Annotated in this window: 111 protein-coding genes, 2 pseudogenes and 1 riboswitch (2 of these 114 only partly in view); of the genes and pseudogenes, 58 read left to right on the top strand and 55 right to left on the bottom strand. The window is 71.3% G+C overall.

The features are described 5' to 3' along the window. A pseudogene (locus ACFQ6S_RS37335) lies at positions 1–394 on the top strand (transposase); its annotated part reaches 266 nt to the left of the window's first position; the annotation flags it as partial. 138 nt (positions 395–532) lie between these two features. Here ACFQ6S_RS37335 and ACFQ6S_RS37330 read toward each other — a convergent pair. After that, positions 533–997, bottom strand: a complete 465-nt coding sequence (locus ACFQ6S_RS37330; protein WP_383419583.1) for an ArsI/CadI family heavy metal resistance metalloenzyme — start codon at positions 995–997, stop codon at positions 533–535. Between the two features lie 28 nt (positions 998–1,025). Continuing rightward, entirely contained in the window at positions 1,026–2,414 is a 1,389-nt protein-coding gene (locus ACFQ6S_RS37325) for an NAD(P)-binding domain-containing protein (RefSeq protein WP_383419581.1), read from the bottom strand. Positions 2,415–2,538: 124 nt separating this feature from the next. On the opposite strand from ACFQ6S_RS37325, the pseudogene ACFQ6S_RS37320 reads away from it, so the two are divergent. The 4 genes and pseudogenes from ACFQ6S_RS37320 to ACFQ6S_RS37305 form a co-directional block, all read left to right on the top strand. Next, positions 2,539–2,676 (top strand): annotated as a pseudogene (locus ACFQ6S_RS37320) (hypothetical protein); the annotation flags it as partial. Positions 2,677–2,721: 45 nt separating this feature from the next. Then, on the top strand, positions 2,722–3,084 hold the full coding sequence (locus ACFQ6S_RS37315) for an ArsR/SmtB family transcription factor (protein WP_383419579.1): 363 nt from the start codon (positions 2,722–2,724) through the stop codon (positions 3,082–3,084). A gap of 180 nt (positions 3,085–3,264) precedes the next feature. Beyond that, positions 3,265–4,329, top strand: coding sequence for a phosphate ABC transporter substrate-binding protein PstS (gene pstS / locus ACFQ6S_RS37310; RefSeq protein WP_383419577.1), 1,065 nt, complete (start codon positions 3,265–3,267; stop codon positions 4,327–4,329). A gap of 184 nt (positions 4,330–4,513) precedes the next feature. Beyond that, positions 4,514–5,299, top strand: coding sequence for a TSUP family transporter (locus tag ACFQ6S_RS37305; protein WP_383419575.1), 786 nt, complete (start codon positions 4,514–4,516; stop codon positions 5,297–5,299). Positions 5,300–5,342: 43 nt separating this feature from the next. Here the strand turns inward: ACFQ6S_RS37305 and ACFQ6S_RS37300 are convergent, their stop codons facing one another. The 3 genes from ACFQ6S_RS37300 to ACFQ6S_RS37290 are packed head-to-tail and all read right to left on the bottom strand — an operon-like array spanning position 5,343 to position 7,494. Further along, entirely contained in the window at positions 5,343–6,398 is a 1,056-nt protein-coding gene (locus ACFQ6S_RS37300; RefSeq protein WP_383419573.1) for an ArsO family NAD(P)H-dependent flavin-containing monooxygenase, read from the bottom strand. Then, complete coding sequence (locus ACFQ6S_RS37295; RefSeq protein ID WP_383419571.1) at positions 6,395–7,189, bottom strand: aquaporin; 795 nt, start codon at positions 7,187–7,189, stop codon at positions 6,395–6,397. Before ACFQ6S_RS37295 ends, ACFQ6S_RS37300 begins: the two co-directional genes overlap by 4 nt. Continuing rightward, a complete protein-coding gene (locus tag ACFQ6S_RS37290) occupies positions 7,186–7,494 on the bottom strand; it encodes an ArsR/SmtB family transcription factor (RefSeq protein ID WP_383419570.1) in 309 nt (102 codons plus the stop codon). The genes ACFQ6S_RS37295 and ACFQ6S_RS37290 overlap by 4 nt, the downstream gene beginning before the upstream one ends. A gap of 103 nt (positions 7,495–7,597) precedes the next feature. On the opposite strand from ACFQ6S_RS37290, the gene ACFQ6S_RS37285 reads away from it, so the two are divergent. The 4 genes from ACFQ6S_RS37285 (at position 7,598) to ACFQ6S_RS37270 (ending at position 10,842) form a co-directional block, all read left to right on the top strand. Beyond that, the gene (locus ACFQ6S_RS37285) at positions 7,598–8,011 is read left to right on the top strand and encodes an arsenate reductase ArsC (RefSeq protein WP_383419569.1); all 414 of its coding nucleotides are present in this window, start codon (positions 7,598–7,600) and stop codon (positions 8,009–8,011) included. Then, positions 8,008–8,988: a thioredoxin-disulfide reductase gene (gene trxB, locus ACFQ6S_RS37280; protein WP_383419567.1), complete on the top strand. Its 981-nt coding sequence runs from the start codon at positions 8,008–8,010 to the stop codon at positions 8,986–8,988. The genes ACFQ6S_RS37285 and trxB overlap by 4 nt, the downstream gene beginning before the upstream one ends. 33 nt (positions 8,989–9,021) lie before the next feature. After that, on the top strand, positions 9,022–9,345 hold the full coding sequence (gene trxA, locus ACFQ6S_RS37275) for a thioredoxin (RefSeq protein ID WP_383419565.1): 324 nt from the start codon (positions 9,022–9,024) through the stop codon (positions 9,343–9,345). 63 nt (positions 9,346–9,408) lie between these two features. Then, complete coding sequence (locus tag ACFQ6S_RS37270; RefSeq protein ID WP_383419563.1) at positions 9,409–10,842, top strand: FAD-dependent oxidoreductase; 1,434 nt, start codon at positions 9,409–9,411, stop codon at positions 10,840–10,842. 11 nt (positions 10,843–10,853) lie between these two features. On the opposite strand, the gene ACFQ6S_RS37265 is transcribed toward ACFQ6S_RS37270, so the two are convergent. Then, positions 10,854–11,246, bottom strand: a complete 393-nt coding sequence (locus ACFQ6S_RS37265; RefSeq protein WP_383419561.1) for an ArsR/SmtB family transcription factor — start codon at positions 11,244–11,246, stop codon at positions 10,854–10,856. A gap of 182 nt (positions 11,247–11,428) precedes the next feature. On the opposite strand from ACFQ6S_RS37265, the gene ACFQ6S_RS37260 reads away from it, so the two are divergent. From ACFQ6S_RS37260 to ACFQ6S_RS37250, 3 genes are all read left to right on the top strand, one after another. Continuing rightward, a complete protein-coding gene (locus ACFQ6S_RS37260; RefSeq protein ID WP_383419559.1) occupies positions 11,429–12,124 on the top strand; it encodes a helix-turn-helix domain-containing protein in 696 nt (231 codons plus the stop codon). Next, positions 12,117–12,779, top strand: a complete 663-nt coding sequence (locus tag ACFQ6S_RS37255; protein WP_383419557.1) for an arsenate reductase ArsC — start codon at positions 12,117–12,119, stop codon at positions 12,777–12,779. Before ACFQ6S_RS37260 ends, ACFQ6S_RS37255 begins: the two co-directional genes overlap by 8 nt. 296 nt (positions 12,780–13,075) lie before the next feature. Continuing rightward, entirely contained in the window at positions 13,076–13,990 is a 915-nt protein-coding gene (locus tag ACFQ6S_RS37250) for a phosphotransferase enzyme family protein (RefSeq protein ID WP_383419555.1), read from the top strand. Between the two features lie 3 nt (positions 13,991–13,993). On the opposite strand, the gene ACFQ6S_RS37245 is transcribed toward ACFQ6S_RS37250, so the two are convergent. Beyond that, complete coding sequence (locus ACFQ6S_RS37245) at positions 13,994–15,370, bottom strand: sporulation protein (protein WP_383419553.1); 1,377 nt, start codon at positions 15,368–15,370, stop codon at positions 13,994–13,996. Positions 15,371–15,577: 207 nt separating this feature from the next. On the opposite strand from ACFQ6S_RS37245, the gene ACFQ6S_RS37240 reads away from it, so the two are divergent. Continuing rightward, positions 15,578–16,135, top strand: coding sequence for an ATP-binding protein (locus ACFQ6S_RS37240; RefSeq protein ID WP_383419551.1), 558 nt, complete (start codon positions 15,578–15,580; stop codon positions 16,133–16,135). 323 nt (positions 16,136–16,458) lie between these two features. Next, the gene (locus ACFQ6S_RS37235; protein WP_383419744.1) at positions 16,459–16,755 is read left to right on the top strand and encodes a hypothetical protein; all 297 of its coding nucleotides are present in this window, start codon (positions 16,459–16,461) and stop codon (positions 16,753–16,755) included. A gap of 407 nt (positions 16,756–17,162) precedes the next feature. Here the strand turns inward: ACFQ6S_RS37235 and ACFQ6S_RS37230 are convergent, their stop codons facing one another. Continuing rightward, the gene (locus ACFQ6S_RS37230) at positions 17,163–17,942 is read right to left on the bottom strand and encodes a GntR family transcriptional regulator (RefSeq protein ID WP_383419549.1); all 780 of its coding nucleotides are present in this window, start codon (positions 17,940–17,942) and stop codon (positions 17,163–17,165) included. Between the two features lie 166 nt (positions 17,943–18,108). On the opposite strand from ACFQ6S_RS37230, the gene ACFQ6S_RS37225 reads away from it, so the two are divergent. The 4 genes from ACFQ6S_RS37225 (at position 18,109) to ACFQ6S_RS37210 (ending at position 21,615) form a co-directional block, all read left to right on the top strand. After that, positions 18,109–18,456 carry a hypothetical protein gene (locus ACFQ6S_RS37225; protein ID WP_383419547.1) on the top strand — a complete coding sequence of 116 codons (348 nt, stop codon included), beginning with the start codon at positions 18,109–18,111 and terminating at the stop codon, positions 18,454–18,456. Beyond that, the gene (locus ACFQ6S_RS37220) at positions 18,456–19,757 is read left to right on the top strand and encodes an FtsK/SpoIIIE domain-containing protein (RefSeq protein WP_383419545.1); all 1,302 of its coding nucleotides are present in this window, start codon (positions 18,456–18,458) and stop codon (positions 19,755–19,757) included. Before ACFQ6S_RS37225 ends, ACFQ6S_RS37220 begins: the two co-directional genes overlap by 1 nt. Then, complete coding sequence (locus ACFQ6S_RS37215) at positions 19,754–19,951, top strand: hypothetical protein (RefSeq protein ID WP_383419543.1); 198 nt, start codon at positions 19,754–19,756, stop codon at positions 19,949–19,951. Before ACFQ6S_RS37220 ends, ACFQ6S_RS37215 begins: the two co-directional genes overlap by 4 nt. A 293-nt stretch (positions 19,952–20,244) precedes the next feature. Further along, positions 20,245–21,615 carry a replication initiator gene (locus ACFQ6S_RS37210; RefSeq protein ID WP_383419742.1) on the top strand — a complete coding sequence of 457 codons (1,371 nt, stop codon included), beginning with the start codon at positions 20,245–20,247 and terminating at the stop codon, positions 21,613–21,615. Positions 21,616–21,755: 140 nt separating this feature from the next. Here the strand turns inward: ACFQ6S_RS37210 and ACFQ6S_RS37205 are convergent, their stop codons facing one another. From ACFQ6S_RS37205 to ACFQ6S_RS37190, 4 genes are all read right to left on the bottom strand, one after another. Further along, positions 21,756–22,055: a hypothetical protein gene (locus ACFQ6S_RS37205; RefSeq protein WP_383419542.1), complete on the bottom strand. Its 300-nt coding sequence runs from the start codon at positions 22,053–22,055 to the stop codon at positions 21,756–21,758. 126 nt (positions 22,056–22,181) lie between these two features. Beyond that, positions 22,182–22,961, bottom strand: coding sequence for a zinc ribbon domain-containing protein (locus ACFQ6S_RS37200; RefSeq protein WP_383419540.1), 780 nt, complete (start codon positions 22,959–22,961; stop codon positions 22,182–22,184). 57 nt (positions 22,962–23,018) lie between these two features. After that, positions 23,019–23,744 carry a recombinase family protein gene (locus ACFQ6S_RS37195; RefSeq protein ID WP_383419538.1) on the bottom strand — a complete coding sequence of 242 codons (726 nt, stop codon included), beginning with the start codon at positions 23,742–23,744 and terminating at the stop codon, positions 23,019–23,021. Beyond that, positions 23,696–24,862 (bottom strand): MFS transporter, encoded by a 1,167-nt coding sequence (locus ACFQ6S_RS37190; RefSeq protein WP_383419536.1) that lies wholly within the window; start codon positions 24,860–24,862, stop codon positions 23,696–23,698. Before ACFQ6S_RS37190 ends, ACFQ6S_RS37195 begins: the two co-directional genes overlap by 49 nt. Before the next feature lie 196 nt (positions 24,863–25,058). Between ACFQ6S_RS37190 and ACFQ6S_RS37185 the strand changes: the two genes are divergently transcribed. After that, positions 25,059–25,511, top strand: coding sequence for a DUF4442 domain-containing protein (locus ACFQ6S_RS37185; protein ID WP_383419534.1), 453 nt, complete (start codon positions 25,059–25,061; stop codon positions 25,509–25,511). 63 nt (positions 25,512–25,574) lie between these two features. On the opposite strand, the gene galU is transcribed toward ACFQ6S_RS37185, so the two are convergent. Beyond that, positions 25,575–26,522, bottom strand: coding sequence for a UTP--glucose-1-phosphate uridylyltransferase GalU (gene galU / locus ACFQ6S_RS37180; protein WP_383419532.1), 948 nt, complete (start codon positions 26,520–26,522; stop codon positions 25,575–25,577). A 562-nt stretch (positions 26,523–27,084) separates the two neighbouring features. Here galU and ACFQ6S_RS37175 point away from each other — a divergent pair. From ACFQ6S_RS37175 to ACFQ6S_RS37165, 3 genes are all read left to right on the top strand, one after another. Continuing rightward, positions 27,085–28,725, top strand: coding sequence for an RICIN domain-containing protein (locus tag ACFQ6S_RS37175; RefSeq protein WP_383419740.1), 1,641 nt, complete (start codon positions 27,085–27,087; stop codon positions 28,723–28,725). Between the two features lie 207 nt (positions 28,726–28,932). Then, positions 28,933–30,462, top strand: coding sequence for a carboxylesterase/lipase family protein (locus ACFQ6S_RS37170; protein ID WP_383419738.1), 1,530 nt, complete (start codon positions 28,933–28,935; stop codon positions 30,460–30,462). A gap of 73 nt (positions 30,463–30,535) precedes the next feature. Beyond that, positions 30,536–31,180 carry a DedA family protein gene (locus ACFQ6S_RS37165; RefSeq protein ID WP_383419530.1) on the top strand — a complete coding sequence of 215 codons (645 nt, stop codon included), beginning with the start codon at positions 30,536–30,538 and terminating at the stop codon, positions 31,178–31,180. A gap of 68 nt (positions 31,181–31,248) precedes the next feature. Here ACFQ6S_RS37165 and ACFQ6S_RS37160 read toward each other — a convergent pair whose 3' ends face one another. Further along, entirely contained in the window at positions 31,249–31,779 is a 531-nt protein-coding gene (locus tag ACFQ6S_RS37160; RefSeq protein WP_383419528.1) for a gamma carbonic anhydrase family protein, read from the bottom strand. 110 nt (positions 31,780–31,889) lie between these two features. Here ACFQ6S_RS37160 and ACFQ6S_RS37155 point away from each other — a divergent pair, with 110 nt between their 5' ends. After that, entirely contained in the window at positions 31,890–32,720 is an 831-nt protein-coding gene (locus ACFQ6S_RS37155; RefSeq protein WP_383419526.1) for an acyltransferase, read from the top strand. Position 32,721: 1 nt separating this feature from the next. Here the strand turns inward: ACFQ6S_RS37155 and ACFQ6S_RS37150 are convergent, their stop codons facing one another. Beyond that, a complete protein-coding gene (locus ACFQ6S_RS37150) occupies positions 32,722–33,579 on the bottom strand; it encodes an EamA family transporter (RefSeq protein ID WP_383419524.1) in 858 nt (285 codons plus the stop codon). A gap of 107 nt (positions 33,580–33,686) precedes the next feature. On the opposite strand from ACFQ6S_RS37150, the gene ACFQ6S_RS37145 reads away from it, so the two are divergent. Further along, positions 33,687–34,259: a helix-turn-helix domain-containing protein gene (locus ACFQ6S_RS37145; RefSeq protein WP_383419522.1), complete on the top strand. Its 573-nt coding sequence runs from the start codon at positions 33,687–33,689 to the stop codon at positions 34,257–34,259. Between the two features lie 43 nt (positions 34,260–34,302). Continuing rightward, the gene (locus tag ACFQ6S_RS37140) at positions 34,303–34,863 is read left to right on the top strand and encodes a YbaK/EbsC family protein (RefSeq protein ID WP_383419520.1); all 561 of its coding nucleotides are present in this window, start codon (positions 34,303–34,305) and stop codon (positions 34,861–34,863) included. A 4-nt stretch (positions 34,864–34,867) separates the two neighbouring features. Here ACFQ6S_RS37140 and ACFQ6S_RS37135 read toward each other — a convergent pair whose 3' ends face one another. After that, positions 34,868–35,977 carry a cation diffusion facilitator family transporter gene (locus ACFQ6S_RS37135; RefSeq protein ID WP_383419518.1) on the bottom strand — a complete coding sequence of 370 codons (1,110 nt, stop codon included), beginning with the start codon at positions 35,975–35,977 and terminating at the stop codon, positions 34,868–34,870. 61 nt (positions 35,978–36,038) lie between these two features. Here ACFQ6S_RS37135 and ACFQ6S_RS37130 point away from each other — a divergent pair, with 61 nt between their 5' ends. Continuing rightward, complete coding sequence (locus ACFQ6S_RS37130; protein ID WP_383419516.1) at positions 36,039–36,398, top strand: ArsR/SmtB family transcription factor; 360 nt, start codon at positions 36,039–36,041, stop codon at positions 36,396–36,398. A gap of 39 nt (positions 36,399–36,437) precedes the next feature. Here the strand turns inward: ACFQ6S_RS37130 and ACFQ6S_RS37125 are convergent, their stop codons facing one another. Together ACFQ6S_RS37125 and ACFQ6S_RS37120 are read right to left on the bottom strand one after the other, a co-directional pair. After that, positions 36,438–37,661 carry a 4-hydroxybenzoate 3-monooxygenase gene (locus ACFQ6S_RS37125; RefSeq protein ID WP_383419514.1) on the bottom strand — a complete coding sequence of 408 codons (1,224 nt, stop codon included), beginning with the start codon at positions 37,659–37,661 and terminating at the stop codon, positions 36,438–36,440. 76 nt (positions 37,662–37,737) lie between these two features. Beyond that, complete coding sequence (locus tag ACFQ6S_RS37120; protein WP_383419512.1) at positions 37,738–38,145, bottom strand: CoA-binding protein; 408 nt, start codon at positions 38,143–38,145, stop codon at positions 37,738–37,740. A 266-nt stretch (positions 38,146–38,411) separates the two neighbouring features. On the opposite strand from ACFQ6S_RS37120, the gene ACFQ6S_RS37115 reads away from it, so the two are divergent. From ACFQ6S_RS37115 to ACFQ6S_RS37085, 7 genes are all read left to right on the top strand, one after another. Beyond that, a complete protein-coding gene (locus ACFQ6S_RS37115) occupies positions 38,412–39,173 on the top strand; it encodes a hypothetical protein (RefSeq protein ID WP_383419736.1) in 762 nt (253 codons plus the stop codon). After that, positions 39,170–39,712, top strand: coding sequence for a SixA phosphatase family protein (locus tag ACFQ6S_RS37110; protein WP_383419510.1), 543 nt, complete (start codon positions 39,170–39,172; stop codon positions 39,710–39,712). The genes ACFQ6S_RS37115 and ACFQ6S_RS37110 overlap by 4 nt, the downstream gene beginning before the upstream one ends. Positions 39,713–39,783: 71 nt before the next feature. After that, positions 39,784–40,410: a YigZ family protein gene (locus ACFQ6S_RS37105; protein WP_383419509.1), complete on the top strand. Its 627-nt coding sequence runs from the start codon at positions 39,784–39,786 to the stop codon at positions 40,408–40,410. A gap of 109 nt (positions 40,411–40,519) precedes the next feature. Further along, positions 40,520–41,056 carry a hypothetical protein gene (locus ACFQ6S_RS37100; RefSeq protein WP_383419507.1) on the top strand — a complete coding sequence of 179 codons (537 nt, stop codon included), beginning with the start codon at positions 40,520–40,522 and terminating at the stop codon, positions 41,054–41,056. A gap of 58 nt (positions 41,057–41,114) precedes the next feature. Continuing rightward, a complete protein-coding gene (locus ACFQ6S_RS37095) occupies positions 41,115–42,266 on the top strand; it encodes an aromatic acid exporter family protein (protein WP_383419505.1) in 1,152 nt (383 codons plus the stop codon). 169 nt (positions 42,267–42,435) lie between these two features. Then, entirely contained in the window at positions 42,436–43,599 is a 1,164-nt protein-coding gene (locus ACFQ6S_RS37090; RefSeq protein WP_383419504.1) for an exonuclease SbcCD subunit D, read from the top strand. After that, positions 43,596–46,703 (top strand): AAA family ATPase, encoded by a 3,108-nt coding sequence (locus ACFQ6S_RS37085; RefSeq protein ID WP_383419502.1) that lies wholly within the window; start codon positions 43,596–43,598, stop codon positions 46,701–46,703. Before ACFQ6S_RS37090 ends, ACFQ6S_RS37085 begins: the two co-directional genes overlap by 4 nt. Here ACFQ6S_RS37085 and ACFQ6S_RS37080 read toward each other — a convergent pair. Then, positions 46,697–47,143, bottom strand: a complete 447-nt coding sequence (locus ACFQ6S_RS37080) for an Lrp/AsnC family transcriptional regulator (RefSeq protein ID WP_383419500.1) — start codon at positions 47,141–47,143, stop codon at positions 46,697–46,699. The two genes, ACFQ6S_RS37085 and ACFQ6S_RS37080, sit on opposite strands and share 7 nt — an antisense overlap. A 94-nt stretch (positions 47,144–47,237) precedes the next feature. Here ACFQ6S_RS37080 and ACFQ6S_RS37075 point away from each other — a divergent pair, with 94 nt between their 5' ends. From ACFQ6S_RS37075 to ACFQ6S_RS37065, 3 genes are all read left to right on the top strand, one after another. Further along, on the top strand, positions 47,238–47,720 hold the full coding sequence (locus tag ACFQ6S_RS37075; RefSeq protein ID WP_383419498.1) for a rhodanese-like domain-containing protein: 483 nt from the start codon (positions 47,238–47,240) through the stop codon (positions 47,718–47,720). 56 nt (positions 47,721–47,776) lie between these two features. Next, a complete protein-coding gene (locus ACFQ6S_RS37070) occupies positions 47,777–48,292 on the top strand; it encodes an immunity 21 family protein (RefSeq protein ID WP_383419496.1) in 516 nt (171 codons plus the stop codon). Positions 48,293–48,354: 62 nt separating this feature from the next. Beyond that, complete coding sequence (locus ACFQ6S_RS37065; RefSeq protein ID WP_383419494.1) at positions 48,355–49,188, top strand: SDR family oxidoreductase; 834 nt, start codon at positions 48,355–48,357, stop codon at positions 49,186–49,188. Positions 49,189–49,203: 15 nt separating this feature from the next. Here the strand turns inward: ACFQ6S_RS37065 and ACFQ6S_RS37060 are convergent, their stop codons facing one another. After that, positions 49,204–50,892 carry a DUF885 domain-containing protein gene (locus ACFQ6S_RS37060; protein ID WP_383419492.1) on the bottom strand — a complete coding sequence of 563 codons (1,689 nt, stop codon included), beginning with the start codon at positions 50,890–50,892 and terminating at the stop codon, positions 49,204–49,206. 64 nt (positions 50,893–50,956) lie between these two features. Next, the gene (locus ACFQ6S_RS37055) at positions 50,957–51,463 is read right to left on the bottom strand and encodes an Lrp/AsnC family transcriptional regulator (RefSeq protein WP_383419490.1); all 507 of its coding nucleotides are present in this window, start codon (positions 51,461–51,463) and stop codon (positions 50,957–50,959) included. 60 nt (positions 51,464–51,523) lie between these two features. On the opposite strand from ACFQ6S_RS37055, the gene ACFQ6S_RS37050 reads away from it, so the two are divergent. Then, positions 51,524–52,789 carry a trans-sulfuration enzyme family protein gene (locus ACFQ6S_RS37050; RefSeq protein WP_383419488.1) on the top strand — a complete coding sequence of 422 codons (1,266 nt, stop codon included), beginning with the start codon at positions 51,524–51,526 and terminating at the stop codon, positions 52,787–52,789. Positions 52,790–52,801: 12 nt separating this feature from the next. On the opposite strand, the gene ACFQ6S_RS37045 is transcribed toward ACFQ6S_RS37050, so the two are convergent. From ACFQ6S_RS37045 to ACFQ6S_RS37025, 5 genes are all read right to left on the bottom strand, one after another. Continuing rightward, positions 52,802–54,235: a GNAT family N-acetyltransferase gene (locus tag ACFQ6S_RS37045; RefSeq protein ID WP_383419486.1), complete on the bottom strand. Its 1,434-nt coding sequence runs from the start codon at positions 54,233–54,235 to the stop codon at positions 52,802–52,804. Positions 54,236–54,355: 120 nt separating this feature from the next. Next, a complete protein-coding gene (locus tag ACFQ6S_RS37040) occupies positions 54,356–57,019 on the bottom strand; it encodes a DUF6493 family protein (protein WP_383419484.1) in 2,664 nt (887 codons plus the stop codon). Continuing rightward, entirely contained in the window at positions 57,016–58,425 is a 1,410-nt protein-coding gene (locus ACFQ6S_RS37035) for an SWIM zinc finger family protein (protein ID WP_383419482.1), read from the bottom strand. The genes ACFQ6S_RS37040 and ACFQ6S_RS37035 overlap by 4 nt, the downstream gene beginning before the upstream one ends. Positions 58,426–58,637: 212 nt before the next feature. Further along, positions 58,638–60,212: an alkaline phosphatase D family protein gene (locus ACFQ6S_RS37030; protein WP_383419480.1), complete on the bottom strand. Its 1,575-nt coding sequence runs from the start codon at positions 60,210–60,212 to the stop codon at positions 58,638–58,640. A 187-nt stretch (positions 60,213–60,399) separates the two neighbouring features. Beyond that, a complete protein-coding gene (locus ACFQ6S_RS37025) occupies positions 60,400–61,848 on the bottom strand; it encodes a PLP-dependent aminotransferase family protein (protein WP_383419479.1) in 1,449 nt (482 codons plus the stop codon). A 46-nt stretch (positions 61,849–61,894) separates the two neighbouring features. On the opposite strand from ACFQ6S_RS37025, the gene ACFQ6S_RS37020 reads away from it, so the two are divergent. Beyond that, positions 61,895–62,812, top strand: a complete 918-nt coding sequence (locus ACFQ6S_RS37020) for a DMT family transporter (protein WP_383419478.1) — start codon at positions 61,895–61,897, stop codon at positions 62,810–62,812. A gap of 58 nt (positions 62,813–62,870) precedes the next feature. On the opposite strand, the gene ACFQ6S_RS37015 is transcribed toward ACFQ6S_RS37020, so the two are convergent. Next, on the bottom strand, positions 62,871–63,701 hold the full coding sequence (locus ACFQ6S_RS37015) for an alpha/beta fold hydrolase (RefSeq protein WP_383419476.1): 831 nt from the start codon (positions 63,699–63,701) through the stop codon (positions 62,871–62,873). A 144-nt stretch (positions 63,702–63,845) separates the two neighbouring features. On the opposite strand from ACFQ6S_RS37015, the gene ACFQ6S_RS37010 reads away from it, so the two are divergent. Continuing rightward, positions 63,846–64,730 (top strand): RNA polymerase sigma-70 factor, encoded by an 885-nt coding sequence (locus tag ACFQ6S_RS37010; RefSeq protein WP_383419474.1) that lies wholly within the window; start codon positions 63,846–63,848, stop codon positions 64,728–64,730. Positions 64,731–64,979: 249 nt separating this feature from the next. Further along, complete coding sequence (locus ACFQ6S_RS37005; protein ID WP_383419472.1) at positions 64,980–65,741, top strand: GntR family transcriptional regulator; 762 nt, start codon at positions 64,980–64,982, stop codon at positions 65,739–65,741. A gap of 119 nt (positions 65,742–65,860) precedes the next feature. Here the strand turns inward: ACFQ6S_RS37005 and ACFQ6S_RS37000 are convergent, their stop codons facing one another. The 3 genes from ACFQ6S_RS37000 to ACFQ6S_RS36990 form a co-directional block, all read right to left on the bottom strand. Beyond that, positions 65,861–67,018 (bottom strand): ROK family transcriptional regulator, encoded by a 1,158-nt coding sequence (locus ACFQ6S_RS37000; RefSeq protein ID WP_383419470.1) that lies wholly within the window; start codon positions 67,016–67,018, stop codon positions 65,861–65,863. 139 nt (positions 67,019–67,157) lie between these two features. Continuing rightward, positions 67,158–67,820: a response regulator gene (locus tag ACFQ6S_RS36995; RefSeq protein ID WP_383419468.1), complete on the bottom strand. Its 663-nt coding sequence runs from the start codon at positions 67,818–67,820 to the stop codon at positions 67,158–67,160. Between the two features lie 14 nt (positions 67,821–67,834). After that, positions 67,835–69,004, bottom strand: coding sequence for a sensor histidine kinase (locus ACFQ6S_RS36990; protein ID WP_383419466.1), 1,170 nt, complete (start codon positions 69,002–69,004; stop codon positions 67,835–67,837). A gap of 108 nt (positions 69,005–69,112) precedes the next feature. Here ACFQ6S_RS36990 and ACFQ6S_RS36985 point away from each other — a divergent pair, with 108 nt between their 5' ends. The 3 genes from ACFQ6S_RS36985 to ACFQ6S_RS36975 are packed head-to-tail and all read left to right on the top strand — an operon-like array spanning position 69,113 to position 71,234. Next, positions 69,113–70,033, top strand: a complete 921-nt coding sequence (locus ACFQ6S_RS36985; protein WP_383419464.1) for an ABC transporter ATP-binding protein — start codon at positions 69,113–69,115, stop codon at positions 70,031–70,033. 2 nt (positions 70,034–70,035) lie between these two features. Beyond that, positions 70,036–70,761, top strand: coding sequence for an ABC transporter permease (locus ACFQ6S_RS36980; protein ID WP_383419462.1), 726 nt, complete (start codon positions 70,036–70,038; stop codon positions 70,759–70,761). Positions 70,762–70,820: 59 nt separating this feature from the next. Beyond that, positions 70,821–71,234, top strand: a complete 414-nt coding sequence (locus ACFQ6S_RS36975; protein ID WP_383419461.1) for a hypothetical protein — start codon at positions 70,821–70,823, stop codon at positions 71,232–71,234. A gap of 4 nt (positions 71,235–71,238) precedes the next feature. Here ACFQ6S_RS36975 and mug read toward each other — a convergent pair whose 3' ends face one another. Both mug and purB read right to left on the bottom strand, forming a co-directional pair. Then, entirely contained in the window at positions 71,239–71,787 is a 549-nt protein-coding gene (gene mug / locus ACFQ6S_RS36970) for a G/U mismatch-specific DNA glycosylase (RefSeq protein ID WP_383419459.1), read from the bottom strand. Between the two features lie 13 nt (positions 71,788–71,800). After that, complete coding sequence (gene purB, locus ACFQ6S_RS36965; RefSeq protein ID WP_383419458.1) at positions 71,801–73,243, bottom strand: adenylosuccinate lyase; 1,443 nt, start codon at positions 73,241–73,243, stop codon at positions 71,801–71,803. Positions 73,244–73,531: 288 nt separating this feature from the next. Here purB and ACFQ6S_RS36960 point away from each other — a divergent pair, with 288 nt between their 5' ends. Further along, positions 73,532–74,392 (top strand): hypothetical protein, encoded by an 861-nt coding sequence (locus ACFQ6S_RS36960; protein ID WP_383419456.1) that lies wholly within the window; start codon positions 73,532–73,534, stop codon positions 74,390–74,392. Positions 74,393–74,499: 107 nt separating this feature from the next. Here the strand turns inward: ACFQ6S_RS36960 and ACFQ6S_RS36955 are convergent, their stop codons facing one another. The 7 genes from ACFQ6S_RS36955 to ACFQ6S_RS36925 form a co-directional block, all read right to left on the bottom strand. After that, positions 74,500–75,282 (bottom strand): SGNH/GDSL hydrolase family protein, encoded by a 783-nt coding sequence (locus tag ACFQ6S_RS36955; RefSeq protein ID WP_383419454.1) that lies wholly within the window; start codon positions 75,280–75,282, stop codon positions 74,500–74,502. Positions 75,283–75,355: 73 nt separating this feature from the next. Continuing rightward, positions 75,356–76,369: a hemolysin family protein gene (locus ACFQ6S_RS36950; protein WP_383419452.1), complete on the bottom strand. Its 1,014-nt coding sequence runs from the start codon at positions 76,367–76,369 to the stop codon at positions 75,356–75,358. Then, on the bottom strand, positions 76,366–77,706 hold the full coding sequence (locus tag ACFQ6S_RS36945) for a hemolysin family protein (protein WP_383419450.1): 1,341 nt from the start codon (positions 77,704–77,706) through the stop codon (positions 76,366–76,368). The genes ACFQ6S_RS36950 and ACFQ6S_RS36945 overlap by 4 nt, the downstream gene beginning before the upstream one ends. A gap of 153 nt (positions 77,707–77,859) precedes the next feature. Then, positions 77,860–78,285, bottom strand: coding sequence for a GNAT family N-acetyltransferase (locus ACFQ6S_RS36940; protein ID WP_383419448.1), 426 nt, complete (start codon positions 78,283–78,285; stop codon positions 77,860–77,862). Positions 78,286–78,341: 56 nt separating this feature from the next. Continuing rightward, complete coding sequence (locus ACFQ6S_RS36935; protein ID WP_383419446.1) at positions 78,342–79,247, bottom strand: LLM class F420-dependent oxidoreductase; 906 nt, start codon at positions 79,245–79,247, stop codon at positions 78,342–78,344. Positions 79,248–79,293: 46 nt separating this feature from the next. After that, positions 79,294–81,867 (bottom strand): ABC transporter permease, encoded by a 2,574-nt coding sequence (locus ACFQ6S_RS36930; RefSeq protein WP_383419444.1) that lies wholly within the window; start codon positions 81,865–81,867, stop codon positions 79,294–79,296. A 5-nt stretch (positions 81,868–81,872) separates the two neighbouring features. Then, positions 81,873–82,673, bottom strand: coding sequence for an ABC transporter ATP-binding protein (locus ACFQ6S_RS36925; RefSeq protein ID WP_383419442.1), 801 nt, complete (start codon positions 82,671–82,673; stop codon positions 81,873–81,875). A 192-nt stretch (positions 82,674–82,865) separates the two neighbouring features. On the opposite strand from ACFQ6S_RS36925, the gene ACFQ6S_RS36920 reads away from it, so the two are divergent. After that, positions 82,866–83,105: a toxin-antitoxin system HicB family antitoxin gene (locus ACFQ6S_RS36920; RefSeq protein WP_383419440.1), complete on the top strand. Its 240-nt coding sequence runs from the start codon at positions 82,866–82,868 to the stop codon at positions 83,103–83,105. 4 nt (positions 83,106–83,109) lie between these two features. Beyond that, the gene (locus ACFQ6S_RS36915; RefSeq protein WP_383419734.1) at positions 83,110–83,484 is read left to right on the top strand and encodes a fic family toxin-antitoxin system, toxin component; all 375 of its coding nucleotides are present in this window, start codon (positions 83,110–83,112) and stop codon (positions 83,482–83,484) included. A gap of 43 nt (positions 83,485–83,527) precedes the next feature. Here ACFQ6S_RS36915 and ACFQ6S_RS36910 read toward each other — a convergent pair whose 3' ends face one another. Both ACFQ6S_RS36910 and ACFQ6S_RS36905 read right to left on the bottom strand, forming a co-directional pair. Further along, positions 83,528–84,238: a class I SAM-dependent methyltransferase gene (locus tag ACFQ6S_RS36910; protein WP_383419438.1), complete on the bottom strand. Its 711-nt coding sequence runs from the start codon at positions 84,236–84,238 to the stop codon at positions 83,528–83,530. 97 nt (positions 84,239–84,335) lie between these two features. Continuing rightward, positions 84,336–85,022: an esterase/lipase family protein gene (locus ACFQ6S_RS36905; protein WP_383419436.1), complete on the bottom strand. Its 687-nt coding sequence runs from the start codon at positions 85,020–85,022 to the stop codon at positions 84,336–84,338. A gap of 115 nt (positions 85,023–85,137) precedes the next feature. Here ACFQ6S_RS36905 and ACFQ6S_RS36900 point away from each other — a divergent pair, with 115 nt between their 5' ends. Next, positions 85,138–87,435, top strand: a complete 2,298-nt coding sequence (locus ACFQ6S_RS36900) for a LuxR C-terminal-related transcriptional regulator (RefSeq protein ID WP_383419434.1) — start codon at positions 85,138–85,140, stop codon at positions 87,433–87,435. A gap of 39 nt (positions 87,436–87,474) precedes the next feature. Here ACFQ6S_RS36900 and bioD read toward each other — a convergent pair whose 3' ends face one another. Genes bioD through bioB form a run of 3 tightly spaced genes read right to left on the bottom strand, consistent with a single transcriptional unit; the run spans position 87,475 to position 90,686 of the window. Continuing rightward, entirely contained in the window at positions 87,475–88,191 is a 717-nt protein-coding gene (gene bioD / locus ACFQ6S_RS36895; RefSeq protein ID WP_383419432.1) for a dethiobiotin synthase, read from the bottom strand. Position 88,192: 1 nt separating this feature from the next. Further along, a complete protein-coding gene (locus ACFQ6S_RS36890) occupies positions 88,193–89,473 on the bottom strand; it encodes an adenosylmethionine--8-amino-7-oxononanoate transaminase (RefSeq protein ID WP_383419430.1) in 1,281 nt (426 codons plus the stop codon). Then, positions 89,466–90,686, bottom strand: a complete 1,221-nt coding sequence (gene bioB, locus ACFQ6S_RS36885; protein ID WP_383419428.1) for a biotin synthase BioB — start codon at positions 90,684–90,686, stop codon at positions 89,466–89,468. The genes ACFQ6S_RS36890 and bioB overlap by 8 nt, the downstream gene beginning before the upstream one ends. A 146-nt stretch (positions 90,687–90,832) precedes the next feature. Here bioB and ACFQ6S_RS36880 point away from each other — a divergent pair, with 146 nt between their 5' ends. Next, positions 90,833–91,960 carry an 8-amino-7-oxononanoate synthase gene (locus tag ACFQ6S_RS36880; RefSeq protein WP_383419426.1) on the top strand — a complete coding sequence of 376 codons (1,128 nt, stop codon included), beginning with the start codon at positions 90,833–90,835 and terminating at the stop codon, positions 91,958–91,960. 71 nt (positions 91,961–92,031) lie between these two features. Here the strand turns inward: ACFQ6S_RS36880 and ACFQ6S_RS36875 are convergent, their stop codons facing one another. Then, positions 92,032–92,259, bottom strand: coding sequence for a DUF397 domain-containing protein (locus ACFQ6S_RS36875; protein WP_383419425.1), 228 nt, complete (start codon positions 92,257–92,259; stop codon positions 92,032–92,034). Positions 92,260–92,268: 9 nt separating this feature from the next. Beyond that, on the bottom strand, positions 92,269–93,138 hold the full coding sequence (locus tag ACFQ6S_RS36870; RefSeq protein WP_383419424.1) for a helix-turn-helix domain-containing protein: 870 nt from the start codon (positions 93,136–93,138) through the stop codon (positions 92,269–92,271). A 213-nt stretch (positions 93,139–93,351) separates the two neighbouring features. Here ACFQ6S_RS36870 and ACFQ6S_RS36865 point away from each other — a divergent pair, with 213 nt between their 5' ends. Continuing rightward, positions 93,352–93,810: an ATP-binding protein gene (locus ACFQ6S_RS36865; protein ID WP_383419423.1), complete on the top strand. Its 459-nt coding sequence runs from the start codon at positions 93,352–93,354 to the stop codon at positions 93,808–93,810. A gap of 4 nt (positions 93,811–93,814) precedes the next feature. Here ACFQ6S_RS36865 and ACFQ6S_RS36860 read toward each other — a convergent pair whose 3' ends face one another. Continuing rightward, a complete protein-coding gene (locus ACFQ6S_RS36860; RefSeq protein ID WP_383419421.1) occupies positions 93,815–94,741 on the bottom strand; it encodes a LysR family transcriptional regulator in 927 nt (308 codons plus the stop codon). A gap of 91 nt (positions 94,742–94,832) precedes the next feature. On the opposite strand from ACFQ6S_RS36860, the gene ACFQ6S_RS36855 reads away from it, so the two are divergent. Then, positions 94,833–95,447 (top strand): LysE family translocator, encoded by a 615-nt coding sequence (locus tag ACFQ6S_RS36855; protein WP_383419419.1) that lies wholly within the window; start codon positions 94,833–94,835, stop codon positions 95,445–95,447. A 52-nt stretch (positions 95,448–95,499) separates the two neighbouring features. Here ACFQ6S_RS36855 and ACFQ6S_RS36850 read toward each other — a convergent pair whose 3' ends face one another. From ACFQ6S_RS36850 to ACFQ6S_RS36840, 3 genes are all read right to left on the bottom strand, one after another. Continuing rightward, positions 95,500–95,973: a C40 family peptidase gene (locus tag ACFQ6S_RS36850; protein ID WP_383419418.1), complete on the bottom strand. Its 474-nt coding sequence runs from the start codon at positions 95,971–95,973 to the stop codon at positions 95,500–95,502. A gap of 3 nt (positions 95,974–95,976) precedes the next feature. Beyond that, a riboswitch (cyclic di-AMP (ydaO/yuaA leader) is annotated at positions 95,977–96,186 on the bottom strand. A gap of 341 nt (positions 96,187–96,527) precedes the next feature. Next, positions 96,528–96,836, bottom strand: a complete 309-nt coding sequence (locus ACFQ6S_RS36845; RefSeq protein ID WP_383419417.1) for a hypothetical protein — start codon at positions 96,834–96,836, stop codon at positions 96,528–96,530. Between the two features lie 7 nt (positions 96,837–96,843). Beyond that, positions 96,844–97,479, bottom strand: coding sequence for an ATP-dependent Clp protease proteolytic subunit (locus ACFQ6S_RS36840; RefSeq protein WP_383419415.1), 636 nt, complete (start codon positions 97,477–97,479; stop codon positions 96,844–96,846). 68 nt (positions 97,480–97,547) lie between these two features. Here ACFQ6S_RS36840 and ACFQ6S_RS36835 point away from each other — a divergent pair, with 68 nt between their 5' ends. Then, positions 97,548–97,826, top strand: a complete 279-nt coding sequence (locus ACFQ6S_RS36835; protein ID WP_383419413.1) for a type II toxin-antitoxin system Phd/YefM family antitoxin — start codon at positions 97,548–97,550, stop codon at positions 97,824–97,826. Positions 97,827–97,914: 88 nt separating this feature from the next. On the opposite strand, the gene ACFQ6S_RS36830 is transcribed toward ACFQ6S_RS36835, so the two are convergent. Then, on the bottom strand, positions 97,915–98,931 hold the full coding sequence (locus ACFQ6S_RS36830) for an ABC transporter permease (RefSeq protein ID WP_383419411.1): 1,017 nt from the start codon (positions 98,929–98,931) through the stop codon (positions 97,915–97,917). A 114-nt stretch (positions 98,932–99,045) separates the two neighbouring features. Between ACFQ6S_RS36830 and ACFQ6S_RS36825 the strand changes: the two genes are divergently transcribed. From ACFQ6S_RS36825 to ACFQ6S_RS36795, 7 genes are all read left to right on the top strand, one after another. Then, complete coding sequence (locus ACFQ6S_RS36825; RefSeq protein ID WP_383419409.1) at positions 99,046–99,693, top strand: TetR/AcrR family transcriptional regulator; 648 nt, start codon at positions 99,046–99,048, stop codon at positions 99,691–99,693. A gap of 112 nt (positions 99,694–99,805) precedes the next feature. Continuing rightward, positions 99,806–100,108, top strand: coding sequence for an urease subunit gamma (locus tag ACFQ6S_RS36820; protein WP_354729446.1), 303 nt, complete (start codon positions 99,806–99,808; stop codon positions 100,106–100,108). Between the two features lie 10 nt (positions 100,109–100,118). After that, positions 100,119–100,430: an urease subunit beta gene (locus ACFQ6S_RS36815; RefSeq protein WP_383419407.1), complete on the top strand. Its 312-nt coding sequence runs from the start codon at positions 100,119–100,121 to the stop codon at positions 100,428–100,430. Then, positions 100,423–102,144: an urease subunit alpha gene (locus ACFQ6S_RS36810; RefSeq protein WP_383419405.1), complete on the top strand. Its 1,722-nt coding sequence runs from the start codon at positions 100,423–100,425 to the stop codon at positions 102,142–102,144. Before ACFQ6S_RS36815 ends, ACFQ6S_RS36810 begins: the two co-directional genes overlap by 8 nt. Positions 102,145–102,171: 27 nt before the next feature. Continuing rightward, positions 102,172–102,846 (top strand): urease accessory protein UreF, encoded by a 675-nt coding sequence (locus ACFQ6S_RS36805; protein WP_383419403.1) that lies wholly within the window; start codon positions 102,172–102,174, stop codon positions 102,844–102,846. 146 nt (positions 102,847–102,992) lie between these two features. Then, positions 102,993–103,670 (top strand): urease accessory protein UreG, encoded by a 678-nt coding sequence (gene ureG, locus ACFQ6S_RS36800; RefSeq protein ID WP_383419401.1) that lies wholly within the window; start codon positions 102,993–102,995, stop codon positions 103,668–103,670. Continuing rightward, entirely contained in the window at positions 103,658–104,431 is a 774-nt protein-coding gene (locus ACFQ6S_RS36795; RefSeq protein WP_383419399.1) for an urease accessory protein UreD, read from the top strand. Before ureG ends, ACFQ6S_RS36795 begins: the two co-directional genes overlap by 13 nt. A 33-nt stretch (positions 104,432–104,464) precedes the next feature. On the opposite strand, the gene ACFQ6S_RS36790 is transcribed toward ACFQ6S_RS36795, so the two are convergent. The 4 genes from ACFQ6S_RS36790 to rocD form a co-directional block, all read right to left on the bottom strand. After that, positions 104,465–105,196 carry a lysophospholipid acyltransferase family protein gene (locus ACFQ6S_RS36790; RefSeq protein ID WP_383419398.1) on the bottom strand — a complete coding sequence of 244 codons (732 nt, stop codon included), beginning with the start codon at positions 105,194–105,196 and terminating at the stop codon, positions 104,465–104,467. A 322-nt stretch (positions 105,197–105,518) separates the two neighbouring features. Further along, positions 105,519–106,751: a PP2C family protein-serine/threonine phosphatase gene (locus ACFQ6S_RS36785; protein ID WP_383419396.1), complete on the bottom strand. Its 1,233-nt coding sequence runs from the start codon at positions 106,749–106,751 to the stop codon at positions 105,519–105,521. An 88-nt stretch (positions 106,752–106,839) separates the two neighbouring features. Then, complete coding sequence (locus ACFQ6S_RS36780) at positions 106,840–109,299, bottom strand: SpoIIE family protein phosphatase (RefSeq protein WP_383419395.1); 2,460 nt, start codon at positions 109,297–109,299, stop codon at positions 106,840–106,842. Positions 109,300–109,474: 175 nt separating this feature from the next. Beyond that, positions 109,475–110,596, bottom strand: partial view of an ornithine--oxo-acid transaminase gene (rocD, locus tag ACFQ6S_RS36775; protein ID WP_383419393.1) — the 3' portion only. The gene runs 96 nt beyond the window's last position; 1,122 of the gene's 1,218 nt are visible here — the last part of the coding sequence; its start codon lies off the right edge, out of view; the stop codon is at positions 109,475–109,477.

Raw genomic sequence — 110,596 nt, 5'->3', positions numbered from 1 at the left:
GCTCCTCGCGTTCAAGCCGAGGCAGCGGTTCCGCAAGGACGCTGTGCTGATCGTCGACGGCACCCTGGTTCCTACCCGCGACCACACCATCGCCGAGCAGTCCAAGAACTACAGGTACTCCACCAACCACCAGGTCGTCATCGACGCCCACACCCGCCTGGTCGTCGCGATCGGCAGACCTCTCCCGGGCAACCGCAACGACTGCAAGGCATGGGAGGAGTCCGGCGCCAAGGCCGCCGTCGGCGGAACGACCACCATCGCCGACGGCGGCTACCCGGGCGCCGGCCTAGTCATCCCGCACCGCAGACCGCGCGGCGGGGACCTGACCGAGTGGCAGGCCGAGCACAACCGCGAGCACAAGCAGGTCCGCGCCCGCGTCGAGCACGTCTTCGCCTGGCCACGCTGTGGTGATCGTTGTTGGTGGCGGCGAGGGTCACGTGGACACACCGGGCAGCCTCCACACCAGCGGGGCCGTGACCGCTCCCCCGTCTCGGTCACGGCCCCGCTGGTGTGGAGGCTGGTCATTCGCGGGTCAGCAGCAGCCGCCCGGGACTGCGGGTTCCTTTGCGTCAACTGCAGTGTCGGCCGGGCCAGCACAGCAGGTGCTGCCCTGCTGCTTGGCCAGGAAATCAGCGTCAGCCTTGACGACGTAGACCTCCCAGGGCTCCTGGCCGGGGCCGTGGACCCAGACTTTGTCCTGGAGGGCGTAGCAGCAGGTGGTGTCGTTCTCCTCGGTCGTCAACAGGCCGGCCTCACTCAGGCGGGCGGTGGCGGCGTGAACGGCCTCCGTCGAATCCACCTCGACGCCGAGGTGGTCCAGGCGGGTGTCCTCGTCCGGGGTGCCTTCGATCAGGACGAGCTTGATCGGGGGCTCGGCGATGGCGAAGTTGGCGTACCCGTCGCGGAGTTTGGCGGGCTCGGTGCCGAAGAGCTTGCTGTAGAAGGCGATGGACGCGTCGAGATCTGGGACTCGCAGGGCCAGTTGTACGCGGGGCATGACGATCCTCCTTGTGCAGGTGTGGGGGTCAGCAGCCGCCGGACGTGGAAGTCGGGGCGCCGACGCCGATCTGGACGGTGGTGGGGGCGGCGCAGCATCCGCCGCCGGACTCTTCGGCGTTCTCCGGCTCGTCGAAGAGGCCCGCGCCGCCGCACACGCCCGTTTCCGGGAGGGTGAGTTCGACGCGTTCGGCTGCCTCGTGGTCTCCGGCGAGTGCCGCGGTGATAGAGCGGACCTGCTCGTAGCCGGTCATTGCGAGGAAGGTCGGTGCGCGGCCGTAGCTCTTCATGCCGACCATGAAGATGCCCTGCTCGGGGTGGGAAAGCTCGTTGACGCCGTGCGGGTAGACGGTGCCGCAGGAGTGCACGTTCGGGTCGATGAGCGGGGCGAGCGCGGTCGGCGCCTGGAGGCGGTCGTCGAGCCCGAGCCGGACTTCGGAGAGGAAGGACAGGTCCGGCCGGAAGCCGGTCAGGACGATGATCTCGTCCACGGGGTCCAGGCGCCGTCCGTCCTCGGCGATCAGGATCAGGCGGTCGCCGTCCTGTTCGACGGCCTCGGTGCGGAAGCCCGTGACAGCGGACGCGTGACCGGCATCCACCGCGGCCTTCGCGCGCAGGCCGAGCGCGCCGCGCGCCGGGAGCTGGTCGGCCTCGCCGCCGCCGTAGGTGTTGGTGCTGATTCCGCGGCGCAGGATCCACACCGCGTGCGTCCCGTCCTGTTCCTTCGCGAGGTCCGCGAGGTAGGCGAGGGCGGTGAAGGCGGAAGCGCCCGAGCCGACGACGGCGGTGCGCTTGCCCGCGTAACGGGCGCGTACGGACGGGTCCTTGAGGTCGGGGACGCGGTGGGAGATTCGGTCGGCGGCGGCCCTCTCGCCCAGGGCCGGCATGCCGTCGGCACCCATCGGGCTCGAAGTGGACCAGGTGCCGGAGGCGTCGATGACGGCGCGGGCGCTGATTCGTTCCTCGGACCCGTCCGCGGTGCGGACATGCAGAGTAAAGGGCTGCTCCTCGCGTCCGGCGTCGACGATTCGGTCCCGGCTGGCGCGGGCGACGCCGGTCACCGTGACGCCGTACCGGACCCTGTCGCCGAGGAGGTCGGCGAGCGGCTGTAGGTACTGCTCGGCCCAGTCACCGCCCGTCGGGTATGCGGCGCCGTCCGGGCGTACCCAGCCGGTCGGGGCCAGCAGCTTCTCGGCTGCCGGGTCGGTGAGCTCCGCCCACGGGGAGAAGAGCCGCACGTGTGACCAGTCCCGGACAGCGGTGCCGGCGGACGGTCCGGTCTCCAGGACCAGGGGTTCGATGCCGCGCTCGATGAGGTGGGCAGCGGCGGCCAGGCCGATGGGACCGGCTCCGATGACCGCGACGGGCAGCTGGTCGTTGGCGGACGGGTTCACGACGATTCCCCTTTGTTTCGACATCCGTCGATCTCTTGCGCTGCCAAGCATGGCACCTGTATCGATAAGCGTCAACATAGACATTTGTCGAATCTGAAGATCAGAACATGAGCCAGATAGACCTAGTGGTTGATCGGGGGGATGGTCCGGACTGGTCGCTGCACACGCTCTGCGCAGGCAGGGGGTGAGTTCTGTGGCGCTGGAGGCGTCCGGGCGGACGACCGGTTCTTGGTCGCGCCACTGCGGCAGTCTTGGCCTCTTCCGCTACCTCTCGGAAGGGCGGTAATACCATCCCCTCCCTCGCTGGTTCGATGTATGTCAACATAGATGCATGTCGAATACGACGACGGTGCTGCCCCTGCTGGAACCCGAGGCCGTGGCACCCTGCTGCCCGCCATTCACCGAACGAACGCTGACCGCCGAGGAGGCCGAGAAGACGGCTCGCATGTTCAAGGCGCTCGGTGACCCGGTGCGCCTGCGGCTGTTCTCGGCAGTGGCCTCACATGAGGGGGGCGAGGCGTGCGTGTGCGACATCTCCGACGTCGGTGTCTCTCAGCCGACCGTCTCCCACCACCTGAAGAAGCTCAAGGAAGCCGGATTGCTCACTTCCGAGCGGCGCGGCACCTGGGTCTACTACCGCGTCGAGCCGTCGGTGGTCGCTGCCATGGGGCGAATGCTCGGCACTCTCGGCTGACATGGCCCGTACGGCAGTGCGTCAGTTGAAGTTCGCCTTGAGGTAGCCCACCCCCTCAATACATCGGCCAGCATCTATATCCGATTTGCTGTTCGATGCGAGGGGGCAATGGTGCAGCGCCGACATGGGGTACGTACGGGACGGTTGAGCGCTCCGGCCACCGCTGCGGGACTGGCCGGCATGCTGCTCCTGGCAGGCTGCGGACTCGGCGACGCGGGCGACGGCGGTGACCGTCCCTCCACCAGCCCCGTGGCCTCCGACATCGACTGCGCGCGGCAGGGCAAGGTCCCGGGCTCGGGGTCGAGCGCCCAGGAAAACGCCATGAAGAACTGGATCACGCTGTATGAGCGGGCGTGCCATCCCGTGCGGATCGCCTACAACCCGCTGGGGTCCGGCGCCGGCGTCGTCCAGTTCATGCAGGGAAGCACGGCATTCGGCGGCACCGACAGCCCGGTCGATTCGGAAGAGAACACACCGGACGAGCGGGTCTGCACAGGCGGCCGGGTCATCAACCTGCCGATGGTGGGCGGCGCCATCGCGCTCGGCTTCAACGTGCCGGGAGTCGACGACCTGGTCCTGGACGCCGCGACGATCGCCAAGATTTTCGACTCGCAGATCACCACGTGGGACGATCCGGCCATCCGCCGCCAGAACCCGGGCGTCGTCCTGCCCTCCCAGCCCATCCGTGCGGTGCACCGGCAGGACGGTTCGGGCACCACGCAGAACTTCCAGGCGTACCTCGCGGGCGCCGCCCCGCAGGTGTGGCAGTACCCGACGGAGAAGTCGTGGCAGGGCCAGGGCGGCGAAGCGGCCAACGGTTCCAGTGCGGTGGCAGCGGCGGTTGCTGAAACATCAGGATCCATCGGCTACTTCGAGCTCTCCTTCGCCGCCGCTCAGCGTCTCAAGACAGTCCGCGTCGACACTGGCGCCTCCGAGCCCGTGGCGGCGAATGAGGAGACGTCGTCTGCCGGCATCGCCGCCGCCAAGGTGGTCGGCAAGGGCAAGGACTTGACCCTGGCGTTCGACTACCGGGTCTCCGCCGACGGTACGTACCCGATCGTCCTGGTCAGCTACGAGATCGTGTGCGACAAGGGCAACGCGGCCGCGACCCTGCCCGCCCTGAAGTCCTTCCTGACGTACACCGCCAGCGAGGAGGGCCAGAAGCCGCTGGCCAGGATCCACTACGTACCGCTGCCAGAGTCCGTCGCCGCTGAAGTACGGCGTGTCGTCAGCACGTTGAGCTGACGACCGGCAGGGAACTGTCAGGTTTGGACAACTCGGCAATCCCACGCCCCGAGCAACGTGCGGCAACACGAAACGACGAACGCGTTGGGCTGCACCTGCTGTCCTGTGAATATCTCATTGCAGGTGACTCTCACTCCGGTCCGAAGCACCGATACTGACCGGGCGATCGGCGAGCGGGGCAGGCGTGGACTGGACATTGGCGGGAGGGCTGGCCGCCGGTCTACTGATCGCGGTCATGACCGCCCCCGTGGGCGTGTCTGGCGCGGTGTTCCTCCTCCCGGTCCAGCTGAGCGTCTTCGGCGTGCCCAACCCGGCGGTCACTCCGACCAACCTGCTGTTCAACGTCGTCGCCGGACCCGGCGCCCTATGGCGCTACCGACACGACGGTGCCCTGCGCGGCGACCTTGCCCGCCGCCTGGTGCTGGGCACGCTGCCCGGCGTCGTCCTCGGCGCCGCCATCCGGGTCTTCGCCCTCCCCGGCCCAGGCCACTTCCGCGTCCTGATCGCCGCTCTACTGCTGCCGCTCGGTCTGTGGCTCTGCCTGCGCGCCCTCACCCCGGCACACCACTGGCCGTCGCCCGCAGCCGAGTTGGCCCCGCGCACGCTCACCGGTCTCGCCCTGGCGGTCGGCGTGGTTGGCGGCATCTACGGCATTGGTGGCGGCTCCCTGCTCGGGCCGATCCTCGTCGGACGCGGCCTGCCCGTCGCACGCGTCGCACCGGCAGCACTAGCCGCCACATTCGCCACCTCGCTGGTCGGCGCAGCTGCCTACGCGGTGTTGTCGCTCGTGAGCGCCGGAGACGTCGCCCCGGACTGGTGGCTCGGGCTCGCCTGCGGCACCGGCGGGCTGATCGGCGGATACCTCGGCGCACGCCTCCAACCTCGCCTGCCCGAACGGGCTCTACGGCTCCTGCTCGGCGGCCTCGCCGCAGCCGTTGGTGCCCTGTACGCCGCCCAGACGCTGAACTGAGCCCAGCAGGTCTGATCCCCAACCGTGACTGCCGCCGAGGACCCTAGGCGAACAACTCGGCGACCTCGCGCGCTGCGTCGCGGGCCGGGCGTCCGACGCCGATCAGGGTGGCAGAGGCGGGCCCGGTCCAGTCGCCGTAGCCGAGAAGGTGCAGGCGCGGTTCATCCACGGACCGCCTACCTGTGGTGGCGATACGGCCCCTCGGGCCGCGCAGCCCCAGAGGCGCCAAGTGCGAGAGGGTCGGGCGGAAGCCGGTGCACCAGATGATCGCGTCGGCGGGCGCTCGCGTGCCGTCGGCCCACACGACTCCGTCACGGTCGAGGCGTACGAAGATGGGCGACGCCTTCAGCAGCCCGGCGTCCCGGGCCTCCCGCACAGGTGCTACGGCGACGATGTCCCCCAGTGATGCCACGCCTTGGGTGTCAGTGCGGCCTTCGTCGAGGGCGCGGCGACGGGCCGTGGCCACGTCGAACAGGATTCGGCCGTCGATGTCGTCAGGCAGGAAGCGGGGCGGGCGCTGCGTCACCCAGGTCAGCTCGGTGTCGTAGGCGAGGTCGGCGGCGATCTGTGCACCGGAGTTGCCGCCGCCGATCACGATGACGCGCTGCCCGGCAAAGTCGCGCGGACTGCGGTACTCGACCGTGTGCAGCTGGCGTCCACGGAAGTCCGACCGACCGGCAACGGCGGGCAGGAAGGGGCGCCACCACGTACCGGTGGCACTGATGACGGACCCGGCACGCCAGCTGCCCGCGTCAGTCTCGACGCGCAGATGCCGGCCGTCGCGGTGAACCCCCGTCACGCACACGGAGCGGTGGACGGGAAGGTCGTAGCGCCGCTCGTATTCGGTGAGGTAGCCGACCACATGGCGCGCGTCCGGGTACGGCTCGCCCATCTGCAGGGGCATCGGCCGTCCCGGCAGCGAGGAGTACGCCGCCGGGGAGAACCAGTGCAGCGAATCCCAGGCGTGTTGCCAGGCGCCGCCCGGCTCGGCCTGTGCATCCAGGATCACGAAGTCCAGACCGAGGCGGCGAAGGTGGTAACCGGCGGCGAGACCGGCCTGGCCGCCGCCGATCACCACCACCTGCGTCGTCTGTGTCACCCGGCGGAAGGCTCGGAGCGGGAACGGGCGGGCATGAAGATCAGGGCCACGAGGGCCAACCCCACTACCGCGCCGACGATCTGCATGACGACGAACCCGGCGACCGAGCCGGGCGCGATGCCCGCGAAGGTGTCGGTGAACGCGCGGCCCATGGTCACAGCCGGGTTGGCGAAGGACGTCGACGAGGTGAACCAGTACGCCGCGCCGATGTAGGAGGCGACGGCCACGGGGGCGAAGCGCAGATTGTCCGCGCGGGCCAGGCCGAAGATCAGCAGGATCAGCCCGGCCGTCGCCACCACCTCGCCCAGCAGCAGGTGACCCGCCGAGCGGTCATGGGTGGACCACTCCACCAGCGGCTCGCCGAACATCGCGTCAGCCAGGATCGCACCCGCGATCGCACCCACGACCTGCGCGGGGACGTAGACGGCCACCTCGCGCAGTGTGACTCCGGGTCCGCCACGGCGGGCCGTCCACCACTCGGCCAGCGTGACGACCGGGTTGAAGTGCGCGCCCGAAACCGGACCGAGCAGCAGGATCAGGATGCCGAGGCCGAAGACGGTGGCCATGGAATTGGCCAGCAGCTGCACGCCGACGTCCTTGGTCAGCTCCGTGGCCTGGATACCGGAGCCCACCACGACCGCCACCAGCAGCGCCGTGCCTATGAGTTCGGCGGAAGCCCGCGCGACCAGGGGAGCACGCGACGGGGTGGCCGCCGGCACTTGCCCGGCGGATTCAGGCACTGGCGCGGCTGGCGCGGACTCCGCGGTCGTGGCGGCTTCGGCGGCGGTCATGGGCAGGCCCTCTTGTTCTCGGCGGCGGTGCGAGCGGACTCGGCCAGGTCGGCGAACTGGCCGGCGAGCGTGGCGATGACGTCAGGCTTCAGCCGGTAGTAGGTGAACCGGCCGCACGGCTCCGTCTCCACGACGCCGGCCTCGCGCAGCACCCTCAAATGGTTGGAGAGGTTGGTCTGCCGGGCACCGGTCTCCTCCACGAGGTGGGTGGTGCATAGCGTCTCTTTGGCGAGCAGGGTCACGATCTGGAGCCTGAGCGGGTCGGCCAGAACCCGGATCAGATCAGTGTCGACTGACGTCATCATGGGCTGATACTCTCACATCAGTGGTGACTGACACCACCGGGTACTGACGTGTGCCGTACCCCCTTTGTCGCTGAGACAGTCGCGAGACAAGAGAGACCTCCTGATGTCCGACAAGCCCTCCGTGCTGTTCGTCTGTGTCCACAACGCCGGCCGTTCCCAGATGGCCGCCGCGTGGCTGACCCACCTGGCCGGGGACCGCGTCGAGGTCCGCTCCGCCGGCTCCAACCCGGGTGCCAACGTCAACCCGGCCGCCGTCGAGGCCATGGCCGAGGTCGGCATCGACATCTCCGCCGAGGTCCCGAAGATGCTCACCGTGGACGCGGTCAAGGAGTCGGACGTCTGCATCACCATGGGCTGCGGCGACACCTGCCCCGTCTTCCCCGGCAAGCGCTACCTCGACTGGCAACTGGAGGACCCCGCGGGCCAGGGCGTGCAGGCCGTACGTCCGATCCGCGACGAGATCAAGGTGCTGGTCGAGGGCCTGATCAAGGAGATCGCGCCGGAGCCGCAGGCATGAGCACGGACGAGATCCGTAACGTCATCGTCATCGGCTCCGGGCCTGCCGGATACACCGCCGCCCTTTACACGGCCCGCGCCTCGCTGAAGCCGCTGGTCTTCGAGGGTGCGGTCACGGCCGGCGGTGCGCTGGTGCAGACGACCGAGGTGGAGAACTTCCCCGGCTTCCGCGACGGCATCATGGGCCCGGAGCTGATGGACAACATGCGGGCCCAGGCCGAGCGCTTCGGCGCCGAGCTCGTCCCGGATGACGTCGTCGAGGCCGACCTCACCGGCACGATCAAGACCGTGACCGACAGCGCGGGGACGGTCCACCGGGCGAAGGCCGTCATCGTGGCGACCGGCTCGCAGCACCGCAAGCTGAACCTGCCCGGCGAGGACGCACTCTCCGGCCGCGGGGTTTCGTACTGCGCGACCTGCGACGGCTTCTTCTTCCGCGAGCACGACATCGTGGTCGTCGGCGGCGGCGACACTGCCATGGAGGAAGCCACCTTCCTCTCCCGCTTCGCCCGTTCCGTGACCATCGTCCACCGCCGCGACACCTTGCGTGCCTCCAAGACCATGCAGGACCGCGCCTTCGCCGACCCGAAGATCTCCTTCGCCTGGAACCGTGAGGTCGCCGAGATCCACGAGGCCGGCGGCAAGCTCGCCGGGCTCACCCTGCGCGACACCGTCACCGGCGAGACGACCGAACTCCCGGCCACCGGGCTGTTCGTCGCCATCGGCCACGACCCACGCACCGATCTGGTCACCGGCCAGCTCGACCTGGACGACGACGGCTACCTCAAGGTCGCCTCTCCCTCCACCTGGACGAACCTCCCCGGCGTCTTCGGCGCCGGCGACGTCGTCGACCACACCTACCGGCAGGCAATCACCGCGGCCGGCTCCGGCTGCGCAGCCGCCCTCGATGCCGAGCGGTACCTGGCGGCCCTTGCCTACGTGCCTGCCCCCGCCGCAACCGAGGCCGTCACTGCCTGAGGGCCCCGCCCTCATCACGTAAGAGGAAACCCCGTGGCTCTCAAGAACATCACCGACGACTCCTTCGAGCAGGACGTCCTGGCCAGTGACAAGCCGGTCCTGGTCGACTTCTGGGCTGCCTGGTGCGGCCCGTGCCGCCAGATCGCCCCGTCGCTGGAAGCGATCGCCGCCGAGCATGGCGACAAGATCGAGATCGTCAAGCTCAACATCGACGAGAACCCGGAAACCGCCGCCCGCTACGGCGTGATGTCCATCCCGACGATGAACGTCTACAAGAACGGCGAGGTCGTGCAGACCATCGTGGGCGCCAAGCCCAAGACCGCCCTGGAACGCGAGCTCGCCGACCACCTCGCCTGACCCCACGCCCCCGGTTGGGGGTGCCCGGCACCCTCAACCTCCCTTTCCGACGGAGGTTTCCCGGTGGCCAGCAAGCGCATAGTCGCCATCGGCGGCAGCGACGCCGGCATCAGCGCCGCCCTACGCGCCCGCGAACTGGATCCCGACAGCGAAGTCACCGTGGTCGTGGCCGACGCCTACCCGAACTTCTCCATCTGCGGCATCCCGTACTACGTATCCGGCGAGGTCGGCCACTGGAGCAACCTCGCCCACCGCACCCTCGCCGATCTGAAGGCCACCGGCATGCAGGTGCGCGCCAACACCCTCGCCACCGCCATCGACGTGCCCGGCAAACAGCTCACCGTGCGCGACACCGACGGCCGCAGCGAGGAACTGCCGTACGACGCATTGATCGTCGGCACCGGCGCTGTGAGTGCTCGGCCGCCCATAGAGGGACTGAACGGCCCCGACGCCCTCGGCCCGCAGGACGGGGTCCATCTCCTGCACAGCATGGGCGACACATTCGAGATCATGCAGTCCCTCGCCGAACGCCGCCCGAAATCGGCGGTCGTCATCGGCGCCGGCTACATCGGCCTGGAGATGACCGAGGCCCTGGTCACACGCGGTCTGACGGTCACCCAGATCGAGGCGCTGCCCGAGGTCCTGCCGACCGTCGACCCGGAACTCGGCGCGCTCGTCCGCGACGAGCTCACCTCCCACGGCGTCGACGTGGTCACCGGCACCCAGGTCACCGCGATCACCCGCGACCCGTCCGGCGACCTGCTCCGCGTCCAGGCCACCGGGCCGGACGGCCGGACGTTCAGCCGCGGCACTGACCTCGTCCTGGTCGTCGTCGGCGTACGCCCCGACACAGCCCTCGCCGCCAAGGCCGGGGCCCGGCTCGGCGTGAAGGGCGCGATCGACGTCGACGAGCACATGCGTACCTCGCTTCCGGACGTCTTTGCGGCCGGGGACTGCGCCGTCACCCACCACCGCCTGCTCGGCAAAACCTGGCTGCCGCTGGGCACGACCGCCCACAAACAAGGGCGGATCGCAGGGGAAAACGCGTTGGGCGGTTACCGCTGGTTCGCGGGCAGCCTGGGCACCCAGGTCGTCAAGGTCTTCGATCTCGTCGCTGCCCGCACCGGCCTGCGCGACCACGAAGCGTTCGGTGCCGGACGGGACTGGACCCCGGCCACGACGGCCAGCCGTCCCGACGATCACAAGGCGTACTACCCGGGCGCCACCCCGATCTCGATCCGAGTCACCGGCGACACGACGAGTGGGCTCCTGCTCGGCGCCCAACTCGTAGGCCGCCGCGGTGCGGAGATCTCCAAGCGCGTCGACACGTACGCCACCGCGGTCTTCCACGGCATGCCGGTGGACGGGCTCACGGAGCTCGATCTCTCCTACACGCCGCCGCTGGGCTCACCGTGGGATGCAATCCAGGCCGCGGGGCAGGCATGGATGAGCGAGCACCAACTCGACGTCCAGCGCCGGATGCTGCGTACTCCCTGATCGGGAACGAGTCAGGCGGCTGCGGCGGGCTCGTGCTCCCGCACCGGTTCCAGAATCGCCCGTATGCGGCGCAGCCCGTCGAGGTTCACGGCGTACCAGACCCAGGTGCCGCGACGCTCACGGTCGAGCAGACCGGCTTCGGTCATGACCTTCAAGTGATGGCTGACGGTCGGCTGCCGCAGACCGAGGCACTCGGTCAGGTCGCACACACACGCCTCCCCCTTCGGGGCGCGCTCAATGAGACGGAACAGCTGCAGCCGGGTCGGGTCGGCGATGGCCTTGAGCATGGCAGCGAGCCGTCCGGCTTCGTCGCGGTCGATGAGGTGGCACGCCAGCGATGGGGTGCACGTCTCCGCCTCCTCCATCACCGCCTCTGCCCCTTCGCCGCACGCACTGATAGCCATCTATGCAGAGTAGGCGCCGCTCACGCGTTCCCATGGCGCTCAAAAGCTCACCTCGCCACGTGTTCATTTGGCGTTCACGCTGCCCCAGCCCTCCTCAATCGGCAGAGGGACGTTCCCCAGCGCTGCCCTGGGACCTGCAGCAGCATTGACAGCCGACAGTTACCTCAATGAGAATTGAGTCAATGAACGCTGACTGGTCTGCATCGATGGTGGCGCGAGCACAACGGCACGCGGCTCTGGGGGAACCCGCACGCCTGGCGATCATCGACCGTCTACTACTCGGCGACGCCTCGCCCGGCGAACTCGGCCAGGAGCTGGGGGTGGCCAGCAACCTCCTGGCCCATCACCTCAAGCTGCTCGAACAGGTCGGCCTGATCGAGCGGTCCCGCTCCGAAGGGGACCGACGGCGTACCTACCTGCACCTACGGGTGCAGGCCCTGGCCGACACGATGCCCACACCCCTGAGGACAGCACCGCGCGTGGTGTTCGTCTGCACCCACAACTCCGCCCGCTCCCACCTCGCCGCCGCCCTCTGGAAGCGCCACAGCACCATCCCGACCGCTTCGGCAGGAACCGACCCCGCCCCACGTATCCACCCCCGCGCGGTCGCGGCCGCACGCAAGCACGGCCTCTCCCTGGCCACCGCCCGCACCGCCCACATCGACGACACGCTGCAACCGGACGACCTCGTGGTCGCCGTCTGCGACAACGCTCACGAACAGCTCGGCCCCCGCATCCCGGACCGCCTGCACTGGTCAGTCCCCGACCCCACCCGCACCGGCACCGACGACGCCTTCGCCGACGCCCTGAGTGATCTCGCCGACCGGGTCGACCGGCTGGCACCCGCCGTCCGCCCGCCTGGAGGCAGTGATGACTGAGACCGCGTCCTTCCCGCCCCGCAACCTGAGCATCGACCAGCAACTCGCCCTGCGCACTGCCGCCGGCCACCTGCGCCGCCAGTTCGAAGGCACCTTCGGCGAGGAGACCATCGAACGGTTCCTGCACTCCAGCTACGACCAGTTCGCCGGCCGTAGCACCATCCCCAACTACCTGCCGCTGCTGGCCGAGCGCTTCGCCCGCCAGCGTCTGCACGCCCTGGCCAAGGTCGAAGGCCACATCACTGACGGCAAGCCCGTCGTGCTCTTCCTCTGCGTCCACAACGCCGGCCGCAGCCAGATGGCCATGGGCTTCTTCCAACACCTCGCCGGCGAGGGCGCCGTCGCCTGGTCGGGTGGCTCCGAACCCGGAAACGAGATCAACCCGTCCGCCATCGACGCGATGAGCGAGCGCGGCATCGACATCTCCCGCGAGTTCGCCAAGCCCTGGACGGACGAGATCGTCCGCGCCGCCGACGTGGTCGTCACAATGGGCTGCGGCGACGCCTGCCCGGTCTTCCCCGGCAAGCGCTACCTCGACTGGACCCTGGACGACCCCGCAGGCAGGACCGTCGACGACGTCCGCCCAATCCGCGACGAGATCGAGCGCCGCGTCCGTGGCCTTCTGGGTGACCTTGGTGTCCCCGCTCAACACTGATCCATACGACCGGGCGCAGGTCCGTCCGCTGTCTGTCCGGCGCTCTTCAGCAGGTGTCTGGCTGTGGCGAGCCGGGCTGACGGAGTCGGCGCCCGTAGACCTTCGCGAGCGACCCGGCTGACGTCGTTTCGTCCCAGACGACGTACGAAGCGCCAGCGCGGAGCGCGACTGGTGGCCGCCCCTCGTTACTTTGTCCAGCCCCGGGTACGGTCAAGGTCGTGTCTGGCGCGCGTCGGGTTGGTCACCCGTGGGCGTGCGTCGGTTGATCGCGCGTGACTAGGGGAGCTGGTACGGGCATGGCGGTTGACGCTGCTCGCACGGAAGAGGGGTTCACGTCGTCGAGGGCGGCCCGGGTGATGGCTGCCGCATGCCGGGCCGCGGGGCTCGATGACAGAGACGCAGAGTTGATCCGTCTCGGGGAGAACGCGCTGTTCCGGCTGGCCTCCGTGCCGGTGATCGTGCGCGTGGCACGGGGGGAGGAGTGGTTGCCCAAAGCCCGCGTAGAAGTGGCCGTGGCGCGGTGGCTGCGGGACGAAGAGTTTGCTGCTGCTCGCATCGTTGAGGAGCTGGAGCAGCCTCTCTTGATCGATGGCCACCCCGTCACGTTCTGGCATCTGATCGTCGAGGGTGACCGCAAGGCGACATACGGGGAACTGGGGCGCGTCCTGCGGGATTTGCACTCGCTGACCGTGCCTGAGGGTCTCGCTCTCCCGTCCTTCGCCCCCTTCGACAAACAGCAGCTACGCCTTGATCGGGCCGTGATTCCGGACGATGACAAGGTCTTCCTGCGGAAACGGTGGCGGGAGCTACAGGACAAGTACGGTGAGTTGCGGTTCGAGACGCCCAAGGGTCCGGTGCACGGAGACGCCCACGTGCAGAACCTCATGGTCGATGATCATGGCCGCGTCATCCTGATCGACTTCGAAGCCTTCTGCTACGACCACCCTGAGTGGGATCTCATGGTCACGGCGGTAGAGCACCACAGCCTGAGGTGGCAGACCGACGAACAGTACGCCGACTTCGTGGCCGCGTACGGGCGCGACCTATACGACTGGCCTGGCTACGAGACGCTGCGGGGGATCCAAGAGTTCGGCATGACGACGTGGCTCATGCAGAACGTCCAGGAGGACGAGGAGACCGCGGCCGAGTACCGCCGGCGCATTGCGGGTCTGCGTAACGACGACGCGCCTCGGGACTGGCGTCCTTGGTAGCTGCTACTCGTCGTCTTCGTCGAGGCGGATGAGCGCGTCGTGCACCTTCTCGTTGAAGGCGGCCACGGTGGGGTTCGCCACGTGCACACTGACTTCTCGCTGGAAGTCGGTCACGTAGCGCTGGAAGCGAGTGGACTGCAGGGAATCGCCGCCGTCGACTGCGAGGCTCGCGGTGGTGACGGCGGCTTCCAACTCGCCGTTGAGTAGCTGGCTCTGGGCGAGCACCATTCGGCAGAAGCCGAGGGTGCGGGCGTACTTCGGGTCGGTGCTGTCGACGGCTCGCTGGGCTTGTGCGACGGCTTCGCGCCGCATCTTGAGGTCGCGGAAGCAGTGGCAGAGTTCGCCCATGAGTTCCGCTTCGTCGAAGTAGCCCAGCCACGCGGGGTCTTCGCCTGTGGCGGCGCGCTCGAAGTGGCGCTCTGCCTCCTTCATTGCCCGGGCCGCCGCGATACCGTCGCCGGCGTTGGACAGGGCGCGGGCCTCCATGGCCGAGTAGTTCGACAACGCGCGCGGGGTGGCTCGACCCTTGGCGCCCTCGCCAGCGGCACGGGCTAACTGGATGGCCTGGGCGTGGTTGCCGAGGTAGTTGGCCTGGTGGCTGAGGTTGCCGAGGATGCGGGCGCCGAACATGCGGTCATCGATGACCTGGGACAGGCGCAGTGTGGATGTCAGGTAGCGGTGGGCAAGGCGGTGGTTGCCGACGTCGTAGGCGGTCCATGCGAGGAGCTGGGAGATTTCGGCGGCTGCGCCGAATAGCGCTGTGCCGACCTTCTCGCTGTAGGTCGTGTCCAGCAGGGGCAACACTTCGTGCCGGAAGTAGTGGCGTAGGGCTTTGTGGCCGTGGCCTCCGCCGTACTTGAAGTCGAGTTGCATGAACATCCCGGCGGCGTCCCTGATCGCGCGGACGTCACGCATGCCGACTCGTTGGTGAGCGGGCTTGTCGGCCTGGATTCCATCGGGGCGCGCGATCATCCATGAGAGGACAGCGGAGTTGAGATCGGCGTCGGCGATGGTCAGTTGATCCGACGCTGCTGTGTCGGCGCGCTCCTGGGTGACTCCGTCGAGCATGGACAAGAGGTCGGGGACGGTGCTCGGGTAGCCGATCGGCTCGGGTGCGGTCGACTTGGTGTGGTCGAAGAAGCCGAGATCACCTGGCGTGATGCGGTGTCCGAGCTTGGCTGAGAGCACATCTGCCATGAGCGCCGCCGTCTGCGGCCGGATGCCCGCGCCTTCGCGCCACCGCTTCACAGCGACGTGCGTTGTTCCCAGGTCCATCCCGCGCTGGGCGGCCTCGTCCGTCATGCGCTTCGCAAGGCCCTTGTTCGAGACCTTCGCTGCGTCCATGACCGCGATTAAGTGCGCGTTTGGCTCTCGGCTCATGCTCCCCTGCCAACCCGAGAATGACGGCGAGTGTTCATCGTGTCACAGCCGTCTCGCGGTAGGGGGTTCATTCGCGAACCCCCATTGCCTTTGCTGGTGTTCACGTGAACCCCCCGATGAACGCTCCCGCCTGAGCCTCCTGCGCCGTTCACTGGTCGACACAGATCGGCGGGCTAACGGGCTCGCCAACGCTCGGGAGGGAACGCGGTGGAAGCGCAGCAGAGCAAAGACACGGCGAACGCCTCGACGACGGGCGCTCAGCGCCGCTCGGTGCACGACCCGGACAACGGCCACTTCCGGGCGCTGACGCTCTACGCGGAGGACCCGGACTGCGTGAAGGCCGCGCGAGACATGGTCGGCTCCTACCTCCAGACCTGGGGCCTGGCGTACGCGGTCGACGACGCGCGGCTCATCGTCTCGGAACTCGTCGGCAACGTCGTGCACCACGCGGTTCCGGATGACTGCCTGGCGATGCCTGGTGTCGGGCGGCGAATCGACGTGCGGCTCATGAACTGGCCCGGGCTGCTGGGAATCGGCGTCCTGGACGAGGACTCGACTCCGCCTGATCTTCCGGCGGGTGAGTTCATCTCGCCGGCCCTGGCCGGTGACTTTGTCGAGGCGCTGTTGCCAGACCGGGGGCGGGGGCTGCTGATCGTTCAGCGCTTGGCCGATGCGGTCTGGTGGTCGCCGGGGCTCAAGGGCAGTGGCAAGTCCGTGTGGGCTCGCCTGGACCTCGATCGACTCTGGGCCGAGAACCCGGCCTGACAGACGCCGGGTCTCCGCCCCGGTCTGCTCCCCCGCGATCGGGAGCGGGCGGCGATCCGGTCATTGGCCGGAGTCTGACCACTCCGGCCAAAGGAGCGCGGCCTCTCCGACATCCGGAGTCTCCCCTCCCGAGTGAGGGGCCGCGCTTCATAACCCAATACCGAGACCGGGCCACCCCATCAGCCCTGGAAAGCGAAGGGTGGCCCGGCTGGGAACACGGCGGTTCCCGGTGCCTGATGGTACCGGGACCGTCGTGCTGCATTTCGGCCCCGGTCACAGGAAGTTGAGGATCCGTTACCTAGATCAGGGCAGAGGTGGGCAAGGTGACTGGCTCGGGTGAGGGTTGGCTGAGCGACGGTCTCGACGTGCCGGGCGTGGACTCCGGACTCTGGGTGTCCGGTGTCGACTACATCGAGGGTTGGCGCGAGGCGCGAGAGGTGGCCGATCGTCTAAACCGGGCGCTCTTAAGCGTGGGCTTCGAGCTGTCCGCCATGCGGGCCGTCGCCTCGACGAACGAGGAAGGTCGCGGGGTCGTGCGGCTGACGGGTTGGCCGGATGCCGTGGATCGACTCGCTCGGGTCCTTGAGTCGCACGCGGATGGCGACGGTGGTGCAGCGTGATGCGCCTTTTCGCTGTTGAGCGGTGCACGTGGGCACGTCGCCGGCCGGAGAGACTTTGGGCTGGAGCTGCCATGGGGCGAGTGAACAGGGGGCCTTACGCTCGCCAGCGGATCGGGCAGTCCTTGGACCTGCCCGCAATAGCCCGATCGGCCCCCTGTTCTTCGAGGCTCGCCCCATGGTGGCTGCCTAAAGTCTCGGAGGTCGTTGACCCCCAGCCCTGTGCGCCTCGGCCTGCGACGGCATGGCGACGCCTCGGCTTCTCGGGCGTGCTGCGTGCGGGGGCGTCGGGCGGCCGGACGGGATCGGCGGCCACGCCGCACGCCCGGCCGGGGCGGCCGGGCGCACCGGCGCGCCGCAGGCGCGCCCTTGAGGAAGTGAAGGCCTTTTCGACCGATCGCCGTTGGCGTTCAGGCGCGGGCGCGCCGTGCCGGCTGCTTGTCGGCGGTGATTCGGTAGGCAAGCTCGGCACGGTCCGCGCCGAAGCGAAGCTCTTCGAGGAACAGTGGGCGTTCGTCGGTGTCGTGCGTGATGCGGGCGACGTGCAGGATCGGGGTCGCGTCCGGAAGTTGGAGTGCGGTGCGCTCGTCGGGCAGAGGCATGCGGGCGCGTACCGCCTCGGTCCATGTCAGCTTGTGGCCGTCCTCGGTGAGCCATCGGTAGATCGCTGCTGGGCGCTTGCAGGGCTCCTCCGCAAGCATCGGGATGCCGTCCGCGACCTCGAAGGGGATCAGCGTGCGATGCATCGCACGCGTGCCGGTGCCTGGATCGATGAGCAATCGATCGCACCCGAACAGGGCTTCCTCCTCGCCGAGTTGGAGGAGTCGGCCAGTGTCCTTCGTGGTGTGGGTGCGGTAGGTGCTCGGCTCCTCGGCCTCTTGCCAGATGTCGCCGTTGGGCATCACGAACTTGCCCTCGGCGGTGCGGCTGATGCGGCGCTCGATGGTGAGGACGGGCTGTCCGCTGGAACGTACGAAGCTGCCCTTGCCGTGGCGGACGTCGATGAGACCTTCCGCGCGCAGAGCCGCGACCGCGTTACGGACAGTCGGCCGGGAGACGCCGTAGCGGGCCATGAGCTGGGCCTCGGACGGCAACAGGGAGTCGGGCGCGAACTCGCCGGACAGGATCGCTTCTCGGATCGCGGCGGCCACCTGCTGGTAGAGGGCTCCGGGGCGCTGGATCTCTGACATCTCGGCATCTCCGGGTTGAGGTTGTAGTCACGTCGCACGCGCGACATCACTCGTCAGCATAAGTAGTTGCACCCTCGCCGTACAGCACTTCATAGTCGTAACTCGTAAGGACAAGTGACGTCAGTATGAGAGCTGATGTCTCCGACTGGCCAGGGAGGCCAAAGCAATGCAGTCCATTCCCGTGGACACGGCGCGGCTGGGCGTACTGCGGTGCGCCATCGCGCCCGAAGCGAAGATCACCAACTCTGAGACACAGGAAGTGAAGAGAGACCGGGACGGCAATCCGGTCTGGACCGTGGCCGTCACCGTGCGGCAGGACGGACGGCGCATCTCCGTCATCGAGATCGCCGTGAGCGGACAGCCGAAGGGCATCGAGGAAGGACAGATCGTCCGGGTCACCGGCCTGACGGCGTTCAACTGGTCGATGGGCGACCGACACGGAGTCAGTTTCCGCGCCGACGCCATCACGCCCGTGCACGGCACGGCTGCGCACGGCAAGGGCGGGGATGCGTGATGGGACCGCTCCTGCTCGCGCTCGGCTTGGCGGTGCTGGCCTGGGTGCTCGTCGTCGGTGACCTTCTGCGCCGGCATCGTCCGGTCTGGCACTGGTACGTCGTCGGCTACCCGGTCACCGCGTGCCGGGTGTTAGCAACCTGGCGCAAGGTCGCCATGCTCAATGACCTCGCTGTCTCCCGCCGACCGCCGCGCGGGCTGCTCGGGGACCTGGTGGTAAAGGGCGATCCGCTGCGGCCGGTGGCTCCGCGGTTCTCGTTCCCGCGAGCCACCCGCATGGGCCTGACGGTGACCGTGCGGCTCCATGCGGGGCAGACTCCGGCGACGTACATGAAGGCGGCTGACGCCTTGGTGCACGCGTGGAAGGTCCACGCGGTCCGTGTCACCTCCCCGGAACGTGGATTCGTGCTGCTGACGGCGACGGACTCGGATCCGCTGGAGCGGCCTGGCCTCGCTACGGCTCCGGCCGAACTCCTCTCCGCGCTCATCGGCGTCCTGGAGAGCGGCGGCGCCTGGGTCATGAACCTGCGGCTCGTGCCGCACTGGCTGATCGCCGGGGCCACCCGCTCCGGCAAGTCCACCCTGCTGGCCCGGCTGATCACCCAACTCTCCGGGCAGCCCGTCGCCCTGGTCGGGATCGACTGCAAGGGCGGCATGGAACTCGGCCTATTCGCCGAACGGTTGAGCGCGCTGGCCACCTGCCGACGGGAAGCGGTCGCGGTGCTTTCCGCGCTCGTGGTCGACATGCAGGACCGGATGAGCGCCTGCCGGTCGGCAGGTGTCCGCTCGATCTGGGAACTGCCCGACAAGCTGCGACCGGTACCCGTCGTCGTGATCGTCGACGAAATCGCGGAACTGTACCTCTCGGACGGCACCCGTGAAGGCAAGGCAGAAGCCGAACAATGCTCCACCCTGCTCTTACGTCTGGCCCAGCTCGGGGCGGCGCTCGGCCTGCACCTGGTCGTCGCCGGACAAAGGGTCGGCTCAGACCTCGGACCCGGCGTCACCCCCTTGCGGGCTCAGCTCGCCGGCCGAATCTGCCACCGCGTCAACGACCCCGGCACGGCAGAGATGGCCCTGGGCGACCTCAACAAGGACGCCGTCGCCGTCGCTCAGTCGATCACAGCGGAAGAACGCGGCGTGGCCGTCTGCACCGGCCCCGACGGCGGCTGGAGCCGCGCCCGCTCCCACCTCACCCCGACCGAGGAAGCCGTGTCGACGGCCCGGAAGCACGCAGCCATGACCCCGGAACTGCCCGTCATATCCCGCGCCTTCGCGGTGCTGGAAGGAGACGACAAGTGATCAGCGAAGGTACGGCGTTCACGTTCGCGGTGATCTTCGGGATCATCACCGTCCTCCTCGTCCGCTCCCGCGATGTCCGCGCCTGGGAAGCAGTCTGCGTCGGCCTCTTCGGCCTCTACCTCGGCCAGACCCCGGTGCTTTTCACGGTCCACGGACTCGTCACCTGGCTGATCAACGGCTTCTCCCACACCTGAGCAGAAAGGAACCGCCCATGCCCATGCCCCGCGTGAGGTGCCCCCACTGCAAGGGCGACGGAGCCCGCAGGACCTGGACCGGCCGGCAGCGGCGCTGCCGCGTCTGCCGGGGCACCGGAACCATCCGCTGAACCTCACCCACCTGACGCACGCAAGGGAGTGACCCCCATGACCAACGGCGCACCACCACCCAACCACCGCGCCGCCTCGGCGGCCCACCCCGGAAGGTCACCACCATCACCCCGGAGTTCACCCCGGCTGGCAGGCGCGCCGTCCTTGCCCGCGCGGCGCGCCTGCGTCAGATCCCCGAAGCAGACCGCGACGCAATCCGCATCGCCCAAGATCCCAAGTTCCCGCGCTGGCTGGAGCAGATCACCGCAACCGGCGGCTGCTCCCACCCCGTCCACCTCTCCGGCTCGACCACCACCCTGGACGGCACAACCGGCGAAATCCTCCACCACTACGACACCCGCACCGAACCCGGCGAACGCCTCCTCGTCCGCTGCCGCAACCGACGCGCAACCGTCTGCCCGGCCTGCTCCCGCCTCCACGCCGGAGACACCTTCCACCTCGTCCGCGCCGGCCTCCTCGGTGGCAAGAACGTCCCGACCACGGTCCGGCACCGACCCCGGCTCTTCGTCACCCTCACCGCTCCGTCCTTCGGCCCGGTTCACCGAGCAGGGGAGTTGTGCCGCCCCCGCCGAGACGGTGGCCGGTGTGAGCACGGCCGTCCCCTCGGCTGCGGCGCCGTCCACACCCCGAACGTGCCGGTTGTCGGCCAACCGCTCTGCGGCGACTGCTACGACTACACCGCCCACGTGCTGTGGCACGCTCACGCCTCCAAGCTGTGGGACCGCTTCGCTATCGACGTACGGCGGCGCCTCGCCTCCTCGGCTGGCCTCGTACAGTCCCGCTTCGCCGATCACGCCCGGCTCTCCTTCGCCCGTGTCGCCGAATACCAGAAACGGGCGGCGGTCCACGTCCATGCCGTCGTCCGCCTTGACGGACCGGCCGGACCCGACAACAACCCCCCGGCCTGGGCCACCACCGACCTCCTCACCCACGCTGTACGCGCCTCCGCCCGGCGGGTCCGCGTTCGCACACCCCACAGCCCGGCCGTGGGTGAACTGGTTCTTCGCTGGGGCGAGCAGGTCGACACCCGGCGCCTCAACGTCGACGGGGACGGCCCGGGCGATGACGCCGTAGCCGCGTACGTCGCCAAGTACGTCACCAAGGGAGCCAGCGAGACCGGCGCCGGCCTCGACCACCCACTCACCACTTGGGCCGATATCGCCGCGGCACCCGTCAGCACACACGTCCGCACCCTCATGCGCGCCTGTTGGCGCTTTGGCGGCCTTCCCGAGTATGAACCGCTCCGTCTGCGGCCCTGGACCCACACCCTCGGCTACCGGGGCCACATCCTCACCAAATCCCGCGCCTACTCCACCACCTATGCAGCGCTACGCGCCGAACGCGCCCACCACATGGGCCAGACCGACAGCACTGACGCGATCACCGAACGGCACTGGCGCTACGCAGGCTCCGGCCACACCCCCGGCGCAGCCCTCATCGTGGCCGGAGTCGCCGACGACCTTGCCACGAACCGCGAGATCACCAAATCACTGGCGGCTGAGTGGGGGTGGCTGGGTGCCGCACCCGCATGACGGCCAGGAAGACCAGGACATGACTTGGGCTCGGGCACACGCACGCAGCGCTCCCCGTTGGTCTGATGCCCAGTGGCGCCGGATGAACGCAGCCTTGGGTGTGGAAGTCTCCACGCAGGATGGACCCCGTAACCACCGCCTTACCAGGGTGACCGGTCCGTGCCGCTAGGGACATCTTCGTCCCAAATACTTCCATAGACGTTGTCGAATACGTGCGAAGGGATATCCACAGCCGCCCTGAAGCACTTCGCAATCCAGTCAGCAAGACCGTTGGCGGCACCCTTGTCCTTGTCTCCGAGCGCAACGCCAAGTGCCAGCACGGGGGCACCGATGATGAGGCCTGCGGCAGCGCCAAGCAAGCACGAGAAACTGATCAAGGCCGCAACGACGAGCGCGATTGGCAGAGCGCACAAGGAAATCAAGAACTTGATGGCGATCATGGCTCCCCCGCACACCGTCGAAGATTGCGATTTCAACAGGGCAAGGCCGCTTCCGGATCATGAGGCTGACTGATCCATAAATGCGCTGGCATATCACTAATTATAGGGCTATTTGGCGTAGACGGCTTAGTGCTCGGCCCACACCGGAACCAGCCGGTCACGCAAAGGCACTCGGCGTCCACTCCCCACGGGAAGTGCTACCAGGGCCCTCAGCGTCCGCGCGACGTACGACCGACGCTCAGCCAGCGTGATTCCATCCCTGTCCCACTCCTCAGCCATATCCACGGGTTCACCCTGGTCCGCGAGCGTCTTACGCTGCCACGCGTTGCGCTCCCTCTTCAGTCGCTGCTCCTCGGCCTCGTACTCGGCGAGATCGGAGTAGTACCGCTCGGCGCTGATCTTCCGCTCACGGCGGGCCACCTTAAGGTCAGAGAGGTCCTCACGGACCAACGACAGTTCGGCCTCCTTCGGCCACTCCGCCGGCGCCTTGACGGTCTGTCGCTGGCTGGCCTCTTCCTCATACTTCGCAATCACCAGCTTGCGGATCAACTCGTCCGTCTCTGGCCCAGGGAGCTTGACACCGCCACACCCTCTGCCCGTGGTCTTCGCTGGGCAGACGTAATAGAAGTAGCCTTCCGGCTTGCCCCGGCTCGGCGCGGACTTCATCGCGCGCAGCAAGGAGCCACAATCCTCCTTGCCGCAGCGAAGCGTGCCGCTGGCCAGGTAAACGCGTGTGTTGTGGCTACCCCCACGCATCGGACCGTCGCCGATGATTTCTTGGATGGCCTCCCACTCGGCCACCTCCAAGATCGGCGTCCACCGTCCCTTGACCGGCTCGCCCTGATCATTGCGCGCGGTCGCCAGGCACCTGATTTCTCGACCCGACTCCGGATCGAAATCGATCACGACGTGAGATCGGTAACCGCACAGCCGCGGATTTCGCATCATGTCCCTGAGACCGATCTACGTCCACGGGTTGCCCTTGGACGTAGTGATCCCCTTGCGGTTCCAGTCGGCAACGATCGCATGCCACTCAACGCCCAGGATGATGCGCTTCGCCGCCTCCCGGATGTGCTGAGCCTCGGCGGGGTTCAGAGTGCGCTTGTCTTCCTGCCACCCGAACGGGCGCGTGCCTCCCACGGGTATGCCCCGGTCCCGCCTCGCCTTGTGGTTGCGGCGCACTCGGCGGGCCGTGTCGGCTGACTGCTTGTTGGCCATGGCAACGACTACACGGGCCATGGCGCGCCCGTTGTCGGTCAACAGATCCAGAGTGCCCGTGATGTCGATGATCGGGCGGAGGTAGTGCTCCACGGTCTCGATCGCGTCTTCGAGGTGCCGGGGGTCTCGGGTCAGACGGTCGATGTCGTAGACGATCAGGCCGTCGATGCGCTCGCCGTTCGGGGCCTTCGCTTGCTTCAGGTCCTCCAACGCGCCCTCGTACACGGGCCGTACGACGCGGTACCCGATGCTGCCGTCCGGCAGACGCACGCGCCGGCGCTTCCATGCCGACGTGTCCGGCTCCATGTACGTAAACACGTACCGTCCGCCTCGGCTCTCGACGAACTGACGGCCGTCCCTCTCTTGCTCCTCGGTGCTCTTGATGTCCCTGCCGGTCATGAACCTGGGGCGCGACTGCCCTTCTAAGCTGTCGTCAGAAGAGAGTTCGCCCTCAGCCTCCTCGGTCGACAAACGGGCCAGTCCGGCCCAGTTCTGCCCTTCGAGGTTCCCCCAGTGCGCGCGTCGTACCAAGTCACCAGCCATACAAAGAAGTTACCTTCGCGAGGGTGCTGTGCGGTCATCCAGGAGACGCCGAACACCTCCAGCGTCACGCCGGTCAGGAACATCACCGCGCACAGGACGGTGATCGGCACCGGTACGGCGAGCGCGGCCGAGGGAAGGGCCAGCGGGAAGACGCACAGGGTGCCGGCGAGCAGGAGGCGGCGTGGCTTCCAGCGGGTCATGAGGAGGGCGCCGGCGACCGTGCCCGCCCCGAAGAAGCCCAGGGCCAGGCCCCACGGACCGGCCCCGCCCAGATGGTCCCGGGCGACCAGGGGACCGTAGACCGCGTCCGCCGCGCCGACGACCGCGTTGGCGATGGAGAACTGGACGACGATGCCCCACAGCCACGGCCGCCCCGCGAACTCCCGCCAGCCCTCCCGCAGATCGGCGAGCATGCCGCCGCCCGGCGCGCGCCGCGGTATGTGACTCACGTCGAGGAACGCCCGCATGGAACCGGCGACCGCGAAGGCCGCCGCGTCCGCCGCCAGCACCCAGCCGGGCCCGATCACGGCCACCATGGCACCGCCGAGCGCCGCCCCGCCCACCGCCGCACCCTGCATCGCCATCCGGAACACGGCGAACGCCCGGCTCGCCTGCTCCCCTCGGACCGACGACAGCAGCATGCCCTCGGCCGCCGGGCTGAAGAACGCCTGGCCGGTGCCGCCGAGCGCGGTGAGCAGCATCATCTGCCACAGCTGCGCCTCCCCGGACAGGACCAGTACGGCGAAGGCGGCCTGTGAGACGCAGTTGAGGGCGTTGGCCGCGACCATCACCCGGTGCCGGGGGAGCCGGTCCGCGACGGCGCCGCCGATCAGCAGGAAGAGCACCAGGGGCAGCGTGCGGGCCGCGGCCACCAGGCCCACGTCCCCGCCGTCGCCGCCCGCCTCCAGCACCGCGAACGCCGCCGCGATCAGGGCGCCGTGACTGCCGAGGTTCGTGACGAACGCGGCGGCGGTCAGGAGGCTGTAGTTACGGCCCGCCCACGAGGGTCGGCGGGGACGGCGGCGAAGATCGGCGGCGGAGGTCACCGGCCGACTATCGCCGCCCGGAACTCGATTTGCCAAGCGGACTGCAGGTCACGCACCGGATGAGCCCGCCCGGCCGGGCGAGGGCCGGACGTGTCGGGGCCCCGTGCGGAGACGCCGTTGGGCGTGGCGGATACGACGTTCGTCACATCCGGCTCAGGCTGTTCCCAAATTCCTACCCATGGGTAACATGACCGTCATGAGCGCAGACCAGATGTCCATCGGCGAGATGCTCGCCGCCACGGTGCCCATGGCCCGGACCCTGAACCTCGAGTTCCTGGAGACCACGCCGGACAAGGCCGTGGTGGCTCTGCCGGACCAGGGCGACTTCCACAACCACGTCGGCGGTCCGCACGCCGGCGCGATGTTCACGCTCGGCGAGTCCGCCAGCGGTGCGATCGTGCTGGCCGCGTTCGGCGCCCAGCTCTCACGTGCCGTGCCGCTCGCTGTCAGCGCCGAGATCGCCTACAAGAAGCTCGCCATGGGCGCCGTCACCGCCACCGCGACGCTGGGCCGCCCGGCCGCCGACGTCGTCGCGGAGCTGGACGCGGGGGAGCGCCCCGAGTTCCCGGTGACGATCGCGATCCAGCGCGCGGACGGGGCCGTCACCGGTGAGATGACGGTGGTTTGGACCCTGCGTCCGAACAGCTGAGCCCGCCCCGTAGGGCAAGCAGGGGTCCGACGGGCCCCTGTTCTCCAACCGGCTCGTGACCCCTCAGGCCGCGAGCCGCTTCCGCCGCGCCCCGCCGCCCTCCAGTCCGGCCACGAACTCCTTCAGCCAGGACATGAACTCCGGCCCCAGATCCGGTCGGTCGCACGCCAGGCGGACCACTGTGCGCAGATAGTCCGCCTTGTCGCCGGTGTCGTACCGCAGGCCTTCGAAGACGACTCCGTGGACCGTGCCGTCCGTCGCCAGTTCCTGCAGCGCGTCGGTGAGCTGGATCTCGCCGCCGCGGCCGGGCGGGGTGCGCTCCAGGATGCCGAAGACGGCCGGGTCGAGGACGTAGCGGCCGATGACCGCGTAGCGGCTCGGCGCGTCCCCGCGCGACGGCTTCTCCACCAGGCCCGTGACACGGACCACGCCGTCCTCGCCCGACTCCTCGACCGCCGCGCAGCCGTAGAGGTGGATCTGCTCCGGCGGGACCTCCATGAGGGCGATCACGCTGCCCAGGTGACGGTCGCGGACCTCCAGCATCCGGCTGAGCAGTGTCTCGCGGGGATCGATGAGGTCGTCGCCCAGCAGGACGGCGAAGGGCTGGTCGCCGACGTGATGGCGGGCGCACAGCACCGCGTGGCCGAGGCCGAGGGGGTCGCCCTGGCGGATGTGGTGGATGTCGGCGAGCCGGGCCGGATCGCGCACCGCGTCCAGCCGTACGGTGTCGCCCTTGGCCGCGAGGGCCTGCTCCAGCTCGAAGGCGTGGTCGAAGTGGTCCTCGATGGCCCGCTTGTGCCGGCCCGTGATCATCAGGACGTCGTCGAGACCGGCCGCCGAGGCCTCCTCCACGACGTACTGGATGGCCGGCTTGTCGACGACCGGCAGCATCTCCTTGGGTGTCGCCTTCGTCGCGGGCAGGAACCGCGTGCCGAGGCCCGCGGCCGGGACGACCGCCTTGCGGACCGTACGGGTCGCCTCGGGGGTGGGTGTCGTGTGGGGGACGATCATGCGGGCCATGCTGACGCACGGGGATGAGAGGACGCCGAGAGAAACCTCGGAGCCTGCTGTGCGGCATGCGGAGTTGAAGATTCCGTGGACCGATGTTCTTTGTCCGCACACAAGTTGGCACCCGGTTCGATGGCGATTTCGAATGCGGGTGCGGATACCGGCGGTAACTCTTTTGAATTTCTCGCTTCTTGAACGTCGGTCACTCGAACTTCTTGTTACTTGTGCGTCGCTTGTGCGAAAGTGAGCGACCCGATAGCCGGTCCACAGGTGACACGGCCCAGGTATGCACCAATCAGGCACCTGCTTTTCCGATGGACGCGCATTCCCCTTGCCGTCCTGCGGCTGGGAAGGAAATGGTTCAGTGCAATCCCCTTACCCCCCACGACCGCCGTACCCGCCACGGCCCGGAGCGAGCCCGGGAGAGTCCGATCGCGATCTCGTCGCGAGCCTGGACGAGGACGGCGTGAACCCCCATTCCGTCGCCCTGTTGATGGCGCGGCACTGGCGAGCCACCCACGACTACGCAGCCATCTGCCTGGTGTCCACGGAGAGTTCGGCCGCCATGGTCGCCGCCGCGGCGTTCCAGCGCGTGCTCCGCCGACCGGCCGGCGGCGCGCTGCGCCCCCAACTCCTCGTCGCCGTCAGGGACATGGTGAAGGAGTGGGCGGCCGACGACGGCATTTCCGCACTGCTGCCGGAACTCGCCAAACCGACCGGCGGGCGTGGGATGCGCGCCGCGCGGTCCGTGACGCCCGAAAGGCGGCAAATCGCCGAGCGCGCATTCCAGGCCCTGCCGGGGGCCTCGCAATGCCTCCTCTGGCACACCGAGGTCGAGGCGGAACCGATAACCATACCCGCTGGTCTGCTGGGGGTTGACACGCCCACCGCGTCGGCCGCGCTGGAGGGAGTGCGCGAGCAATTCCGCCGGGGTTGTGTCCGCGCCCACGGCGAACTCGCCCCCACCCGGGAATGCCGTTTCTACAACCGCCTCCTCGACGTCCCCATTCGACGGGGCGGGGCCCTGCTGCCCGATGTCCAGCAGCATCTGATGGAGTGCCGCTACTGTCGGCACGCCGCCGAGCAGCTGAGCCATTTCGAGGGCGGTCTGGAGGTGCTGCTCGCCGAGACCGTGCTCGGCTGGGGTGCCCGCCGCTATCTCGACTCCCGGCCCGGGCGAGGCGGTACGGGACCGATGTCGGGCGACCGTCCCCGACGCGGCGGCCGTCACCGCCCGGAGCGCATCGCCCCGCCGCGCGTGCGCGGCAAGGCCGTCGCCGTGGGGGTGGGGGTGACCTCCCTCGCCCTGCTCGTGACCGTGCTCACCGCGAAGGGCTGGTCGGACGAGAACGGCGTCCCCGACGCCCACGCCACCTGGGGCGCGCCCAGTGGCAACTCCGTGCAGCCGAGCGCCGTCGAAGAGCCCTCGGCCGACGGCTCACCGTCGGCCGCCTCGGCTGAGAGTCCCGTCGAGATCGCCCAGGGCAGGCTCCGCAACCTCGACGGCGGCCTGTGCCTGGACCTGCGCGAAGGCGTGGTCCGCACCGGAGTCCGGGCCGAGCTGGCCGAGTGCTCGTCCGCCGCGTCCCAGCAGTGGTCGTACCGGGACAACGGCGTGCTGCGCAGCGCCGCGGACCCCGCCCTCTGCCTCGACTCCGACCCCGACGAGGGCAGGGTCGTGCTGGCCAACTGTCTCGCTCACGCCGGCGAGGTGCGCTACGACCTCACCGTCCACGGCGAGCTGCTGTTGCGCCGGGCCGCGCGGGTGGCGGTCGCACGCGGCGAGGGCGGGAGCGTGGTCGTCGCCGAACGCGACGGCTCCCGGGCGCAGCGCTGGATGCTCGACGGGGGGTTGGCCGACGTGGGCGGGCAGATGAAGAAGGAGGAGGCGCCGCAGAACGGCGACGATGCGGGAGGCCAGCGGAAGAAGGGGCAGGACGCCGCGCCCCTGGAGCCCGATCGCGGCACCCCGCACGACGCCATCCCCGAACCGCCCGGCGCCGAGCCCTCGCAGGACGGGCCGGGCCGGCCCGCGGAGCCCCCGCAGTCGCAGTACGAGACGCGGTACGTCCAGGCCGGCTCGGGCGACGAACCCCCGCCCGACACCCCGCTCGACACCGTCGCGGCCCTCCCGGCCGAGGTGACGGCCACGGTGTCCACGGTCGTCGGCACCGTCACGACCACGCTCGACTCCGCCCTCCGCTAGTCAGGGGTCACCCCGCCGGGGTGACCCCACCCGGCCGAGCCGCTCTTCACTTCTTGACGCCATTCGGCCGTTTCTCGTTCGGGTCATTGACACGAGTCACCAGGGTTCATAGTTTTCCCGCCGCACGCGTGTTGTCCCATGTTCATCAAGGTCCCATGTTCATCAAGCGGAGGTGGACCGGTGATACGTCGTTTGTCCGTGGCACTCATGGCCCTCGCGGCCGCCCTCGTCACTCCCGTGCCGGCGCAGGCGGCCGACCCGCCCGTCGTCCGCACCGACGCCGGCTGGGTACGGGGCGAAACCACCGCCGAGGGACGGCAGTTCCTCGGCATCCCCTACGCGCAGCCGCCGGTCGGGGGACTCCGCTGGCGGGAACCGCGCCCGGTGCGGCCCTGGCAAGGCGTGCGAACGGCGCGGGACTTCGGCAACACGTGTGTGCAGAGCGCGAGTTGGGACCCCGGCTACGAGCAGCCGAGCCACACCGAGAACTGTCTCGACCTCAATGTCTACGCCCCTGAAGGTGTCGCCCGTCGCGCGGTCCTCGTCTGGTTCCACGGCGGCGGACTCACCGCCGGGGCCGGTCAGGACGTTGTCCCCGACACCTTCGCCCGGCAGACCGGCACGGTCGTGGTGACCGTCAACTACCGCCTCGGGGCGATGGGTTTCCTCGCCACCGCCGGGCTCGACGACGAGGCCCACGACGGGGTGTCCGGCAACTTCGGCATGCTCGACCAGCAGGCTGCGCTGCGCTGGGTGCGGGCGAACATCGGCCGCTTCGGCGGCGACCCGGGCCGCGTGACGATCGCGGGCGAGTCGGCGGGCGGCCGCTCGGTCTGCACCCAGCTGGCCTCACCGACGGCGAAGGGCCTGCTCCGGGCCGGGATCATCCAGAGCGGGGCGTACGGCGACTGCGCCGCGCGTACACAGGAGACGGCCGTGGCCCAGGGTGCCGCCTTCGCGAGCAAGCTCGGCTGCGCGGACCTGGCCTGTCTGCGCGCCAAACCGGCCGCCGAGATCCTGGCCGCGCAGGGCGGGTTCGACTGGGCGCCCGTGGCCGGCGGCGCCTTCCTGCCGAGGCAGCCGAAGGAGGCGTTCGCGAGAGGAGCCGCGGCCGGCCTACCGGTCATGAACGGCGCCAACCAGGACGAGGGACGCCTCTTCGCCTTCGGCCGCTTCGATCTGAACGGCACCCCGCTCACCGCCGACCAGTACCCGACGGTGATGAGGACCGACTACGGCGAAGCCGCACTCACCCGTTACCCGCTGTCGTCGTACCCCTCGCCGACCATCGCCTACGCCACGGCCCTGGGCGACCAGCTCTTCGCCTGCCCGGCGCTCCGCCTCGACGGCACGCTCGCGGGACGCGGCCAGGTCTACGCGTACGAGTTCGCCGACCGCACCTCGCCGCCCTTCGCCTCCCTGCGGAACCTGGGCACGGACTTCGACTTCGGCGCGACGCATGTCAATGAGGTGCAGTACCTCTTCAAGCACTTCGGGCTGCCGACCCCGCTCAACGCCGAGCAGCGGACGCTGGCCCGGCAGATGGTCCAGTACTGGGGTTCCTTCGTCCGGGAAGGGGTGCCGCGGGCGACCGGACAGCCCGCGATGCCCGCCGGGACCGGCACCGTCCTGGCCCTGCGCCCAACATCCACCGGCGGGAATGTGCTGAGCAACACCGTGCATCGTGAGCACCGGTGCAACCTCTGGGACACCGAGCGCGTCACACAGACCGGGTAGGCTGCCCCGGCGCACGCTCACTGCTGAGCGTGCGCCGGGAAACACAGGGTCCAGGACTTGAGAGGAAGCGGCGTTGCACGTCCAGGAATGGCTCGAAACGGTGCCCCCGCTCGCCATCTATCTGCTGGTCGGCGTGGTCATCGGCCTGGAGAGCCTGGGCATCCCGCTGCCCGGCGAGATCATCCTGGTCTCGTCGGCGCTGCTCGCCTCGCAGCACGGTGACATCGACCCCTTCGTGCTCGGCGCCTGCGCCAGCGCGGGCGCGATCATCGGCGACTCCATCGGCTACGCCATCGGCCGCAAGGGGGGCCGCCCACTGCTGGCCTGGCTGGGCGGGAAGTTCCCCAGGCACTTCAGCGAGGGCCATATCGCGACCGCCGAGCGCTCCTTCCAGAAGTGGGGCATGTGGGCCGTCTTCTTCGGCCGCTTCGTCGCGCTCCTGCGGATCTTCGCCGGCCCGCTCGCGGGCGTACTGCGGATGCCGTACTGGAAGTTCCTGACCGCCAACGTCCTCGGCGGCATCGTCTGGGCGGGCGGCACGACGGCGGTCATCTACTACGTCGGAGTGGTCGCCGAGTCCTGGCTGAAGCGCTTCTCGTGGCTGGGCCTCGTGGCGGCGGTCCTGGTCGGCCTGACGTCGATGCTGATCATCAAGCGCAAGGCGAAGAACGCCCAGACGGCCCACCAGGAACCGGAAACGGTCGGCGCCGGGGACTGAAGCGCCCTTTCAGGGGCGCCGGGAACCGCGCGACCGGCCACATACAACCCGCAGACGGCGTACGACCTCTACGCCCCGTGCTCTTCCCGGTGCGCCTTGGCCAACTCCGCATACAAGGTTCCGTTGAGGGTGACGCCCTGACGCTCTTCCTCCGTCAGCTCCCGCTTCACCTTCGCCGGGACCCCCGCGACCAGCGACCCGGGCGGCACCCGCATCCCCTGCGGCACCAGAGCCTGAGCGGCGACCAGAGACCCCGCCCCGATCACGGCACCGTTCAGCACGGTCGCGCCCATACCGATCAGACAGTCGTCCTCGACGGTCGCCCCGTGCACGACGGCGTTGTGGCCGACCGACACCCGCTCCCCGATGGTCACGGGAAAGCCGGGGTCGGCATGCAGCGTGCAGTTGTCCTGGATGTTGCTCTGCGCACCGACGGCGATCCGCTCCACGTCGCCCCGTACGACCGCGCCGTACCAGACGCTCGCGCCCGCCTCGAGCGTCACGTCCCCGATCACCGCGGACGTGGGCGCGACGAAGGTCGCCTCGTCGATCTTCGGCTCCTTGCCGCCGATGCCCTTGATCAGCGCCTTGTGCGTCATCACCGTTCTCCTGTCGTCCGCGGTACAGCGGAACGCTACGCCACCCGGTAGGGCGAAGATCACAGGCCCTGCACCTCATGCGGGCGCCGTGCGGTAAGTACGGTGAGCCCGTGCCGAAGCGCAAGAACACGTTCTCATCCTGGCGACGCCGACTGACGCAGCGGGCCGTCCACGCCGGCTGGGCCTGGGTGCAGCGCACGGGTTCGGTCACGGCGGACCACCCCGGCCGTTTCCGCTTCGGCTCGATCGGCGAAGTCACCCGTCTGGCCTTCCCGCTCGGCACCGTCTTCGGCGAACCCTGGATCCACCTCGGCTCCCACTGCATCGTCGCCGAGCAGGTGACGCTGACGGCCGGCCTGATGCCCGACCTCGACCTCGGTCCGGAGCCGATCCTGCGCATCGGTGACGGGGTCGTGCTGGGCCGCGGCAGTCATGTCATCGCGGACACGACGGTCACCATCGGCAGTGACTGCTACTTCGGGCCGTACGTCTACGTCACCTCCACCAACCACTCCTACGACGATCCCCACGAGCCCATCGGCAAGCAGTGGCCGCGTATGGAGCCGGTCGAGATCGGCCCGGGCTGCTGGATCGGCACCGGGGCCGTGATCCTGCCCGGCGCGCGCATCGGTCGGAACGTCGTGGTGGCGGCCGGCGCGGTGGTCCGGGGCACGGTGCCCGACCACGCCGTGGTGGCGGGCGCGCCCGCCCGTGTCGTACGGCGCTGGACTCCCGACGACGGATGGCAGCCGCCGCTTCGCACGCCGGCGCCCGTGCCGATACCCGACGGGGTCACCCCCGAGCAGCTCCAGGCGCTGGCCGAGCTGGACGAGGAGACGGTGGCGAAGCTCACGGAGCTGGACGAGGAGGCGGCGGCGAAGCTGGCCGCGCTGGACGAGAAGGAGGCCGCTCGACTCGCGGAAGTGGACGCGGAGTCCTGAGTCAGCCGGCCGCGAGCAGCACTGAGCCGACCAGCGCGAGCCCCGCACCCGCCGCCTGCACCGCCCGCAGCCGCTCCCGGAGGAAGCCGCGCGCGGCCGCGGCGGTCACCACCGGGTAGAGCGAGGCGAGCACGGCGGCCACGGTGACCGGGCCGTGGTGTGCGGCGACCACATAGGTGCCGTTCGCCGCGACGTCGGCGAGACCGCAGAAGGCGAACGCCGGCAGCAGACGCCAGGCGAAACCGTCTTCCGGGAGGGCCGCGGCGCCCCGCCGCACCGAGGCGTACAGCGCGAGGCCGCCCGCCGCCACATTGATGAGGCGCTGGACGAAGAGCGCCAGGAACAGACCGGTGACGGTCGTCGACGCCTCCGCGATCAGTACGAACACCGTGCCGAAGCCGAAGGCCGCGATCAGCGTGAGCAGGATGGCCTGCCGTTGCACGGACGCGCCGCGCAACTGCGGTCCGCCCGCGAGGACGACACCGACGACGGCGACCGCGATCCCCGCGACCTGTGCAGGTCCGGGCCGCTCGCCGAGGAAGAGACCCACCCCGACCGGGACGGCCACGCCCACGGTGCCGAGCGGGGAGACCACGCCCATCGGGCCGAGCGCGAGCGCCTTGTAGAAGCAGATCAGGGCGACCGGGCCCACCACGCCGGCCGCGACCGCGAACCACAGCTGTGAACCGGCCTCGCTCCAGGCCCCGGTGGCCACCACGATCACGCCGAGCACGATCGCGGCTATCGCCTGCGAGACGACGACCACCGTCAGCGCCGGGGTACGCCGGGTCAGCAAGCCGCCGCCGAAGTCGGCCAGACCCCACAGCAGGCTCGTGGCCAGGGCGAAGAGTGCTGTCACGAGGGCCTCGCAGTACAGTTCGATGCACGATCGGGTGCAACCCACCGTAGTGCAGTCGGGTGAACCCTGTCATCCAGAATATTGGACTCCGCAACGTTGGACGGAATGTGTCGGACCTCGAACTGCTCACCCAGTCCCTGGCGCGCAATGTCAAGCACTGGCGCGCGGTGCGCGGCTTCACGCTGGACGTGCTCGCCGCCCGGGCGGGAGTCAGCCGCGGCATGCTCATCCAGATCGAGCAGGCGCGCACCAATCCCAGCCTCGGCACGGTGATCAAGATCGGCGACGCGCTCGGCATCAGCATCACCACCCTGCTCGACTACGAGCAGGGGCCGAAGGTGCGGATCGTCCCGGCCGACCAGGTGGTGCGGCTGTGGCACACCGACGCGGGCAGCCACAGCCGGCTCCTGGCCGGGACCGAGGCGCCCGGCCCGCTGGAGATGTGGCACTGGCGGGTGATGCCGGGCGAGAGCAGCGCCTCGGACCCGCACCCCGTCGGCACCGTCGAGATCGTCCACGTCATGGCGGGCGAACTCACCCTCACCGTCGACGGCACGGAGTACCTCGTCCCGGCCGGCTCGAGCGCCACCTTCGAGGCCGACGCCCCGCACATCTACGGCAATCAGGGCGACGTCCCCACGGAGTGGATGCTGGCCGTCTCGGTCCCGCCCGCCCGCTGAGACATCACCCAGACGGCGTCGGCGGTCCTGTTAGCGTGCGCTCATGGACGCACCCATCGGACACTTCGACAGCGCCGACCCGGCCCCGGACCGCCTTGACGAACTCACCCGCCCGGTCGCCGACGCCGTACGAAACTGGCGCGGCAGCGTCCCCGCCGACCAGATCATCTACGTCGAGACCGACCCGCAGTGGGCCGATACCGCCGTCTTCGTCGAGCACTACGGGCAGGAACTGCTGGAGCGGTCCGCGAACTGCGTGGTCGTCGCCGGCAGGCGCGGCGGCGAGACCACGCTCGCCGCGTGCGTCGTGCTCTCCACCGCGCGGGTCGACGTCAACGGTGTCGTGCGCCGCCAACTCGGCGCTCGCAAGGCGTCGTTCGCCTCCATGGACACGGCCACCGGCGAGACCGGTATGGAGTACGGCGGCATCACCCCGCTCGGGCTGCCCGACGGCTGGCCGGTGCTGGTGGACTCGGCCGTCGTCGACCTGCCGTACGTCCTGGTCGGCAGCGGGCGCAGGCGCGGCAAACTGCTGGTGCCGGGCAAAGCGTTCGCCGAGCTGCCGGGGGCGGTCGTACTGGAGGGGCTGGGCGTCGCGATCTGACCCCTCAGGCCGCCGCGTGGTGGGCGAGGGCAAGATGCGGATCGGCCTCGCCCGGCACCGGCGCCGGATCCGCGTGGACCAGGGCCGCGGTGAGCCGGGGTACGGCGTGCAGCAGGGCGTGTTCGGCGTCCACCGCGATGGCGTGCGCCTGCCGTACCGTCGCCTCGCCGTCCACGACGACCGCCACCTCGGCGCGCAGCCGGTGCCCGATCCAGCGCAGCCGCAGCTCGCCCACCTCACGCACCCCCGCGACCTCCCGCAGCGCCTGCTCGGCCCGGTCCACCAAGGCCGGGTCCACCGCGTCCATCACCCGCCGGAACACCTCGCGCGCCGCGTCCCGCAGCACCAGAGTGATGGCGGCCGTGATCGCCAAGCCGACGATCGGGTCCGCGAGTTGCCAGCCCAGAGCCGCACCCCCGGCGCTCAACAGGACGGCCAGTGAGGTGAATCCGTCCGTGCGGGCGTGCAGCCCGTCCGCGACCAGCGCGGCCGAGCCGATCTCCCGTCCGACCCGGATCCGATAGCGGGCCACCCACTCGTTCCCCGCGAAAGCGACGAGTGCCGCCACGGCGACGGCCGGAATCTGCTGCACCGGCCGCGGGTCGAGGAGGCGGTCGACGGCCGTCCACGCCGCGAAGGCCGCGGACGCGGCGATCGTCAGCACGATGGCGATGCCGGCGAGGTCCTCGGCCCGCCCGTAGCCGTAGGTGAAGCGGCGCGTCGCCGCGCGCCGGCCCAGGACGAAGGCGATCCCGAGCGGTACGGCGGTCAGCGCGTCAGCGGTGTTGTGCACCGTGTCGCCGAGCAGCGCCACCGACCCGGAGGCGACCACGACGACCGCCTGGGCCAGCGCCGTCACGCCGAGCACCGCCAGCGAGACCCACAGCGCGCGCATGCCACGGGCCGAGGACTCCAGGGCGGAGTCGAGTTTGTCGGCCGTCTCGTGGGAGTGGGGCTTGAGGAGGTGGGTGATGCGGTGGGTGAGACGGTGGCGGAATCCGGCTCCGGTGCGGGAGCGAGCATGGGGGTGGGGGTGGGGATGGCCGTGACGGTGATCGTGCCCGTGGTCATGGTGGTGCTCGTGGCCATGACCGTGCTCGTGGCTGTCGCTCACGGCGGTCCCCTTCCGGTGCGCGGGAGTGGACGCGGGCCGCCCACGACGCCATTATGTGCGTATGAGCGCACGCATGCACCTATCAACTGCACAGGATGCGCATCCGCGCACCCCGGGCGAGGAGCAGTTCGCGCTCGCCGCCGAACTCCTCGCCCTGCTCGGCGACCGCACCCGCCTCACCCTCCTGCACGCCCTGACGGCCGGAGAGGCCGACGTCACGACGCTCACGGAGGCCTGCGGCGCGGCCCGTCCCGCCGTCAGTCAGCACCTGGCCCGGCTACGCCTCGCGGGCCTGGTGAACACGCGAAAGGAGGGCCGCCGGGTGATCTACTCCCTGCGCGACGGACATCTGCGCCGCCTCGTCGACGAGGCGCTGAACGTGGCGGACCACCGGCTCAGCGACCGGCCGCTGCACGACTGAGTAACGGCGCCGAGGCTTCCCGGTTCGGCGCCAGGGCCCTCAGCCCGCGGTCAGCCTGCCCAGGTACTGCTCGGCGAACGCCCTGGCCGCCGTCTCGGAGTCGAAGATGCGGCGGAGGCGGGCGAGGGTGGTGCCCGCCCGGTACGGGTCGCCCGACGATGTGCCGTGGTAGACCTCGGAAAGCCAGTGGGAGAACTCCTGGTAGTCCCACACCCGGTTGAGACAGGCCGCCGAGTAGCCGTCCAGGCCGGTGCCGTCCCCCTTCGTGAGATGGGCGACCAACCCGTCGCCGAGGAGGAAGGCGTCGTGCAGGGCGAGGTTCATGCCCTTGGCGGCGATGGGGGCGGTCAGATGGGCGGCGTCGCCGGCCAGGAAGAGGCGGCCGAACACCATGGGCTCGACGACGTAGTTGTGCATGTCGAGGACGCGCTTCTCGATCAGCCGCCCCTCCGTCAGCGGCGGCACGCCCGTCGCCCCGAGCCGCTGCTGGAGTTCCGTCCAGACCCTGTCGTGCGACCAGTTCTCCGGGTCGTCGCCCGGCGGGCACTCGAGGTAGTAGCGGGTCACCTCGGCGCTGCGCGGCATGTGCCCGGCGAACCCGCGCGGGTGCATGCCGAACAGGACGCAGTCGGAGGACGGCGGCGCCTCGGCGAGCAGCGCCAGCCAGCCGATGCCGTAGTCGCTGCGGGAGATACGGGCCCGGTCGCCGGGCAGTGCGGCACGCGTGGCCCCCCGGGCCCCGTCGCAGCCCGCGACGAAGTCACAGTGCACGACATGCCGTTGTCCCGTCTCCGGGCAGGTGTACGACACCGAGGGGTGCTCGGTGTCGAGGTCGTGCAGTTCGACGTCCCGCACGCCGAAGCTGATGGCCCCGCCGCGCACGTCGGCGTACTCGCGCACCAGGTCCGTCACCAGGAACTGCTGTGGATAGACCCAGTGGTGAGTGCCCGTCAGCTCGGCGTACTCGAACCGGTAGCGCTCCCCGGAGAACCGGAACTCGCACTCGGTGTGCCGCTGGGCCCGCGCCAGCAGATTGTCCGCGAGGCCCCGCCGCTGGAGTCCGTGTACCGCCCCCTCCTCCAGCACCCCGGCCCGCGGCCGCTGCTCGATGAACTCGCGCGTCTCGATCTCCAGGACCAGACAGTCGACGGAGGCCGCCCGCAGGATGTTGCCGAGGGTGAGTCCGGCCGGCCCGGCGCCCACGATGACGACCGGAAAGCGCTGTGTGGGGGTGGAGTTGGGGTGGGGGGAGGTGGAAGTCACCCGAGCATTATGCGGGGGGACAGAGCGGGAGGGGAGGGCTCCGGGCGCCGCTCCGGTCGGCCGGGCCGGGGGCGGCCTAGCCCAGGCGGGGTATCTCGATCGCCGGGCAGCGGTCCATGACCATCTCCAGGCCCGCCGCGCGCGTGCGGTCGTACGCCGCCTCGTCGATGACGCCCAGCTGGAACCAGACCGCCTTGGCGCCCTCGGCGACCGCCTCGTCGGCGACCGGACCCGCGAGATCGCTGTTCACGAAGACATCGACCACGTCCACGTCGAAGGGGATGTCCGCCAGGGAGGCGTACCCCTGCTCACCGTGCACCGTCTCCGCCTTCGGATGGACCGGCACGATGCGCTTGCCGTAGCGCTGGAGCACACCGGCGACCCCGTACGCGGCCCGCCGCTGGTTCGACGACAGGCCCACGATCGCCCAGGTGTCGCCCAGTTCGGTCAGAATCCTGTGGACCGCCGCGTCGTCGCCGTACACCACTGGCCTCCTCGTGCTGCGCAGGACAGCCGTCCTGCTGTCGTCACCACCCACAACGGACGGCGCATCGCCAGGATTCCCCACCGCACGAGCGACCTCCGTCTTTCCGCGCGACCCCGCACCGCACTCCTGTCCGGGCGGGCCGGTGCGCAGTACCGTTCGGGCAGTCCGCACGGCAGGGGGTGGCGATGCCCGGTTACGACACCGATGACCAGCGCACTCCGGACGGAGCCGACTCCCGCCACGCCGCCCGGGAAGCGCGCCGGATGGCTGCGGACGACCGCGCCTGCACCTACGCTCGCTCCGTGCTGCGCATCATCGACGACCGAACCGGCGAGCCCGTCGACGCCGCGCCCGCCCGCCGGGGCCTGACCCGCGTCGAGGCGCATACGGAGGGCTTCGACGTCACCGCCCTGCGCGTGCTGCTCGCCGCCGACCTCCTCGTGCGTGCCCTGGAACTCGGCGGTACGCCGGTGTGGGCGCTGCTCGACGAGGAGCGGCAGCAGGCGGAGCTCCGGGCCGGCGCCGCGGCGCTGGGCATCCGGCCCTTCGAGGACGGCCGGGACGCCACCGCGGGCCTGGGCGAGGCACAGGTCATCCACGTGGTGCGCGAGGGCGGCGGCGCGGAACCCGACGGCGTACGGCTCGCGGTCGCACCGGTGCACTCGCAGGCACCGCCCGAGGACGCCGATCCCGCCGCACTGCGCCTCGCCCTGCTCTCCCGGCGCAGAAGCGTGCCCGTAGAGCTCGACGCGGCCGCCCTCAGCGACGCCCACGACACGCTGCTGCGCTGGCGCGGTGCCGTCGCCGCATGGGCACGGCAGCCGTCGCGGCCCATCCCCGACGAGGTCCGGGCGGAGCTGCGCACCGCCTGGGAGGACGACCTCGACCTGCCCGGGGTGCTCGGAGTGCTGCGCTGGGTGGAGAGCGCGTCCGACGTGCCGGACGGCGCCCGCTTCGAGACCTTCGCCTACGCCGACCGCCTCCTCGGCCTCGACCTCGCCCGCGACCTGGGAGGCCTGTCGTGACCGCGCACTTCGCAGCGGGCCCGCTGCGCCGGCTCATCGTCCTGCGGCACGCCAAATCCGCCTGGCCGGACGGCGTCGCCGACCATGAACGCCCCCTCGCACCACGCGGCCGCCGGGACGCCCCCGTCGCGGGCCGCATGATCGCCGAAGCCGACTGCCTGCCGGACCTCGCGGTGTGCTCCACCGCCGTACGCACCCGTCAGACCTGGCAGCTGGCCTCCGCCCAGTGGGGCACCCCGCCCCCGGTGCGCCATGACCCGCGGGTGTACGCGGCGGACGTGCCCGAGCTGCTGGAGGTCGTCCACGAGGCGTCCCCCGAGATCGGGACGCTGCTCCTGGTCGGGCACAACCCCGGCCTGGAGGATCTCGTCCTGGAACTCGCCGGGGACGCCCTCGCCGACACCCTGGAGGAGGTCCGCACGAAGTTCCCCACGTCGGCCATCGCCGTACTGGCCTGGCACGGCACCTCCTGGAGGGACCTCGCGCCCGGGACGGCGTTGCTGACGGGTGTGATGGTGGCGCGGGGCAAGAAGGAGTGAGGCGGCGGGCACGCGCGTGTGCCCGCACCTCCCGCGCGGGCCGCCGTGGACGCTCCGCATAGGCTGGCCGGATGCAGGACGAGTACCGCACCGTCGCCCGCGCGGGCGTGCACGAGACCGAGGTCAACCGCTCACGCTTCATCTGTGCGCTCGCCCCGGCGGCCACGGAGCAGGAGGCCCAGGACTTCCTCGCCGCCATCCGCAAGGAGCACGCGGACGCCACCCACAACTGCTGGGCCTACGTGATCGGCGCCGACGCCTCGATCCAGAAGGCCAGTGACGACGGGGAACCGGGCGGCACGGCCGGGGTGCCCATGCTGCAGATGCTGCTGCGCCGCGACATGCGCTACGTCGTCGCCGTCGTCACCCGCTACTACGGCGGCGTCAAGCTCGGCGCCGGCGGCCTCATCCGGGCGTACGGCGGAGCCGTCGGCGAGGCGCTGGACGCGCTCGGCACGCTCACGCGACGCCGCTTCCGGCTGGCCACCGTGACCGTCGACCACCAGCGCGGGGGCAAGGTGCAGAACGACCTGCGGTCGACCGGGCGCGAGGTGCGGGACGTGCGGTACGGGGAGGCGGTCACGATCGAGATCGGCCTGCCGGACGCCGATGTGGAGGCGTTCCGGGCGTGGCTCGCGGACGTGACGGCGGGAACGGCCGGGTTCGAGCTCGGGGGAGAGGCGTACGGGGACGCCTGAGACGGTCCCCCTTCTCGTCCCTGCTCGGGTGCGACTCCCGGATCATGCGTGCTGCCCGCCCCGGAACGGGTACTCGCCGAGTCGGCCCGCGATCGTGAAGGGACACGCCATGAGCAACCGAACGGGCTCCGACACGCGGCACGGCGTCTTCGCCCCGGGCGGCGGTACGTCTTACCTGGGGATCTACCTCAACGACCATCTCGCCGGTGCCACCGCCGGAACCGACCGGGCCCGCCACCTCGCGCGGTCGGACGACGGTTCCCCTCTCGTCGAGGTCCTGGGGCCGGTCGCCGACGAGATCGCCGAGGACCGGGTGAGCCTGATCCGCATCATGCGGCTGCTAGGTGTCCCGGTGCGGCACTACAAGGTCTACGCGGGCCGGGCGGCCGAGCGGGTGGGGCGGCTCAAGAGCAACGGCCATCTCGTACGCCGTTCTCCGCTCAGCACGCTGTGGGAACTGGAGGGGCTGCGGCTGGGTGTCGAGGGCAAGGCCGCCGCATGGGAGACGCTCCGCATGCTCGCCGACACCGACGCGCGCCTCGACCGGCGGCTGCTCGACGACCTGCTCGACCGCGCCCGGCGCCAGCAGAGCACCCTGGAGGAACTGCGCCGGAAGCAGGCCGAGACGGCCTTCCAGGACGCCTGACGCGCGGGGCGTGACGCCCTTGGTGGGTCAAGGCCCGCAGATGTGGCACCCGGCCCGCATGCAGGCGATGCGTGGAGCGGTGCCGCACGTCCGGCGGCTCATCAGGGCAGTAGGAGAGACCGTCCGGCTCGCGTGGGAGCGGCCGGGCCGTGAACGGGATCTGGCGGTTCAGGCCGTCAAGGCGGCGCTGGCCGCGTGCGTGGCTTGGGCGGTGGCGGGCTGGTGGCTGAAGATGCCGATGGCGTTCGTCGCGCCGTGGGTGGCGGTCGTGCTGGTGGAGTCGACGGTCTACCGGTCGATCGCGCACGGGCTGCAGCAGCTGGCGGCCATCGCCACCGGGACGGTGGTGGCCACGGGCGTCGCCCTCATGCTGGATTCCCCGATGGCGGCGATGGGCCTGGTGCTGCCGGCGGTGGTGCTGCTGGGCAACTGGCGGCGCCTGGGCAGCCAGGGCATCTACGCGGCAACGGGCGCCCTGTTCGTCCTGACCGGACCGGTCACCCTCGCCGGGTCGGCGGCCCGGATCGCGGAGGCGGTCTTCGGCGCACTGGTGGGCATCGCGGTCAACGCCCTGATCCGGCCCCCCGTCTACCTGCGCGGCACTCGCGTCGCACTCGAGGGCGCGGCCCGCGAGGCGCAGGAGATCCTCGATGCGGTGGCCGACCGGCTGACCGCCCATGAATGGGATGCCCGGGCGGCGGCGGAGCTGCACGAGCGGGCGCTGCGGCTGTTCCGTCTCGTGGAGCAGGCCCGCTCCGCGGTCGGCTGGAGCCGCGAGAGCCTGCGCGTCAATCCCCTGCCCCGCGGCCGTGCCCTGGCCCCTCCCGGTCAGGACTACGACGACGCGGTCACCGTCCTCGACTACGTGGCCGTACACACCACGGGCGTCACCCGCGCCCTGCTGGAGGCCAGTGCCGACGATCGGCCGGAACCGCGACCGGGCCCGGCGGTCACCGAGTCGTACGCGGAGTTCCTGCGCAACAGCGCCCGCGCGATCCGGCTCTACCCCCAGAGCCGGTTCTCCCCGGGCGGTCACGACCGGCACGCGGACCACGAGCTGCGCGAGGTCGTCGACGACATGGTCCACACGCTGGACGCGCTGCGGGCGAGGCTGCGCGGCGGGGTGCTCGAAGACCCCGATGCGCTGGCGACCCACGGCACACTGCTCACCCAGGCGCGCCGCCTTGCCGACCAACTGGTCACGCGCTGACACGCGCAGCGCGAGTACTGCTGCACCGCCGACCTTGTGATCTTTCGGGCATGTTGGTCATATCCGGTCAAGTCCGAACCGTGAACAGGTGGGTGCAGGAACGTTCATGACGGGGCGATACGGGAGTAACCGCTCGTGCTGTCAGACCCGGCCGTTAGTCTCGGGGATCATGAGACTGCTGCACACTTCCGACTGGCATCTCGGCCGGGCGTTCCACCGGGTGAACATGCTCGGTGCCCAGGCCGAGTTCATCGGCCACCTCGTCACGACCGTGCGTGAGCACGGCGTGGACGCGGTGGTCGTGTCGGGAGACGTGTACGACCGGGCCGTGCCGCCGCTCGCCGCGGTCGAGCTGTTCGACGACGCCCTGCACCGGCTCGCCGACCTGGGTGTGCCGACGGTGATGATCTCCGGCAACCACGACTCCGCGCGGCGGCTCGGCGTGGGCGCGGGGCTGATCGACCGCGCCGGCATCCATCTGCGGACCGAGGCGTCGGCGTGCGGCACACCCGTCGTGCTCCAGGACGACTTCGGCGACGTGGCCTTCTACGGCCTGCCCTATCTCGAACCGGCCCTGGTGAAGGACGAGTTCGGCGTCGACAAGGCCGGGCACGAGGCCGTTCTCGCCGCCGCCACGGACCGGGTGCGCGCCGATCTCGCCACACGCGCGCGCGGCACACGGTCGGTGGTCCTCGCGCACGCCTTCGTCACCGGGGGCGAGGCCAGCGAAAGCGAGCGGGACATCACGGTCGGCGGAGTGGCCGCGGTGCCCGCCGGGGTCTTCGAGGGTGCCGACTACGCGGCGCTGGGGCATCTGCACGGCTGCCAGACGATCACCGAGCGCGTCCGCTACTCCGGCTCGCCGCTGCCGTACTCCTTCTCCGAGGCCGACCACCGCAAGAGCATGTGGCTCGTCGATCTGGACGCCGACGGAGCGGTCACGGCCGAGCGGGTCGACTGCCCGGTGCCGCGTCCGCTGGCCCGCATCCGCGGGACGCTGGAGGAGCTGCTGGCCGATCCGGGGCTCGACCGGCACGGGGAGGCATGGGTCGAGGCGACCCTGACGGACACGGTGCGACCCGCGGACCCCATGGTCCGTCTCACCGAGCGGTTCCCGCACACGCTCAGCCTCGTCTTCGACCCCGAACGGGCGCCGGACGATCCCGACGTGTCCTATGCGCGGCGGCTGGCGGGCCGCAGCGACCAGGAGATCGCGGAGGACTTCGTGGCGCATGTGCGCGGAGCCGGACCCGACGTGCACGAACAGGGCGTGCTGCGGGACGCGTTCGACGCGGGGCGGGCGGACGAGGTCGTGCGGGAGGTGGCGCGATGAGGCTGCATCGCCTCGATGTGACGGCGTTCGGGCCGTTCGGCGGCTCCCAGTCCGTCGACTTCGACGCGCTGTCGTTGGCCGGCCTGTTCCTGCTGCACGGACCCACCGGCGCCGGAAAGACGTCCGTCCTGGACGCCGTCTGCTACGCGCTCTACGGCTCCGTGCCGGGCGCCCGCCAGAGCGGCCAGGGCATGACCCTGCGCAGCGACCACGCCGCGGCCGGCATCCGCACCGAGGTCCGCCTCGAACTGTCCGTCGCGGGACGCCGGCTGGAGGTCACCCGGCAGCCGCCCTGGGAGCGCCCGAAGAAGCGCGGCTCGGGCACGACGCTCGACAAGGCACAGAGCTGGCTGCGCGAGTACGACGCGCAGACCGGGAGCTGGAAGGACCTCAGCCGCTCGCACCAGGAGATCGGCGAGGAGGTCACCCAGCTGCTCGGCATGAGCCGTGAGCAGTTCTGCCAGGTCGTGCTGCTGCCCCAGGGCGACTTCGCCCGCTTCCTGCGCGCCGACGCCGAGGCCCGCGGCAAGCTGCTGGGCCGCCTCTTCGACACGCACCGGTTCGCCGACGTCGAGAAGCGCCTCGCCGAGCGTCGCCGGGCCGCCGAGACCCAGGTGCGCGACGGCGACGCGGCGCTGCTGGCCGACGCGCACCGCATGCAGCAGGCAGCAGGCGACGCCATGCCGCTGCCCGACCTGGTGCCGGGCGAGCCCGGTCTGGCCGACGCCGTTCTCGGCGCCGCCGCCGTCGCCCGCAGCACCGCCCGCGAGCAGCTGACCGTCGCCCACTGCCGCCTCCTGGCCGCCGAGTCCGCCCAGGCCGCCGCCGACCGCACCCTGGGTGACGTACGCGAAGTGGCGCGGCTGCAGAGGCGGTTCGCCGAGGCCCAAGGGCGGGCCCGGCTGCTGGACGAGCGGGCCGACGCCCACCGCGAGGCGCAGGCGCGTATGGAGCGGTCCCGCAAGGCCGAGATGGTGGCACCCGCACTGGAGCTGCGGGAGGCCGCCGACGCGGAGCACCGGCAGGCGGCCACGGCACAGGCACGCGCGCGTGCGCTGCTGCGGGGCACGTTCGGTGGGGGAGCGGCCGGGTTCCGGCCCGGCGGCGATCTCGGCTTCGAGCGGGCCGCCTCCCGGTCTCAAGGCGATCTCGGCATCGAGCAGGCCCTCTCCGAGCCTCAGGGCGATCTCGCCGAAGCCGGTGCTGTCGGGCTGGCCGCCGCCGCGCGGCGCGTCGCCGAGGAGCTGGGCGGGCTGGAGTCGGCTCGTCGCGGCGAACGGCGGCTGGCCGAACTCGTCGCGGAGCGCGCGGACCTGGACCGTCAGGAACGGGCGGACGACGATGTCCGGCTGGATGCGGAGACCTGGCTCGTCGGGTGGGAGGAGTCCCGGGCGGGCCTCCAGGCGCGCATCGAGTCCGCGCAGGACGCCGCCAACCGCGCCGACCAGCTGGCCGTGCAGCGCGAGCCCGCACGGCAGCGGCTCGCCGCCGCGCGGATGCGCGACCAACTGGCCGGCGACACGGACACGGCCGCACGTCAGACGACCGAGGCCCAGGGGCAGGCCCTCAAGGCCAAGGCGCACTGGCTGGACGTCAAGGAACAGCGCCTGAACGGCATCGCCGCCGAACTCGCCGCACAGCTTCAGGACGGTGAGCCCTGTGCCGTCTGCGGCGCCGTCGACCACCCCGCACCCGCCCGCAAGGACGCCGGACACGTCGACCGGGAAGCCGAGGAGCGGGCCCTGGCCGCCTACCAGCGGGCGGAGGAACGGCACACCGAGGCAGAAGGACGCCTGGGTCTCGTACGCGAAGCCCTGGCCGCGGCCACCGCCGAGGCCGGTGACAAGCCGACAAGTCGACTCGCCCAGGCGGCCGACGAGTTGGAGCAGCAGTACACGAAGGCCCGCAGGGACGCCTCGGCGCTGCACTCCGCCCACGAGGAGCTGCGGCGGGCCGAGGCGGAACACGAGCAGCGCACCGCCGTCCGCCAGCAGACGGAGGTCCGGGCCGCCGCCCGGGTCGGCCACCGCGAGCGGCTGGACCGCGAGAAGACCGCCCTGGAAACCGAGTTGGCCGAGGCCCGCGGCACCGCCGACAGCGTCGCCGCGCGCGCCACGCAACTGGAGCGCCGGGTGGCAGTGCTCACCGAGGCCGCCGAGACGGCACGCGCCGCCGAGGACACCGCCCAGCGGCTCAAGGACGCCGACGCCCGCCTCGCCGACGCCGCCTTCCGCGCCGGCTTCGACACCCCGCAGGCCGCGGCCGCCGCGCTCCTCGACGACGCCGCGCACCGCGATCTGCAACGACGGCTGGACGCCTGGCAGTTCGAGGAGGCCGCCGTCCGTGCTGTCCTGGCCGAGGCCGACACCACGGCCGCCGCCCAGCAGCCGCCCGCCGATCTCGTGACAGCGGAGCGGACCGCCTCCGATGCCGGCCGGCACGCGCGCGACGCCGCCTCCGCGCGCGACGCCGCCGCCCGCCGCTGCGCCGAACTCGACCGGCTGTCCGCCCGTACGGTCGCCGCCATGCGCCAACTCGCCCCGCTGCGCACCGAGTACGACCGCGTGGCCCGCCTCGCCGCGCTCACCGCGGGCACCTCGGCGGACAACGAACGCAAGATGCGCCTGGAGTCGTATGTGCTGGCGGCCCGCCTGGAACAGGTCGCCGCCGCCGCGACCGTACGGCTGCAGCGCATGTCGTCCGGCCGCTACACCCTCGTCCACTCCGACGACCGCACCGGCCGCGGCCGCAGTGGTCTCGGACTGCACGTCGTCGATGCCTGGACCGGCCGCGAGCGGGACACGGCCACCCTCTCGGGCGGCGAGACCTTCTTCGCCTCACTCGCCCTCGCCCTCGGCCTCGCGGACGTCGTCACCGACGAGGCCGGCGGCGTCCGCCTCGACACCCTCTTCATCGACGAGGGCTTCGGCAGCCTCGACGACCAGACCCTCGACGAGGTGCTCGACGTCCTCGACTCACTGCGCGAACGCGATCGCAGCGTCGGGATCGTCAGCCATGTCGCCGATCTGCGGCGGCGGATCCATGCGCAGCTGGAGGTCGTGAAGGGGAGGTCGGGGTCGGTGCTGCGGCAACGGGGTCACTGACCGAGCGGCCGTCGCGGCAGCGGAGACGAATAGACCACGCTCGTCGTCACCGAGCCGAGTGTGCCGATCTTGCCGGAGATCTCCTCCAGGTGCCGCATCGAGCGGGCCGCGACCTTGATCACGAAGCAGTCGTCGCCCGTGACGTGGTGGGCCTCCAGGATCTCGGGCGTGGTGGCGACCAGGTCGTGGAAGGGCTTGTAGTTGCCGTTCGGGTAGCGCAGGCGTACGAAGGCCAGGATCGACAGGCCGAGCCGGTGCGGGTCCACCACCGCGGCGTAGCCCTGGATGACGCCCGCCTCCTCCAGCCGACGCACCCGTTCCGTCACCGCGCTCGGAGACATGGACACGGCACGGGCCAGCTCGGCGAAGCTGGCGCGTCCCTCGCGCTGGAGAACGTCGAGGATGCGCCAGTCGGTGGCGTCCGGGGAAAACGTGGTCATGGGCGAGAGATAGCAGGGGAATCGCCGGTGGTTCAAGGGGAGCACCGGGGATTCCTTCTTCAGGCAGTGGATCACCGGCCGTAGGTTGGTGGGCATGACGACCGCTGCCACCACCGCCAACCCCGTCCTGCGTATCGCGCCCGCCGCGCCTGCCGAGGCCGTCGCCCACTTCCGCGCGAGCCTCGCCTTCCACGCCGACGTGTCCGACGTCGCCGCCGCGCTGGCGGCCGGCGGCGACCCCGGATTCGTCGTCGTGGACTCCCGCTCCACCGAGTCCTGGGACCAGGGCCACATCCCGGGCGCGATCCACCTGCCCACCGCCCTCATCCCCGAACAGGCCGAGCAACTCCTCGACAAGTCCGTGCCCGTGGTGACGTACTGCTGGGGCCCCGGCTGCAACGGCGCGACCCGCGCCGCCCTCGCCCTCGCCGAACTCGGCTACCGGGTCAAGGAGATGCTCGGCGGCTTCGAGTACTGGGCACGGGAAGGCTTCGAGTACGAGACCTGGCAGGAGCGCGAGCGCCGTACGCCCGATTCGCTGACCGCACCGGTCGACGCCGGCAACTGCGGCTGCTGAGGGCCAGTTCGACACGGTGAGTTTGCGGATCCGCTGTGCGTGTAGGTTCTGCTGCCATGGTGAGATACGCGGATCCGGGCGCCGTGGAGTGGATCGAGTCGGGCGGCGGCCCCCTGATAGCCGTACCGGAGACGGTGCTGCCGTTCTGGGCGGGCGCCGACGGCGACGAGACGGCCTCGGACTACGACCGGGCCTGTGAGGTCGACGGATCCGTAGGACTGCTGCCCGTGGGAGACAGCGCGGCGCTGGTGTTCGGTGACGAGCCCGCCTCGACCTCCTATCTGCCCGACCACGGCACCTTCGTTCGGTGGTGCGCGGCGGACTCCGAGGCGGAGCTGCTGGCCATGGTGCCGGGCGCGCTCACCACGGCGGACTGGGGACACGAGGTGCGCTGGAAGGTGCCGGGGACGGTGGTGCTGTTCGACTCGGCCTGGCCCGGCCCGGAGACGGAGCGGAGCGAGCATCTGCGGGTGGCCCTCGAGCCGGGGGCGTACGCCGTGCGCGCCGCTCAGGTGCAGCCCGGCCCGGAGACCTGGCTCGGGCTCGTCCAGCTTCGTCGACTGCGGGATTGACAGACCGGCCTTGGGCGAAAAGGGCGTGCGCCGGACCGGCCCGTTCCCCATCATGATCTGCCATGTCCCTACTCCCGCACCCCGCCCCCGAAGACCTCCGTCGCGACCCCCTGCCGCTGCGCGGACGTACCGCCCTGGTGACCGGGGCCAGCAGACGGGCGGGCATCGGGCATGCCGTGGCCCGGCGGCTCGCCGCCTACGGGGCGAGCGTCTATCTGCACCACCATGTGCCGCACGACGCCGCCATGCCCTGGGGCGCCGACCGGCCGGAGGAGGTCGTCGCCTCCGTGCGGGAGGCGCTCGGTGATCCCGATGCCCAGGTCCATGCAGGCCCCGGCGACCTCTCCGACCCGGCCGCGCCCGCCGAACTGATCGCCACGGCCGCGTCGGCGCTCGGCGGACGGCTCGACATCCTCATCGCCAATCACGCGGTCAGCGGCTCCGACGGCACCCTCGACGAGATCGACGCCGCCATGCTCGACACGCACTGGGCGGTCGACACGCGGTCGGTGCTGCTGCTGGTGCAGGCCCACGCCCGGCTGAGGCCGGCCGGTCCCGGTGGCCGGGTAGTCATGATGACCTCGGGCCAGGACATCGCCGGCGGTATGCCCGGCGAGATCGCCTACGCGCTGCAGAAGGGTGCCCTCGCCTCCATCACGCGCTCCCTGTCGACCACGCTCGCGGGGCAGGGGATCACGGTGAACACCGTCAACCCGGGCCCCGTGGACACGGATTACCTGACCGGCGAGGCGTACGAGGCCGTCGCGGCATGCTTCCCCGCAGGTCGCTGGGGCATGCCGGACGACCCGGCCCGCCTCATCGCCTGGCTGGCGACGGACGAGGCGGGCTGGATCACCGGTCAGGTCATCGACTCCGAGGGCGGATTCAGACGCTGATCACCAGGCGGACCGTCAGAGCGCGGACAGCTCGTCCACCAGGTCGTCCAGGCCCAGGGAGCCCTGGGACAGGGCCGCCATGTGCCACGCCTTGAGGTCGAAGGCGTCGCCGTGCCGCTCGCGCGCCTTCTCGCGGCCGAGCAGCCACGCCCGCTCGCCCAGCTTGTAGCCGATCGCCTGGCCCGGGATCGTCAGATACCGGGTCAGCTCGCTCTCCACGAAGTCCGCCGGACGGCTGCTGTGCGCGCCGAAGAACTCCTGCGCCAGCTCGGGAGTCCAGCGCTCGCCCGGGTGGAAGGGAGAGCCGGCCGGGATCTCCAGCTCCAGGTGCATGCCGATGTCCACGATGACCCGGGCCGCCCGCATCATCTGCGCGTCGAGGTAGCCGAGCCGGTGCTCCGGGTCGGTGAGGAAGCCGAGCTCGTCCATGAGCCGCTCCGCGTACAGTGCCCAGCCCTCGGCGTTGGCGCTGACCCCGCCGATGGTGGCCTGGTAGCGGGAGAGGTTCCCGGCGACGTACGTCCACTGCGCGAGCTGGAGGTGATGGCCGGGCACGCCCTCGTGGTACCAGGTCGAGACCAGGTCGTAGACCGGGAAACGGGTCTGGCCCATCGTCGGCAGCCAGGTGCGGCCCGGACGTGAGAAGTCCTCCGAAGGGGCGGTGTAGTACGGCGCCGCCGCACCTCCGGGCGGAGCGATGCGCGACTCCACCTTCCGCACCGGCTCGGCGAGTTCGAAGTGCGTGCCGTCCAGCTTCTCGATCGCCTCGTCCATCAGGCCCTGGAGCCACTCGCGGACCTCGTCGACGCCCTCGATGTGACGGCCGTGCTCGTCGAGATGGGCCAGCGCCACCCACGGCGTCGCGGCGCCCGGCAGGATCTTCTCGGCCTCCTTCTTCATCTCCCCGAGGAGACGGTGGTACTCGGCCCAGCCGTACGCGTACGCCTCGTCGAGGTCGAGGTCGATGCCGTTGAAGTAGCGGGCCCCGCGGGCGTAACGCTCGCGGCCCACCGTGTTCGGCGCGCCCTCGATGGCCGGCGCGTACACGTCGCGCATCCAGTCCCGCAGCTCCACCACGGCGGCCGTCGCTCCGCGCGCGGCCTCGTCCAGCTCTGCGCGCAGGGAGTCCGGCCCGGCCGAGACGAAGTCCTCGAACCAGCCGCGCCCCTCGCCGGTGTCGGCCCACTCGGTGAGCTGCTCGACGAAGGTGGCGGTCGGGCGCGGCGCCGCGTACAGCTTGCGCTCCAGGCCCAGCTCGAGGGTCTCGCGGTAGCCCGCGTACGCGGTCGGTACCGCGCGCAGCCGCTCGGCGATCGCCGCCCAGTCCTCCTCGGTCTGGTTCGGGGTGACGGCGAAGATGTCGCGCACCGAATGTGCGGGCGTGGCCATGTTGCCGACCGCGCGCAGACCCTCGTCGGCCTCGTGCACGGCGAGTTCCGCGGTCAGCCGCTCGCGCAGCAGGCGCGCGCACCGGCGCTCGATGTCGCTGTCCGCGCCGGGTCGGCGCTCGGCCTCGTCGAGCCGGGCGAGCGTGGCCCGCTGGAGCTGTGCGAGCGCCTCCTGGCCCGCGGGGGAGAGGTCGGGGAGTTTGCCCGAACTCTCCTTCACGCCGAGATACGTACCGGTGACCGGGTCGAGGGCGATGAGGTCGTCGACGTACGCGTCGGCGACCTCGCGGGGAAGCGGGCTGTTGGTCTCAGACATGCGGTCCATCCTCATACGGCGACCACTGCCGCGTCAGCCCGGTTTCACCGGGCCTTGTCCCGAGTCAGGCCGATTTCGCTGAGGGCGTGCTTCGCGGGGCGTCGGGTGGCAGCAGCGGACCGCAGTCCCACTGCTGGAAGATCAACCGTGTCTCCACCCGCGCCACTTCGCGCTGGGAGGTGAACTCGTCGAGGACCAGCCGCTGCAGGTCCGCCATGTCCGCGACCGCGACATGGACGAGATAGTCGTCCGGCCCGGTGAGATGGAAGACGGTCCGTGACTCCGGCAGCGCCCGGATCCGGTCCACGAACGGTCCCACCAACTCCCGACGATGCGGCCTGACCTGCACGGACAGCAGCGCCTCAAGCCCTCGCCCGAGTTTGGCCGGATCCAGCCGGAGCTGATGGCCGAGGATCACGCCCGAACGGCGCAGCCGCGTCACCCGGTCCAGACACGTCGACGGCGCGACCCCGACCTGCGCGGCGAGATCGCGATAGGTGGCCCGGGCGTCGTTCTGCAGGAGCCGCAGCAGATGCAGATCGACCGGATCCAGTACGACAGATTCGGCCATTGGTCGAACGTAACACGGGATTCGCACACCTGATCCCGGTCACTGTTCACTCTTCCGGCCATGGACCCATCGATCAGGGAGGCGTACGACCGCATGCCCGGGTACGACGACGCACGCACCGCACCGAGAGCACTCGCCACCGAGGCCGTGCACGCCGGCCGTGACGACCTCGCCCGGCAGGGCCTGCACGCCCCGCCGATCGACCTGTCGACCACCTACCCCTCCTACGACAGCCGCGGCGAGGCCGCCCGTATCGACGCGTTCGCCACGACCGGCGCCGAGCCGGACGGCCCACCTGTATACGGCCGCCTCGGCAACCCGACCGTCGCCCGCTTCGAGACCGCCCTGGCCCGCCTGGAGGGCACCGAGTCCGCCATCGCCTTCGCCAGCGGGATGGCGGCGCTGACCGCGGTTCTTCTCGTACGGGCCTCGATGGGCCTGCGCCATGTCGTCGCCGTACGTCCGCTGTACGGATGCAGCGACCATCTGCTCACCGCCGGCCTGCTGGGCTCGGAGGTGACCTGGACCGACCCCGCCGGGATCGCGGACGCGCTACGGCCGGACACCGGCCTGGTCATGGTGGAGTCCCCGGCGAACCCGACCCTCGCCGAACTCGACCTGCGGGCCGTGGCCCACGCCTGTGGCTCTGTCCCGCTGCTCGCGGACAACACCTTCGCCACGCCCGTGCTCCAGCGCCCAGCCGGACAGGGCGCACGGCTGGTGCTGCACAGCGCCACCAAGTACCTCGGCGGGCACGGGGACGTGATGGCGGGCGTGGTGGCCTGCGACGAGGAGTTCGCCGGGCGGCTGCGGCAGGTGCGGTTCGCCACGGGCGGCGTGCTGCATCCGCTGGCCGGCTATCTGCTGCTGCGCGGTCTTTCGACCCTCCCGGTCCGGGTCCGGGCCGCCTCGGCGAACGCCGCCGAACTCGCCCGTCGCCTCGCCGCCGACCCGCGTGTGGCCCGTGTCCACTATCCGCGCATCGGCGGCGCCATGATCGCCTTCGAGGTGCACGACGACCCGCACGAGGTGATCGCCGGCGTCCGTCTGATCACCCCCGCCGTGAGCCTCGGCAGCGTCGACACCCTCATCCAGCACCCGGCGTCCATCAGCCACCGCATCGTGGACGCGGACGACCGCCGGGACGCCGGGGTGAGCGACCGGCTGCTGCGGATGTCGGTGGGACTGGAGGACGTGGAGGACCTGTGGGCGGATCTGGACGGCGCGCTGGCGCGCCCCCGAAGGGGCGCGGAATCGCATCGATCTGCGGCTCAGCCGCGGGGCGCGACCGGCCACCACACACCCGCGGCCGCCGGTCGGCCATGACCGCGACGGCGCTCAGGCCGTCCCCAGCTCCCTCGCGTTCGACAGCCGTTCCGGGGCCTGCTCGTCCCGGGGCGCATCCAGCCGGGCAGTGATCACCAGGGTCCCCTCCTCGATCTGATAGTCGAGGGGGAGACCCAGCCCGCGCATCGCCGCGACCATCCCGGTGTTGGACGCCTGCGTCACCGCGTACACGCTCGCGCAGCGCGCCTCGACCGCCATCGCCACCAGCCGGCGCAGCAACTCACCGCCGATTCCGCACCGCTGCCAGGCGTCCTCGACGAGCAGCGCGATCTCCGTCTCGTCGCCGTCCCAGAGCAGATGCCCGAGGCCGACGACGCGCCCAGAGGCGGTCCGCACGGCAAGCGTGCGGCCGAAGCGCGGGCTGAGCAGGTGGTTCAGATAGCGGTCCGCGTCACCGATCGGGCCGTGGTAGCGCATCCCGAGCGTCCGCGCGGAGCACCGCTCGTGCATCTCCTTCGCGGCCTGGAGATCACCGGCGTCCGCGCGGTGCACGGTGATGTCGTTGCCCTTGGGCAGCGTCAGCACGTCCTGGCCGCGCGGCACGCGCGGGCCGAGCCGGGCGTCCAGCTCCACCAGCGCCCGCGCCCGCGCGAACTCGGTCGGCGTGAACGGCAGATACGGCCGCTCCACCGTGATCACTCCGCCCTCCGGTGCCCGCAGCCGCATCACGGTGTCCTCCAGTGCCCCTTCCACCGGCACCGGTTCGGGACGCCGGCTGCCCACGGCAGGCACCGCGGGCAGCGACCGGATGGTGCACCGGCCCAGCAACTGCCGTAGCGCCAGCGGCAGTTCCGCCGCGTCCAGGGCGGTACGGGTGGCAAGGCCCAGCACCCGGGTCGGTGCGTCCACCAGGTCATGGGCGTCGGCCCGCTCGATCCAGGTGCCGTCACCGCCGGCCGCGGAGACCGCACGCGCGAGGTCTGCCGCCGCGAGTCCTCCGGGCGCACGCAGCAGGAACTCGTCGACCGTGCCCTCCGCCAGCGGATGCGTCTGAAGGCTCAGGATGTCGACCCGCAGCTCGGCGAGCGCCATGCACAGCGCGGCCAGCGACCCCGGTTCGTCCCTCACCGTCGTCCGCATCCGCCACAGCGCACCCTCCTCGGAGACCGTCGCGGTCGTCTCCCGCGGCTGGTCCGACGGCCCGGTCTGCGCCTCGGAGCGCGGCCGGGCGCCGGTATCACTTGTCGGGGGTGCGTGACCCTGGCGGCGTGTCCGCCATAGGTGGAACCCCGCCGTGGCGACCAGCAAGGCCGCCGAGGTCAGCAGCAGGGCCGGTGCGCCGGGTCCGTGTCCGTTCAGGGTCGCCACGGCCTCGGCCACCGCCACCGCCGACAGGACGGCGGCGAGTTCCACCACGTTGCGCCGCCAGTGGTGGACAGGACGTCCGTGCCTCGCACGCGTCACATCAGATATGTCTCGACTCATGCACCCACTGTGAAGGAACGGTGTTGCGTGATCACGAACGCTTTGTGACCGGGCGGTAAAGAGCACCTATGTCGTGTTTGTGACTTTTTCAACAGTCTGGGACGGTCCGCTGAGGATGTGTCACGCGGCCAACTCCTCCACCAGCGTGCTGTGCAGTCGCCTGGCCTGCGTCACGACCCGGGACGAGCCCCGCCGCTCCGCCGCCCCCGCCAGGTGCGGCAGCTCCTCGCGTGCCCCCGTTCGCTCGGCGCATTCCGCCGCGACGGCCAGAAGGTCGGCGAGTCCCCGTGCCGCGGTGGCCGCCTCACCGGTCGCGAGGTCGGCGAGCAGGACGGGCAGGGTGTGCCGCAGTACTCCCCAGACGGTGGCGTGCGCCCCCGTGGCCACCGCAGTCCGCGCCGAGTCGACGAGCCGCGACGGCTTCACGGCACCGCGTCTCACCAACTGCCCCAGATCCGCGCCCAGCCGGTCCGCGTCGAGCTGCCCGCGCGCCGCCAGCACCAGCAAGGCGTCCACGGCGGCGAGCCGGTCCTCGGGGTGCCGTGCGCCCAGTCCGTAGGCCACGCACAGGTGCACCGCCTCACCGGCCTCGCCGTCCGACTCGGCCAGCTGCGGCAGGATCGCCGCCTCACCGCGGGTGTCGTCGACGGCGACCGCCGAGAGGTCGCGCAGCATCCGGACGGCCACCAGCTCACGTTGCTCGGGCAGCAGGGCGAGCCAGTGCGGCCGCATTCCGTCGTTCCAGTGGTAGCAGTGCCAGCGGTCCCGGTAGACGCTCACGGGCCGCCCCAACGAACCGAAGTCGGACGGGAAGTCCTCTTGTAGCTCGGCGATCTCCCCGGACTCGACGAGTATGCGGTCCCCGGCGGTCCGCAGCTGATACGTCGGCGCGAAGGCTCCGCCGGCGTTCAGCCACCGGGCGAGGCGCATCCCCTCCGTGGTGCCGAGCGCTGCCGCACGCTCCGCGGCCGCCTCCGCCGCCGCACGGTCGCCGCGCCGGACCCGCAGCAAGGCCTGCGCGAAGTCCGTCGCCGACACCCGCGCCCCGAGGCGCCGGTACTCGTCGAGACGTGTCACCAGCTCGTCCGGCTCCAGCAGTCCGGTGCCCCAGGTGGGCGTGGACAGCAGAAGCGGCAGCGGGTCGGTGCTGAGCCGGTACGCCACTTCCCAGATACGGGCCTCGAAGGCTCGGGCGAGCGGGCCGTGGCCGCAGTCGCCGGTGACGGTCGTCCCGCGTCGGAGGGTGTTGTGGAGCGTCGAGGCGGGCACCTTGCCACGGAGCGTGGCCAGGAGGAGTTCGAGACCGTGCGCCGCGTTGAACAGGCCGTGGCGTCTGATGAAGTAGTCGTCCACGCTGAACGCGTACTGCGGGTTCCGCTCGTCCCACCAGCGCTGGACGACGACGGGTTCCAACGCCTCCAGCAGCGCGTCCCGGTCGCCGTACCTGTGACGCACGAGCCCGTCCAGGGCCCGCTCGAACGCCGCCACGTCACCACCGGATGCGAGCAACGCTCCGACCTCTTCGGCGAGTTCCGCCGCAGACTCGGGCGCCGGCGCCAGACGCACCGGCGCCGGTGCGGGAGGCAGGACCTCCTCGTACGTGACCGGTTCCGACCCCTCGGGGGACGCCCCCAGGCTCTGCGCCGCGCGCTTGCGAAGGGTCGGGATCAACTGGTCCGCGGCCGCGGCGAGTTCCTCCCGCACCTCGGCGGTGCCGACCCTGCGGACATGCCGCTCCACCAGCTTGAGCGCCCGCTCCTGCACGTCCGAGTCCTCGTGCCCGAACGCCTGGGCGGCGACGGGCAGCAGCTCATCGCTGGTGGACGCATCCCGGGCGATCACCTTGCCCAGCAGGACCAGCTGGGCGCGCACGAGCTTCTTCTCGGTGCGGAACAGGACCGCACCCGACATCTCGGCCAGCTGATGCGCGGTCAGTTCACCGTCCAGGGCGAGCGACGCGAGCACCGACTGCGCGTGCGCGGCCACGACGGACGCGGCGTCGGCGGCCAGGGCCAGCCAGTCGGCCGTGTGCTCCCGCTCCTCGTCCCGGGTGAGGGCGAGCGCCTGGAGCATGCGCAGGAACACCCGGTGGTCCGCGACCGGACCGCCCCGCAACAGCCGGGCCAGGCACGCGTCGACCGTCGCCCTCCGGTCCAGCGCACCCTCGACGGTGAGTCGCGCGAGCGCCTCGGTCCAGCTGTCCGGACCCTCGACGGCGGTCCATGCCAGCCGGCTGCCGATGTCGTTCGTCTCGAACAGCGCGGCCGTGAGCTGCGCGAGGTGCGGGTCCTGGCGCAGCCGGGCCAGGACGGTGTCGCCCCGCTGCCAGACGTGCCCGGTGTGCTCCACCCAGCCGTGGACGTAGGCCTCCGTCGTCGGCACCGGACAGCCGGAGAGCCGGACCAGGCCCGCCATCAGCTCGTACGGCACCCGCGCCGTCAGCGGTCGCTCGGCGATCCGGTGCGCCACGACGCCGAGCCAGCCCGGGGCTCGGTCGCCCAAGACGTCGATCAGGACACTCGGCGACGCGGGCCACCACCGCATGTCGGCGGCGGCCAGCCAGCTCGCGACACCGGCCGCGCCCGTCTGGCACGCGGCCCCCGCCGTATGCAGCGCGGGATAGGCGCGACGGGCCTGCGAGGTCCACTGATCAGCCCTCAGCTCCTTGCGCAACTCCTTCAACTGCGGGAAGAACGCTCGCCGTTCGGCGTCCGTCATCCCGTCCAGGAGGCTCACCACCTCGGCCGTCCGCCCCGCCCGTACCGCGTCCATCAGTGAAGTCATCGCGCGTCCCCCTCGACTCGTGCCATGTCCCGCTCCGTCGCGGCGACACCGCGCCGCACCATCCGCACCGCCAGCGCGTGCTTGCACGGCCCGCGCCCGCCCCGGTACTTCGCCCACCACAGACAGCTGCAGCTGAGCACCCCCGCCTCGTCCCGCACCCGGTGCACATGCCCGTCCTCGGCCGTCACGGTTCCGATGGCGCCGTGCAGCGCGACCGCGCCCGCCGCCACCAGTGCCCGTGCCGAGCGCAGCCGAGGGTTGTGCCGCTCCACGCGCTCGGCGTCGTAGGGCAGCTCACGGTGGAAGTAGGCCGCCTCCGCCGTGTCGTACCCGACCCGCCCCGAGGTGCCCAGGCGGACAAGGGCCGCGCGGACCCGCTCCGGTGTGAGCCCCGAGGCCGCGGCCAGGTCGGCGACATCGACGCGGGGCTCCCACGCGAGGAGCACCGCGATCAGCTCCGCGTCCTCGGCGGCCTCGTCCGTCGCCAGCGCGTCGAGGACACCGCCCTCGCCGGAAAAGCCGCGCGAGGCGTCGGGGGACAGCGTCAGCGTCAGCCGCATACCCGGCAGGACCGCCTCCCAGGCACTGGCCGTGGCGGACGCACCGCCGGTGACCGAGGGTCCGTACACCCGCAGGGCGATGGCATGGCGCAGCACCCGCTGGAGCGCGATGAGCCGCTCCGGACCCGGCAGGCACACCGCGCCGGGCACCGCGCGCGTGGTCGGCCGAAGTCCGTTCCCCGAGGGCACCACCCACCGCGGGCCGACCGAGGCGCCCCGCGCCCCACCGCGCGGCAGCGCCCGCAGGAACCGCACCGCCTCGGCGGCCGGCAGCTCCGCCCGCAGATCGAAGCCGGCCGCCATCACCTGTGCCTCGGCGAAGCCGCGCAGCCAGCGGTCCGGGAGGGGCACCTTCTTCTCCACGACCGGGCCGTCCAGCGTGGTCACCGCCAACTCCTCGGGTCCCACCCGGAGATGGAGCGGATCGTCCGAGCCGATTCTGGACAGGGCCTCGCGCAGCGGGTTGTTGACGTCGACGTTGGTCGTGCCGTGTCCCACCTCGCCGCCGTCCAGGCCCGGCTCCAGCACGTCCAGGCGGGCGTACACCCCGCAGCAGCCGGAGAAGGACTCGAAGCGCAGCCGGTCGCCGTTGCCCGTCACGACCGGGTCCAGCGAGGCACGCAGCTGGCGCTGGTAGTACCGAGCGGCCGCCACGTCGGCCACCGCGAGCAGCGCGGCCGACGCCACCTGAGGAGACGTCAGAAAGCCCGTGAAGAACTGCGGATGGTCCCGCATGCCCGAGGGCGTCGCACCCCGTGAGGTCTCAAGTCCCAGCCGCTGCCCACCCGCTGCGGACTCCAGCACGGAGGGTCGTCGATAGGCCACGGCCTGCAAAGATCGCGTCATGGAAAAACCGTAGAGGCGACCACTGACAATCGGCTCTGACCTGCGAAAACGCCCTGCCGACAGGCGAGTTCGCCGGCGTCGGCTCCCGGACATACGAGTGCCGCGCACCAGGGGATGACTCAGGTGCGCGGCACTGTCACGAGCGTACGGGACCGGCGGGCCTACGGGCCGAGCCGTCCGACCGGCCAAACGGTATTGCCGGCCGAGGCGTCCTACTGGCCGACGCGACCCGGCTGGAGCACCTTGGTGAACAGCACCGTGCCGTCCTGCTCCCGCAGCCGCACCGTCAGTTCACCGCTGTGGCCGTCGATGTCGACGTCGCCGAAGAACTGGTAGCCGCCGGCGGGGGAGACGTTGGCGGCGGTCGGCGCCTTCACGAACACCCGCTCGGGACCGAAGGTGGCGTCGAGCGCGCTGGCCGGGAAGGCACCCGCGTTGAGCGGACCCGTGACGAACTCCCAGAACGGCTCGAAGGCGGTGAAGGCCGCCCGCGACGGCTGATAGTGCTGGGCCGAGGTGTGGTGGACGTCGGCCGTCAGCCACACCGTGCCGGTGATCCGCCGGTGCTTGATGAACCGCAGCAGCTCGGCGATCTGCAGTTCCCGGCCGAGCGGGGCGCCCGGGTCGCCCTGAGCGACCGCCTCGATGTTCGGCTTGCCGTCGCCGGTGTCCGGCACGACCAGGCCAAGCGGCATGTCCGAGGCGATCACCTTCCACACGGCCCGGGACCGCGCCAGCTCGCCCTTGAGCCACTTGAGCTGCTCGGCGCCCAGGATGCCCTGCGCGTCGGTGGTCTGGTCGTCCGTCGAGTTGGCGTTGCGGTAGGTGCGCATGTCCAGCACGAACACGTCGAGCAGCGGCCCGTGGTGCACCGTGCGGTACACCCGGCCGTCGGGACGGCGCAGCGTCGAGATGGGGAAGTACTCCGAGAACGCCTGCCGGGCGCGGGCCGCCAGGACGTCGACGTTCTTCTCCGTGTAGCGGGAGTCGCCGAGGATCTCGCCGGGGTACCAGTTGTTGGTCACCTCGTGGTCGTCCCACTGGATGATCGACGGGACCTGGGCGTTGAACCGCTTGAGGTTGTCGTCGAGCAGGTTGTAGCGGAAGTTGCCGCGGAACTCGGCGAGGGTCTCGGCGACCTTGGACTTCTCCTCGGTGGTGATGTTCCGCCAGGTGCTGCCGTCGGGCAGGGTCACGGACGACGTGATCGGTCCGTCGGCGTAGATGTTGTCGCCGCTGCACAGGAAGAAGTCCGGGTCCAGCCTGCCCATCGCGTTGTAGATGGTGTAGCCGCCGAAGTCGGGGTTGATGCCCCAGCCCTGCCCGGCCAGGTCGCCGGACCAGACGAACCGGACGCCGTCGCGCCGCCGCGCGGAGGCGGTGCGGAAGGTGCCCGTCACGGGCTCACCGGTGCGGCGCGGGTCGTCCGGGTCGGCGAGCAGCACGCGGTAGTGGATCTGCTCGCCGGACGGCAGGCCGCGCAGCGGGGTCGTGCCGGTGAAGTCCGTGCCGGCGTCGAGCAGCGGGCCGTGCCATCTGCGCGCGTTGCGGAACGACTCGGTCGCGGACGTCTCGACGATCATCCGGGCCGGACGGTCGGAGCGCACCCACACCAGTCCCGAGTCGCAGGTCACGTCGCCGGTCTGCACGCCCCAGCCCGCCTTGGGGCGCCCGGAGAGGGCGAATGCCGGTGCCGAGCCGAGGGCCGTGGGCAGGGTGAGGGCCGCCGACGCGGCGAGCGAGCCGCGCAGAACGCTGCGGCGGCCCGGGAACGGACGGTGTGACATGGAGGCCTCCAGAGGCGGGATCCGGCCAGTGGGCAGTGCCACAACTACTGGTGCGCCGCAGCGCACACGCAAACCACAAGTGAACAACTGACCCCATCCGCAAGGGAGCCGACACGTCATACGGCAGACACACCGACGTGCGGCTCCGATCACCTGCCGGTGGGCTTGGCGGCACCCGAACGTCCCGTCAGCGTCGTCCCGCGCTCACCGCACGGGCCATCAGCCGTACGCCGTCCCGGATCCGTGCGGGGGACAGATGGGCGTACCCCAGCACCAGCCGCACGCCCGGCCCCCCGTCGTCCCCGGCACGCGCGTGTGCGTAGTCCGACACCGGGCGCACCGCCACACCGGCCGCGCCCACGCGTGCCAGGAACCGCTCCTGCGGGCCGTAGCGTTCCGGCAGCGCGGCGATGACGTGCAGCCCCGCCGCGATGCCCGTCACCTCCGCGCCCGGAAAGTGCTCCTCCAGCGCGGCGACCAGGGTGTCGCGGCGCTCCCGGTACGCGCGCTGGCAGCGGCGCAGTTGGCGGTCGTAGTCGCCGCGCTCCAGGAACCGGGCGAACAGCGCCTGGTCGAGGGTGGGATGACCGAGGTCCATGGTCCGCTTGCGCTCGACGACGTCCTCGGCCAGCGCCTCCGGCACGAGCAGCCAGCCGAGCCGCAGTCCGGGTGCGAGGGACTTGCTGACCGACCCCGCGTAGGCGACACGCTCCGGATCGAGCCCCTGGAGCGCGCCCACGGGAGCGCGGTCGTAGCGGAAGTCGCCGTCGTAGTCGTCCTCCAGGACGAAACCGTCGACGGACCGCGCCCAGTCGAGCAGTTCGGCACGGCGAGGGGCGGAGTAGGCGATGCCGGTGGGGAACTGATGGGCCGGCGTCGTGACGACGGAGCGTATGCCCGACTCCCGCAGCGGGCCGATGGCGAGCCCCTCGTCGTCCATGGGCAGCGGCACGGTCGTCACGCCCGCAGCCGCGTACAAGGAGTCGTGCTGGGGGCTTCCGGGGTTCTCGACACCGACTTCGCGCACCCCGCGCGCGTGCAGTACGAAGCCCAGCACCGTCGTCGCCTGCGACACCCCGGAGACGACCAGGAGGCGCTCGGGGTCCGCGACCACGCCCCGGCGGCGCGCGAGCAGTTCCGCGAGCGCCGTACGCAGCCGGGGCAGCCCGCGCGGATCGGGATAGCCGAGCTCCTGGTGCGGCAGCTCGGCCAGCACCCCGCGCTGTGCGGACGCCCACGCGGCGCGCGGGAACAGCGACACGTCCGGCGTCCCCGGCACGAAGTCGGCCCGCGCACCCGTGGAGCGCGGGGCGAGGTCATGCGTGCGTGACCGGGCGGCCCGTACCGCATCGCCCACCCAGGTCCCGGCGCCCCGGCCGCTGCGCAGGTAACCCTCCGCCGTCAACTGCTCGTACGCCTCGGTGATCAGCCCCCGCGACACCCCGAGGTCGGCGGCCAGATCCCGGCTCGACGGCAGCCGCGTCCCCGGCAGCAGCCGCCCCGATCGCACCGCCTCCCGCAGCGCCGCCTGGAGCGAACGCCCACGCGCGCGTGCGGGCGCCGACGCGGCGGGAAGCAGCAGCTCCCAGGCCGGGGAGCCGGCCCACGAGTCCGGATTGGTCTCCGATGACGTCATGAAAATGGACCTTAATGCGGACCGCCGCGCTTTCTAGCGTCGTCCCATGAACGCCACCACCACGCGCGGCGCCCTGCTCGCCGCCCTCGCCTGCGTCCTCGTCGGAGGTTCCTTCACCGCCAACAGCCTGCTCGGCGACTACCCGTACGCGGGCGGCCAGTTCCTGCGCTACGCGCTGGCGTGTCTGCTGCTCCTACCCAGCCTCGGACCGGATGCCGGAGCGCGGATACGGGCGCTCACACCCCGCCAGTGGGCCCGCCTCGTGCTGCTCGCCGCGATCGGCATGGTCGGCTTCAACCTCGCCGTGATCGCCGCAGAACGCACCGCGGAACCGGCCGTCCCCGGTGTCTTCGTCGGCTGCGCGCCCGTGGTCGTGGCCGTCCTCGTCCCCCTCCTGGAGGGGCGTCGACCCCGCCGCGCGGTCCTGTGCGGCGCATCGCTCGTCGTGGCCGGCGCCTGCGCGGTCCAGGGCTGGGGGCGCACGGACGGCACCGGCATCGCCTTCTCGGTGTGCGCGCTGGCCGGCGAGGTGGGATTCGCGGTACTCGCCGTGCCCGTGCTGCGGCCGCTCGGCCCGCGTCTGCTGTCCGCCACCGTGTGCGGCGTCGCGGCCGTCGAGTCCGCGATCGCCGGGGCGGTGCTCGACGGGGGCGCCTGGCTGCGCCGGCCGGACGCCACCGAGACCGCGGCCCTGCTGTGGCAGGCGGTGATCGTGACCGTCATCGGGTTCGTGTGCTGGTACATCGGCATGCAACGGCTCGGCGCCGAGCGCGCCACACTCTTCTCCGGGCTCATCCCGGTCGCGGCCGCCTTCACGGCACCGCTCGTCGGAACAGGCTCCTACGGTGTCCCGCAGGCCGTCGGCAGCGCCCTGGTCGGCGCGGGCGTCGTCCTGGGCTGCCGGGCCCGTCCATCGTCCCCGCACCACGAGGAGATGCGGCCGCTCACGAGTAAGCAAGTATGAAGACCGACCCTCCTCAAGGCGTCCCTCGGAGCGCCGGCCGGTCAACCGCCCGGCACGCTCAGCGGCTGCCGTCGAGCAGCACCCGCGCGACCAGCGCCGGATCGTCGCTCATCGGCACATGGCCGCAGCCGGGCAGCCGCACCAGACGGGCCCGGGGGATGATCCGCTTCGCCCGGATTCCCTGCCGGGGCACGAGGAGCCGGTCCTTGTTGCCCCACGCCACCGTGACCGGAATCCCCGACACCTCATCGGTGAACTGCACCTCCCTGCCCGACCGGAGGGTCTCGAAGAAGCCTTCCGCGCGGGCCAGTCCGACCGTCTCGGCGACCACGGACTCGGGTGAACGGCGGCCCGGACGGGCGTAGATGGTGCTCGTCAGGGCGACTCGGCCGGCCGTCGAGCGGGACAGCCACTCGACGAGGGGCACCGGCATGCGCTCGGCGGTCCGCCGCATCCCCGTCAGGACGGTGAAGGCGTACTGCCTCTCCCAGGGCGACCAGAACCCCGCCGGCGAAAGGGCGGTGACGGACCGCGCGAGCTTCGCCCGGCCGAGATCGAGGGCCAGCAGCCCGCCGAGCGAGTTGCCCGCCACATGCGGCCGTTCCAGCTCCAGGGCCTCGCACAGGGCGGCCAGCACGAGGCTCATCGTCGACAGGTCGTGCGCCATCCCCTTCGGCATCGCCGGGGACTGTCCGCACCCGGGCAGATCCACGGCGATCACGTCGCGTTCGAGCGCCAGGACGGGTATCACCGGGTCCCACACCTGACGGTGGTGGCCGATCCCGTGCAGCAGGAGCAGCGGTTCGCCGGTGCCCACGCGCGTGTAGGAGAGGGTCATGCTCTGCGGGCCGTACGGAGTGGGGACTTCGAAGGAGACGGTGGCGGACATGCTGCTCCTCGGCGAGGCTCATGGGCCGACTTTGGATAGACAGCCTGTCAGCAATTGCTACCGGCGGGTAGACCCCAGGGGGAGTCCCCTCCCTCGCGGCGATTTCGCCTGGACAGGGCCGGACGGGTGGGCTGGGATGGATCGGTGACCACCGACATCCAGACCGACGTCTTCGAAGAGCACCGCCCCGTCCTGCTGGGGGTCGCCTACCGCATGCTCGGGCGCGTGGCCGACGCGGAGGACGTGGTCCAGGAGGCGTGGCTGCGCTGGTCGAGCGCCGACCGGTCCGAGGTGCGCGAGCCGCGCGCCTATCTGGTGCGCATCACCACCCGCCTCGCCATCGACCGGCTGCGCCAGGTGAAGGCGCGCGGTGAGACCTATGTCGGCCCCTGGCTGCCGGAGCCGTACGTCACCGACTTCGGGGACACCGTCCAGGACACCGCGGAGCGCGCGGTCCTGGCCGACTCCGTCTCGCTCGCCGTCCTCGTCGTCCTGGAGTCGCTGTCGCCGCTGGAACGGGCGGTGTTCGTCCTCAGGGAGGCCTTCGGCTACCCGTACGGGGAGATCGCCGTCATGCTCGACCGTGGCGAGACGGCCGTGCGCCAACTGGCCGGGCGGGCCCGCCGGCACGTCGACGAGCGGCGACCGCGCTATGAGGTCGACCCGACGCAGCGACGCGACCTCACCGAGCGGTTCCTGGCCGCGGCCGCCGAGGGCGACCTGGAGGGGCTCATGTCACTGCTGGCCCCGGACGTCCGGCTCGTCGGCGACAGCGGCGGCAAGGCGAAGGCGCCGCTGCGGGTCCTGGAGACCGCCGATCACGTGGGCCGCTTCATCGTCGGTGCCGCACGCAAGGGGGCCGAGGACCTGTCCTGGCGCTTCCTGGAGATCAACGGCGGCCTCGCGGTGCTGGCACTGTCCGGGGGCAAGCCCGACTCCGTCTTCCAACTCGACGTGCTCGACGGGCGCGTGCAGGCCGTCTACATCATCCGCAACCCCGACAAGCTGCGGTCCCTGGCCACCGTCTAGACCTCAACGCCGAGCCGGTCCGGTGAGCCCCCGTCGATGCGACCGGGGCTTTGCCGTCACGTAACAAAGGCGGTTCTGTACGAACGTGCCGTGAACGTTCCCGGACGGCACGCGCGCGCGTGGCCACGGTATGGAGGATTGGTATTGACCAAGGGTGAGGGCCGCCCTATGGTCGCAGATAAGTGCAACAACCTTTAATAAACAAGGGCGCTAAAACGCCGCCGGGCCACGGCGATTGCGGAGGACAGGGTGGGGACCACGCAACTGGAATCGGTGCCGGAACCGAAGTACTGGCATCTGAGGACCGTGCTCAGTGAGGCACTGGACTCAGAGTTCTCCGTGGGCGAGATCCTGCCCAACGAGCGCGATCTGGCGGCCCGCTTCGGCGTCGCCCGAGCCACACTCCGGCAGGCCCTCGAACAGCTCGAACTGGAAGGCCGGCTCCAGCGCCGCCGTGGTGTCGGTACGACCGTCGCCCCGCCGCGCGTCGGCGTGGCCGTCGGGACCGAGCAGCACGCCTGGCCGAGTGCGGCCGACGACGTCTGGAAGGCCGCGGACTGCACCCTTGCGGTGGCGCCCGCGTCCGTCGCCGACGCCCTCGAATGCGGCCGGGACGTCCCCGTGCACATCGTGCGCCGCTCGCGCGTGACGCACGGCCAGCCCGTCGCCGCCGAGCTGCTCTACATCCCGGAGTCGTCGGTGCCCGACCTCTCCGGCATCGACGCCCCCTCCGGGTCGGCACGCGCGCGTGCGGTGCTGCGCGAGCTGCACCGCCTGGGGCTGGAGGGACAGGAGAGCGCCGTCGAGCTGGGCTCGGCCCGCGCGGACGACGCCAAGGAGCTGGACCGCCTCCCCGGCGCGCCCGTCCTCGTCGTGACCACCCGCTACCTCGCCGGGGGCCGCACCGCCGCGCTCTCCGTCGCCACCTACCGCGCGGACACCTGCCGGCTGACCTTCGGCGACTCCGGCGGCGTGGAGATCCACGAGGACGCGGAGCGCCGCGCGTCCTGACCGCCGTATCGGACCGTATGGACCGACACACGCCTCGCGCCCCGGATCCTGTCCGGGGCGCGAGGCGTTCTCGGGCACGGGTGGTCCTGTGCTGATCCACCGCGCTCGACGGAAGACCGTCAGCGCCGTCCTGTCACCGTCCCCTCCACCGCGAACAACTGCTCCTCCACATGGTCGAGGGCGAGCCGCAGCGCGCCCGTCGCCACGGCCGCCTCGCCGAGGAGCGACAGGGCCACTTTCGGGGGGCGCAGGCAGTAGCGGGCCAGTTCCTGGCGCAGCGGCTCCAGTACGCCGTCCAGTCCGGCCGCCCAGCCGCCGACCACGACCAGTTCGGGGTCGAGGGCGAGGACGAGCGCGGCCACGTCGTGGACGAGGCGCTGGATGAAGCGGTCGACGGCCGCACGGGCCCCCTGGTCGCCCTTGCGGGCCTGGGCGAACACCTCGGCGACGGCGTGCTCGTCCAAGGGCCGCAGCGGCTCGTCCGTCGTCGACAGCAGGGTCTCCGGAGTCGCCTCGCGGCCCAGCAGATGCAGTGCGCCGATCTCGCCGGCCGCCCCGCCGAACCCCCGGTGCAACTGGCCGCCGATCAGCGAACCGGCACCCGGGCTCAGCCCGGCCAGCACGAACACCACGTCGTCGGACTCGGTCGCGGAACCCTTCCAGTGCTCGGCGACCGCCGCCGCGTTCGCGTCGTTCTCCACCAGCACCGGGCACTTGAAGGACCGGCTCAGCCGCTCGCCCAGCCGCAGCCCCGTCCACTCCGGCAGCGCGGCGCCCAGCCGCACCGTGCCGTCCGCCTCCACGATGCCCGGCGTCGCGACCCCCACCGCCCGCAGCGAGCCGCGTGCGACCCCGGCCCGGCGCAGCAGTTCCGCGACCGCCGTACGCACCCGCTCCAGCCGCTCGTCCGCCGGAGCAGCCTCGTCCACGTCCTTGGCGATGGCGCCGAGCACCTTGCCGTCCAGGTCCGCAAGGAGCGCGGCGACCCGATGCGCGCCGACGTCCACGCCCAGCAGATGACCCGCCTCCGCCCGGAACCGGAACCGCCGCGCGGGCCTGCCCTGACGCCGCACGACGCTCTCGTCCGCCGCCTTCTCGACGACGTACCCCGCCTCGATGAGCCCCTCGACGACGCCTTCGACGGTCGGCCGGGACAGTCCGGTCACCCGGGTGATCTCCGTCAGCGTGGCGGCGTCCGTGGCACGCAGCGCGTGCAGCACCACCGCGGAGTTGATCCTTCGCAGCAGCGAGGGATCCCCGCCGGTCAGCTGCCCCAACGTCCGTCCTTCCAGCTCGTGCGCATGTTGGGCGGATGGTACTCGCCGGGGCGGACCCCGGCGAGTCGCTCCGCCGGAAGTTCCGCCCGGCGCCGCCCACCGCCCGCGGCACCGTCGTGGCCGGTCGCGCTCGCGTGACTCACCCCGGAGCCACGAACCCCGACTCGTACGCCGTGATCACCGCCTGGGTGCGATCCCGTGCCCCCAACTTCGCGAGGACGGCACTCACATGGGACTTCACCGTCTCCGTCCCGACCACCAGCCGGGCGGCGATCTCCGCGTTCGACAGCCCGCGTGCCATCAGCCGCAGCACCTCGGCCTCCCGTTCGGTCAGCCGGGCACGCTCCAGGAGCGCGCGTGCCGCCCGGTTCCCGCCGCCGTCGCCGTACTGCGCGGCGAGCTGCCGCACCGACGCGGGGAACAGCAGCGACTCGCCCTCGGCGATCAGCCGCACCGCGTGCACGATCTCGGCCGGCCGTGCCCGCTTCAGCAGGAAGCCGTCGGCACCCGCCCGCAGCGCCTCGTACACGTACTCGTCGTTCTCGAAGGTGGTGACGACGAGGATCTTCGGCGGCTCGTCGACCGTGCGCAGCACCGCACGCGTGGCCTCGATCCCGTCCAGCAGCGGCATCCGTACGTCCATGGCGACCACGTCCGGCCGCAGCTGCCGGACCAGCGGAATCACAGCCGCCCCGTCGGCCGCCTCCCCCACGACCTCGATGTCCGGCTGCGCCTCCAGCACGGCCCGCAGACCGGCGCGTACGAGGGGTTCGTCGTCGACGAGGAGAACGGTCACCGGCATCCGGCCAGCCTAGATCAACTCACCGGCAGCTCCACATGCACCTGCCAGTCACCTTCGTCGGGGCCGGTCCGCGCGTGTCCGCCCAGCAGGGCGGCGCGCTCGCGTATGCCGCGCAGCCCGCTGCCCCTGCCGGGCCCGGGTATCTCCGCGGTGAGCGGGTTGCGGATCTCCAGGGTGAGCGTGCCGTCCACGACTGCGATGCGCACGGCGGCCGGGACCGAGCCCCCGTGTCGCAGCACATTGGTGAGCGACTCCTGCAGAATGCGGTAGCCCTCCCGGGAGACCGGGCCGGGCACCGAGCCCAACGGCCCTGTCGTCTCGACATCGACCTTCGTGCCCGACGCCCGCGCGGACTCCAGCAGCCGGTCGGCGTCCGTGAGCGTCGGCCTGCTGCTGACCGGCCGCTCGGACTCGCGCAGGACACCGAGGACCCGCTCCAGGTCCTCCAGGGCGGCCCGGCCGGTCTCCTCGATGGCGGCCAGGGCCCGGTCGGTGAAGGCGGGATCACCGGCCGCGCGGGCCGCGCCCGCCTGGACGACGGCCACGGTCAGGGCATGGCCGATGGAGTCGTGGAGTTCACCGGCGATACGAGTGCGCTCCAGGAGTTGCTCGGTGCGCTCTTCCATGGCGGCGAGGCGCTCCGCGGGGGAGGGGCCCAGCAGGCGGAGGGCGAGTGCCGTGATGAGGCGGCCCGAGGCGAGCACGACCATCCCCAGGGTGACCAGCAACAGCGGCACGAGCAGGAGATGCCACCAATGGTGGCCCTCAAAGGGGATCGGTCCGACCCGCTCGGAGTCTCGACGGAACGGGGCCGACACCAAGTCCAGCGTGGCGAAGAGCAGTTGGGCACTGAGCATCGTGGTCACGTAGCCCAGCAGCAGCCGCGCCTCCAGCCAGACGACGAGCCGTCCCCGGTCGCTCCAGGACCTGGAGGGCGCGACGACGATGTCGGTGCTCCCTTGGTCATGCCGGTGACCGGTCAGCAGCAGCCTTGCCTGGAGGCCTTCCACGGTCCGCATCGCGGGCACCAGGGCGGCCGGGGCCAGGGCCACGGCCGCCACGACCCAGATCCACCACTCTTCCCGGACGAACAGCCACAGGCTCGGCCACACGATGGAGATGCCCAGATGCAGCCATCGTGTGTACGTCACCGCCCGTCCGAACGGGCGCAGCAAGCGGACCATTTCGTCATCGTGCCAGCCGGCACTGACAACGAGCCTCCCCCGCACGGGGGAGACGATCTCCACGGGCGGGGGAGGCCCCGAGCCGCCCCCGACGGCCAGGCTGCTGCCATGACCAGCATCGAAGTCCAGGCCCTCACCAAGGAGTACGGCACCCGACGAGCCGTGGACGACCTCACCTTCACCGTCGTCCCCGGCCGTGTCACCGGCTTCCTCGGCCCCAACGGCGCCGGAAAGTCCAGCACCATGCGGCTCGTCCTCGGCCTCGACCGGCCGACCTCCGGCACCGCCACGATCGGCGGCCGCGCCTACGCGACCCTGCACGAACCCCTGCGCCACGTGGGCGCGTTGCTCGACGCCCAGGCCGCGCACGGCTCCCGTACCGCCCGCGACCATCTGCGCGTCCTGGCCGTGAGCAACCGCATCCCCGGGCGCAGGGTCGACGAGGTGCTTGAGGAGACGGGGCTCGCGTCGGTCGCGCGGCGCAGGGTGCGCACGTACTCCCTCGGCATGCGCCAGCGGCTCGGCATCGCGGCGGCGCTCCTGGGCGATCCCGAGGTCGTCATCCTCGACGAGCCGTCCAACGGACTCGACCCGGAAGGCATCGTCTGGATCCGCGCGTTGCTTCGCCGGCTCGCGGGGCAGGGGCGCGCGGTCCTGGTCTCCAGTCACCTCATGACCGAGACCGCGTCCTTCGCCGACCACCTGGTCGTCCTCGGCCGGGGACGACTGCTGGCCGACACTCCGATGCGGGAGTTCATCCACGCGCGCGTGGAACCCCGCGTCCGCGTCCGCACCACGGACGCCACGGCACTGGAGGCCGCTCTCGCCCGGCACGGGCACGCCGCCGTCCACCACGAGGACGGGCACTGGACCGTGCGCCACGCGCGCGTGGACGACATCGGCCGGCTCGCCTCGGAGGCCGGCGTCCCGCTCCTCGAACTCGCCGCCGAGGAGGGCACCTTGGAGCAGGCCTACCTCGATCTGACCGCGTCCGAGGCCGAGTTCACCGCACAGCCCCAGGAGGCCTGATCATGGCATTCGCGCCCGTACTCCACGCGGAATGGCTCAAGATCCGTACGCTCCGCTCCTTGCCGGGAGCACTGCTCGCGCTGTTCGCCGTGACCACGGCGTTCTCCGCGCTGGCCGGTTCCGACGGGAGCTCCGACCCGGAGTTCGACCCGCTCTTCACCGCACTCTCCGGTGTCCTGCCCGGTCAGATCGCCGCCGTCACCTTCGGCGCGTTGGCGGTGTCGTCGGAGTACCACGGGGGTGCGCTGCGGCTGTCGCTCGCCTCGGTGCCGCAGCGCGGGCGGTGGTTCGCCGCCAAGATGACGGCGATCGCCGTGCCGGCGCTGCTCGTAGGACTGGTCACCGCGTTCACGGCGTTCGTCGTGGGACGCGCGGGACTCGGTTCGGCGGCGAGCGGACTCACCACGGCCCAGCAGGTGCGAGGCGTCCTGGGCTGCGGCATCTACCTCATGCTCATCGCCCTGTTCGCGGCGGGCCTCACCGCCCTGCTCCGCAGCGGAGTGGCCACGCTCTCCCTGCTGATCCCGTTCATCCTCGTGGTGTCCTTCGTGATCGGTGACGCCGCCGGCACGGTGGCGGACTTCATGCCGGACAAGGCCGGACAGATCGCCCTCCACCAGAGCTACGACGGCACGCTCGGGCCGTGGTCGGGCCTCGCGGTCACCGCGCTGTGGACGTCGGCCGCGCTGCTGGCGGGGGCGTGGAGCGTGCGACGCCGGGACGCCTGACCCCGGGGAGGCGACTGATGCCCCGCCAATTGTCAGTGGCGGCGGCAATACTGGATCACATGGACGTCGCGAAGGATCTCGCCCTGACCGACCTGCTGTGCACCCGGGACTTCCCCGCCGAGCGCGGCAGGACGGACTTCGCCCTGGGCGGACCGGGCTACTACATGACGGAGTTAGGACCGGGCTCGTGGCCGAGCACGGACGACCTCTACGCCCATGAGGCCGCCCTTGCGCTGCGGTTCGACGAGCGATGGGAAGAGGGGGAGCGCTGGGGGAGCGTGACCCTCCAGGAGCGGAGTCTGCGAGGAGAGGACATACCCGAGCCCTGGGCCATGCTCGGCACCAGGGCCGACGACCTGCGCACCTGGAGCGCGACCGGCACGGGCCGCTGGGTCACCATGGCCGTCTCCGACCGGGACCCCGAGGCCGAACCCGAACTCCTGCTGATGGTCACCGAGATAGACCCGCCGTGACCGGTCAGACCCCGACCGCCGCCACCCGCAACCGCCCGAACTCCTCCGCCATCGTCGCGGCCGTCCAATGCGCGTTCAGGCCACTCGGATTCGGCAGTACCCACACCCGCGCGTCCCCGATCAGCCGCTCCTGCGGACCCACCCGTGCCTTGCGGTCGTCGAACGCCGCGCGATAGGCCGTCACCCCGACGACGGCCAGCCAACGCGGCCGCAGCCGCGCCACCTTCGTCGCCAACAGACGCCCACCCTCGCGGTACTCCTCGGCGCTCAGTTCGTCGGCCCGTGCGGTCGCCCGTGCCACGACGTTCGTGATGCCCAGCCCATAGGACGGCAACTCGCCCTGCTCCGACGGCTTCAGGAGCCTTGGTGTGAAGCCGGACCGATGCAGGACCGGCCAGAAGCGATTGCCGGGGCGAGCGAAATGATGACCGGTCGCGGCCGTCATCAGTCCGGGGTTGATGCCGCAGAACAGCACATCGAGGCCGTCCGCGACGACGTCCGGAACGAGACGGTCGCGGGCGGCCTCCAGTTGCTCGGCGGTGAAGCGCGTCATGCCGTGACGGGCCTCAGAGGATCGCCCCAGGCGTGTAACCGGCGGCCTCCGGGCGCTGCTTGACGATCTCCTCGATCCGGCCGACGACGATGCCGACCTGGTCGGCGGCGGCGCCCGTGAAGGAGAGCTTGTCGGCCATCAGTGCGTCCAGCGCGCCGCGGTCGAGCGGGATGCGCTCGTCGGCGGCCAGCTTGTCGAGCAGCTCGTTGCGCTCGGCACCCTGCTCGCGCATCGCCAGCGCGGAGGCGACGGCGTTCTCCTTGATCGCCTCGTGCGCGACCTCACGGCCGACGCCGGCGCGCACCGCGCCCATCAGCACCTTGGTGGTGGCGAGGAACGGCAGGTAGCGGTCCAGTTCGCGGGCCACGACCGCCGGGAACGCGCCGAACTCGTCCAGCACCGTCAGGAACGTCTCCAGCAAGCCGTCCAGCGCGAAGAACGCGTCCGGCAGCGCGACCCGGCGCACCACCGAGCAGGACACATCGCCCTCGTTCCACTGGTCGCCCGCCAGCTCGCCGGTCATCGAGGCGTAGCCGCGCAGGATGACCATCAGGCCGTTCACACGCTCACAGGACCGCGTGTTCATCTTGTGCGGCATCGCGGAGGAGCCGACCTGACCCGGCTTGAAGCCCTCGGTCACCAGCTCGTGCCCGGCCATCAGCCGGATCGTCTTGGCCGTCGACGACGGCGCCGCCGCCAGCTGCACCAGCGCCGTGACGACCTCGTAGTCCAGCGAGCGCGGGTACACCTGGCCGACCGAGGTGAACGCCTGCGAGAAGCCGAGGTGCTGAGCGATCCGCTGCTCCAGCTCGGCGAGCTTCGAGGCGTCCCCGCCCAGCAGGTCCAGCATGTCCTGCGCCGTGCCCACCGGGCCCTTGATGCCGCGCAGCGGGTAGCGGCCCAGCAGCTCCTCCACGCGGCCGTAGGCGACGAGCAGCTCGTCGGCGGCCGTCGCGAACCGCTTGCCCAGCGTCGTGGCCTGCGCGGCGACGTTGTGCGAGCGGCCGGCCATGACCAGCTCGCCGTACTCGCCGGCCAGCTTGCCGAGGCGGGCCAGGACGGCCACCGTGCGGTCGCGCATCAGCTCCAGGGAGAGCCGGATCTGGAGCTGCTCGACGTTCTCCGTGAGGTCGCGGGACGTCATGCCCTTGTGCACGTGCTCGTGCCCGGCGAGGTCGTTGAACTCCTCGATCCGCGCCTTCACATCGTGCCGCGTGACCTTCTCGCGCTCGGCGATCGAGGCCAGGTCGACGGTGTCCAGGACGCGCTCGTAGTCGGCGATCGCCTCGTCCGGCACCTCGATGCCGAGGTCCTTCTGGGCCCGCAGCACGGCGAGCCAGAGCTGCCGCTCCAGCTTCACCTTCTGCTCGGGGGACCAGAGCGTGGCGAGCTCGGTGGAGGCGTAGCGTCCGGCGAGGACGTTCGGGATGCGGGGCTTGGCGGGCGCAGAAGTCACGTGTACGGAGTTTACCCGGCGCCCCGGGGGCCCCTCGGCCATGCCATGCGGAGTGCCCCAGGTCAGGAGTGCCGGCCGGGTCCGCGGGCGATCGGGTGAATTCCCAGACTGTCGACGCGTCCTGGTTTCCGAGGGCCTTCACATTTCGTTCATAGTCTGCAAGTCGTGGCGAGTTTGAACGTGCGGCATCACGACTCCTGCGACAACCTCACGAATTCCGGCAATCGACAAGATCGCGTCAATGACCGACGTCGGCCTCCCCATTCCGATGAGAGAAAGAAAACGAGCATGAAACAGGCTCTTACCAGGGGATTGATCGTGGCCGCCGCCGCGACGAGCGCCCTGTCCCTGTACGGCACAAGCGCGTCCTCGGCCCCACGTACGCAGGGGGCCGTGGTGAACTCCGCCGCCGCGCTGTCGGGCCGTACGGATCCCTTGGACTCGGACGGGCTGGACCAGCTGGACGAGAAAATCGGCAACATGCACGAAAGGGTCGACAAGGCGCGGGAGAGGGTCCAGGAGGTGAATGACAGACTCGACAAACTGGATCTGCCGCGGCCCGCCTCCGGGGACACCACCTCGGGATATGGCAGTTACGGCGACGAGTCGCCCAGCGCCGAGGGCTACGGCTACGAGAAGCCGAATGACGACGGCTACGGCAAGGAGAAGCCGAGCGACGACGGCTACGGCAAGGACAAGCCGAGCGACGACGGCTACGGCAAGGACAAGCCGAGCGACGACGGCTACGGGTACGGCTCCGAGGAGCCCAGCGACCACGGCTACGGCACTGAGAAGCCCAGTGACCACGGGTATGGCTATGGCTACGGCTCCGAGAAGCCCAGCGACCACGGCTACGGTGACGAGAAGCCGCGTGACCACGGCTATGGCTACGGCCACGAAGAGCCGAGCGACCACGGCTACGGTTCCGACAAGCCGAACGACGACGGCTACGGGCACGATCACGGCTGCGGCTATGACGACGGCTACGGGTGCGACTCGCCCACCCCCACGCCTCCCGGGAAGCCGGACCGACCCCACATGCCCGACACCGGCGCCGAGAGCGTCATCGGAGGCATCGCCGCCAGTGGGGCGCTGCTGATCGCCGGAACCGTCCTGTACCGGCGAAGCCGGGCCGCGTCACGCCGCTAGCGCGGCGCATGCCGGGGACGACCCGGCGACGGGCGAGAGATGCCGCCGCACGCACGGTGGGAAAGGCGTCGCTCGCCCGTCACCCCTGTCTGTCGGGCCGAGTGGGTCTACGCCGCCGGGCCCTCGAACGGCAGGAGTTCCGGCCGCTTCGCCGGCAGTCCGTCCCCGGACGACCGCCCCGTCAGCCGCCGGCCTATCCACGGCAGCAGATACTGCCGCGCGAACCGCACGTCCGTGACCCGCCGGGTGACCCACCCCGGCGGCAAGGTGGCCGCCATCGGCGTATGCCACTCGGCGTCCTCGGCGTCGTAGCCGAGCGTCTGCCACACCGCCTCCGCGACCCGGCGATGCCCCTCGCCCGTCAGATGCAGCCGGTCCACGTCCCACATGCGGGGGTCGGCGAGCGACGGAGCCCCGTACAGGTCGACGACGATCGCTCCGTGCCGCTCGGCGAGCTCGTCGACGCAGGCGAACAGCTCCTCCATGCGCGGCCGGAACCGCTCCAGGACCGGCCCCTGCCGCCCCGGGCTGCGCATCAGCACCAGCTGCCGGCAGGACGGGGCGAGCTTCTCCACCGCCTCCTCCAGCAGACCGCGCACCCGCCCCATGTCGCACTTGGGCCGCAGTGTGTCGTTGAGCCCGCCGACGAGCGTGATCACATCCGCGTTCATCGCGGCCGCCACGTCGACTTGTTCCGCGACGATCTGTCCGATCAGCTTGCCGCGCACCGCGAGGTTGGCGTACCGGAAACCGGGTGCGCGGGCGGCCATCCGCCCGGCGAGGAGGTCGGCCCAGCCGCGGTAGGAGCCGTCCGGGAGAAGGTCCGACATGCCCTCGGTGAAGGAGTCACCGACCGCGACCAGGCTGCTGTGTGTGGGGTTCGTCTGCATGGCGACAGGAATGGTATCCCGGGCTCCATACCCGTCGGTCGGTCGGCCCGGGGGTACCTTCTCGGCCCGGCCGTCAGGTCCGCTGCCCGAACAGTTCCCGCAGCACGTCCTCCATGGTCACCAGGCCGGCCAGCCGCCCGTCGCTGCCCAGCGCGGCAGCGAGATGCGTACGGCTGCCCCGCATCGCCGTGAGCACGTCGTCCAGCGGTGTGCTCTCCCGGACGCGCGCGATGGGCCGCATGTCCGTGACCTCGAACGGGATGTCCGGCGCAGAGGCGTCCAGCGCGTCCTTCACATGCAGATAGCCGACGATGTGACGGCCCTCGTCGACGACCGGGAAGCGGGAGAAGCCCGACTCGGCCGACAGCCGCTCCAGCTCCTCCGGTGTGACGCCCACGCGGGCGTAGACGACGCGCTCCAGCGGAAGCACCACGTCACGCACGGGTCGGCGCCCCAGTTCCAGGGCGTCGTGCAGCCGCTCCCGCGCACGCTCGTCGATGAGACCGGCCTCGCCGGAGTCCCGCACCAGCCTGGCCAGTTCGGCGTCCGAGAAGGTCGCGGTGACCTCGTCCTTGGTCTCGACGCGCAGCAGCTTCAGCAGGGTGTTGGCGAAGGCGTTGATCGTGAAGATCACCGGCCGCAGTGCCCGGGACAGCGTGACCAGCGGCGGACCGAGCACCAGGGCACTGCGCACCGGCTCGGCCAGCGCGATGTTCTTCGGCACCATCTCGCCGAGCAGCATGTGCAGATAGGTGGCCAGCGCCAGCGCGATCACGAACGAGACCGCGCGCCCGGCGCCCTCCGGCACACCCACCGCGTGGAACACCGGCTCCAGCAGATGCTCGATGGCCGGCTCGGCGACCACACCGAGCACCAGCGTGCACAGCGTGATCCCGAGCTGTGCGGCCGCCATCAGCGCGGACACGTGCTGCAAGCCCCACAGCACGCTCTTGGCGCGCCGGTCGCCCTCGTCGGCGTACGGCTCGATCTGGGAGCGGCGCACGGAGATCAGCGCGAACTCGGCGCCCACGAAGAAGGCGTTGACGACCAGCGTCAGAAAGCCGATGAACAGCTGTACGGCGGTCATCGCCCGTCCTCCTTCTCGTGCTCCGGCGCGTCGTCGAGGGGTGAGTGCAGCAGCACCCGCGCGGCTCTGCGCCCCGAGGCGTCCACCACGTCGAGCCGCCAGCCGGCGACCTCGACGCGGTCACCGACGGAGGGAATGCGGCCGAGCTGTGCGGCGACGAGCCCGGCCAGGGTCTCGTACGGCCCTTCCGGCACCCTCAGGCCGACGCGCGCGAGGTGGTCCACCCGCGCCGAACCGTCGGCCGAGTACAGCGCCCGGCCCTCGTCGTCGCTGCCCGCGGGGGCGATGTCGGGCGTCTCGTGCGGGTCATGCTCGTCGCGTACCTCGCCGACGACCTCCTCGACGATGTCCTCCAGCGTGGCCACGCCCGCCGTACCGCCGTACTCGTCGATGATCACGGCCATGGTGCGCTTGCCGGACAGCCGGTCGAGGAGCCGGTCGACGGTGAGCGTCTCGGGGACCAGGAGCGGCTCGCGCATCAGCTCCGAGACGGGGACGCGGGGCCGCCGCTCGGCGGGCACCGCGAGGACGTCCTTGATGTGCGCGGTGCCGACGACCGCGTCGAGGCTGCCGCGGTAGACGGGGAACCGGGACAGGCCGGTCGCGCGGGTGGCGTTCGCCACGTCCGCGCAGGTCGCCTGGGCATCGAGGGCGACGACCTGGACCCGCGGGGTCATCACGTTCTCGGCGGTGAGGTCGGCCAGGTTCAGGGTGCGGACGAACAGCTCGGCGGTGTCCGCCTCCAGGGCGCCCTCCCGGGCGGAGTGCCGGGCGAGGGCGGCCAGCTCCTGGGGGCCGCGCGCGGCGGCGAGCTCCTCGGTCGGCTCCACACCGAAGCGGCGCACGATGCGGTTCGCCGTGTTGTTGAGATGGGTGATGAAGGGGCGGAAGACCGCGCTGAACCAGCGTTGCGCGTTCCCGACCCGCTTGGCCACGGCCAGGGGCGAGGAGATCGCCCAGTTCTTGGGAACCAGCTCGCCGACGACCATCAGCACGAAGGTCGACAGCGCGGTGCCGATCACCAGCGCGATCGAGCTCGCCGTCGAGCGGGAGACGCCGATCGACTCCAGCGGGCCCGCGAGGAGCGTGGCGATGGAGGGCTCGGCGAGCATGCCGACGACCAGGTTGGTGACAGTGATGCCGAGCTGAGCGCCGGAGAGCTGGAACGTCAGACTCCGTACGGCCTTGAGGGCGCCGGAGGCACCCCGCTCGCCGCGCTCCACGGCCCGCTCCAGCTCGCTGCGCTCGACCGTGGTCAGCGAGAACTCGGCCGCGACGAAGGCACCGCAGGCGAGCGACAGCAGGATCGCCACCAGCAGGAGGATCACTTCGGTCATCGGGTCACCTCCGTCCCATGGTCGGACAGGGTGGGGAGGTTCGCGCGATGTCTGGTACTGGGAGGCTCGCCCATGGGCGGACGCTCACACCTTTCACTGGAGGACCGAAGTGGTCCCCCAATCGTAAAGGATCGGCAAAGCGGTTCGGTCGGTTCAGTCCGTGAGGGGCTTCACCCATCGCCGCCAGTGTTCCTCGGGCGTGTACCCGGCCGCGCGCCAGGCATGATGCGCGGTCTCGTTGCGCCGGAGCACCATCGCGTCGCCCCGGCGCCCGCCGAGCGTGACGAACCTCTCCTCGGCGGCGACCAGGAGCGCCGAGCCGATGCCCAGGCGGCGGCGCTGCGGGTGCACGGCCAGCCGGTACAGATGACACCGCCAGCCGTCGAAGCCCGCGATCACCGTGCCCACCAGCTCGCCGTCCAGCTCGGCCAGGATCAGCGCCTCGGGGTCACGGGCGACCAGCCGCTCCACGCCGTCCCGGTCGTCGCTGATGCTGGTGCCTTCGGCGGCCGTCTTCCAGAAGGCCAGGACGGCGTCGAGGTCGTCGGCCGTCGCGGCCCGTATCCGCAGATCAGTCATGCCGTGATCCCATCACGGACGGCGGAACGGGACGCCGAATTCCGCCATCCGGACGGCTACTTGCCGCGCAACTCCTCGATCACCGGCGCGAACGCCTCCATGTACGGCTCCAGGACGGTCAGATACGAGAACCCGTACCGCTCGCGCTGGGCCAGCACCTGCGCCGTGATCTGCTCCAGGGTGCCGATCAGGAGGATGGGCAGGGCCAGCGCCTGCTCCCGGGTCAGCTCCGGCACGCGGTCGAGGAGGGGCTGGACCACGGCCTCGCGGTCGTCCGTCACGGTCACCATCTGGAGGAGCAGATTGAGCTCCGCCGGTTCGGCGCGGCCCGCCGCGAACTCGCGGTACCGGGCCACCCGCTCGTCGAGCCGCTCGGCCGTGACGGGGATCAGCCGCCCGGTCGAGCTCTCCGGGTCCGGGTAGGCGCCCCCGAACGCCGCGATGTCGGCGTGCTCGGCGGTCAGGCGCAGGACCCGGTCGCCGTTGCCGCCGACCAGCAGCGGCACCCGCGGCTTCTGCACCGGCTGCGGCTGATACGACTCGGACCCCAGCAGCCGCCCGAGCTCCTCGACCGTGTGCCGCAGATGGTCCACGCGCTCGCCGGGAGTGCCGAAGGGCAGCCCCGCCGAGTCGTGCTCCGCCTGTACGTAGCCCGCGCCCAGCCCGAGTTCGAGGCGTCCGCCCGTCAGCGCGTCGGTGGTCGCCACCTCCCGGGCGAGCAGCGCCGGGTTCCACAGGCCCGCGTTGAGCACGAACGTGCCCAGGCGGGGCCGCTCGGTCGCCTCGGCCGCCGCGACCAGGGCCGGGAACGGAGCGGGCATGCCCAGGTGGTCGGGGACCAGGATGACGTCGTAGCCGAGCTCCTCGGCCCGGAGGCACTTGGCCCGCCAGTCGTCGGCCGGGGCGGAGGTCAGCAGATTGACGCCGAAGCGGAACGGACACGGGCTCACCGGGTGCGACATGAACTCTCCTCGCCTGCACGGGACTTGAGTGCCTGCCGCGATTCCATCACTCGTGCGCGATGGCCGCCAGCACATTCATGCGCGATGCACGCAACGCCGGCAGCAGCGCCGCCACGACACCCACGACCGCAGAGCCGATCACCACCGCCACGATCGTGCCCCAGGGAATCGCCAGCGCCGTCATGCCCTGCAGCGCGAGCACCTGCTGGGTGCACACACCCCACACCAGCCCCAGCGCCAGGCCCAGGACGGCACCGAACACGGCGATCACCACCGACTCCAGCCGGATCATCCGGCGCAGCTGCCGCCGCGCCAGCCCGATGGCCCGCAGCAGCCCGATCTCCCGCGTACGCTCCACTACCGACAGCGCGAGGGTGTTGACCACGCCGAGCACCGCGATGATGATCGCGAGCCCGAGCAGCGCGTACACGAGGTAGAGCAGTACGGCGATCTGGTCGTGCACCAGGTCCTTGTAGTCGGCGATGTCGCGGACCTGTACCTGCGGATACGGGTCGAGCGTCTTCTCCAGCCCGGCCCGCAGGTCGTCCGCGCTCGTGCCGGAGGCGGCATTGACGTACACGGCCGCGTCCTGCCCGCCCGGCGCGTACTTCTCCAGGGTGGCGAGGCCGAAGTAGATGCCGCCCTGGGCGCCGAATCCGTCGGCGGACTCCTGGTCGGTGAGTGCGCCCACCGTCAGCTCGGCCCGCCGGCCGCCCTGGAACTCGACGGGGACGGTGCTGCCGACGCGTACGCCGTGGTCCTCGGCGAAGTCCTTGTCCATGGCGAGGCGGCCGTCCGCCAGCGCGGCCCTGCTGTCGCCCTGGGCGTAGGTGATGTTGGCGACCTGGTCGAGCTCGGGCTCGTAGCCCGCCGCGGTCGTCTTCACACGGTCGCCGTCCGGGAGCCGTACCGCGATCGTCGTGAACTGCGAGCGTACGACGAGCCCCGCGCCCTCGGTGTCGCGGATCCGTTCGGTGATCTCTCGTGGGAAGGGGACGAAGTTGCCGTTCTGCACCACGAAGTCGGCGCCCAGCGTCTTGTCGATCTGCTGGTCGAAGGACTTGGTCATCGAGGCGCTGGCCACCGACATCCCGCCGACCAGCGCGAGGCCCACCATCAGCGCGGCCGCGGTGGCTCCGGTGCGGCGCGGATTGCGCAGGGCGTTGCGCTGGCTCATCCGGCCGATCGAGCCGAACAGCGCCGGGAAGGCCCCGCCGAGCACCCGGATCACCGGGCGTACCAGCAGCGGTCCCGCGATCACGGTCGCGATGAGGGTCAGCAGTACGCCGAGGCCCAGCAGGGACGCCGCCGAGGAGGTCTTCGACGCCACCGCACAGCCCACGAGCGCCGCCGCACCGGCCGCCCCGACCACCGAGCCCACCACGGCGCGCATCCGCAGCGGCCGCCCGATCTCGGCGATCTCGGCGTCCGCGAGGGCCGCCATCGGTGAGACGCCCGCCGCCCGCCTGGCCGGGAGGTACGCCGCGACGAAGGTGACGCCCAGACCGACGACGTAAGCGGTCACCGGCGTGCCCCAGCCGACGACCATCTCGTCCGTCCTGATGTTCATGCCCAGCAGACCCATCAGCTCGATGAGTCCGACGGCCAGCCCGATCCCGGCCGCGAGGCCCGCCGTCGAGCCGACCAGGCCGAGCAGCAGCGCCTCGGTGAGCACCGAGCGCCGCACCTGGCGCCGGTCCGCGCCGAGCGCCCGCAGCAGGCCCAGCTCGCGGGTGCGCTGGGCGATCAGCATCGAGAAGGTGTTGACGATCAGGAACACACCGACGAGGACCGCGACCCCGGCGAAGCCGAGCATCACGTACTTGATGATGTCGAGGAATCCGCCCAGCTGTTCGACGTCCGACTCGGCCTGCTCGTCCGCGGTGCGCAGCTCGTAGGTGTCGCTGTCGCCGCCGAGCGCGTCGGCCACGCGCTGCTTGAGCACCGGGTCGCTCACGCCCTCGGCCGCGTCCAGGGAGATGCTGGTGGCGCCCTTCGGCTGGCCGAGCAGCTTCGTCTGTGCGGTCGGGGTGTCGAAGAAGACCAGTGCGGCGCCGGGGTTGGTGGTGGTGAAGGTGACGATGCCGACGACCTCGACCCGGAAGGAACCCTCCTGGCCGATCACGGTGAGGCGGTCGCCGATCCGGACGTCCTTGTCGTCGGCGGTGTCCGCGTCGATCATGGCCTGGCCGCCGCCTTCCGGGGCGTGGCCGGAGGTGAGCTCCACGGGGCTGCGCTCGGTCGGGTTCCAGGCGGTGCCGATCGTGGGGGCACCCGTGGTCGGGCCCACCGACTCGCGGTCCTTGCCGACGACCGTGATGCCCTCCACGTCCACGTCCGCGCGGGCCGCCGCGACGCCGTCGACCCGGGCCAGCCGGTCGGCGAGCGAGGCCGGCAGGGTCAGGGTCTGTCCCGACGGGATCGTCTCGTCGAGGGTCTCCTTGGGGGTGACGGTGACGTCGGCGGCCGTCGACGCGAAGAGCCGGTCGAAGGTGCGGCTGACGGTGTCCGAGAAGATCAGGCTGCCCGCGACGAACGCCACGGAGAGGATCACCGCCAGGGCGGACAGCAGCAGCCGCCCCTTGTGGGCGAGAAAGCTGCGCAGCGTCGCCTTCAGCACGTCGGTCAGCTCTCCTCGGACGACCCGACCGGGCCGCCCCCGGCAAAGAGGCGCAGCCGTTCCAGCACGGCCTCAGCGGTCGGCCGTTCCATCTCGTCCACGATCCGCCCGTCGCCCAGGAAGAGCACCAGGTCGGAGTGGGCGGCCGCGCCCGGGTCGTGGGTGACCATGACCACGGTCTGCCCCAGCTGGTCGACGGCCTCGCGCAGGAAGCCGAGCACCTCCAGGCCCGCCCGGGAGTCGAGGTTGCCGGTCGGTTCGTCCGCGAAGATCAGCTCCGGCCGGGAGGCCAGCGCACGGGCGCAGGCGACGCGCTGCTGCTGGCCGCCGGACAGCTGCGACGGCCGGTGCTTGAGCCGGTCCCGCAGCCCCAGCGTGTCGATGACCTGGTCCAGCCACTTCTCGTCGGGCTTCTTGCCGGCGATGTCCATGGGCAGGGTGATGTTCTCGGCCGCGTTCAGGGTCGGGATGAGGTTGAACGACTGGAACATGAAGCCGATCCGGTCCCGCCGCAGCCGGGTCAGCTCGCGGTCCTTCAGGCCGGTGATCTCGGTGTCGCCCAGCCACACCTGTCCCGCCGAGACGTTGTCGAGGCCGGCCAGGCAGTGCATCAGGGTGGACTTCCCCGAGCCCGACGGTCCCATGACCGCCGTGAAGCGGCCGCGCGCGATGTCCACGTCCACCGAGTCGAGGGCCAGCACCGTCGTCTCTCCCGAGCCGTAGGCCTTGGTCAGCCCTCTGGCGCGGGCCGCGATCCCGTCCCCCGAGGCCGGTCCCGGGACGTACTGGGCAGCTGCTGCGGACAAGACCGCCTCCTCACGGACGTGACGACTCTCGTCCCCGCCGAGAGTAATGTGATCCACCGCACAGCTGTATCCCCCCAAGGTCCCGGTCGGTCTCCATCCCAGGTCGGGCCCCCGATATCGATGTAAGGGGCATCCTCGGCGCCTGGGGCGGCACCCTTGCCGGTGCTAGCACTCCCGCGCTAGCTTTGAGGTATGGCGAAGACCCAGCTGAACGTGAGAGTGGACGAGGGCACGGCCCGAGCCGCCCGTGAGCGCGCCCTGGCCCGAGGCATGAGCGTCAACCGCTACATCGAGGAACTGGTCCAACAGGACACCGGCGAGGTCGGCCATACGTTCGTGGAGGCCGCGGCCGATTTCATGAAGCAGTACGAGTCGGTGTTCGTCGAGGAGTTCGGCGCCGACCGTGAGGGCACGCGCGAAGGTCGCCACTGATCCGTTGAGCTATCTGAACATCGACCTCGCCTGGCTGCTGATGCTCGCCGAGAAGAGGACGCCGGGGGACCCCCAGGTCACCGACTGGGGAGCCCTCGTCGCCGCCGTCGCACGCCACGAAGCCGAGATATTCGACGTCCCCGTCTACGACAGCCCGCAGGCCCGAGCCGCCGCCCTGCTCCAACTGCTCGTCCACGTCCCCGCGTTGGAGCGCTCCAACGCCCTGTTCGCCTCCGCGGTCGCCTACGCCTACCTCGTCGCCAGTGGCCTGAAGGTCGTCACCTCGCCCGAGCAGGTGCGTGACCTGGCCCGGCTGGTCAAGAGCGGCGAGGCCACGGTGTCCGACATCGCGCGGGAACTGCGGCAGTGGAGCCTGTGAGCGCGGGCCGGTGCCGGTGACCACTCGCCGGCCGGCGCCGTGACTACTCGCCGGCCGGTGCCGGTGGCCGCTCGCTGACCGGTGGCCGCCACGCCGTACCCAGCACGCAGTACGACGAGGGCAGCACCGGACCGTTCTCCGGCATCATCACCCGCCGGACGGGGCCGAGCTCGAAGCCCGCCGCGCGCAGCGACCCGAGCGGGTCCCGGGAGACATGGCAGCCGCCGCTCACCAGCGGCCACACCGTGCGGTCCAGCGCGCGCTGAGTGAGGAGCATGGCCTGCCCGCCGCCCCGGCCGTGCTCGAAGAACCGCACGACCCCGCCGGGCCGCAGCACCCGCCGTACCTCGGCGAGCGCCCGGGGCACGTCCCGCACGCTGCACATCACCAGCGACAGCACCACCGCGTCGAAGGCCTCGCTCTTGACCGGCAGCGCCTCCGCCGCACCCGGCACCACGTCCACGGGCACCTCGGCGCGCCGCGCGGACTCCACCGCCAACTGCCGCAGCAGGCGCTCCGGTTCGATGGCGACGATCTCCGAGACCGCGCTCGGATAGTGGGCGAAGTTCAGGCCGTTGCCGGCGCCGATCTCGATCACCCGGCCGGACAGCCCGGCCAGCAGCCGGTCACGGACGCCGGCCATGCCCATCTTGGTCTCGGCGTTGACGCTGATCCGTGCGTAGAAACGGGCGAACAGCGGGTGGTGCACGGCATCCCGTGACACCTTGCCGGAGTCGGCGGACCGCAGGGCCATGGGGACCTCCCGGGCAGGACAGGACTCACCCTGATTGTCCCCCTCGGGGCGCCGAAGCACCCCCGCTGTCGCTGTGCCGGTCGTTTTCCGGCCCGGATCAGCCGATGAAGTCCCGGACCTGCTGGTACACGCCGTGATCGTTGTTCATGTCGGTGTGCGAGACACAGCCGACCTCGACGTTCGTCGCGCCGCTCAGGATGGCCGTGGTGTCGGGCGTGAGCGCGTCGTCGCAGTTCGACCAGTAGCTGGCGTACGACACGCTGCCCGGGGTCTCGTCGCCGGAGTTCAGGGTGGACAGGAACGAGCTGCCCGTGTTCATCTCCGCGTAGGAGGTGTACAGCCACGCGCACCACGAGGCGGTGGAGGTGCCGTGATTGACGCCGGCCGTCGAGACGAAGTCGTCCACGTACGCGGTCCCGCCGAGGTTCTTGAGGTAGTAGCGGGAGTTGAGCGCGCCCATGGAGTGGACGACCAAGTCGACCTTGGATGCGCCGGTCCGGGCGAGCACGTTTCTGATCTCGGTCGCGAGCTGCTGGGCGGTCGTGGCGTTCGACCGGGTCCAGTCGTACGACCAGGCGTCCAGTTCCGCGGAGCTGTAGCCGTCGGCCTCGAAGTAGCCGATCCAGTCGTCCCAGCTGCTCGCCGAGCTGCTGAGGCCGTGCACGAAGACGACGGGGTCGTGGCTCGCGGCGTGCGCGGGTGTGGGGGAGAGGGACAGTGACAGAAGGAGCGAGGTCGCCACCGCCGAGACGGCCGTGGCGATGCGACGCGAGGGGCGCTGCATGATGCCTCCTGAAACGTGTGGGGTTGTCAGGAGTGTCGAGCCGGGTCTACGCGCGCCGCATCGGTGAAATCGCCGGTCTTTACGATTCAAATAACCCGCCAGTAACGTCATTTGTGTGGTGACTCCGGTGAACCCCCCACCTCTTGACCGCACTTCGCCACCGCCGCCCCAGGACGCGTGGTCCCAGCTGGCCTCCACCCTTCCCGAAGGCGTCCGCGTACGGGTGCTGCGTGCCGTGTACGGCGATCCGCGCGCCGCCGCCGACCTGGTCCCGCACCTCACCGACCGCCAGGCGTCGGGCGCCGACCCCCTCCCCATCCAGCCGGCCGAGCTGGCCCCGGCCCTGCTGCGCGAACGCCGGGCGGAGATACGGGCGTTGCCGGACGACACCCGCCTGCTTCTGCTCCTTGCCGCGGCCGACCAGTACCCGGTCCCCACCGGCGCCTTCCTGCGCGCCGTCATGGCCGCCCGTCTCGACACCCGGTCCCTGGACGCAGCAGAGGCGGCCGGGGTCGCGCATGCCGGGGCGGGCGGGGTCGTGTTCCGCGACGCGTGGACGCGGATCGCCGCCTATGAGACCGGATCACCGGCCGACCGCCGCGACGTCCACCGTCTGCTGGCCCGGGTGCTGAGCGGCAAGGGCGAGACGCCGTGGCGCTCCTGGCACCGGGGCGCGGGGGCGGTCGGCCCCAGCGGGCGGCTGGCCGCGGAACTCGGCGCCGCCGCGGGGAAGGCGGCCGGCGCGGGACGGCTGTCGGTGGCACGGGCTCTGGCGGAACGGGCCGCCCTGCTGTGCCCCGACCCGTCCGGGCGGGCGCGCCTGGTGATCCGTGCCGCTGCGTACGCCTGGCGGTCGGGTGAGGGGGATCGGGCGCGGAGGCTGGCGGAGGATGTGGCCGACGACGCGTTGAGCGGGGTGCTGGCCCTGCGGGCCGGGAACGCCACGGAGGCGTTCGACGCGTTGGTGACGGCGACGGTGCGGACAGTGGCGGCCGGTGCGGGTGCCCGTGCCGAGGGCGCGAACACTGACACAGACGTGGATACGGATACGGATACGCGAGCCTCGCGCCCGTCATGGTCTGCGTCCGTCACCTCCGACGTGGCCACCCACCTCCTCGCCCGCGCCACCGAAGCCGCCGTCTACACGGGAGACGTCCGCCGCCTGCGTGAAGCCGCTCGGGTCGCCGACCGGCTGGGAGTGGCTCAGCCCGGCACCTTGAGCGGGCTCGTGGCCGCCTTCGACGGACGGTACGAGGACGCGCGCGAACTGCTGAAGGCGGCCGCCGGGCGATGCGGTCCCGGCGGCGATCCCACCGTCCTGATCCACGCCGCCATCGCCGCCCTGCTCCTCGGCGATCACACCCTCGCGGCCACGGCCACCGTCCGCGCGGCGGCATCCGCACGGGCGCGGGGCACCCCGGTGAGCGTGCCGCAGGCGATGGAGTTCCGCGCGTACGCCGACTTCTGGACAGGACGTCCCCGGGCCGGGGAGGCGGCCGCGATGGACGCGCTGTGGCAGGCCCATGCCACGGGCCAGGACAACGGCGCCTGCCATCTGCAAGCAGCCCTCGCCATGTTCGCGGCGCTCACGGCGGACGCCGATGTCTGCCGCGAACGCGCCGCGACCGCACGGTCGTACGCCCTGGCCCACGGCCTGGGTCTGCCCGCCGCCCTCGCCCAGTGGGCGCTCGCCTTCCTCGACCTGGTCTGCGGCCGTTTCGCCGACGCGGCGGCCCGGCTGCGCGCGCTCGCCGGATTCGGCCCCGGCCACGGCCACCGGGCCATTCGCCATCTGGCCACCCCGCACTACGTGGAGGCCGCCGTCCGCACCGGTGACACCAGGGTCGCCCGCGTGGCGCACGCCGACTACGACCGCTGGGCGGCTGCCGTGCGCAGCCCCGACGACCTGGCCCTCAGCGCCCGCTGCCGTGCCCTGCTCGCCCCCGGCGCGGAGGCCGTGGAGCACTACCGCACCGCTCTCGACCTGCACTCCCACGGCACCCGCGACTTCGAACGCGCCCGCACGGAGCTGCTGTTCGGCAGCGCCCTGCGCCGACTGCGCCGCCGTACGGAGGCACGCGACCGTCTGCACAGCGCCCTGGAGGCCTTCGACTCGTTCGGCGCCCCGCACTGCGCGGCCCAGGCCCGCACCGAGCTGCGCGCTCTCGGTGCACCCGCCTCACCGGCCCCCGACGCGGCGGAGCACCCCACGAGCCGCCTCACGGCCCAGCAGCTCCTGGTCGCCCGCATGGCCGCCGACGGTGCCACCAACCGTGAGATCGCCGTCCGCCTGGCCCTCAGCCCGCGCACCATCGACCACCACCTGCGAGGCGTCTTCACCCGCCTGGGGATCCGCTCCCGCATCGAACTGGTGCGGCTCCTCGCCGAAGGCGACGGGGGCGCGGCCGGATAGACCTCGTGCAGCCCTGCCTGGTCCCGTCCCACGCCCTGATCAGGGCGCCACCCGCCCCCGGAACCCCTCCGCGTCCCACGCCCCGAACAGCCTCGGCGCAAGCCAACCCGGCGCCGCGGCACGGAAGCCGGCCGGCGCCAGCGCCCCGGCCCCCGCCGGAACCGCACCGAGCAGCGGTGCCCCGGCGACCTCCGGCAGGTCCGCCACATTGCAGCGCGACGCCAGATCCGGTGCCTCGGGCCAGCTGCCGATCACCACGCCCAGCAGGTCCAGCCGCCGACCGCGCAGTTCACGCGCCGTCAGCTCCGTCGTGTTCAGCGTGCCGAGACCCGCCGTCGCCACCACCAGAACGGGCGCCGCCATCAGCTCGGCCGCGTCCGCCAGCGTGCCGCCCGTCTCGTCGAAACGGACGAGCAGACCGCCCGCCCCCTCCACGAGCACCAGGTCGTGCTCGGTGGCCAGCTTGGCGGCGGCGTCGGCGATCTCGTGCGGACGGACCGGCGCCAGACCGGCCCGCCGCGCCGCCGTCGCCGGGGCCAACGGGTCGGGATAGCGGGCGAGTTCGGCCGTCGTCACCGCGCCCGCGAGCCGCGCGACCTCCTGCGCGTCCCCGCTCTCGTCCGGCCGTACGCCCGTCTGCGCGGCCTTCAGCACGGCCACCGACCGGCCCGCCGCCACCGCCGTCGCGGCGACCGCGGCGGTCGTGACCGTCTTGCCGACCTCCGTGCCCGTGCCCGTGATCACCAGTACCGGCATCTCAGCCCTCCCGCGCCGCCGCGCACACCGCGCGGGCGATCCGTGCCACGTCCGCGTCGCCCGTGATGTACGGCGGCATCGTGTAGATGAGGTCGCGGAACGGCCGCAGCCACACGCCCTCGCGTACGGCGGCCGCGGTCGCCGCCCGCATGTCCACGGGGTGGTCCAGCTGGACCACCCCGATCGCGCCGAGGACCCGTACGTCGCGCACGCCTGGAAGGTCCGACGCCGGGGCAAGCCCGTCCCGCAACCCTGCCTCGATCCGCTTGACCTCGGCCAACCAGTCCTGACCCAGCAGCAGCTCGATCGAGGCGCAGGCGACGGCGGCCGCCAGCGGGTTGCCCATGAAGGTCGGGCCGTGGGCGAGCACCGGCACCTCGCCCTGCGAGATGCCGTCGGCCACCCGAGCGGTGCACAAGGTCGCGGCCATCGTCAGATAGCCGCCGGTCAGCGCCTTGCCCACGCACATCACATCCGGCGTCACCGCGGCGTGCTCCGCGGCGAACAGCGCGCCCGTGCGTCCGAACCCGGTCGCGATCTCGTCGAACACCAGCAGCACGTCGTGCGCGTCGCAGGCCTCGCGCAGCACCCTCAGATACGCGGGGGAGTGGAACCGCATCCCGCCCGCGCCCTGCACCACCGGCTCGACGATCACCGCCGCCAGTTCGTGCGCGTGCCGCTCGATCAGGGACCGCAGCCCCTCGGCGTACGACTCCTCGTACTCGGCCGGCGGCGGGTCCGCGAACACCTGGCGCTGGAGCACCCCGGTCCACAGCCCGTGCATCCCGCCCTCGGGATCGCACACCGACATCGGCTGCCAGGTGTCGCCGTGGTAGCCGCCGCGCCAGGTCAGCAGCCGCTGCTTCTCGGGGCGGCCCAGCGAACGCCAGTGCTGGAGGCACATCTTGACCGCGACCTCGACCGACACCGACCCGGAGTCGGCGAGGAACACATGCTCCAGACCGTCGGGCGACAAGTCGACAAGGAGCTTCGCCAGCCGTACGGCGGGTTCGTGCGTGAGCCCGCCGAACATCACATGGCTCATCCGCGCCAGCTGCTCGCGCGCTGCCTCGTTGAGCACCGGGTGGTTGTAGCCGTGGATGGCCGACCACCAGGACGACATACCGTCGACCAGCTCGCCGGACCCGTCCGCGAGCCGCAGCCGTACCCCGCTCGCCGACTCCACCACGAGCGGCTCCGCCAGGCCCGGCATGGGCCCGTACGGATGCCACACGTGCCGCCGGTCGAGCTCCAGCAGCTCGGGCACGCTCAGGTCAGGCATTGGGCGCGAGGTCCGTTCCGGCGCCCCGGCGGCGTACGGCGACCAGGTCGGTGCGCGGCTCGCCGGCCGGCGCGGCGGGGTCGGCCGTACCGCACACACCGCCACCCTCGTGCGACCCGCACCCGGCGCTCTCGTGCGATCCGCACCCCGCACCTTCGTGCGATCCGCAACCCGCGCTCTCGTGCGACCCGCACCCGCCCCCGGCCGTCGCCCGGTGCTCCGGCAGCGTCACCTGGTCGGTGCCCTCCACCTCGAACCCGGCGTCCGCGATCATCTCCAGGTCGGCCTTGCCCGCCTGGCCCTCGGTGGTCAGGTAGTCGCCGAGGAAGATCGAGTTGGCCAGGTTCAGGGCGAGGGGCTGCATCGTGCGCAGATGGACCTCGCGGCCACCGGCGATCCGGACCTCGACGTCGGGGCAGACGAACCGCACCATCGCCAGGATGCGCAGGCACCGCTGCGGGGTGAGGTTCCACTCCTTGGCGAGCGGGGTGCCCTCGACCGGGATCAGGAAGTTGACCGGAACCGAGTCCGGGTCGAGCTCGCGCAGCGAGTAGACGACGTCGACCAGGTCCTCGTCGCTCTCGCCCATGCCCGCGATCAGACCCGAGCAGGCCGAGAGGCCCGCCGCGTGCGCCTTGTTCACGGTGTCGACGCGGTCGGCGTAGGTGTGCGTGGTCGTGATGTCCGCGTAGGTGCTCTCGGAGGTGTTGAGGTTGTGGTTGTAGGCGTCCGCGCCCGCCTCGCGCAGCCGCTCGGCCTGGCCGTCGGAGAGGAGGCCGAGGCAGGCGCACACCTCGACGCCCTCGTTCTCGTCCTTGATCGCCTTGATGGTCTTGGAGACCCGGTCCACGTCACGGTCGGTCGGGCCGCGCCCGGACGCCACCAGGCAGACCCGCTTGGCGCCTCCCGCCAAACCGGCGGCCGCGGCCTGGGAGGCCTCGTCCGGCTTGAGCCAGGTGTATTTGAGGATGCCGGTGGTCGAGCCGAGCCGCTGGGAACAGTAGTTGCAGTCCTCCGGACACAGGCCCGACTTGAGGTTGACGAGATAGTTGAGTTTCACCCGTCGGCCGAACCACTGCCGGCGCACCTTCCCGGCCGCGGCCACCACATCGAGCAGGTCGTCGTCGGAAGTGGCGAGGACGGCCAAGGCTTCCTCGCGGGTCGGCAGCTCGCGCCGAAGCCCCTTGTCCACCAGCGTGTTCAGCAGGTCCATGGAAGCTGATCCTGACGTACGGAGGGGCTCGGAGCCAAGGAGAGTTCGCACAACCCTGTCCATTGGATGTGTGGGTATTGCCACACCGTGGGGGTCCGCCGCTGCGGCTAGTGTCTGTCCACTGCCTACAAAAGCCCGGAGGAGTCATGGCGTTCGGCTGGATCGACGAGCAGGCGGAGCTGCGCCGCCGCGCCGGACTCGTACGGACCCTGCGCCCCCGCCCCGCCGAATCGCCGCTTCTCGACCTCGCGAGCAACGACTACCTGGGCCTGGCCCGCCACCCCGAGGTCACCGATGGTGCCGCGCGGGCCGCGCGGGCGTGGGGCGGCGGCGCGACCGGCTCCCGCCTGGTCACCGGCACCACCGAGCTCCACACCGCGCTGGAACGCGAGCTCGCCGACTTCTGCGGCTTCGAGGCGGCCCTGGTCTTCTCGTCCGGCTACGCGGCCAACCTCGCCGCGGTCACCGCGCTGGCGCCGCACGGGTCGCTGATCGTCTCCGACGCCGGAAACCATGCGTCGCTGATCGACGGCTGCCGACTGGCCCGGGGCACCACCCAGGTCGTCCCGCACTCCGATCCGGAGTCGGTGCGCAAGGCGCTGCACACGCACGCGGGCACGGCGGTCGTCGTGTCCGACACGGTCTTCTCCGTCGACGGCGACGCGGCCCCGCTGGCCGAGTACGCCGAGGCGTGCCGGGAGCGCGGCGCGGGGCTGGTCGTCGACGACGCCCACGGCCTCGGCGTGCTCGGCGACGGCGGCCGCGGCGCCCCGCACGCGGCCGGGCTCGCGGGCGCCGACGACGTCGTCGTGACGGTCACGCTGTCCAAGTCGCTCGGCAGCCAGGGCGGCGCCGTCCTCGGCCCCGCCCGGGTGATCGAGCACCTGGTCAATTCGGCCCGGACCTTCATCTTCGACACGGGACTCGCCCCGGCGGCGGCGGGCGCGGCCTTGGCGGCGCTGGGTCTGCTGCGCCGCGAGCCGGAGCGGGCGGCGCGGGCGCGTGAGGTGGCACGCGAACTCCACGCACGTCTGACCGCCGAGGGTCTGGAAGCGGTACGTCCGGACGCGGCGGTCGTCTCCGTGCGCGCGCCCTCCCCGGAGGGGGCCGTGCAGTGGGCGGCCGACTGCCGGGCGGCAGGCCTCGCCGTGGGCTGTTTCCGTCCTCCTTCCGTCCCCGACGGCATCTCACGGCTGAGGCTGACCGCCCGCGCGGACCTCTCCGAGGAGCAGATCGAACGCGCTGTACGAGTGATCGGCGAGACACGACCATGAGTCGGCGTGACACGGCCCTGCTCTCGCGTCCGGCGAAACCGATCAGAATCGATCAGGGGTGATCGGGACCGTCAGGGTTGGAAAGCGGTCGTGAAGCCCGCCCAGCTCTCGGGGGAGAAGAGCAGCGCGGGTCCCGCAGGGTCCTTGGAGTCGCGCACGGCGAGCAGTCCGGTCCAGGGACCGAAGCGCGGCCGCGCCGTCTCGACGCAGTTGTTCGCGCCCGTGCTGTAGCTGCTGCGCAGCCATCGCACACCGGGCAGTTCTGCACTTGAGGGCATGTTCCGAGGCAATGCGGTCATGGTGCCTCCTTACGCGCCGCCACCTAGCGCGGCGATGTAATCCATCGATTCCTCGGGCGAAAGGGCGTGGATCCGAAGGGCGTTGAAGGCCTCCGTGTAGGCCTGGAGGTCTTCTTTCCGTTCGAGATAGAGGCTACTCGTCAAGTGGTCGAGAACAACCACATCCAGATCAGAAGTGCTCGAAAATGAGAAGATAACGAAAGGTCCGGTGATGCCAATATGCTCACCTGCCTTGAACGGCAGGACCTGGAGCCTGACTTGGGGCAGCCGCGCCGCCTCCACCAGCCGGCTCAGCTGCCGCGCCATCACCTCGGGCCCGCCGATCTCCCGGCGCAGCACCGCCTCGTCGAGCACCGCGCTCAGCCTCAGCGGAGGATCCGCGCGCAGCACGTCCTGCCTGGCCAGCCGCACCGCGACCAGTGCGTCGAGGCGGTCGTCGGTGTCCGGGCCGAGCCCGCCGACCGCGGCCCGGGTCACCGCACGGGCGTACTCGGGCGTCTGCAACAGCCCCGGCACCACCGACGTCTCCAGCGTGCGCATCGCGCTCGCCTGGGACTCCAGGCTGATGAAGTCCCGGTACGTCGGCGGCAGCACTCCGCGGTACTCGTGCCACCAGTGATGCCGGCCGTCCCCGTCGTCGGACCCCGCCAACACCAACAGCAACTCGCGCAGTTGGGCGTCCTGTACGTCGTAGACGTCGAGCAGTAACCGCACATCGGCCGGTTTCACCCCGCTGGCGCCGGTCTCGATCCGGCTCACCTTGGACTGGTGCCAGCCCACCAGCCGGGCCGCCTCACCACTGGTGAGCGCCGCCCCGGTGCGCAACGCACGCAGTTCTGCGCCCAGTTTTCGGCGGCGCACCGCGGGACCGTGCTGCATGGGCAACTCCTTACTCCAACCGGGCCGCCCAAATACGGTCTGCCGTCGCAGAGTTCACCGCTTCGAGCGACAGATATATGCACATCTTGGTGGATCGCCACCCGTGACGGGCGCGGTAATGGCAGTCTGGCGACGAAGCACCAGTCCGGGACCGTACTCGAACCATCCGCTCCGTGTCGGACTCCGGTCCCGTGGGAAAGGGACGACGTCGCCATGGCAGATCACCTGGAAGCATCCGTCACTCTGCCGAGCGATGCCGCCTCGGTGCGCGCGGCCCGGGCCTATGTGCTCACCACCCTCGCGGAGTGGGGGCTGCCACCGGACACGGAAGTGGCCGACACCATCCGCCTGATCGTCTCCGAACTCACCACCAACGCCGTACAGCACACCCTCGGACAGTCACCCACCTTCACGGTGGACCTCGTACTCGACCGTGACGAACACCTGCGCATCGGCGTCACCGACAGCCATCCGCGCTTCCCCAAGCGACTACCGGCCGCCGTGCAGCAGGACAACGGACGCGGCATGGTGATCATCCGCTGGCTGACCGCGGAGTGCGGCGGCAAACTGAGAGTGCGCCCGACCCGCGAGGGCGGCAAGACCGTCTCCATCGAACTTCCCTGGACGGTGCCCGCCGCACCGGTCGGCGCCGCGGGACCGCAGGAACCGTAGCCCCTCAGGCCTGCGGCAGCTGCCCGGAGGACCGGCCGAACGTGCCGCGCAGCAGGGCCCGGAAGGCGTCCGCGGCAGGCGCCGCCTCCTCGCTCCGGAAGGCGACCGAGACCGTACGGCGCAACCGCCCGCCTTCCAGCGCGCGCACCCCGACCGGAGTGACCGACGTGCGCGCCACCATCTCCGGCACCACCGCGACCCCGAGTCCCGCACTGGCCAGCGCGCACACCAGCAGATACCCCGGCGTCGGGACCAGAACCGACTGCGTGGCCCCCGCCCCCGCCAGCGCCGCCTCCACGCCGCGCCGGGCGGGAGCGTCCGGCGCCATGCTGATCAGCGGCTGCCCGGCGAGCTCGGCCAGCGGAAGCCGTGCCGCCCCACTGGTGAGGACATGGCCCGGAGCGGACACCAGGACCAGTTCCTCGACCAGGATCGGCTCGATGCCCACGGACGCGGGCAGCGGCATCGGTTCCCCGGGCTCGTAGGCGTGGGTGAGCGCCAGGTCGACCTCGCCCGCCGCCACCGCGGCGACACCGGCCGAGGGCTCGTAGTCGGCGACCGTCAGCTCCACGTCCGGATGCGCCCGGCGAAAGGCGCTGAGCGCAGGGGGCAGCAGATGGATGCCCGCGGTCTGGAAGGTCGCCAGCCGCAGGGTGCCGCCCGTCAGCCCGGTCAGCCGGGCCAGTTCGTGCCGGGCCCGATCTAGCTCGTCCAGTACACGCCGGGCCCGGATCACCAGCAGCTCGCCGGCACCCGTCAGCCGCGCGCCCCGGTGGTGCCGTACCAGGAGAGCGCAGCCCGTCTCGCGCTCCAGCTTGGCCAGCTGCTGGGAGAGCGCCGGCGTGGTGTAGCCGAGCCGCTCCGCCGCCCGGGTGATCGAACCGGCCTCCGCGACCGCCACCAGGGCGGCCAGCCGGGTCGGGTCGTACATGCGGGCCCCGCTCTGTCTTAACCAATGCTTTAGGGCTTCCCAGGATATTCGAAATACCTGCTGAAGGCTTCCGCGCGGCAGGCTGGACGCCATGGACGCTCAGCTCATCGCCTTCACCGGGGTCTCCGCCGGCCTGGTCGCCATGCCCGGGGCCGACTTCACCGTGGTCGTACGCAACGCCCTCGTCTCCCGCCGGGCCGGCATCGCCTGCGCGCTCGGGATCGGGGCCGGGCTGCTGATCCATGTGACGCTGGCGGTGGTGGGAGTCGCCGCGGTGCTGGCCGCCGTACCGGCGCTGTTCCGCGCGCTCCAAGTGGTCGGCGGCGGCTATGTGTTGTACCTGGGCGTCCAGACACTGCGCCACCGGCACACCCAAGCGGTGGACGAGCGCGAGGACTCCACCGCGCGGCCCCTGCGGCAGGGCTTCGTCACCAACGCCCTCAACCCGAAGGCGTCCCTGACCTTTCTCAGCGTGCTGCCGCAGTTCGTGCCCGCGGGCTCTCCGGCGCTGCCCAGGACGCTGTTGCTCGCCCTGATCGTGCTGGCCATCGCGCTGGTGTGGTTCCAGGTCGTCGCCCTGCTGGTGGACCGGCTCGGCAGGTGGCTGCGCCGGCCGCGGGCCGCCCGGACGGTCACGCTCGTCACCGGCATCGCACTGACCGCCTTCGGCGTGGCGCTCCTCGCCGCGCCGCTGTCGGCCCGCTGAGGCCCGGGACCGGTGACGGCGTGTCAGGCCGCCGCCACCGCCCCCGGGAAGGTCACTTGACCCGGCCGTACCAGACGCTCCTGGTCCAGATCTTCTGGAGCTTCACGACGTCCCCGCTTTTGGGGGAGTGCCAGATCTTTCCCTTCCCGGCGTAGATGCCGACGTGGTAGACGTACGACCCCGAGTGGAAGAACACCAGGTCCCCGGCCTTGCGGTTCTTGCCGGAGATGTGGCGCGTCTTGTTGTACTGCTGGGCTGCCGTACGGGGCAGTTTCTTGCCCGCCTTCTTGTACGAGTACAGCGTGAGCCCCGAGCAGTCGAACCGGTTCGGCCCGGTGGCGCCCCACCTGTACGGGGAGCCCTTCTTGGAGGCCGCGACCTTGAGTGCCTTCGACGCCGGCGTGGCGGCCTGCGCCTCGGAGGCGAAGCCGGGCGCCACGATCGAGCCGCCCACTGCGGCAATGGTCAGGGCCGACGCCGTACCGGCGCGGACCATGAGCGACGGGACACGATTGAGCGCAGTCATGCGCAACCCTTCGTCAGCCGCCTGTGAAGGATGACCTGTCGGATTCGGGCTGGCGAAGTTGCCCGGCCGCTTGTCGCGGCTTCACCCCAAGGGTTGCTCGGCTCGAACGAACGTCCGCTCCGGCGACCCGTCTTGCTTGGGTCCTCCACTCCTGCCGATCCACTCCTGTCGACCGGTCATCCGGGCGGCGGCAGGACTCGGCGTCCGCCCGGACCGCCCCGCCGCTGTGGCGGGGGCTTGTCGTCAGTCAGGGATCTTGACGCACGGATGAACGAAATACCCAACGGAATCGAGGATTTGTGGGGTTACTCACCACTCACCCGTTCGGGTGGGTACTCACCCGTTCGCGCGGGTGTCCAGAGGCCCGAGGAGTCCCGGACCAGGGATGGAACGACTAATTCCGCCTTGGGGTCGTGCCCGTTGCGCAACCCTGACGGCCGCGCAAAAGGAGAGTCGTCTACACCGAATGGGGGTACGCCATTTGGTCCGTTTCAGCCCCGCTCCGGACGCCTCGTCAGTGGGTCGGGGCGTCCGGAATCCGGCTGTACGCGTCGTCAACTGTCGGAGCGCGGCGGAACCGTGACGCGAGCCGTGCGGCGCTCTCCGTCCAGCACGCGCAACGCACGCGCCAGCGTGGGCGCGTGCAGCTCCGTCTCGCCGCGCCGGTGCATCAGCGCCAGCGCGTCCCGCAGCTCGGCCGCCTTGCTCACGAGCGCCTGGGCGGCACGCAGTCCGCGGTAGGTGTCGCCGTCCTGTGCCGGGTTGATCCGGCCGAGCAGGTCCACCACATCGAGGTAACGGTCGATCAACTCGCCCTCCGCGCGGGTCAGCGCGGGCAGCGGAGGCAGCTCGGGTGGCAGCACCGGTCGATCACCGCCCCGTGGGCGGCGCGAGCGTGGACCTGCGGTTGGGGATGATGCGGTCGACCAGCCCGTACTCCAGGGCCTCTTCGGCGGTCAGGATCTTGTCCCGCTCGATGTCCTCGGCCACTTGTGCGCGGCTGCGCCCGGTGTGCTCGGCGAGCATCTCCTCCAGCCGGGCCCGAACGCGCGTCAGTTCCCCGGCCTGGATCGCCAGATCGCTGGCCTGGCCTTCGACCGGCTCGGGAAGCGCGGGCTGATGGATCACCACCCGTGCCCCCGGCAGCGCGAACCGCTTGCCCGGCGTGCCCGCGGCCAGCAGGACGGCGGCGGCCGAGCCCGCCTGCCCCAGGCAGATCGTCTCCAGGTCGCAGGCGACGAACCGCATGGTGTCGTAGATCGCCGACATGGCGCTGAACGAGCCGCCGGGCGAATTGATGTATAGCGAGATGTCCTGGTCGGGGTCCTTGTGCTCCAGGTACATGAACTGCGCCATCACGTCGTTCGCCGAGGTGTCGTCGACCGGTGTGCCGAGAAAGACGATCCGCTCCTCCAGCAGCTTCGAGTACGGATCCTGCGTCCTGAGGCCTGAACTCGTGCGTTCGGTGAACTCGGGCAGTACATGGCGGGCGGACGGTCGGGTCATGGCTCACGCTCCCTTGCCGGGGTGCCTGTAAAAAATGTACAGGACGTACATGACGTAATGTGGGGAGCATGGCCTACGAGATTCCGGTGACGCAAGCCAGGGCTGAGCTCGCCGACCTCATCAACCGAGTGGTGTACGGCGGTGAACGCGTCGTCGTGACGCGGCACGGAAAGCCCCTGGTCGCCCTTGTCTCCGCCGCTGACCTGGAGCGACTCGACGCCCTCGATGCCCCTGCCGAGGAGCAGGTGATCAGCGCGGTCTCCCGTGTCCGCGAGGTCGCTTCCGCTTCCCGCGAACGTCAGCGCTTCGGCATCGCCGCGGAGCACCGCGGGCCGAACCCCTCCTAGGACCGGCCGGCACCGCCTCGGACACGACAAGACCGTGCACCCCCGTCCGCTACAGCGGGGGTGCACGGTCGGTTCGGTGCGGCCGGGGTCAGCCGACGGGGGCCAGCTCCCGTTCCGGCGCGGGGTCGGTGCTCGTCCTGCGTGTCTTGAGTGCGGTGCCCAGCAGCACGGCACCCAGTCCCAGCGCGGCCCACCAGGTCAGCGTCAGGGCCGGGCCGGTCGCCGCCGCGCCGTCGAAGAAGGACACCGAGCGCAACAGCGTCGTGCCCGCGCCCGGCGGCAGCCACTGACCGATCACACCGGCCGGCTCGGGCAGCATCTGCGGCGCCGAGGCGGCACCGGAGAAGGGGTTGCCGAACAGCATCACCGTGCCGGCCATGATCCCGACACCGGCCGTGCCGACAAGGGCGGCGAGGCCCGCCACTCCGGCGCTCACGGCCAGCGTCGCCAGGGCCAGCACCCCCGCCTCCGCCCACCAGTCGCCGCTGAGCACACCCAGCCAGCTGTGCGCGATCGTCGCCGCGACCATGCCGATCAGCGCGGCGGCACCGACCAGGGCGCTCACGGCCCGGATGCCGCGCAGCCCGAGCAGGGTCACCGCGGCGCCCGCCGCCATGCCGGCCAGGGCGAGCGGCAGGACGCTCGCGTTCAGGGCCGCGCCGCGCGGGTCGTTCTCGGGCGCGGGCACCACGTCGACGGTCTTGACCTGGGTGCCCTCGGCGGCAGCCTGCTGGGTCACCGCCTGCTGGAGCAGCTGGGCGACGACCGGGCTCGCCGCCGAGGCGGTCAGCAGCTCCGGGCCCTCGGGGGTCACCACGACGGCGCCGTATACGGTCCGGTCCTCGACGGCCTCCCGGGCGGCGGCCTCGTCGGCGTAGCGATGGATGTCGAACGCGCCCTCGTGCCGCCCGAGTTGCCGCTCCACCTGGGCCGTCGCGGCGGCCGGTCCGGCCACGCCGAGCGGCAGGTCGCGCGGGGCCGTGCGGGCGGCGGGCCAGGCGAACGCCCACAGGGCGAGGGCGGCGAGGACCGGGACGAGCACGACGACCGCGATCAGGCGCCGGGATGCGGCGTGCCGGGGCGGTGTGGCGGACGGGGTGGACATGGGGTCTCCCTGGAGCGTGAACCAAAAAGAAGGATCGTTCGTTTTAGCTGTTCCATCACCGTGCTGCGAATGCCGGTCCTTGTCAAGAAGGAATGTTCGTTTTACTTTGTGACCATGGCCCGTGTATCCCAGGAACACCTCGACGCCCGCCGCCGGCAGATCCTCGACGGCGCCGCGATCTGCTTCGCCCGCAACGGCTTCCACGCGACGTCCATGCAGGACGTGCTGAAGGAGGTCGACCTCTCGGCGGGTGCGGTGTACCGCTACTTCAGCGGCAAGGAGGAGCTGATCGGCGCGATCGTCGCCGAGGTGCTGGGATCGGTCCACGCCGCTTTCGAGGAGGCGGCACGGCAGAGCCCGCCCCCGCCGCCGGACGAACTCGTCGCCTCCGTCCTCGGCAGGACACTCGCCGCCCGCGAGTCCCTGGTCGTCGACGGCCGGCCCGCGTTTCCGCGGCTCGTCATCCAGGTGTGGACGGAGACACTGCGCAACGAGGACCTGGCGGCCATCCTCCGGGAGGGCTACCTCTCGGTGCGCGGGGCCTGGGGGCAGATCGTCGAGGGCTACCAGAAGGCCGGGATGATGCGGGCAGATGTGGCGCCCGACCATGTGGCGCGCACGATGATCGCCGCCGTGCTCGGCTTCATCGCCCAGCAGTCCCTCTTCGGGCCCGCCCCGGTCGAGGTCCTGCGGGACGGTCTGAGGGCGCTGACGAGCATGCGGGACGACGGTGCCGTAACCGATGGATCACAGCTTGGTTAACTTGCCCGAAACGCGGTCCAACTAGCCTGCCGATCCACGCCATCAGGGACTTTGCCCCGTGGCCGCGGCAACCGGACCCGCACGGTCCGGAGCGAGGACTGTGAGGTGGGACGTGCAACTGACCCCGCACGAGCAAGAGCGACTGCTCATCCATGTGGCGGCCGACGTCGCCGAGAAGCGCCGGGCCCGCGGGCTGAAGCTCAACCACCCCGAGGCGGTCGCCCTCATCACGTCGCACCTCCTCGAGGGCGCCCGGGACGGCCGTACGGTCGCCGAGCTCATGTCCTCCGGACGCAAGCTGCTCACCCGCGACGACGTCATGGAGGGCATCCCCGAGATGATCCACGACGTCCAGGTCGAGGCGACCTTCCCGGACGGCACCAAGCTCGTCACCGTCCACGACCCGATCGTGTGAGGGGGGCTCGATGATTCCCGGAGAGATCCTGTTCGCCGACGGCCCGATTGCCTACAACCAGGGCCGTGAGGTCACCCGGCTCACCGTCCTCAACGCCGCCGACCGGCCCGTCCAGGTCGGCTCCCACTACCACTTCGCCGAGGCCAACCCGGGTCTGGACTTCGACCGGGACACCGCCCGAGGCAAGCGGCTGAACATCGCCGCCGGCACCGCCGTGCGCTTCGAGCCCGGGATCCCCGTCGACGTCGAGCTCGTCCCGCTCGCCGGCGCCCGTGTGGTGCCCGGACTGCGCGGCGAGACCGGAGGTGCCCTCGATGCCTGAGATCTCCCGCGCCGCGTACGCCGACCTGTTCGGCCCTACCACCGGTGACCGTATCCGGCTCGCCGACACCGATCTGCTCATCGAGATCGAGGAGGACCGCTCCGGCGGACCTGGACTCGCCGGGGACGAGGCCGTGTTCGGCGGCGGCAAGGTGATCCGCGAGTCCATGGGCCAGTCCCGCGCCACGCGCGCCGAGGGCACACCGGACACGGTCGTCACCGGCGTCGTGATCATCGACCACTGGGGCATCGTCAAGGCCGACGTCGGCATCCGCGACGGCCGTATCACCGGCATCGGCAAGGCGGGCAACCCCGACACGATGGACGGGGTGCACCCGGACCTCGTCATCGGCCCCGAGACCGAGATCATCGCGGGCAACGGGCGGATCCTCACCGCCGGCGCCATCGACGCGCACGTCCACTTCATCTGCCCCCAGATCGCCGACGAGGCCCTCGCGTCCGGCATCACCACGCTCGTGGGCGGCGGCACCGGCCCCGCCGAGGGCTCCAAGGCGACCACCGTCACGCCCGGCCCCTGGCATCTGGCCCGGATGCTGGAGGCGATGGAGGGGCACCCCGTCAACTTCGGTCTGCTGGGCAAGGGCAACACCGTCTCCCACGAGGCGATGCTGTCCCAGATCCGCGGTGGCGCGCTCGGCCTGAAGCTGCACGAGGACTGGGGCTCCACCCCGGCCGTCATCGACGCCTCGCTGACCGTCGCCGACCGGACCGGCATCCAGGTCGCGATCCACACGGACACTCTGAACGAGGCCGGCTTCGTGGGCGACACACTGGCCGCCATCGCCGGCCGGGGCATCCACGCGTACCACACCGAGGGCGCGGGCGGCGGGCACGCGCCGGACATCATGTCCGTCGTCTCCGAGCCGCACGTGCTGCCCAGCTCGACCAACCCGACACGGCCGTTCACCGTCAACACCGCCGAGGAACACCTCGACATGCTGATGGTGTGCCATCACCTCAACGCGGCGGTGCCCGAGGACCTCGCCTTCGCCGAGTCCCGGATCCGGCCCTCGACCATCGGGGCCGAGGACATACTGCACGACCTCGGCGCGATCTCGATCATCTCGTCGGACTCGCAGGCCATGGGGCGCGTGGGCGAGGTCGTCATGCGGACCTGGCAGACCGCGCATGTGATGAAGCGACGGCGCGGCGCGCTCCCGGGGGACGGACGGGCCGACAACCTCCGCGTACGGCGGTATGTCGCCAAGTACACGATCAACCCCGCGCTCGCGCAGGGCCTCGGCCGCGAGATCGGCTCCGTGGAGAGAGGCAAGCTCGCCGACCTGGTGCTGTGGGAACCGGCCTTCTTCGGCGTCAAGCCGCACCTCGTCATCAAGGGCGGGCAGATCGCCTACGCGCAGATGGGCGACGCCAACGCGTCCATCCCCACCCCGCAGCCGATCCTGCCCCGGCCGATGTTCGGCGCGATCGGGCGCGCCCCGGCCTCGAACTCGGTCAACTTCGTGGCGCCGCTCGCCCTCGAGGACGGGCTCCCGGAGCGACTCCAGCTGGGGAAGCGGTTCGTGGCCATCGAGTCGACGCGCGGGGTCACCAAGGCCGACATGCGTGAGAACGACGCGCGCCCCGACGTGCGGATCGACCCCGACAGCTTCGCCGTGCACATCGACGGGGAGCTGGTGGAGGCCACGCCCGCGGCCGAACTGCCCATGGCGCAGCGGTACTTCCTGTTCTGAGGGTCGGCTCCCGATGATCGGTTTCTGATGACACGAGCAGCACTTCTCGTTCTGGCCGACGGCCGCTTTCCCGCCGGGGGCCATGCGCACTCCGGCGGGGCGGAGGCGGCCGTCAAGGCGGGCCGGATCACCGGGGCCGCGAGCCTGGAGGACTTCTGCCGGGGGAGGTTGCACACGGCGGGGCTGGTCGCCGCCTCGCTCGCGGCGGCGGCCGCGCTCGGGGGCGACGCGGTGGCTCTGGACGAGGCGGCGGATGCCCGTACGCCGTCGCCCGCGTTGCGGCTGGCCGGGCGGAAGCTGGGGCGGCAGTTGATGCGGGCCGCTCGGGCGACCTGGCCTTCGGCGGAACTGGAGGCGCTCGCCCACCGGTTCCCCAAGGGCGCCCATCAGCCGGTCGTGCTCGGAGTCACGGCACGCGCGGCGGGCCTGGATGCCGTGGAGGCGGCGTACTGCGCGGCGTACGAGAGTGTGAGCGGGCCGGCGAGTGCGACGGTGCGGCTGCTCAGCCTTGATCCCTTCGAGGCCACGGCTGTGCTGGCCCGGCTGGCACCCGAGGTGGACCGGGTGGTCGACCGAGCCGTGGAGGCGGGGCGGCGAGTTGCCGCCGGCGGGGTCGATGAACTGCCCGCGGCGTCCGGGGCGTTGCTGGAGATCGGGGCGGAGGTGCATGCGGCTTGGGCTGTTCGGCTGTTCGCGTCCTGATTGTTCTCGCCCCCGCCACCCTTACCCACTCCCATCCCCAGGGGCTCCGCCCCTTCGACCCCGCTGGGGGCTGCGCCCCAGACCCCCTTCGGCCTGAACGGCCTCGTCCTCCACGCCGGACGGGCTGAAAGACAAAGGAGCCGCACATGCACCTCGACCACTCCCACGGCGGCCCCTCCGCCGTCAGTGCCGACGCCCACCGTCGTGACGGCTCGCGCCGCGCCTTGCGCATCGGGCTCGGAGGACCCGTCGGGTCCGGCAAGACCGCCACCGTCGCCGCGCTGTGCCGTGCACTGCGTGACGAGTTGTCCCTGGCCGTCGTCACCAACGACATCTACACACGCGAGGACGCCGAGTTCCTGTTGCGGGAGGCGGTGCTGCCGCCCGAGCGGATCACGGCCGTGGAGACGGGGGCCTGTCCGCACACGGCGATCCGGGACGACATCTCCGCGAACCTCGAAGCCGTCGAGGATCTGGAGGACGAGGTCGGGCCGCTCGATCTCATCCTCGTCGAGTCCGGTGGGGACAATCTCACCGCCACCTTCTCCAAGGGGCTCGTCGATGCGCAGATCTTCGTGATCGACGTGGCCGGCGGGGACGACATCCCCCGCAAGGGCGGACCCGGGGTCACCACCGCCGACCTGCTCGTCGTCAACAAGACCGACCTGGCGCCGTACGTCGGCTCCGACCTGGCGCGGATGGCGGCGGACGCCAAGGCGCAGCGCGCCGAACTGCCGGTCGTCTTCCAGTCGTTGAGGAGCGAGCCGGGTGTGACGGACGTCGCCGAGTGGGTGCGGGCGCGGCTCATGGCGTGGACGGCGTGACGACCTCGGCCGGCGGGGTACGGGCGCTCGCGCGGATCGTCGCCCGGGACGACGGGCGGGGGGTCACGTCGCTGCCCGTGCTCGACGGCGGCGGACCGCTGGCGCTCCGGCGGACCCGGGCGAGCGGCGCCGAGGCCCGGGTCGTGCTGGTCGGCGCGATGAGCGGGCCGCTCGGTGGTGACCACTTCACCGTCGAGGCCGATGTGGAGGCCGGGGCCCGGCTGCACGTCGGATCGGCCGCCGCCACCATCGCACTGCCGGGGCAGAGCAAGGGCGAGGCGCGATACGACGTACGGCTGTCCGTGGCCGACGGGGGTGAACTGCACTGGCTGCCCGAGCAGTTGATCTCCGCGCAGGGCAGTGATCTGTACGTCACCACGCGCGTCGACGTCGGTGCGGCCGGGCGGCTCGTCCTGCGGGAGGAGCAGGTGCTCGGGCGCGTGGGGGAGGGGCCGGGGCGGCTCACCAGCCGGATCCGGGTGCGTGTCGCGGGGCGCGTGGTTCTTGATCAGGAGTTGGCCTGCGGGCCCGGTGCCCCGGGCGGCTGGGACGGTCCCGCCGGGCTCGGCGGGTGCCGCGCCGTCGGGCAACTCGTCGTCGTGAGGCCGGAGTTCGCGCGAGACCCGGTGGCGGCTCGGGTGCTGGGGGACGGTGCCGCCGTCATGCCGCTCGCCGGGCCTGCCGCCCTGGTGAGCGCCGTGGCGGCCGACGCGCTGCGGCTGCGCCGACTGCTCGACGAGGCCCTCGCGTCCCTGGGCTGAGTGCCGCCGACCGGCCCGGCCGACGGCACCGCGTCAGCGGATGGGCAGCCGCAGGAACTTGCGCTCCTTCTCCGCCGTGGCCTTGGCTGCGGTCTCCTCGGCCTTGACGACGGCCGCGTACTGGTCCACGTACTCCTGCTCGGACAGCGACAGGATCGCGTACATGATCTCGTCGGTCACGGCGCGCAGGATCGCCTTCTCGTTCTCCATGCCTTCGTAGCGGGAGAAGTCGAGGGGCTCGCCGAAGCGGATCTTCACCGGGTGGATGTTGGGGATGACCTTGCCCGGCGGCTGCGCCTCGAACGTGCCGATCATCGCGCACGGGATGACCGGGACCCGGGCCTTGAGGGCCATCACGGCGACGCCGACCTTGCCCTTGTAGAGGCGGCCGTCGTGCGAGCGGGTGCCCTCGGGGTAGATGCCGAGGAGTTCGTCCTTGCTCAGCACCCCCAGCCCCTCGCGGATCGCGGCCTGCCCCGCGTCCTTGCCGGTGCGGTCGACCGGGATCTGACCGGCGCTGCGGAAGAAGGCGGCGGTCAGCCGGCCCTTGATGCCAGGGCCGGTGAAGTACTCCTTCTTGGCCAGGAAGGTGATGCGCCGCTTGAGTATCGCCGGCATCAGGAAGTGGTCCGAGAACGAGAGGTGGTTGCCGGCGACGATGGCCGCGCCCGTGGCCGGTACGTGCTCCAGACCCTCTATTCGAGGCCGGAAGACCAATCTCAACAGAGGTCCCAACAGCACGTATTTCAGTACGTAGTAGAACAAAGGGGCGCTCCTCACTCGAGGGGATCAGCTCGGGCCGCCGTGTTCTGGCAGGTCAACCAGCGTGCCGTGGGGCTGCCAGTGTAGGTGCAGGGGTGAGCGGCCGGAACCGGGTCGGTAGGGACGGATACCGACCCATACCGATTTACCTGACCGGGTGTCAGGTGGGCGGTGGGCGGGTGTCGTTCGCGGATGGGGAGGACCGCCGGACCAGCCTGGTGTTCCGGGGCCGTGCGCGGCAACCCGATGGCACGGTTTGGCGTGATCGTGATCGCCGGGTGGCAGGTGGTCCGTCCTTGCGGGGAGTCGGTGCGTCTGCTCGTCATCACAGCCGCACGATGATCAGTGCGGTGTCGTCCGTCGCGCCGCCGTGCGGCAGCAGCTCCAGCAGAACGGCGTCCGCGAGGGACTCGGGGTCGGCCGTGCGATGGCGGCCGAGGGAGTCGGCCAGGCGGGCCAGTCCGGTGTCGATGTCCTCGCGTCGGCGTTCGACCAGACCGTCCGTGTACAGCGCGAGCGTGGCGCCACTGGTGTAGGTGATGAGGGCCTCGGGTCTCGGCTTCGGGTCGGGTCGGGCGTCCAGCGGCGGGTCGGTGGCCTGGTCGAGGAACTCCACACGGCCGTCGGGATGGACCAGGACGGGCGGCGGATGGCCCGCGCTGCTGTAGGTGATGGTCTGGGCGTCGCAGTCGATGAAGGTCGTGGCCGCGGTGGCCGATTCGGCGCCGTCGACGACATGCGCGTACCGCCCCAGCACGTCGAGCGCCTGGGCCGGGCCGTCGGCGACGCGCGAGGCGGCGCTGAGAGCGCTGCGCAGCTGGCCCATGACCCCGGCCGCTTCCAGGCCGTGTCCGACCACATCGCCCACGGAGACGCCGATACGGTTGCCGCCGACCAGGTCGACCAGGTCGTACCAGTCGCCGCACACGTTCAGCGCGCCGACCGCGGGCCGGTAGCGCACCGCGGCCCGGTGGTTGCCGACCTGCCGGCGGGCGGGCAGCATCGCCTCCTGCAGGGCCAGAGCCACCTCGCGCTCGCGGGCGTGGGACAGCCGCAGCCGTTCATTGAGCTCCTGGAGCTCCCGGGCCCGGCTGTACAGCTCGGCCTCCAGCACCCGTGCCCGGCTGTCGCCGCCGGTGCCGCCGCGCAGCCGGATGAGCTCGGTGACCTCCTCCACCCGGTGCACGACGAGCGCCACCTCGCCGTCGGGGCCGAGGACGGGCACGTTGATCGGGCTCCAGTAGCGCTCCTCCCACTCGCCGGGGTGCAGGGGGTCCTCCACGTCGTAGCGCTGCAGGGCCATGGCGTCGCGCTCGCCGGTGCTCACCACGCGCAGCAGCGACGAATGCAGATTGCGCATGCCGGTGGCGGTGGAGTCGTTGGGGTTGTCGGGGAAGACGTCGAAGAGGTACTGGCCGACCAGCTCTTCGCGCATGCGTCCCGACAGGCGCTGGAAGTCCTTGTTGGCGTCGACGTAGATCAGCTCCGGGGTCAGCAGCGCCACCATCCCCGGCAGCTGCTGGAACACCGCCTCGTAGTCCGTCGCCGTCTCTTCCATGGCTGCCGCCTCACCACAGGGATCTGACCAGTTTCCCACGCCACATGGCTTATGTATCGATGTACTACATCTGTCCCGATCCGTCAGATCAGGCCAATGGATCCGTCAGGGGCTGCTCGGCCCAGATGATCTTCCCTTCGGGGACGAACCGTGTGCCCCACTGCTGGGTGAACTGGGAGACCAGCAGCAACCCGCGCCCGCCCTCGTCGGTGGTGCGGGGATGCCGCAGATGGGGGGCGGTGGCGCCGCCGTCGTAGACCTCGCAGAACAGCGCGCGCTCCCTGATCAGGCGCAGCCGGATGGGGCCGGTGGCGTACCGGATGGCGTTGGTGACCAGCTCGCTGACGACCAGTTCCGTGGTGAACGCCAGCTCCTCGAGCCCCCATTCCGCCAGCTGCCGGGAGGCCGTCTTCCGGGCGTCGGCGACGGCCGCGGGGTCGGCGGGCAGGTCCCAGTCGGCGACCTGTTCGGTGCCCAGGACGCGGGTACGGGCCATCAGCAGCGCCACGTCGTCGTGCGGGCGGGCCGGGACCAGGGCATCGACCACGGTGCGGCAGTGCAGGTCGAGCGAGGTCGTGCGCCCCTCGAGGGCCTGCCGCAGCCGGTTCCGGTCGGCGTCCATGGTCCAGTCGACCCCGCCGGCCAGCAGCCCGTCGGTGTGCAGGGCGAGCGTGCTGCCCGCCGCCAGGGCCAGCTCCACCGACTCGAAGGGCGGGCCTCCCACGCCGAGCGGCGGGCCCTGCGGAAGGTCGACGAACGCGACGCTGCCGTCGGGCATGACGACGGCGGGCGCCGGATGGCCCGCGGCCGCCATGGTGCACGTCCCGTCGACGGGGTCGTAGACGACGTACACGCATCCGGACCCCACGGACTGGGCGACGGCGGCCTCCTCCCCGTCCGTGTCGCCGCCTTCCTCGCGGGCCGACCGCGCGACCAGGTCGTCGAGGTGGGCCAGCACCTCCTCGGGCGGCAGATCCAGCGCGGCGAGGGTCCGTACGGCGGTCCGCAGCTGCCCCATGGCCGCCGCGGCGTCGATGCCGTGCCCGGGCACCTCGCCCACGACCAGGGCGACGCGGGCGCCCGACAGCGGGATGACGTCGTACCAGTCGCCGCCCAGGCCGGTCAGCTCGTCGGCCGGCCGGTAGCAGGCGGACACCTCCACCGCCTCCTGCTCGGGCAGCCGGTGCGGCAGCAGGCTGCGCTGCAGGACGAGGGCCGCGTCACGCTCGCGGGTGTAGCGCCGGGCGTTGTCGACACACACGGCGGCGCGCGAGACCAGGTCCTCGGCCAGGTGCAGGTCGTCCTCCTCGAAGGGCTCCTGGCGATGGCGCCGGAAGAAGGTGGTCAGGCCCAGGGTGACGCCTCGCGCACAGATCGGCACGATCATCACGCTGTGCAACCCCAGCTCCAGGAAGATCGCGGCCTGTCCGCCACGCGCGTGCTCGGCCCAGGCCTCGGCCAGCGGGTCCAGCTTCTCCTCGCGCCAGGACCTGGCCGTACGCAGCGAACGGAGCGGCGGCGACCCCGTCGGATACCTGACCCGCTCGCCGATGGCGACGACGGCCTCCGGCACGCTCTCGAGCAGCGATCGCTGCCCCGCGCGCCGCAGCGGCATCGGATCGTCGTCCCTCGGCGGACCGGACGCGGGCTCCCCGCCCCGCAGCACCGATTCCAGCAGGTCCACGGTGACGAGGTCGGCGAGCCCCGGTACGGCCACCTCCGCCAGCTCCTGGGCGGTGCGCGTGATGTCGAGCGTGCGGCCGATGTGCTCGCCGGCCCGGTCGAGCAGGGCCAGGCGCTGCCTGGCGCGATGCCGGTCGGTGACGTCCTCCACCGTGTAGTACACGCCGGTGGGGTGGCCGTGGCCGTCGTCCAGACGGGTGAACGACATCATGTGCGCGGTCTCGCGCAGCGGGGCGGAGCGGGCGTGGCCGACGTGCTCGTAGCCGACGATCGCCTCGCCGGTCGCCAGCACCTGGCGCATCTGCGCCTCGATGGACTCGGAGTCCAGACCGGGCTGGATGTCCGCGAGCCGCAGACCGAGCCGGTGGGGCGGCGGGCCGCCCCCGAACCGCCCGAGGGCCGCGTTCGACCAGACATAGCGCAGATCCGTGTCGACGATCGCTATGCCGACGGGGGAGCGGGCGACCATCTGTTCCAGGGTGTCGCGGCTCATGTCCCAGCCGGGGGCGTCCGCGAGCTCCGACAGCAGCACGAGCCAGCGCGAGGGGCCCTGGGTGTCGAGGGCCGAGGTGATCCGGACGTTGAGTCTGAGGCGGGCCCTGTCCGCGCGCAGCGCCGTCAGCAGCCCCGCCCAGCCGCCCTCCCGGCCGCACCGCTCGATCAGCCCCGGCACGCGCGCCGCGTCCTCGGAGCTCAGCAGCTCGGCGACGCTCTTGCCCACCGCCTCGGAGGCCGCGTACGCCAGCAGCCGCTCCGCGCCCCTGGTCCACCCCGTGACCAGGCCCTGAGCGTCGAGCAGCAGAGGCACGGCGTCCGCCACGTCGAACCCCTGCCTGGCAACACCCTGTTCCTCGTGTGTGCCCACGGCCGACCTCTCTGTCGCTGAGAGCGGTCTACCACCTCTTGTCCCCATCTTCACCCTTCCCCTCACCACCGCCTCTTAGTGGGGGCCGAGCGTGTGCGGGGGAGGGGAACCGGGTGGATGATGCGCGACAGCCCGGCTCCCACCCACGGGAACCGGGCTGTCCGGGCGGAGCCGTCTAGCCCAGCACCTTCTCCAACGCGCCCAACGCCCCCGTCAACTCCTCCGCGGTGATCGTCAGCGGAGGAGCCAGGCGGATCGTGGAGCCATGGGTGTCCTTGACCAGGACGCCCTCGCGGAGCAGACGTTCGCTGATCTCGCGGCCCGTGCCGACCGCGGGGTCGATGTCGACGCCCGCCCACAGGCCCCGCGCGCGGAAGCCGACGACGCCCTTGCCGAGCAGTGCCGACAGACCGCCCCGCAGGACCACGCCCAGATCGGTGGCCCGGCGCTGGAATTCGCCCGTCTCCAGCAGCTCGACCACCGCCGTGCCGACCGCGGCGGCCAGCGGGTTGCCGCCGAACGTCGAGCCGTGCTCGCCCGGCCCCAGCACGCCGAGCACCTCACGGCGGCCCACCACCGCCGACACCGGCACGATGCCGCCGCCCAGCGCCTTGCCCAGCAGCAGCAGGTCCGGGACGACCGACTCGTGCTCGACGGCGAGCGTACGGCCCGTGCGGCCGAGGCCCGACTGGATCTCGTCCGCGATGAACAGACAGCCCTTGCGGCTGGTCAGCTCGCGTACCCCGGCGAGGTAGCCGTTGTCCGGGATCAGCACACCCGCTTCACCCTGGATCGGCTCCAGCAGCACGGCCGCCGTCGTCTCGTCGATCGCCTCCTCCAGGGCCGCCAGGTCGTTGTACGGCACGATCCGGAAGCCCGGCGTGAAGGGACCGAAGCCCTGACGCGCGGTCTCGTCCGTCGAGAAGCTGACGATCGTCGTCGTACGGCCGTGGAAGTTCTCCGCGGCCACCACGATCGTCGCCTGATCGGCCGGAACGCCCTTCACGTCGTACGCCCACTTGCGGGCCACCTTGATGCCGCTCTCCACGGCCTCGGCGCCCGTGTTCATCGGCAGCACCATGTCCAGGCCCGTCAGTGCCGCCAGCCGCTCGGCGAACTCGGCGAGCCGGTCGTTGTGGAAGGCCCGGGACGTCAGGGTCAGACGGTCGAGCTGGGCGTGCGCCGCCTCGATCAGGGCCGGATGGCGGTGGCCGAAGTTCAGCGCCGAGTACCCCGCCAGCATGTCGAGATGGCGGCGGCCCTCCACGTCCTCCACCCAGGTGCCCTCGGCCCGGGA

Origin of the sequence: Streptomyces sp. NPDC056479 (genome assembly GCF_042795335.1) — a bacterium.
Classification (GTDB): Bacteria; Actinomycetota; Actinomycetes; order Streptomycetales; family Streptomycetaceae; genus Streptomyces.
This window is presented reverse-complemented; position numbering and strand designations above follow the sequence as displayed.

What these genes read in the sequence shown, in the direction of transcription:
- ACFQ6S_RS37330 (WP_383419583.1), bottom strand. Translation starts at nt 997, where the DNA reads ATGCCCCGCGTACAACTGGCCCTGCGAGTCCCAGATCTCGACGCGTCC.
- ACFQ6S_RS37325 (WP_383419581.1), bottom strand. Translation starts at nt 2,414, where the DNA reads ATGTCGAAACAAAGGGGAATCGTCGTGAACCCGTCCGCCAACGACCAG.
- ACFQ6S_RS37315 (WP_383419579.1), top strand. Translation starts at nt 2,722, where the DNA reads ATGTCGAATACGACGACGGTGCTGCCCCTGCTGGAACCCGAGGCCGTG.
- pstS (WP_383419577.1), top strand. Translation starts at nt 3,265, where the DNA reads ATGCTGCTCCTGGCAGGCTGCGGACTCGGCGACGCGGGCGACGGCGGT.
- ACFQ6S_RS37295 (WP_383419571.1), bottom strand. Translation starts at nt 7,189, where the DNA reads ATGACCGCCGCCGAAGCCGCCACGACCGCGGAGTCCGCGCCAGCCGCG.
- ACFQ6S_RS37290 (WP_383419570.1), bottom strand. Translation starts at nt 7,494, where the DNA reads ATGATGACGTCAGTCGACACTGATCTGATCCGGGTTCTGGCCGACCCG.
- ACFQ6S_RS37285 (WP_383419569.1), top strand. Translation starts at nt 7,598, where the DNA reads ATGTCCGACAAGCCCTCCGTGCTGTTCGTCTGTGTCCACAACGCCGGC.
- trxB (WP_383419567.1), top strand. Translation starts at nt 8,008, where the DNA reads ATGAGCACGGACGAGATCCGTAACGTCATCGTCATCGGCTCCGGGCCT.
- ACFQ6S_RS37265 (WP_383419561.1), bottom strand. Translation starts at nt 11,246, where the DNA reads ATGGCTATCAGTGCGTGCGGCGAAGGGGCAGAGGCGGTGATGGAGGAG.
- ACFQ6S_RS37260 (WP_383419559.1), top strand. Translation starts at nt 11,429, where the DNA reads ATGAACGCTGACTGGTCTGCATCGATGGTGGCGCGAGCACAACGGCAC.
- ACFQ6S_RS37255 (WP_383419557.1), top strand. Translation starts at nt 12,117, where the DNA reads ATGACTGAGACCGCGTCCTTCCCGCCCCGCAACCTGAGCATCGACCAG.
- ACFQ6S_RS37250 (WP_383419555.1), top strand. Translation starts at nt 13,076, where the DNA reads ATGGCGGTTGACGCTGCTCGCACGGAAGAGGGGTTCACGTCGTCGAGG.
- ACFQ6S_RS37245 (WP_383419553.1), bottom strand. Translation starts at nt 15,370, where the DNA reads ATGAGCCGAGAGCCAAACGCGCACTTAATCGCGGTCATGGACGCAGCG.
- ACFQ6S_RS37230 (WP_383419549.1), bottom strand. Translation starts at nt 17,942, where the DNA reads ATGTCAGAGATCCAGCGCCCCGGAGCCCTCTACCAGCAGGTGGCCGCC.
- ACFQ6S_RS37225 (WP_383419547.1), top strand. Translation starts at nt 18,109, where the DNA reads ATGCAGTCCATTCCCGTGGACACGGCGCGGCTGGGCGTACTGCGGTGC.
- ACFQ6S_RS37220 (WP_383419545.1), top strand. Translation starts at nt 18,456, where the DNA reads ATGGGACCGCTCCTGCTCGCGCTCGGCTTGGCGGTGCTGGCCTGGGTG.
- ACFQ6S_RS37205 (WP_383419542.1), bottom strand. Translation starts at nt 22,055, where the DNA reads ATGATCGCCATCAAGTTCTTGATTTCCTTGTGCGCTCTGCCAATCGCG.
- ACFQ6S_RS37185 (WP_383419534.1), top strand. Translation starts at nt 25,059, where the DNA reads ATGAGCGCAGACCAGATGTCCATCGGCGAGATGCTCGCCGCCACGGTG.
- galU (WP_383419532.1), bottom strand. Translation starts at nt 26,522, where the DNA reads ATGATCGTCCCCCACACGACACCCACCCCCGAGGCGACCCGTACGGTC.
- ACFQ6S_RS37175 (WP_383419740.1), top strand. Translation starts at nt 27,085, where the DNA reads ATGGTCGCCGCCGCGGCGTTCCAGCGCGTGCTCCGCCGACCGGCCGGC.
- ACFQ6S_RS37170 (WP_383419738.1), top strand. Translation starts at nt 28,933, where the DNA reads ATGGCCCTCGCGGCCGCCCTCGTCACTCCCGTGCCGGCGCAGGCGGCC.
- ACFQ6S_RS37160 (WP_383419528.1), bottom strand. Translation starts at nt 31,779, where the DNA reads ATGACGCACAAGGCGCTGATCAAGGGCATCGGCGGCAAGGAGCCGAAG.
- ACFQ6S_RS37140 (WP_383419520.1), top strand. Translation starts at nt 34,303, where the DNA reads ATGGACGCACCCATCGGACACTTCGACAGCGCCGACCCGGCCCCGGAC.
- ACFQ6S_RS37130 (WP_383419516.1), top strand. Translation starts at nt 36,039, where the DNA reads ATGAGCGCACGCATGCACCTATCAACTGCACAGGATGCGCATCCGCGC.
- ACFQ6S_RS37115 (WP_383419736.1), top strand. Translation starts at nt 38,412, where the DNA reads ATGGCTGCGGACGACCGCGCCTGCACCTACGCTCGCTCCGTGCTGCGC.
- ACFQ6S_RS37105 (WP_383419509.1), top strand. Translation starts at nt 39,784, where the DNA reads ATGCAGGACGAGTACCGCACCGTCGCCCGCGCGGGCGTGCACGAGACC.
- ACFQ6S_RS37100 (WP_383419507.1), top strand. Translation starts at nt 40,520, where the DNA reads ATGAGCAACCGAACGGGCTCCGACACGCGGCACGGCGTCTTCGCCCCG.
- ACFQ6S_RS37095 (WP_383419505.1), top strand. Translation starts at nt 41,115, where the DNA reads ATGCAGGCGATGCGTGGAGCGGTGCCGCACGTCCGGCGGCTCATCAGG.
- ACFQ6S_RS37090 (WP_383419504.1), top strand. Translation starts at nt 42,436, where the DNA reads ATGAGACTGCTGCACACTTCCGACTGGCATCTCGGCCGGGCGTTCCAC.
- ACFQ6S_RS37085 (WP_383419502.1), top strand. Translation starts at nt 43,596, where the DNA reads ATGAGGCTGCATCGCCTCGATGTGACGGCGTTCGGGCCGTTCGGCGGC.
- ACFQ6S_RS37080 (WP_383419500.1), bottom strand. Translation starts at nt 47,143, where the DNA reads ATGACCACGTTTTCCCCGGACGCCACCGACTGGCGCATCCTCGACGTT.
- ACFQ6S_RS37075 (WP_383419498.1), top strand. Translation starts at nt 47,238, where the DNA reads ATGACGACCGCTGCCACCACCGCCAACCCCGTCCTGCGTATCGCGCCC.
- ACFQ6S_RS37070 (WP_383419496.1), top strand. Translation starts at nt 47,777, where the DNA reads ATGGTGAGATACGCGGATCCGGGCGCCGTGGAGTGGATCGAGTCGGGC.
- ACFQ6S_RS37065 (WP_383419494.1), top strand. Translation starts at nt 48,355, where the DNA reads ATGTCCCTACTCCCGCACCCCGCCCCCGAAGACCTCCGTCGCGACCCC.
- ACFQ6S_RS37060 (WP_383419492.1), bottom strand. Translation starts at nt 50,892, where the DNA reads ATGTCTGAGACCAACAGCCCGCTTCCCCGCGAGGTCGCCGACGCGTAC.
- ACFQ6S_RS37055 (WP_383419490.1), bottom strand. Translation starts at nt 51,463, where the DNA reads ATGGCCGAATCTGTCGTACTGGATCCGGTCGATCTGCATCTGCTGCGG.
- ACFQ6S_RS37050 (WP_383419488.1), top strand. Translation starts at nt 51,524, where the DNA reads ATGGACCCATCGATCAGGGAGGCGTACGACCGCATGCCCGGGTACGAC.
- ACFQ6S_RS37045 (WP_383419486.1), bottom strand. Translation starts at nt 54,235, where the DNA reads ATGAGTCGAGACATATCTGATGTGACGCGTGCGAGGCACGGACGTCCT.
- ACFQ6S_RS37040 (WP_383419484.1), bottom strand. Translation starts at nt 57,019, where the DNA reads ATGACTTCACTGATGGACGCGGTACGGGCGGGGCGGACGGCCGAGGTG.
- ACFQ6S_RS37035 (WP_383419482.1), bottom strand. Translation starts at nt 58,425, where the DNA reads ATGACGCGATCTTTGCAGGCCGTGGCCTATCGACGACCCTCCGTGCTG.
- ACFQ6S_RS37030 (WP_383419480.1), bottom strand. Translation starts at nt 60,212, where the DNA reads ATGTCACACCGTCCGTTCCCGGGCCGCCGCAGCGTTCTGCGCGGCTCG.
- ACFQ6S_RS37025 (WP_383419479.1), bottom strand. Translation starts at nt 61,848, where the DNA reads ATGACGTCATCGGAGACCAATCCGGACTCGTGGGCCGGCTCCCCGGCC.
- ACFQ6S_RS37020 (WP_383419478.1), top strand. Translation starts at nt 61,895, where the DNA reads ATGAACGCCACCACCACGCGCGGCGCCCTGCTCGCCGCCCTCGCCTGC.
- ACFQ6S_RS37015 (WP_383419476.1), bottom strand. Translation starts at nt 63,701, where the DNA reads ATGTCCGCCACCGTCTCCTTCGAAGTCCCCACTCCGTACGGCCCGCAG.
- ACFQ6S_RS36995 (WP_383419468.1), bottom strand. Translation starts at nt 67,820, where the DNA reads ATGCCGGTGACCGTTCTCCTCGTCGACGACGAACCCCTCGTACGCGCC.
- ACFQ6S_RS36990 (WP_383419466.1), bottom strand. Translation starts at nt 69,004, where the DNA reads ATGGTCCGCTTGCTGCGCCCGTTCGGACGGGCGGTGACGTACACACGA.
- ACFQ6S_RS36985 (WP_383419464.1), top strand. Translation starts at nt 69,113, where the DNA reads ATGACCAGCATCGAAGTCCAGGCCCTCACCAAGGAGTACGGCACCCGA.
- ACFQ6S_RS36980 (WP_383419462.1), top strand. Translation starts at nt 70,036, where the DNA reads ATGGCATTCGCGCCCGTACTCCACGCGGAATGGCTCAAGATCCGTACG.
- ACFQ6S_RS36975 (WP_383419461.1), top strand. Translation starts at nt 70,821, where the DNA reads ATGGACGTCGCGAAGGATCTCGCCCTGACCGACCTGCTGTGCACCCGG.
- mug (WP_383419459.1), bottom strand. Translation starts at nt 71,787, where the DNA reads ATGACGCGCTTCACCGCCGAGCAACTGGAGGCCGCCCGCGACCGTCTC.
- ACFQ6S_RS36960 (WP_383419456.1), top strand. Translation starts at nt 73,532, where the DNA reads ATGAAACAGGCTCTTACCAGGGGATTGATCGTGGCCGCCGCCGCGACG.
- ACFQ6S_RS36955 (WP_383419454.1), bottom strand. Translation starts at nt 75,282, where the DNA reads ATGCAGACGAACCCCACACACAGCAGCCTGGTCGCGGTCGGTGACTCC.
- ACFQ6S_RS36950 (WP_383419452.1), bottom strand. Translation starts at nt 76,369, where the DNA reads ATGACCGCCGTACAGCTGTTCATCGGCTTTCTGACGCTGGTCGTCAAC.
- ACFQ6S_RS36945 (WP_383419450.1), bottom strand. Translation starts at nt 77,706, where the DNA reads ATGACCGAAGTGATCCTCCTGCTGGTGGCGATCCTGCTGTCGCTCGCC.
- ACFQ6S_RS36940 (WP_383419448.1), bottom strand. Translation starts at nt 78,285, where the DNA reads ATGACTGATCTGCGGATACGGGCCGCGACGGCCGACGACCTCGACGCC.
- ACFQ6S_RS36935 (WP_383419446.1), bottom strand. Translation starts at nt 79,247, where the DNA reads ATGTCGCACCCGGTGAGCCCGTGTCCGTTCCGCTTCGGCGTCAATCTG.
- ACFQ6S_RS36920 (WP_383419440.1), top strand. Translation starts at nt 82,866, where the DNA reads ATGGCGAAGACCCAGCTGAACGTGAGAGTGGACGAGGGCACGGCCCGA.
- ACFQ6S_RS36910 (WP_383419438.1), bottom strand. Translation starts at nt 84,238, where the DNA reads ATGGCCCTGCGGTCCGCCGACTCCGGCAAGGTGTCACGGGATGCCGTG.
- ACFQ6S_RS36905 (WP_383419436.1), bottom strand. Translation starts at nt 85,022, where the DNA reads ATGCAGCGCCCCTCGCGTCGCATCGCCACGGCCGTCTCGGCGGTGGCG.
- bioD (WP_383419432.1), bottom strand. Translation starts at nt 88,191, where the DNA reads ATGCCGGTACTGGTGATCACGGGCACGGGCACGGAGGTCGGCAAGACG.
- ACFQ6S_RS36890 (WP_383419430.1), bottom strand. Translation starts at nt 89,473, where the DNA reads ATGCCTGACCTGAGCGTGCCCGAGCTGCTGGAGCTCGACCGGCGGCAC.
- bioB (WP_383419428.1), bottom strand. Translation starts at nt 90,686, where the DNA reads ATGGACCTGCTGAACACGCTGGTGGACAAGGGGCTTCGGCGCGAGCTG.
- ACFQ6S_RS36880 (WP_383419426.1), top strand. Translation starts at nt 90,833, where the DNA reads ATGGCGTTCGGCTGGATCGACGAGCAGGCGGAGCTGCGCCGCCGCGCC.
- ACFQ6S_RS36875 (WP_383419425.1), bottom strand. Translation starts at nt 92,259, where the DNA reads ATGACCGCATTGCCTCGGAACATGCCCTCAAGTGCAGAACTGCCCGGT.
- ACFQ6S_RS36870 (WP_383419424.1), bottom strand. Translation starts at nt 93,138, where the DNA reads ATGCAGCACGGTCCCGCGGTGCGCCGCCGAAAACTGGGCGCAGAACTG.
- ACFQ6S_RS36865 (WP_383419423.1), top strand. Translation starts at nt 93,352, where the DNA reads ATGGCAGATCACCTGGAAGCATCCGTCACTCTGCCGAGCGATGCCGCC.
- ACFQ6S_RS36860 (WP_383419421.1), bottom strand. Translation starts at nt 94,741, where the DNA reads ATGTACGACCCGACCCGGCTGGCCGCCCTGGTGGCGGTCGCGGAGGCC.
- ACFQ6S_RS36855 (WP_383419419.1), top strand. Translation starts at nt 94,833, where the DNA reads ATGGACGCTCAGCTCATCGCCTTCACCGGGGTCTCCGCCGGCCTGGTC.
- ACFQ6S_RS36850 (WP_383419418.1), bottom strand. Translation starts at nt 95,973, where the DNA reads ATGACTGCGCTCAATCGTGTCCCGTCGCTCATGGTCCGCGCCGGTACG.
- ACFQ6S_RS36840 (WP_383419415.1), bottom strand. Translation starts at nt 97,479, where the DNA reads ATGACCCGACCGTCCGCCCGCCATGTACTGCCCGAGTTCACCGAACGC.
- ACFQ6S_RS36835 (WP_383419413.1), top strand. Translation starts at nt 97,548, where the DNA reads ATGGCCTACGAGATTCCGGTGACGCAAGCCAGGGCTGAGCTCGCCGAC.
- ACFQ6S_RS36830 (WP_383419411.1), bottom strand. Translation starts at nt 98,931, where the DNA reads ATGTCCACCCCGTCCGCCACACCGCCCCGGCACGCCGCATCCCGGCGC.
- ACFQ6S_RS36825 (WP_383419409.1), top strand. Translation starts at nt 99,046, where the DNA reads ATGGCCCGTGTATCCCAGGAACACCTCGACGCCCGCCGCCGGCAGATC.
- ACFQ6S_RS36815 (WP_383419407.1), top strand. Translation starts at nt 100,119, where the DNA reads ATGATTCCCGGAGAGATCCTGTTCGCCGACGGCCCGATTGCCTACAAC.
- ACFQ6S_RS36810 (WP_383419405.1), top strand. Translation starts at nt 100,423, where the DNA reads ATGCCTGAGATCTCCCGCGCCGCGTACGCCGACCTGTTCGGCCCTACC.
- ACFQ6S_RS36805 (WP_383419403.1), top strand. Translation starts at nt 102,172, where the DNA reads ATGACACGAGCAGCACTTCTCGTTCTGGCCGACGGCCGCTTTCCCGCC.
- ureG (WP_383419401.1), top strand. Translation starts at nt 102,993, where the DNA reads ATGCACCTCGACCACTCCCACGGCGGCCCCTCCGCCGTCAGTGCCGAC.
- ACFQ6S_RS36785 (WP_383419396.1), bottom strand. Translation starts at nt 106,751, where the DNA reads ATGGAAGAGACGGCGACGGACTACGAGGCGGTGTTCCAGCAGCTGCCG.